At 40.8% G+C, this 115,343-nt stretch carries 102 protein-coding genes, 6 tRNA genes and 3 pseudogenes (2 of these 111 only partly in view); 66 read left to right on the top strand and 45 right to left on the bottom strand.

Annotated features, from left to right (window positions below; translation table 11 throughout):
* The 5 genes from gluQRS to GFH30_RS12110 all read right to left on the bottom strand — a co-directional run.
* A protein-coding gene (gene gluQRS, locus GFH30_RS12130; protein WP_153372947.1) for a tRNA glutamyl-Q(34) synthetase GluQRS crosses the window boundary here: on the bottom strand, nucleotides 1–187 show its beginning. The gene continues 746 nt to the left of window position 1, outside the view; only the first 187 of its 933 coding nucleotides appear in the window; its start codon is at nucleotides 185–187; its stop codon lies beyond the left edge, outside the window.
* Between the two features lie 2 nt (nucleotides 188–189).
* Nucleotides 190–717: an RNA polymerase-binding protein DksA gene (gene dksA / locus GFH30_RS12125; RefSeq protein WP_153372946.1), complete on the bottom strand. Its 528-nt coding sequence runs from the start codon at nucleotides 715–717 to the stop codon at nucleotides 190–192.
* 211 nt (nucleotides 718–928) lie between these two features.
* Nucleotides 929–1,735, bottom strand: a complete 807-nt coding sequence (locus tag GFH30_RS12120; protein ID WP_353934016.1) for a metallophosphoesterase — start codon at nucleotides 1,733–1,735, stop codon at nucleotides 929–931.
* Complete coding sequence (locus GFH30_RS12115) at nucleotides 1,732–2,364, bottom strand: NUDIX domain-containing protein (RefSeq protein ID WP_153373470.1); 633 nt, start codon at nucleotides 2,362–2,364, stop codon at nucleotides 1,732–1,734. Before GFH30_RS12115 ends, GFH30_RS12120 begins: the two co-directional genes overlap by 4 nt.
* Before the next feature lie 175 nt (nucleotides 2,365–2,539).
* On the bottom strand, nucleotides 2,540–3,574 hold the full coding sequence (locus GFH30_RS12110) for a hypothetical protein (RefSeq protein ID WP_227551503.1): 1,035 nt from the start codon (nucleotides 3,572–3,574) through the stop codon (nucleotides 2,540–2,542).
* 320 nt (nucleotides 3,575–3,894) lie between these two features.
* Between GFH30_RS12110 and abuO the strand changes: the two genes are divergently transcribed.
* Together abuO and phoU are read left to right on the top strand one after the other, a co-directional pair.
* Nucleotides 3,895–5,238: a multidrug efflux outer membrane protein AbuO gene (abuO, locus tag GFH30_RS12105; RefSeq protein WP_153372943.1), complete on the top strand. Its 1,344-nt coding sequence runs from the start codon at nucleotides 3,895–3,897 to the stop codon at nucleotides 5,236–5,238.
* Between the two features lie 90 nt (nucleotides 5,239–5,328).
* Nucleotides 5,329–6,048: a phosphate signaling complex protein PhoU gene (phoU, locus tag GFH30_RS12100; RefSeq protein WP_153372941.1), complete on the top strand. Its 720-nt coding sequence runs from the start codon at nucleotides 5,329–5,331 to the stop codon at nucleotides 6,046–6,048.
* A 250-nt stretch (nucleotides 6,049–6,298) separates the two neighbouring features.
* Here phoU and GFH30_RS12095 read toward each other — a convergent pair whose 3' ends face one another.
* Entirely contained in the window at nucleotides 6,299–8,101 is a 1,803-nt protein-coding gene (locus tag GFH30_RS12095; protein WP_153372939.1) for an ABC transporter ATP-binding protein, read from the bottom strand.
* 155 nt (nucleotides 8,102–8,256) lie between these two features.
* Between GFH30_RS12095 and GFH30_RS12090 the strand changes: the two genes are divergently transcribed.
* Complete coding sequence (locus GFH30_RS12090) at nucleotides 8,257–8,883, top strand: alpha-ketoglutarate-dependent dioxygenase AlkB family protein (RefSeq protein ID WP_153372937.1); 627 nt, start codon at nucleotides 8,257–8,259, stop codon at nucleotides 8,881–8,883.
* Between the two features lie 10 nt (nucleotides 8,884–8,893).
* On the opposite strand, the gene GFH30_RS12085 is transcribed toward GFH30_RS12090, so the two are convergent.
* Nucleotides 8,894–9,673 carry an IclR family transcriptional regulator gene (locus GFH30_RS12085; protein WP_153372935.1) on the bottom strand — a complete coding sequence of 260 codons (780 nt, stop codon included), beginning with the start codon at nucleotides 9,671–9,673 and terminating at the stop codon, nucleotides 8,894–8,896.
* A 443-nt stretch (nucleotides 9,674–10,116) separates the two neighbouring features.
* Here GFH30_RS12085 and GFH30_RS12080 point away from each other — a divergent pair, with 443 nt between their 5' ends.
* The 3 genes from GFH30_RS12080 to GFH30_RS12070 are packed head-to-tail and all read left to right on the top strand — an operon-like array spanning nucleotide 10,117 to nucleotide 13,429.
* Nucleotides 10,117–12,204: an FUSC family protein gene (locus GFH30_RS12080; protein WP_153372933.1), complete on the top strand. Its 2,088-nt coding sequence runs from the start codon at nucleotides 10,117–10,119 to the stop codon at nucleotides 12,202–12,204.
* Entirely contained in the window at nucleotides 12,192–12,386 is a 195-nt protein-coding gene (locus tag GFH30_RS12075; RefSeq protein ID WP_153372931.1) for a DUF1656 domain-containing protein, read from the top strand. Before GFH30_RS12080 ends, GFH30_RS12075 begins: the two co-directional genes overlap by 13 nt.
* Nucleotides 12,387–12,424: 38 nt before the next feature.
* Complete coding sequence (locus GFH30_RS12070; protein WP_153372929.1) at nucleotides 12,425–13,429, top strand: HlyD family secretion protein; 1,005 nt, start codon at nucleotides 12,425–12,427, stop codon at nucleotides 13,427–13,429.
* 43 nt (nucleotides 13,430–13,472) lie between these two features.
* Here the strand turns inward: GFH30_RS12070 and ruvX are convergent, their stop codons facing one another.
* The 3 genes from ruvX to recN form a co-directional block, all read right to left on the bottom strand.
* A complete protein-coding gene (gene ruvX / locus GFH30_RS12065; protein WP_153372927.1) occupies nucleotides 13,473–13,916 on the bottom strand; it encodes a Holliday junction resolvase RuvX in 444 nt (147 codons plus the stop codon).
* A complete protein-coding gene (locus GFH30_RS12060; RefSeq protein WP_153372924.1) occupies nucleotides 13,909–14,463 on the bottom strand; it encodes a YqgE/AlgH family protein in 555 nt (184 codons plus the stop codon). The genes ruvX and GFH30_RS12060 overlap by 8 nt, the downstream gene beginning before the upstream one ends.
* Nucleotides 14,464–14,580: 117 nt before the next feature.
* The gene (gene recN, locus GFH30_RS12055) at nucleotides 14,581–16,242 is read right to left on the bottom strand and encodes a DNA repair protein RecN (protein WP_153372922.1); all 1,662 of its coding nucleotides are present in this window, start codon (nucleotides 16,240–16,242) and stop codon (nucleotides 14,581–14,583) included.
* 457 nt (nucleotides 16,243–16,699) lie between these two features.
* On the opposite strand from recN, the gene ppnP reads away from it, so the two are divergent.
* The 3 genes from ppnP to GFH30_RS12040 all read left to right on the top strand — a co-directional run bounded on the left by ppnP (nucleotide 16,700) and on the right by GFH30_RS12040 (nucleotide 18,871).
* Nucleotides 16,700–17,023 (top strand): pyrimidine/purine nucleoside phosphorylase, encoded by a 324-nt coding sequence (ppnP, locus tag GFH30_RS12050; protein ID WP_153372907.1) that lies wholly within the window; start codon nucleotides 16,700–16,702, stop codon nucleotides 17,021–17,023.
* A gap of 139 nt (nucleotides 17,024–17,162) precedes the next feature.
* A complete protein-coding gene (rlmB, locus tag GFH30_RS12045) occupies nucleotides 17,163–17,912 on the top strand; it encodes a 23S rRNA (guanosine(2251)-2'-O)-methyltransferase RlmB (RefSeq protein ID WP_153372905.1) in 750 nt (249 codons plus the stop codon).
* Between the two features lie 38 nt (nucleotides 17,913–17,950).
* Nucleotides 17,951–18,871, top strand: a complete 921-nt coding sequence (locus GFH30_RS12040; protein WP_153372903.1) for a DMT family transporter — start codon at nucleotides 17,951–17,953, stop codon at nucleotides 18,869–18,871.
* A 17-nt stretch (nucleotides 18,872–18,888) separates the two neighbouring features.
* Here the strand turns inward: GFH30_RS12040 and coaE are convergent, their stop codons facing one another.
* Genes coaE through pilB form a run of 4 tightly spaced genes read right to left on the bottom strand, consistent with a single transcriptional unit; the run spans nucleotide 18,889 to nucleotide 23,318 of the window.
* The gene (coaE, locus tag GFH30_RS12035; protein WP_153372901.1) at nucleotides 18,889–19,488 is read right to left on the bottom strand and encodes a dephospho-CoA kinase; all 600 of its coding nucleotides are present in this window, start codon (nucleotides 19,486–19,488) and stop codon (nucleotides 18,889–18,891) included.
* A gap of 1 nt (nucleotide 19,489) precedes the next feature.
* Nucleotides 19,490–20,350, bottom strand: coding sequence for a prepilin peptidase (locus GFH30_RS12030; RefSeq protein ID WP_153372899.1), 861 nt, complete (start codon nucleotides 20,348–20,350; stop codon nucleotides 19,490–19,492).
* Entirely contained in the window at nucleotides 20,350–21,579 is a 1,230-nt protein-coding gene (locus GFH30_RS12025; RefSeq protein ID WP_153372898.1) for a type II secretion system F family protein, read from the bottom strand. The genes GFH30_RS12030 and GFH30_RS12025 overlap by 1 nt, the downstream gene beginning before the upstream one ends.
* 32 nt (nucleotides 21,580–21,611) lie before the next feature.
* Nucleotides 21,612–23,318, bottom strand: a complete 1,707-nt coding sequence (gene pilB, locus GFH30_RS12020) for a type IV-A pilus assembly ATPase PilB (RefSeq protein ID WP_153372896.1) — start codon at nucleotides 23,316–23,318, stop codon at nucleotides 21,612–21,614.
* Between the two features lie 279 nt (nucleotides 23,319–23,597).
* Between pilB and tpiA the strand changes: the two genes are divergently transcribed.
* From tpiA to GFH30_RS11965, 11 genes are all read left to right on the top strand, one after another.
* Nucleotides 23,598–24,389, top strand: coding sequence for a triose-phosphate isomerase (gene tpiA / locus GFH30_RS12015; RefSeq protein WP_153372894.1), 792 nt, complete (start codon nucleotides 23,598–23,600; stop codon nucleotides 24,387–24,389).
* A 13-nt stretch (nucleotides 24,390–24,402) separates the two neighbouring features.
* Nucleotides 24,403–24,732, top strand: coding sequence for a preprotein translocase subunit SecG (gene secG / locus GFH30_RS12010; RefSeq protein ID WP_153372892.1), 330 nt, complete (start codon nucleotides 24,403–24,405; stop codon nucleotides 24,730–24,732).
* Nucleotides 24,733–24,786: 54 nt separating this feature from the next.
* Nucleotides 24,787–24,871, top strand: a tRNA-Leu gene (locus tag GFH30_RS12005).
* 55 nt (nucleotides 24,872–24,926) lie between these two features.
* A tRNA-Met gene (locus tag GFH30_RS12000) sits at nucleotides 24,927–25,003 on the top strand.
* Nucleotides 25,004–25,083: 80 nt separating this feature from the next.
* Nucleotides 25,084–25,160: transfer RNA gene (locus GFH30_RS11995), tRNA-Met, on the top strand.
* 67 nt (nucleotides 25,161–25,227) lie between these two features.
* Nucleotides 25,228–25,304, top strand: a tRNA-Met gene (locus GFH30_RS11990).
* Between the two features lie 194 nt (nucleotides 25,305–25,498).
* Nucleotides 25,499–25,575, top strand: a tRNA-Met gene (locus GFH30_RS11985).
* A gap of 221 nt (nucleotides 25,576–25,796) precedes the next feature.
* Nucleotides 25,797–26,321, top strand: coding sequence for a ribosome maturation factor RimP (gene rimP, locus GFH30_RS11980; RefSeq protein ID WP_153372890.1), 525 nt, complete (start codon nucleotides 25,797–25,799; stop codon nucleotides 26,319–26,321).
* 35 nt (nucleotides 26,322–26,356) lie between these two features.
* Nucleotides 26,357–27,841, top strand: a complete 1,485-nt coding sequence (gene nusA, locus GFH30_RS11975; protein ID WP_153372888.1) for a transcription termination factor NusA — start codon at nucleotides 26,357–26,359, stop codon at nucleotides 27,839–27,841.
* Between the two features lie 10 nt (nucleotides 27,842–27,851).
* Complete coding sequence (gene infB / locus GFH30_RS11970) at nucleotides 27,852–30,545, top strand: translation initiation factor IF-2 (protein ID WP_153372886.1); 2,694 nt, start codon at nucleotides 27,852–27,854, stop codon at nucleotides 30,543–30,545.
* Nucleotides 30,545–30,949: a ribosome-binding factor A gene (locus GFH30_RS11965; protein ID WP_153372884.1), complete on the top strand. Its 405-nt coding sequence runs from the start codon at nucleotides 30,545–30,547 to the stop codon at nucleotides 30,947–30,949. Before infB ends, GFH30_RS11965 begins: the two co-directional genes overlap by 1 nt.
* Nucleotides 30,950–31,009: 60 nt before the next feature.
* On the opposite strand, the gene GFH30_RS11960 is transcribed toward GFH30_RS11965, so the two are convergent.
* The 11 genes and pseudogenes from GFH30_RS11960 to GFH30_RS11910 form a co-directional block, all read right to left on the bottom strand.
* Complete coding sequence (locus GFH30_RS11960; protein WP_153372882.1) at nucleotides 31,010–31,408, bottom strand: Na+/H+ antiporter subunit G; 399 nt, start codon at nucleotides 31,406–31,408, stop codon at nucleotides 31,010–31,012.
* A gap of 11 nt (nucleotides 31,409–31,419) precedes the next feature.
* On the bottom strand, nucleotides 31,420–31,695 hold the full coding sequence (locus GFH30_RS11955; protein ID WP_153372880.1) for a monovalent cation/H+ antiporter subunit F: 276 nt from the start codon (nucleotides 31,693–31,695) through the stop codon (nucleotides 31,420–31,422).
* Nucleotides 31,692–32,211: pseudogene (locus GFH30_RS11950) on the bottom strand (Na+/H+ antiporter subunit E). The gene GFH30_RS11955 and the pseudogene GFH30_RS11950 overlap by 4 nt, the downstream one beginning before the upstream one ends.
* Nucleotides 32,212–32,259: 48 nt before the next feature.
* Nucleotides 32,260–34,020 (bottom strand): annotated as a pseudogene (locus GFH30_RS11945) (monovalent cation/H+ antiporter subunit D); the annotation flags it as partial.
* Nucleotides 34,020–34,382 carry a Na+/H+ antiporter subunit C gene (locus GFH30_RS11940; protein WP_153372878.1) on the bottom strand — a complete coding sequence of 121 codons (363 nt, stop codon included), beginning with the start codon at nucleotides 34,380–34,382 and terminating at the stop codon, nucleotides 34,020–34,022. The gene GFH30_RS11940 and the pseudogene GFH30_RS11945, both read right to left, overlap by 1 nt.
* Nucleotides 34,383–34,386: 4 nt before the next feature.
* Complete coding sequence (locus GFH30_RS11935) at nucleotides 34,387–37,224, bottom strand: monovalent cation/H+ antiporter subunit A (protein ID WP_153372876.1); 2,838 nt, start codon at nucleotides 37,222–37,224, stop codon at nucleotides 34,387–34,389.
* 381 nt (nucleotides 37,225–37,605) lie between these two features.
* Nucleotides 37,606–39,006 (bottom strand): AAA family ATPase, encoded by a 1,401-nt coding sequence (locus GFH30_RS11930; protein WP_153372874.1) that lies wholly within the window; start codon nucleotides 39,004–39,006, stop codon nucleotides 37,606–37,608.
* Nucleotides 39,007–39,042: 36 nt separating this feature from the next.
* Nucleotides 39,043–40,542 carry a UvrD-helicase domain-containing protein gene (locus GFH30_RS11925; RefSeq protein ID WP_406565735.1) on the bottom strand — a complete coding sequence of 500 codons (1,500 nt, stop codon included), beginning with the start codon at nucleotides 40,540–40,542 and terminating at the stop codon, nucleotides 39,043–39,045.
* A gap of 15 nt (nucleotides 40,543–40,557) precedes the next feature.
* Entirely contained in the window at nucleotides 40,558–41,340 is a 783-nt protein-coding gene (gene hisIE / locus GFH30_RS11920) for a bifunctional phosphoribosyl-AMP cyclohydrolase/phosphoribosyl-ATP diphosphatase HisIE (RefSeq protein WP_153372871.1), read from the bottom strand.
* Between the two features lie 191 nt (nucleotides 41,341–41,531).
* Entirely contained in the window at nucleotides 41,532–42,434 is a 903-nt protein-coding gene (locus GFH30_RS11915; protein ID WP_153389374.1) for an SDR family NAD(P)-dependent oxidoreductase, read from the bottom strand.
* 276 nt (nucleotides 42,435–42,710) lie between these two features.
* Nucleotides 42,711–43,989 (bottom strand): annotated as a pseudogene (locus tag GFH30_RS11910) (O-acetylhomoserine aminocarboxypropyltransferase/cysteine synthase family protein).
* A gap of 308 nt (nucleotides 43,990–44,297) precedes the next feature.
* Between GFH30_RS11910 and ettA the strand changes: the two are divergent.
* Nucleotides 44,298–45,959, top strand: coding sequence for an energy-dependent translational throttle protein EttA (gene ettA, locus GFH30_RS11905; RefSeq protein ID WP_153372867.1), 1,662 nt, complete (start codon nucleotides 44,298–44,300; stop codon nucleotides 45,957–45,959).
* 55 nt (nucleotides 45,960–46,014) lie between these two features.
* On the opposite strand, the gene GFH30_RS11900 is transcribed toward ettA, so the two are convergent.
* From GFH30_RS11900 to gltX, 4 genes are all read right to left on the bottom strand, one after another.
* On the bottom strand, nucleotides 46,015–46,386 hold the full coding sequence (locus GFH30_RS11900) for an SEL1-like repeat protein (RefSeq protein ID WP_153372865.1): 372 nt from the start codon (nucleotides 46,384–46,386) through the stop codon (nucleotides 46,015–46,017).
* A 201-nt stretch (nucleotides 46,387–46,587) separates the two neighbouring features.
* Nucleotides 46,588–46,929 carry a hypothetical protein gene (locus GFH30_RS11895; RefSeq protein ID WP_153372862.1) on the bottom strand — a complete coding sequence of 114 codons (342 nt, stop codon included), beginning with the start codon at nucleotides 46,927–46,929 and terminating at the stop codon, nucleotides 46,588–46,590.
* Nucleotides 46,930–47,089: 160 nt separating this feature from the next.
* A tRNA-Glu gene (locus tag GFH30_RS11890) sits at nucleotides 47,090–47,165 on the bottom strand.
* A gap of 91 nt (nucleotides 47,166–47,256) precedes the next feature.
* The gene (gene gltX / locus GFH30_RS11885; RefSeq protein WP_153372860.1) at nucleotides 47,257–48,765 is read right to left on the bottom strand and encodes a glutamate--tRNA ligase; all 1,509 of its coding nucleotides are present in this window, start codon (nucleotides 48,763–48,765) and stop codon (nucleotides 47,257–47,259) included.
* A 216-nt stretch (nucleotides 48,766–48,981) separates the two neighbouring features.
* Here gltX and GFH30_RS11880 point away from each other — a divergent pair, with 216 nt between their 5' ends.
* On the top strand, nucleotides 48,982–49,851 hold the full coding sequence (locus tag GFH30_RS11880) for an IS982 family transposase (RefSeq protein WP_153372858.1): 870 nt from the start codon (nucleotides 48,982–48,984) through the stop codon (nucleotides 49,849–49,851).
* Nucleotides 49,852–49,873: 22 nt separating this feature from the next.
* On the opposite strand, the gene GFH30_RS11875 is transcribed toward GFH30_RS11880, so the two are convergent.
* Nucleotides 49,874–50,164 (bottom strand): hypothetical protein, encoded by a 291-nt coding sequence (locus GFH30_RS11875; protein WP_153372856.1) that lies wholly within the window; start codon nucleotides 50,162–50,164, stop codon nucleotides 49,874–49,876.
* Between the two features lie 394 nt (nucleotides 50,165–50,558).
* Between GFH30_RS11875 and GFH30_RS11870 the strand changes: the two genes are divergently transcribed.
* Nucleotides 50,559–51,551 (top strand): sulfate ABC transporter substrate-binding protein, encoded by a 993-nt coding sequence (locus GFH30_RS11870; RefSeq protein WP_153372854.1) that lies wholly within the window; start codon nucleotides 50,559–50,561, stop codon nucleotides 51,549–51,551.
* Between the two features lie 249 nt (nucleotides 51,552–51,800).
* On the top strand, nucleotides 51,801–52,817 hold the full coding sequence (locus GFH30_RS11865) for a sulfate ABC transporter substrate-binding protein (protein ID WP_153372852.1): 1,017 nt from the start codon (nucleotides 51,801–51,803) through the stop codon (nucleotides 52,815–52,817).
* 67 nt (nucleotides 52,818–52,884) lie between these two features.
* Here the strand turns inward: GFH30_RS11865 and GFH30_RS11860 are convergent, their stop codons facing one another.
* Nucleotides 52,885–53,220: a hypothetical protein gene (locus GFH30_RS11860; RefSeq protein ID WP_153372850.1), complete on the bottom strand. Its 336-nt coding sequence runs from the start codon at nucleotides 53,218–53,220 to the stop codon at nucleotides 52,885–52,887.
* 300 nt (nucleotides 53,221–53,520) lie between these two features.
* On the opposite strand from GFH30_RS11860, the gene rsmH reads away from it, so the two are divergent.
* From rsmH to GFH30_RS11825, 7 genes are all read left to right on the top strand, one after another.
* Nucleotides 53,521–54,435, top strand: a complete 915-nt coding sequence (rsmH, locus tag GFH30_RS11855) for a 16S rRNA (cytosine(1402)-N(4))-methyltransferase RsmH (RefSeq protein ID WP_153372848.1) — start codon at nucleotides 53,521–53,523, stop codon at nucleotides 54,433–54,435.
* A 61-nt stretch (nucleotides 54,436–54,496) separates the two neighbouring features.
* Nucleotides 54,497–54,775 (top strand): cell division protein FtsL, encoded by a 279-nt coding sequence (gene ftsL / locus GFH30_RS11850; RefSeq protein ID WP_406565734.1) that lies wholly within the window; start codon nucleotides 54,497–54,499, stop codon nucleotides 54,773–54,775.
* A gap of 15 nt (nucleotides 54,776–54,790) precedes the next feature.
* Nucleotides 54,791–56,617, top strand: a complete 1,827-nt coding sequence (gene ftsI / locus GFH30_RS11845; RefSeq protein WP_153372844.1) for a penicillin-binding protein PBP3 — start codon at nucleotides 54,791–54,793, stop codon at nucleotides 56,615–56,617.
* A gap of 11 nt (nucleotides 56,618–56,628) precedes the next feature.
* On the top strand, nucleotides 56,629–58,125 hold the full coding sequence (locus tag GFH30_RS11840) for a UDP-N-acetylmuramoyl-L-alanyl-D-glutamate--2,6-diaminopimelate ligase (protein WP_153372843.1): 1,497 nt from the start codon (nucleotides 56,629–56,631) through the stop codon (nucleotides 58,123–58,125).
* A 12-nt stretch (nucleotides 58,126–58,137) separates the two neighbouring features.
* Nucleotides 58,138–59,541 carry a UDP-N-acetylmuramoyl-tripeptide--D-alanyl-D-alanine ligase gene (locus tag GFH30_RS11835; RefSeq protein ID WP_153372841.1) on the top strand — a complete coding sequence of 468 codons (1,404 nt, stop codon included), beginning with the start codon at nucleotides 58,138–58,140 and terminating at the stop codon, nucleotides 59,539–59,541.
* Nucleotides 59,542–60,660, top strand: a complete 1,119-nt coding sequence (gene mraY / locus GFH30_RS11830; RefSeq protein ID WP_153372839.1) for a phospho-N-acetylmuramoyl-pentapeptide-transferase — start codon at nucleotides 59,542–59,544, stop codon at nucleotides 60,658–60,660.
* Nucleotides 60,661–60,718: 58 nt separating this feature from the next.
* Nucleotides 60,719–61,522: a putative RNA methyltransferase gene (locus GFH30_RS11825; RefSeq protein WP_153372837.1), complete on the top strand. Its 804-nt coding sequence runs from the start codon at nucleotides 60,719–60,721 to the stop codon at nucleotides 61,520–61,522.
* Between the two features lie 51 nt (nucleotides 61,523–61,573).
* Here the strand turns inward: GFH30_RS11825 and ponA are convergent, their stop codons facing one another.
* A complete protein-coding gene (gene ponA / locus GFH30_RS11820; protein WP_153372835.1) occupies nucleotides 61,574–64,099 on the bottom strand; it encodes a penicillin-binding protein PBP1a in 2,526 nt (841 codons plus the stop codon).
* A 166-nt stretch (nucleotides 64,100–64,265) separates the two neighbouring features.
* Between ponA and GFH30_RS11815 the strand changes: the two genes are divergently transcribed.
* From GFH30_RS11815 to GFH30_RS11730, 18 genes are all read left to right on the top strand, one after another.
* On the top strand, nucleotides 64,266–65,324 hold the full coding sequence (locus GFH30_RS11815; protein ID WP_153372833.1) for a pilus assembly protein PilM: 1,059 nt from the start codon (nucleotides 64,266–64,268) through the stop codon (nucleotides 65,322–65,324).
* Nucleotides 65,324–65,968, top strand: a complete 645-nt coding sequence (locus GFH30_RS11810) for a PilN domain-containing protein (protein ID WP_153372831.1) — start codon at nucleotides 65,324–65,326, stop codon at nucleotides 65,966–65,968. Before GFH30_RS11815 ends, GFH30_RS11810 begins: the two co-directional genes overlap by 1 nt.
* Entirely contained in the window at nucleotides 65,965–66,672 is a 708-nt protein-coding gene (locus GFH30_RS11805; protein WP_153389405.1) for a type IV pilus inner membrane component PilO, read from the top strand. Before GFH30_RS11810 ends, GFH30_RS11805 begins: the two co-directional genes overlap by 4 nt.
* Nucleotides 66,672–67,199: a pilus assembly protein PilP gene (locus GFH30_RS11800; RefSeq protein ID WP_153372827.1), complete on the top strand. Its 528-nt coding sequence runs from the start codon at nucleotides 66,672–66,674 to the stop codon at nucleotides 67,197–67,199. The genes GFH30_RS11805 and GFH30_RS11800 overlap by 1 nt, the downstream gene beginning before the upstream one ends.
* A 17-nt stretch (nucleotides 67,200–67,216) precedes the next feature.
* Nucleotides 67,217–69,325 carry a type IV pilus secretin PilQ gene (locus tag GFH30_RS11795; protein ID WP_153372825.1) on the top strand — a complete coding sequence of 703 codons (2,109 nt, stop codon included), beginning with the start codon at nucleotides 67,217–67,219 and terminating at the stop codon, nucleotides 69,323–69,325.
* 36 nt (nucleotides 69,326–69,361) lie between these two features.
* Complete coding sequence (gene aroK, locus GFH30_RS11790; RefSeq protein ID WP_153372823.1) at nucleotides 69,362–69,898, top strand: shikimate kinase AroK; 537 nt, start codon at nucleotides 69,362–69,364, stop codon at nucleotides 69,896–69,898.
* 29 nt (nucleotides 69,899–69,927) lie between these two features.
* Nucleotides 69,928–71,007: a 3-dehydroquinate synthase gene (gene aroB / locus GFH30_RS11785; RefSeq protein ID WP_153372821.1), complete on the top strand. Its 1,080-nt coding sequence runs from the start codon at nucleotides 69,928–69,930 to the stop codon at nucleotides 71,005–71,007.
* A gap of 11 nt (nucleotides 71,008–71,018) precedes the next feature.
* The gene (locus tag GFH30_RS11780; protein WP_153372819.1) at nucleotides 71,019–71,870 is read left to right on the top strand and encodes a hypothetical protein; all 852 of its coding nucleotides are present in this window, start codon (nucleotides 71,019–71,021) and stop codon (nucleotides 71,868–71,870) included.
* 441 nt (nucleotides 71,871–72,311) lie between these two features.
* Nucleotides 72,312–76,787, top strand: coding sequence for a glutamate synthase large subunit (gene gltB / locus GFH30_RS11775; protein ID WP_153373466.1), 4,476 nt, complete (start codon nucleotides 72,312–72,314; stop codon nucleotides 76,785–76,787).
* A 68-nt stretch (nucleotides 76,788–76,855) separates the two neighbouring features.
* Nucleotides 76,856–78,277, top strand: a complete 1,422-nt coding sequence (locus GFH30_RS11770; RefSeq protein WP_153372818.1) for an FAD-dependent oxidoreductase — start codon at nucleotides 76,856–76,858, stop codon at nucleotides 78,275–78,277.
* A gap of 250 nt (nucleotides 78,278–78,527) precedes the next feature.
* Nucleotides 78,528–79,412: a metal-dependent hydrolase gene (locus GFH30_RS11765; RefSeq protein WP_153372817.1), complete on the top strand. Its 885-nt coding sequence runs from the start codon at nucleotides 78,528–78,530 to the stop codon at nucleotides 79,410–79,412.
* 126 nt (nucleotides 79,413–79,538) lie between these two features.
* A complete protein-coding gene (locus GFH30_RS11760) occupies nucleotides 79,539–80,129 on the top strand; it encodes a LemA family protein (protein ID WP_153372816.1) in 591 nt (196 codons plus the stop codon).
* A 24-nt stretch (nucleotides 80,130–80,153) separates the two neighbouring features.
* A complete protein-coding gene (locus GFH30_RS11755) occupies nucleotides 80,154–81,200 on the top strand; it encodes a TPM domain-containing protein (RefSeq protein ID WP_153372815.1) in 1,047 nt (348 codons plus the stop codon).
* The gene (locus GFH30_RS11750) at nucleotides 81,194–81,754 is read left to right on the top strand and encodes a TPM domain-containing protein (RefSeq protein WP_153372814.1); all 561 of its coding nucleotides are present in this window, start codon (nucleotides 81,194–81,196) and stop codon (nucleotides 81,752–81,754) included. The genes GFH30_RS11755 and GFH30_RS11750 overlap by 7 nt, the downstream gene beginning before the upstream one ends.
* Nucleotides 81,755–81,954: 200 nt before the next feature.
* Entirely contained in the window at nucleotides 81,955–82,515 is a 561-nt protein-coding gene (locus GFH30_RS11745; RefSeq protein ID WP_153372813.1) for a pilin, read from the top strand.
* A gap of 55 nt (nucleotides 82,516–82,570) precedes the next feature.
* Nucleotides 82,571–84,226 carry an O-antigen ligase family protein gene (locus GFH30_RS11740; protein ID WP_153372812.1) on the top strand — a complete coding sequence of 552 codons (1,656 nt, stop codon included), beginning with the start codon at nucleotides 82,571–82,573 and terminating at the stop codon, nucleotides 84,224–84,226.
* A gap of 6 nt (nucleotides 84,227–84,232) precedes the next feature.
* On the top strand, nucleotides 84,233–84,964 hold the full coding sequence (gene tfpZ, locus GFH30_RS11735) for a TfpX/TfpZ family type IV pilin accessory protein (protein ID WP_153372811.1): 732 nt from the start codon (nucleotides 84,233–84,235) through the stop codon (nucleotides 84,962–84,964).
* Nucleotides 84,965–85,048: 84 nt separating this feature from the next.
* Nucleotides 85,049–86,686, top strand: coding sequence for a PglL family O-oligosaccharyltransferase (locus GFH30_RS11730; RefSeq protein ID WP_153372810.1), 1,638 nt, complete (start codon nucleotides 85,049–85,051; stop codon nucleotides 86,684–86,686).
* 60 nt (nucleotides 86,687–86,746) lie between these two features.
* Here the strand turns inward: GFH30_RS11730 and bfr are convergent, their stop codons facing one another.
* The 6 genes from bfr to gmk form a co-directional block, all read right to left on the bottom strand.
* Nucleotides 86,747–87,211 (bottom strand): heteropolymeric bacterioferritin subunit Bfr, encoded by a 465-nt coding sequence (gene bfr, locus GFH30_RS11725; RefSeq protein WP_153373464.1) that lies wholly within the window; start codon nucleotides 87,209–87,211, stop codon nucleotides 86,747–86,749.
* A gap of 241 nt (nucleotides 87,212–87,452) precedes the next feature.
* Complete coding sequence (locus GFH30_RS11720) at nucleotides 87,453–87,647, bottom strand: bacterioferritin-associated ferredoxin (RefSeq protein WP_153372809.1); 195 nt, start codon at nucleotides 87,645–87,647, stop codon at nucleotides 87,453–87,455.
* Between the two features lie 189 nt (nucleotides 87,648–87,836).
* On the bottom strand, nucleotides 87,837–88,220 hold the full coding sequence (locus GFH30_RS11715; protein ID WP_153372808.1) for a RidA family protein: 384 nt from the start codon (nucleotides 88,218–88,220) through the stop codon (nucleotides 87,837–87,839).
* A gap of 75 nt (nucleotides 88,221–88,295) precedes the next feature.
* Complete coding sequence (locus GFH30_RS11710) at nucleotides 88,296–90,398, bottom strand: RelA/SpoT family protein (RefSeq protein WP_153372807.1); 2,103 nt, start codon at nucleotides 90,396–90,398, stop codon at nucleotides 88,296–88,298.
* Between the two features lie 217 nt (nucleotides 90,399–90,615).
* Nucleotides 90,616–90,897 carry a DNA-directed RNA polymerase subunit omega gene (gene rpoZ / locus GFH30_RS11705; RefSeq protein WP_053579438.1) on the bottom strand — a complete coding sequence of 94 codons (282 nt, stop codon included), beginning with the start codon at nucleotides 90,895–90,897 and terminating at the stop codon, nucleotides 90,616–90,618.
* 77 nt (nucleotides 90,898–90,974) lie between these two features.
* The gene (gene gmk, locus GFH30_RS11700; RefSeq protein WP_153372806.1) at nucleotides 90,975–91,595 is read right to left on the bottom strand and encodes a guanylate kinase; all 621 of its coding nucleotides are present in this window, start codon (nucleotides 91,593–91,595) and stop codon (nucleotides 90,975–90,977) included.
* Between the two features lie 133 nt (nucleotides 91,596–91,728).
* Here gmk and ispH point away from each other — a divergent pair, with 133 nt between their 5' ends.
* The 12 genes from ispH (at nucleotide 91,729) to rplS (ending at nucleotide 102,956) form a co-directional block, all read left to right on the top strand.
* Nucleotides 91,729–92,679, top strand: a complete 951-nt coding sequence (gene ispH / locus GFH30_RS11695) for a 4-hydroxy-3-methylbut-2-enyl diphosphate reductase (protein WP_153372805.1) — start codon at nucleotides 91,729–91,731, stop codon at nucleotides 92,677–92,679.
* Between the two features lie 196 nt (nucleotides 92,680–92,875).
* Entirely contained in the window at nucleotides 92,876–93,259 is a 384-nt protein-coding gene (locus GFH30_RS11690) for a pilus assembly FimT family protein (RefSeq protein ID WP_406565751.1), read from the top strand.
* Between the two features lie 8 nt (nucleotides 93,260–93,267).
* Nucleotides 93,268–93,795, top strand: a complete 528-nt coding sequence (gene pilV, locus GFH30_RS11685) for a type IV pilus modification protein PilV (protein ID WP_153372803.1) — start codon at nucleotides 93,268–93,270, stop codon at nucleotides 93,793–93,795.
* Nucleotides 93,788–94,729 (top strand): PilW family protein, encoded by a 942-nt coding sequence (locus tag GFH30_RS11680; protein ID WP_153372802.1) that lies wholly within the window; start codon nucleotides 93,788–93,790, stop codon nucleotides 94,727–94,729. Before pilV ends, GFH30_RS11680 begins: the two co-directional genes overlap by 8 nt.
* A complete protein-coding gene (locus GFH30_RS11675) occupies nucleotides 94,729–95,421 on the top strand; it encodes a pilus assembly PilX family protein (RefSeq protein WP_153372801.1) in 693 nt (230 codons plus the stop codon). Before GFH30_RS11680 ends, GFH30_RS11675 begins: the two co-directional genes overlap by 1 nt.
* A 17-nt stretch (nucleotides 95,422–95,438) precedes the next feature.
* Nucleotides 95,439–99,680 carry a pilus assembly protein gene (locus tag GFH30_RS11670; protein ID WP_227551501.1) on the top strand — a complete coding sequence of 1,414 codons (4,242 nt, stop codon included), beginning with the start codon at nucleotides 95,439–95,441 and terminating at the stop codon, nucleotides 99,678–99,680.
* 8 nt (nucleotides 99,681–99,688) lie between these two features.
* Nucleotides 99,689–100,198 carry a type IV pilin protein gene (locus tag GFH30_RS11665; RefSeq protein WP_153372799.1) on the top strand — a complete coding sequence of 170 codons (510 nt, stop codon included), beginning with the start codon at nucleotides 99,689–99,691 and terminating at the stop codon, nucleotides 100,196–100,198.
* On the top strand, nucleotides 100,185–100,631 hold the full coding sequence (locus GFH30_RS11660) for a type IV pilin protein (protein WP_153372798.1): 447 nt from the start codon (nucleotides 100,185–100,187) through the stop codon (nucleotides 100,629–100,631). The genes GFH30_RS11665 and GFH30_RS11660 overlap by 14 nt, the downstream gene beginning before the upstream one ends.
* A 145-nt stretch (nucleotides 100,632–100,776) precedes the next feature.
* Nucleotides 100,777–101,034, top strand: a complete 258-nt coding sequence (gene rpsP, locus GFH30_RS11655) for a 30S ribosomal protein S16 (RefSeq protein WP_099338145.1) — start codon at nucleotides 100,777–100,779, stop codon at nucleotides 101,032–101,034.
* A 30-nt stretch (nucleotides 101,035–101,064) separates the two neighbouring features.
* Complete coding sequence (rimM, locus tag GFH30_RS11650; RefSeq protein ID WP_153372797.1) at nucleotides 101,065–101,613, top strand: ribosome maturation factor RimM; 549 nt, start codon at nucleotides 101,065–101,067, stop codon at nucleotides 101,611–101,613.
* A gap of 42 nt (nucleotides 101,614–101,655) precedes the next feature.
* Nucleotides 101,656–102,390 carry a tRNA (guanosine(37)-N1)-methyltransferase TrmD gene (gene trmD / locus GFH30_RS11645; protein ID WP_153372796.1) on the top strand — a complete coding sequence of 245 codons (735 nt, stop codon included), beginning with the start codon at nucleotides 101,656–101,658 and terminating at the stop codon, nucleotides 102,388–102,390.
* A gap of 188 nt (nucleotides 102,391–102,578) precedes the next feature.
* A complete protein-coding gene (rplS, locus tag GFH30_RS11640; RefSeq protein ID WP_153372795.1) occupies nucleotides 102,579–102,956 on the top strand; it encodes a 50S ribosomal protein L19 in 378 nt (125 codons plus the stop codon).
* A gap of 71 nt (nucleotides 102,957–103,027) precedes the next feature.
* On the opposite strand, the gene GFH30_RS11635 is transcribed toward rplS, so the two are convergent.
* The 4 genes from GFH30_RS11635 to GFH30_RS11620 form a co-directional block, all read right to left on the bottom strand.
* Nucleotides 103,028–103,996, bottom strand: a complete 969-nt coding sequence (locus GFH30_RS11635) for an esterase/lipase family protein (protein WP_153372794.1) — start codon at nucleotides 103,994–103,996, stop codon at nucleotides 103,028–103,030.
* A gap of 132 nt (nucleotides 103,997–104,128) precedes the next feature.
* Nucleotides 104,129–105,091, bottom strand: a complete 963-nt coding sequence (locus GFH30_RS11630; protein ID WP_319923561.1) for an esterase/lipase family protein — start codon at nucleotides 105,089–105,091, stop codon at nucleotides 104,129–104,131.
* An 87-nt stretch (nucleotides 105,092–105,178) separates the two neighbouring features.
* The gene (locus GFH30_RS11625) at nucleotides 105,179–106,189 is read right to left on the bottom strand and encodes an esterase/lipase family protein (protein WP_153372792.1); all 1,011 of its coding nucleotides are present in this window, start codon (nucleotides 106,187–106,189) and stop codon (nucleotides 105,179–105,181) included.
* Nucleotides 106,190–106,579: 390 nt separating this feature from the next.
* Complete coding sequence (locus GFH30_RS11620) at nucleotides 106,580–107,608, bottom strand: lipase secretion chaperone (RefSeq protein WP_153372790.1); 1,029 nt, start codon at nucleotides 107,606–107,608, stop codon at nucleotides 106,580–106,582.
* Nucleotides 107,609–107,764: 156 nt separating this feature from the next.
* On the opposite strand from GFH30_RS11620, the gene truB reads away from it, so the two are divergent.
* The 3 genes from truB (at nucleotide 107,765) to GFH30_RS11605 (ending at nucleotide 110,040) form a co-directional block, all read left to right on the top strand.
* Nucleotides 107,765–108,670 carry a tRNA pseudouridine(55) synthase TruB gene (gene truB / locus GFH30_RS11615; protein ID WP_153372788.1) on the top strand — a complete coding sequence of 302 codons (906 nt, stop codon included), beginning with the start codon at nucleotides 107,765–107,767 and terminating at the stop codon, nucleotides 108,668–108,670.
* A gap of 11 nt (nucleotides 108,671–108,681) precedes the next feature.
* Entirely contained in the window at nucleotides 108,682–109,443 is a 762-nt protein-coding gene (locus tag GFH30_RS11610; protein ID WP_153372786.1) for a sulfite exporter TauE/SafE family protein, read from the top strand.
* A gap of 135 nt (nucleotides 109,444–109,578) precedes the next feature.
* A complete protein-coding gene (locus GFH30_RS11605) occupies nucleotides 109,579–110,040 on the top strand; it encodes a hemerythrin domain-containing protein (protein WP_153372784.1) in 462 nt (153 codons plus the stop codon).
* 49 nt (nucleotides 110,041–110,089) lie between these two features.
* Here GFH30_RS11605 and GFH30_RS11600 read toward each other — a convergent pair whose 3' ends face one another.
* The 3 genes from GFH30_RS11600 to serA all read right to left on the bottom strand — a co-directional run bounded on the left by GFH30_RS11600 (nucleotide 110,090) and on the right by serA (nucleotide 113,280).
* Complete coding sequence (locus tag GFH30_RS11600) at nucleotides 110,090–110,956, bottom strand: EamA family transporter (protein WP_153372782.1); 867 nt, start codon at nucleotides 110,954–110,956, stop codon at nucleotides 110,090–110,092.
* 110 nt (nucleotides 110,957–111,066) lie between these two features.
* Entirely contained in the window at nucleotides 111,067–111,954 is an 888-nt protein-coding gene (locus tag GFH30_RS11595) for an EamA family transporter (RefSeq protein WP_153372780.1), read from the bottom strand.
* Nucleotides 111,955–112,047: 93 nt separating this feature from the next.
* The gene (gene serA, locus GFH30_RS11590; RefSeq protein WP_153372778.1) at nucleotides 112,048–113,280 is read right to left on the bottom strand and encodes a phosphoglycerate dehydrogenase; all 1,233 of its coding nucleotides are present in this window, start codon (nucleotides 113,278–113,280) and stop codon (nucleotides 112,048–112,050) included.
* 353 nt (nucleotides 113,281–113,633) lie between these two features.
* Between serA and GFH30_RS11585 the strand changes: the two genes are divergently transcribed.
* Both GFH30_RS11585 and GFH30_RS11580 read left to right on the top strand, forming a co-directional pair.
* Nucleotides 113,634–115,043: an FAD-binding oxidoreductase gene (locus tag GFH30_RS11585; protein WP_153372776.1), complete on the top strand. Its 1,410-nt coding sequence runs from the start codon at nucleotides 113,634–113,636 to the stop codon at nucleotides 115,041–115,043.
* A gap of 140 nt (nucleotides 115,044–115,183) precedes the next feature.
* Nucleotides 115,184–115,343 carry the start of a hypothetical protein gene (locus tag GFH30_RS11580; protein WP_171501052.1) on the top strand. 218 nt of this gene lie beyond the right edge of the window, so 160 of the gene's 378 nt are visible here — the first part of the coding sequence; the start codon lies at nucleotides 115,184–115,186; its stop codon lies off the right edge, out of view.

Below are 115,343 nucleotides of genomic sequence, written 5' to 3'. Positions count from 1 at the left end.
GCACCAGCCATGAGCCCTGATGAGCTTTGGCATCGCAGTAACTTGCGACTGCGGTAATGAGCGAACCAAAATGTAAAGGGCCGGTTGGCGATGGCGCGAACCGACCTGAGTAGCGAGTCAGCGAAACATCGTTTCGCCGCTGCGCAAGAGCCGAGCTGTGCTCGGCTAAGGAATTCTTAACAGTCACGATTAACCGTTATTTTGCTTCTCTTTGATCTCTGCTAAGGTTTTGCAGTCGATACATAACGTTGCTGTTGGACGTGCTTCTAAACGACGCAAGCCAATTTCAATACCACAAGTTTCGCAGAAGCCGTAGTCATCATTTTTAATAGCTTCAATCGATTGTTCGATTTTACGAATGAGTTTACGCTCACGGTCACGGGTACGAAGTTCAATCGCAAATTCTTCTTCTTGCGTTGCACGGTCGTTCACATCAGGAAGTGCTGTATTTTCGTCTTGCATCGTATTTAAAGTACGATCCACTTCTGACATCAGTTCAGCTTTCCATGCCAATAAAATTTGGCGGAAATGGGCAAGCTGTCCTTCAGACATGTAATCTTCATTTTTCTTAGGCTGATAAGGCTCAATACCAAATAAGCTAGCAGTTGAACCACCGTCTGTCGCTTTTGGCTTAGCTTTACGCACACGTTTTGTAGCTTTTTCATCTACAACATCGGTAAGCTCGTCTAAGACTTGATTTTGGTTGTCATTCGCCATTTAGGGCATTCCTCATCATATGCGTATGATATCTACGCAAAAAATATGGTGATATGCAAATTTTTATCCACCCTGAAGAAGGATTATCCTCCTATGGGGGTCGTCATCATATAGACTTTTTATGCTTTTTGATAGTCTTTGATGGCGGGATTGTAGATATCACATTTCCTTTAAGAGCCATAAAGTAATGCAAAAAAAACAAATTGAAAAGTTAATAACCCGAAATTTCAATATTAATTTTTTGTTGGTTTATCGCAACACGTTCAATATGGGTTTCAAATGTGCCATTTTCTTTGAGCTTAAGTACCCGATAACCAGGCGCAGCTTGATCTAGCGCGAAATCATCACTCAGTGGTTTGAATTGAACGCTCGTCGATGGGGTCGATAAAAAATGAATACCTTGCCACTCATTAAATGATGCTTGATGCACATGACCGAACAAAACCAGCTTTACATTGGAATGCTGCTGAATGATATCTTTTAACGATTCGGCATTTTTTAAGCGATGCTGATCAATCCAATGTGACTGCATCGCAAATGGATGATGATGACAAGCAATGATAACGTGCTGATCGGCATGTGCTGTGAGTAGTTGATTTAACTCGTCTAACTGCTGTTGTTCAACCCAGCCATCGACTTTACCCGCCACGGCACTGTTGAGCAGGATCATGCTCCATGTGCCAAAGTGAATAGCATGCACTTGATTTAAGTTTTGATGAAAAGGGAAGACCTGACTGTCATCATGATTCCCCGGAATTTGATAATGCGGGATATTCCAGTGCTGCATAAAGCTTAAATAACGCTGATAAGTCGCATCGACGGGGACTTGGGCCAAATCACCAGTATGGATGACAGCATCTAAATTTGGATAATGCCCACGAATATGACGAACGACTTCATGGAAGCTTTGCTCAGGATTCATCCGCACAAATTCAAGCTCAACACGATCCATTAAATGGGTGTCGGAAATTTGAATAATCGTCCAGTCTTTTGGCTCTGCGGCTGAATTTAAATTCACGTCTGCTCCCTTGCAACATTCACAGTATGGATATGTTGTTGTAGCCATTGCAAGGCCATAATGACAGGTGCATTTTTAAGCCGACCATTGGTAAGTAAAACCGACAAATCTGCATAATTGATCAAATGCAGTTGAATGTTTTCCCCTTCATTCATCATGCCAAAAACGCCGCCTTCTTTTGGAAGTTCAGCTTCTGCGACATATAAATGAAACAGTTCAGAACACGCACCCGCAGATGGGTAAAAACTAAATAAATGCTGTAGAGCTTGTATCTCGCAGCCCGATTCTTCAAGTGCTTCACGGCGAATACATGCTTCAGGCGATTCATCACCATCTAGAACGCCCGCAATAATTTCAAGTTGCCAAGGCGATGTGCTGTCATTGATCGCGCCAATGCGGAACTGTTCAATCAGTGCAAATTTTTGTTGTTGGTCGTTATAAATTAAAACACCCGCAGCCGCTTTTCGTGCAATTAACTCACGTTGAATGGGCTGAATGTAATTTTCTTGCTGAAACAAGCGATGACGCAAACTGACTTTTTCAACCTGCACAAAGCCTTGATACTCATAGTGGCGTTCGAGTACCTCGAAATCATTTTTGTTATAAGAAGCGTCTTTAATAATATTCATAGGTTCAGAATAGGATGAGTCCATTCATTTTCATCCTAGCTGAGATTTTACGAATAACAACTCATTTTTATTGAGATTGTGTTTGTGGCGTAAATTTTAATCAAGTTGCTTAATCTGATCGGAAAATTTTATTTTGTGGTGATCATGAGGTGATATTACTGATCCATTCGTGGACTCAGATACATACAGCATCGCGAAAGCAGTTTTTGTTTTGTGGATGTTTAGGCGCATAGCTATTGGTGTAACTGACAAGCTTCTGTTCTAAGGAGCTTTGCTCATGGTTAGTCTGAATGGCAGCCTTTTGTTCAGGTGTCATCTCTAAAAACTGTAAATACTGCCTTGCTTGGGCACTCAGCGTAGATGTAGGCATTTTTGCCAATTGTTCAATAGCGTCTAAAACATCAACTGGCATCGCCAAACGATCTAAATACGTCTCTGAAACAGGGGATTTGGCTGTACCAAAAAACAGATAATAACGATATTGTTGCATCAAGAACTGTGCATCTGTCTTGAAATAACTGTTGGGATATAAATGCAGATATTCTTGCCAGAATAAAGCGCGAGTCATCATTTCCTGCGGGGAAATCAAGAGTCGACCATTCTGAAGAATGGGTTCGTGATTTTGTTGCGCCAACATTTCTATAAAAACACGTTCTGATTTGGGTAAATAAGGTGCAAAAATCCGTGCCAAATAATCAGGACTACGACGATAATTGAGTTGTTGCTCACCAAAATCAATCAGTTCAACATACGCTTGCCCTTTATGTTTTAACAAATACTGATCGCGTGAGTTAAGGGTTTGAAAATGACTTTGTTGAATGGTCGGATGTTGCGCCATTTCTAAAGCATAATGCTCAAATGCGATTTGCTGCTCATGATCACGTTCAACAGTCAGGAAGCGTTGATACATCTTGGTGGAAAGCTGCATCAACTTATGCTGTTGGGCATGATCTAACAACGGTAAGCAGACTTTTAAATTTTGGTTAATTTCTTCTAATGCAAAGGTTGTGCGCTGATCATTAATATTCGCCATATCTTTTTCAATATTTTGACACATCTCGGTCAGATCCACGGCAGGTTTTTTCACTGCACGTGATTCGACATGTTCGTTCACAATTTTGGGTGATTCAGCCGGCTGACAGCCTGAGATCAATGTTCCCAGTAGAAACACAAAGCCAATTTTAAACATGGAGAGAGAATGCAATGACACGATACCTCGGTGCTTATTAAGCGGGAACCAAAGTCATCTAAAAAGTACGCAGATGCTTGAAGGGCTTATTGTAGCTTCGAAATAAAAAGACTATGTTTAGTATTGTTAAAGGGTTTGTTATGCTGTTGTGAGTGACTTTGAAAAATGAATGAATTCAGGACAAAAAAGCCCAAACAAGGCTGAAAAATTAATAAAAATCATACGTAATGAATCAAATGATCAGATTAGTATCTGTAAAAGTTTAAGAATCAATAATTTGGCTTAATTTTGATAGGCTTTTTAAGAAACGATATCAAGCGGTTAGGGATAAACATCATTTTATGAAGATACAACTCATTTTAAGTGCTTTGGTACTCGCGATCAGTCCATGGAGTTATGCTTTGGACTTATCTACTGCCTATGAACGTGCCAAGCAAAATGATCCGACATGGCTTGCCAATGTATTACAGTTTGAGTCAGATCAACTGAATTTAGGGATTGCGGGGGGGAATTTATTACCTACCGTGACAGTTTCGGGCAATGTCACCAAAAAAAATCAATCGACTGATGCACCGGCTGACCCACAGTACAGTAACTTGTTCAGTTCAAGTACCACTAGCAAACAGCTGACCTTAACCGCACGTCAGCCATTGTTTCGTTGGGATGCTTGGCAAGGTTATAAGCAAGTAAAAACCTCGATTGAACTGAGTGAAATTAATTTACGTCTGCAAAAACAACAACATATTTTACAGGTATCAGAAGCTTATTTTAATGTCTTGCGTCAGCAGGCACTTACCACAGCATATTTACAAGAAGAACAAGCGCTATCTGAACAACTGCGTATGATGAATGCCAAACTTAAAGAAGGTTTAGTGGCACGAAGTGATGTCAGTGAAGCCAATGCACAATATCAAAATGCACAAGCCAATCGTATTTCGACTCAGGTGCAATTGGTGTTGGCACAAGAACAATTGGCACAGTTGATCGGTCCGTATCAAGACAATTTAGCGGTATTAAGAGAAGATTTTCAATTTCAAAAACCAATTCCAAGCGATATGCAGTCGTGGAGCGATTTAGCACAAAGTCAAAATCTTGGTATTTTGCAGGCGCGTAAGCAAAAACATTATGCAGAAGATGCAAAACGGGTCGAACAAGCTGCGTTTTATCCGCAGATTGAAGCGGTAGGGACTTATGGGTATTTAAAACAAAGTCCTGAAACCATCATGTCGACCAATGGCGATTTCGACCAAGTAGGTATCGAGATGAATTGGAATGTATTTAATGGGTTCCGTACGCAGAAAACGATTCGCCAAGCGGGCGTCAATGTACGTAAAAGTGATGCCCAATTAGATGCCGCAATTCGTCAAGCCAATACCGATGTAAAACAGTCATTTATGCAAGTCGAAACTGACCAAGCCAAGTTAAATGCGCGTAAAGCGGCGATGGATTCTTCAGAAATTGTATCGAAAGCATCCAAAGCGCAATATCAAGAAGGCTTAAAAACCATGGTCGATGTGTTATTGGCGCAGCGTAATGCTTTTTCTTCAAAAACCGATTATTTGAATGCGAAATTTGATTATGTGATCCATGTCTTGCAGTTACAAGCGGCAGTAGGGCAGCTCACTGAAAAAGAACTTGCAGACATGAATGCTTGGTTAATTGATTATGGAAACACATCATATTGAGTTAAATACGCTGTCATCAAATATTCATGATCGACATGTTTTAATCATCAAAATTTTGAATAATAAAGCATTGATCTGGAGTAGATAATCGTGTGTCCAAATAACCCTGTTTTGACGCATCATATTTCTTCGCAATTTAACGAAGAATTACAGGATGTGAACACCAAATTTATGAGTATGGGCGGTTTGGTCGAGCAGCAAGTCGCGAATGCAATTCACGCTTTGTTGGAAATGGATGCGACCATGTCAGTCGATGTCCAGTTCAAAGACAATGCAGTTAATCAATTAGAGCGTGAGATTGATGAAGCATTGACGTTGATTTTGGCACGTCGCCATCCTGCCGCGATTGATTTGCGTATGGTCATTGCGATGTCTAAAGCCAATACCGATTTAGAACGCATTGGCGATGAAGCAGCAAAAATTGCGCGTATCGCCCAAAGTTTATCGGAAGAAGGCGGCTCGCCACGCGGTTATATGGAAACGCGTCATATTGGCAATCAAGTCCGTATCATGATTCACGATGCTTTAGATGCATTTGCACGTTTGGATGCAGAGCAAGCTTTACGTGTTTTACATGCCGATGCCGATATTGATCGAGAGTATCAGTCTGCTACGCGAACCTTAATGACGTATATGATGGAAGATCCGAGGCAGATCACACGCGTGATTAATGTGCTTTGGGTGCTACGTTCTTTGGAACGTGTCGGTGATCATGCACGGAATATCTCAGAACAGGTGATTTATATGGTCAAAGGTTTTGACGCACGGCATACCCGAATTGAAGAGATTGAACAGAAAGTTCAGCGTTAATTTGATCAATGGTTTTTGCTCGGCGGAGTCTTGTCATTATTCATAAAAGACTCGGAGCTCATCACTTACTTTGTTTTTGCACAAAGTAAGCAAAGGCATTTGTCATTCACTGAACTCGTCATCTAAAGCTCAGTTATTCATTACATCGCAGATACAATATTAAAAAATGGTGGTCTGCCTCGGACAGCAGTGAATGACCACCCGTGAATCCAATTTCAGGCGTGATTTATCTTTTTAGTTTATACAAAACTTAACTATGCGTTTCTTCCTCCGCATCATCTTCAAAGGTTTTGGCAATCTTTTCAATGTTCAGGCTCTTTGCCATCGCATCAAAAATTTCTTTATAAACACCGTCTTGGTGATATAAGGCATCATGTTCACCATGCTCAACAATCGCACCCTCTTTCATGACATAGGTATAATCTGCATCAATGATTTGTGACAGACTATGCGAAATCATAATGACCGTACGACCTTGTTTAATTTGATCCAAGCTTTGTTTGATTTGCTCACTTGCAATCGCATCTAAACTTGCCGTTGGCTCGTCCAAGAAAATAATCGGTGGATTTTTCAGGAACATTCGCGCCAAAGCAATACGTTGTTGCTGCCCACCTGAAAGTTGCAGCGCATCCGCATCATATTGATCGGGCAGTTGCAAAATTTGCTCATGAATAGAGGCTTTTCTTGCTGCTTCAATCACATCTTCCATCGACGCAGTGGTTTTGCCATAACGAATATTGTCGAAAACAGTCCCTTGGAAAATATGATTTTTTTGCAGAACCAGCCCAATATGATCACGCAAATATTGGGTGTCATAATCTTGCAAATCGATGCCATCAAGTTTGATTTGACCGGCTTGGGGTTCGTAAAATTTATCCAATAGACTGATTAAGGTGGATTTACCTGCACCCGATAAGCCCACCAAAGCGGTAATCTTATTGGGGCGAATCTCCATCTCAATATTTTTCAGCGCATGGTGTCCATTTGGATAGTAGAAATTGACACCACTTAATTGGAATTTACCTTGAACAATAGGCTTTTGCTGTCCGCTTTGTTCAATCTCGTCATCGGCTTCTAAAATTTTAAAGAAGCTTTCTGAGTAAATCATCGCGTCATTGACTTCATCATAAATACGATGCAATGAACGAATTGGGGCAGACACGTTGTTAAATAATAAAACGTGATACATGATCATGCCGATACTCATTTGTCCATCGAGCACGAAATAAGCCGTTAAAATAATGATTAAGACAATACCGATTTGTTCAATAAAGGTTTTTACCCCATCAAATACAAAACTGATCTGACGGGTTTTCATTTGGTTATCAGTCAGTTCACGTTGTAATCCAAGCTGTTTTTCAGCCTCAATCGATTCACGGTTAAAAGATTTAATGACCGTAATAGAATTGATAATACTTAAAATTCCCTGACTCTTTTTTTCACGGCCATCACGTAAACCACGGCGCCATCCGCCCAGTTTATTGGCTTGTTTAAAGGTCAGCCAGAAATAAATCGGCACAATGGCAGTTGCAACCATACCGACATAGACATTGGCATAGTACATGAGACCCAATGCAACAAAAGCACTGGTAAATAACGGTAAAATATCAATAAAAAAGATTTGAACTAAACGTGTGAGTGAGCCAATACCGCGGTCAATACGGGTTTGTAATTTGCCTGCTTGGTTATTGTCTTCGTTAAAAAAAGCCAACCGATATTTCAGAAATTTCTCGATAATGCTTTGGGCTAAATCTTGAGAGACAAAAATGCGCAGCTTTTCGCCATAAAATTTTTGCCCAAACTGAACAAATGCATTAATGATTTCTTTACTTAGTAAAATGATCGAAATCGTAATCAGGATATGCCAACCTTGCTCAAGTCCTTGACCTGATTCAAGTAATTTACTAATGCTGTCGACCGCATATTGCAAAGTAATAGCGTTGACTTGGGCAGTGAAAGAACCAATTAAAGTCAGAATTAAAGTGGCGATCACCAAGACACGATAGGGTCTAACAAAAGGTCGCAGCTTTTGAAAGAGTTGCCATAAGTCCATAAGCAGTTAATTTTTATTGTAAAAGTTAAATTCAGTCTATGCCTCAATCGCACATTGCTCAAGTATAAATCTTGTAGTCATATTGTGAATATCTGATTGTGAGATCGCGGCACTCAATGGCAGTATAGTAAAGCCAAATCGCGAGGGAAGTTGTTATGAGTTTAGATTTATTTGCACCCGAGCTAGAAAGCAATCTTTTGCCAAATGATGGCGTTGTTGAAAATCTAGGTCTCATTCTCAATGAGCAAGACAGCCAAAAATATCTCAATTATTTTTTAACACATTTGGCATGGCAGAATGACGATGTGTATTTATTTGGCAAACATCACGTCATGGATCGCAAAGTGGTTTGGTACGGTGATAAACATTTTCAATACCGCTATTCAGGAAGCATTAAGCATGCACATCCTTGGCAACCTGCCTTATTTCGCTTGAAACAACATATTGAACAGCGAGTCAGAGCACATTTTAATTCGTGTCTAGCCAACTTGTATGAAAATGGCACACAGGGTTTAGGTTGGCATAGTGATGATGAAGCCGCTTTATATCAAGGTAATAGCAAAACCAGTGTGATTGCTTCTTTAAGTTTAGGTGCAACCCGTAAAATGAGTTTTAAGCATAAAACTGAACATCACAAAGTCGATTTGCTTTTACAGAGTGGTCAACTGATTGTGATGCGCGGTGAAACACAACAGCATTGGAAGCATCAAATCAGTAAATCCAGCAAAATTTTAACGCCACGAATTAATCTGACTTTTCGGAATTTTTACGCTTCAGCTTAATCTACGTTGCTTAAATGCTTGAGTTATTCTCTACACTTAATGCAGCAAACTTTTGTTCAATTAAATGTGCATTTTCTTTTAAGATATCAATGAGCTTGGCTAAATTGACAAACTCAAAACGGTTTTTTGAGGCAATGAAGGTCAGTGCCAAAGGCGGCTCTTTACTTGAGAATTTGATCGGGACTGAAACACCGGCAATATTGGGATCAAGCTCACCATTCGAAAAATAATAACCTTGTTTTTTAATTTTTTTCATCTGATCTAAAAAGTCAGTTTCACTTGTCGAAAAACCCACTTCAGTCAATTGTGTTTGATAACGCTGATAATAATCAAGCTGAGCCTGTTTGGGTAAATACGCCAGCATAATTTTGGCAGATGAACCGATATACACTGGACGCGGGCAACCACGACCATAAGATAAAAACAGTGTGTTTTTGAATACTTCGCTATGAATATCAATGCAGGAATCGTAGTTTAAATGGGTGAGTAAACAAGAAAACTCAGTCCGATGCATCATGTCTTGCATGAACGGAATACTGATTTGCACCAAAGGATCTGTGGTTCGTGAAATAAAATCCAAAACGGCAATTTTTGAACCTAAGGTGTAGTCTCCCGATGTACCGCTTAAACGTTGTAATAATTCGCTAGAGACGAGTTCTTTTAAATAGCGATAGCTAGTAGGTTTGGACAGACCAAGTTCATCACTGATGATATCGACATTAATGACCGGACGTGAGACTGAAAACAGATCGAGAACCGTCAAAATTTTGCCAAAACTGGAAAGTGCCATAACTCAAAACCTGCCGGATTTAATCATTGAATCTGAAATCAAGACTAACTTTATAACAAAAAAAGCCAGTCATTGGCATTAGACATTTGATTTAATCAATCTATTTCAAATATTTGCAATTTAAGTATTGCTACATGAATTAAAAAAAGCACAGATAAATAGTGAAAAACGCGATCAAATATTTAGTATATTCTCACGATTGGATATTTTATTTGACAAATATGCTTATTTTTGAAAAAATCCACAATCAAAATATCTAATGATGAATAATTAATCATTCATTTTAATTATTCTGAAACTCAGAACTTTCTGTTCCCAATATCGTAGATTTTCACAGCTTTTATTCGGTTGAGTATTCCTCGTTTGCATCATTTCAATGTTTGAAATGGTGTGTAGCGCTGATCCTGAAATCTGTACTTTTGCATACCAAATAGAGTCGCTATATGTTGCTGATCAAACCTTTACTCGCATTTCGTCCAAATAAAATGGACTGGATTTTTGCGATAAAGACTTTTATTGCCGGCATTTTGGCATTGTATATCGCCTTTATTTTGAATTTGGCCTATCCCATTTGGGCAATCGGTACGGTCTTTGTGATTGCCAATCCTTATGCGGGTATGGTGACCTCAAAAAGTGTCTATCGTGTTTTGGGTACGCTGTTGGGCGCGGTCGTTTCTATTATTGTTACCCCTATATTTATTAATACGCCTTGGATTTTTAGTGCTGTTTTAGCTACGGGTGTCGGATTTTGTTTATATATTTCCTTGCTCGATCGCACTCCGCGTAGTTATGTGTTTATGCTGGCAGGATATACCACCGTTATTATCAGTTTTAATATTGTCTATAACATCGACACAGCATCATTGTTTGATATGGCGGTCGGGCGGGTACTCGAAATCTCAATTGGGGTAATTTGCAGTGCGATTGTCACTGCCACAATTTTCCCGATGCATATTGGTCCCGCTGTGGCGGCACGTGTTGGGAAAACGCTAAAAGATACGCAACAGATTTTTAATCAAATCTTGATCGAACGTGATGAAAAATCTAATTACAGTCAGGTTTTAAGTCATTTAACCCGAGATATTGCCGACATTCATGTTATGGCGATTCATCTGAATTATGAAAAATCAACCTTGCAGGGGATGACCAAACCTTTACAAGAAATGCTGAATCAAATCAGTCTGTTGATTTCAAATTTAGTGGCGATGTCCGAACGGATGAAACAGCTCGATCAAATTGATGTGACTTATCGCAATACCTTGCAACACTTGTATAGCGAAATCTCAGCTTTTCTAGAACAAGAACAACAAATTGATGAACAACGACTCAACGCTTTACCGACACATTTTTATGCCACATTTGAACTAATGTCAAAGCAGGCAATGCCCGCGCAGCAGGTTATTTTGGCAAGCCTAAAAATGGACATTCGTCATTTCATTCAAAATATCCGCGCGATTCGAGTCATTTGGCAACGGATTCAACACGGGGATTCAAGTCTTCCTGAAAGTGTCACGCCCATTACGACGTCTTATCCTAATTTACATCGTGACCATGGTGTGGCATTGCGTGGTGGGATTTCTGCATGTTTGGTGGTATTTATTTCATCGGGTTTATGGATTCTCAGTGGTTGGAAAGCTGGCTTTATGTTTGCCGAAATGGCAGCCATTAGTGCTTGTATTTTAACTGCAATGGATAACCCTGTTCCTGCATTAAAAATGTTTATTCGCGGCAATATATATGCCGCATTTGTGGTGTTTATCTATGCCTTTGGGATCTTTCCACATGTGACTGCCTTTTGGCAGTTGGTGGTTGTACTCGCACCGTTCATTATTTATTGCTTGTTGTTATTCCCTCATCCGCCTTTAACCGGCTTGGCATTGCCATTATTGATGGGTGTGGTGATGGGTTTGAACTTTCAAAACCGTTATGTCTTAGATCAGGTCTTTTTCTTCGATGTGACAATCGCGACGATTATGGGACCGATTTTAGCGGTCTATATCATCCATTTGGTGCGTGCGATGTCACCCGACATCACGGCAAAACGCATTTTAGCTTTGCACTATAAGTCTTTAAGCCAAGCGCTTTCGATTCCATATGGTTTGCAATTACGCATTCATTTACGCGGCATGTTGGATCGAATCGGCATTCTCAACACCAAAGTTGTTCAATCGGAACAGGTTAAAAAACACATTGATTTGGCATTAATTGAAAGCAGTGCAGTGGTCGATTTGGCACGTTTGCAAGAAATTTCAGAAAAAATTGATGATGCCGTGCTTCAAGAGTCGATTGCCGCTTTACAAGGCAAGCTCGCCACTTTATTTGAAGGTAAATCTCAAGCATTGGTCATTGAGCACATGCAAAAAGATGTGGTGCAGCATTTACAAGATATACAAGATCACATAATCGACATGCAAACGTCAGAGCTGATACAGCGACTCAGTATCTCTTTAAATAATATCGGAAGCAGTTTGTGTCATGTGCAAATGGTACAAACCTTGGCAAAGCATGAGGCAACATCTTGGGCGAACTAAATATTTATGGCATTTATGTGCCAATTTTGCTGATTCAGGCGCTGATTGCTTATGGCATTTTGCATCTCTTGATGAAAGTCATTGATCGCTGGGTGGATCAAGATTGGATTGCGATGCCGGGCATCTTCTATTTATCTGTATATATCGTGATTTTGGGCGGCGTGCATTGGGCATTTCTTTAAATGAACCTGCACATCTGTAAATATTGAGGAAAGTAAACATGACAGCTGTCGATTTAAAAAAATATGTCCGTCCAATCTTGTTGGTGTTGGTTGCAGTAATCGCGATTATCGTGATTCGACATCTTTGGAATTACTATAATGCTGAACCGTGGACACGTGATGGTCGTGTACGTGGTGATGTGATTCAAGTTTCTTCAGATGTCTCGGGTCTGGTGACCGATGTGTTGGTACATGACAACCAGACCGTGAAGAAAGGGCAGCCGTTATTTAAAATTGATGTAGCACGTCAAAGCCTTGATGTTGAAGAAGCCAAATCCGATTTAGCCAAAGCCAAAGCAGGCTTAGCTCAAGCTGAAGCGGTGTTGATGCAAAGCAAAGCAGATTTTGAGCGCTCTCAATCCACTTTAAACTTGGCAGAGAAAAATGCCAATCGTTATGCAAGTTTGATGGATGGTGCAATTTCAAAACAAGAACAAGATCAAATGTTGGCACAGCGTGATCAATCTTCTGCAGAACATGATCAAATGGCAGCAGCGATTGAAAAAGCCAAAGCCAATATTGTGCAGCAAAAAGCTTTAATTGAAGTGGCACAAAGTCAGGTGAATTTGGCACGTTTAAATATGAATCGCTCCGAAGTGGTCGCACCTGCCGATGGTACATTGTCTAACTTTGAGTTACGCGCTGGTAATTATGTCAAAGTCGGTCAAGCGGTTGCCGCCTTGCTCGATCGTCAGCAACTTTATGTGGTGGGTTATTTTGAAGAAACCAAGTTGAATAAAATTTATATTGGTGCACCTGCGACTATTCAATTGATGGGAGATTCAAAGACATTCAAGGGTCATGTACAAGGGATTGCCTCAGGGATTGAAGACCGTGAACGGACTACGACCTCTGGTTTACTTGCTAATGTGAACCCGACCTTTAGTTGGGTACGTTTAGCCCAACGTGTGCCTGTAAAAATTGTCTTGGATGAAGTGCCAAAAAATGAATTGGCATTTGTTGCAGGGCGTACGGCAACCATTCATATTGAAGAAAAGAAATAATCAGTTGGCAATAAAAAAGCATCCATTAGGATGCTTTTTTACTTTAAGGTTTTACACCTTGGGGATTACGATACCAACTTTCAATAAATAACGCTGCGGCAATACTATCGGCAGAGATTTTTTTACCGCGTCCTTGCGCTTGATAATGATCCAATTCATGACGCGCTTCACGAGTCGTCAGACGTTCATCGACCATCAAGGTTTCAATATTGGTTTGATGGCGTAAACGACGGGCAAATTTACGTGCGCGTGTCGACAGCTCGGATTCTGTGTCATCCATATTGAGCGGTAAACCGACCAAAAATAGTGTCGGTTGATATTGCTTTACAATCTTTAGCAACTCATCCCAATTTGGAATGCCATCTTTCATCGGAAATAAAGCCAGTGGATTGGCACTTTCAATCAGTGATTGTCCAACTGCCATTCCGGTTTTTTGTGTACCAAAGTCAAACGCCATAATCATCTGTGGCGCATTTATATCAGGCATGTCCAATCTCAGAAGACAACCATGTGCGGTCTACGCCCATTTTTTTATAAGCGGCATCCCAGCGGTCGTCATAAGGTAAATTAAAAATCAAATCCATATCAGATTCGCAAATCAGCCAATCGCCACGTGCAATTTCATCTTCAAGTTGATGTTTGCTCCAACTCGCATAGCCGAGGGCAATTTGGTAACGACCGACGCCTTCATTATGCGCGATGGCATCTAAAATGTCTTTAGATGTCGTAATACAGACATTTTCACCGACAGCGATGGATGAATGCCAAGTCGGTTGTCCGGTGTGGAGTACAAAGCCAGCCTCTGGACGTAAGGGACCGCCTTGCAAAACAGCATGGGGATTGACATGGTCTGCTTCAATGTCCAAATCATGCAGTAACTCTCTGATTTGTAAACCTGAAGGGCGATTAATGATAATTCCTTGTGCGCCGTCTTCATCATGGCGTGCCAAATAAATGACTGTATTTGCAAAAAAATCGTCACTCATTTCTGGTGGAGCAATCAGACAACGGTGTGTCAGATATTGTTTAGGCACCTGAGTAATTCTCCTTAAAATCAAATTCTTTGCGTCAATATTTTTGCATCTGTTTTGCTTAACTTAACTGAGCTTGCTCAATTCACCAACTGTTTTTTGTGACGAAATTGATATTTTTTATGCATGTTGAAATTTGAGTTGGCGTAATTGGCGTGCATGCTGCAAGGTCGTTTCACTAATTTCTACACCACCAGTCATACGGGCAAGTTCCTGAATACGTAGATCTTCATCTAACTCATAGATGGTACTGCTTGCAGGATCAGTCTGACGTTTCTGCACCAATAAATGTTGGTCAGCTTGTGCTGCAACTTGTGCCTGATGGGTAATACACAGAATTTGTACGTGTTGTCCTAAATCACCCAATAGGCGACCGACAATTTCTGCCGTACCGCCACTAATACCGACATCAATTTCGTCAAAGACCAAGACTTCAGCTTCGGTTTTTTCTGCATTCATCACTTGCATGACCAAAGCAATACGTGACAATTCACCACCCGATGCCACTTTGGCAAGCGGTTGTGCCGGCATACCTTTATTGGCAGTAAACAGCAATTGAATATTACTTAAACCTTCGCTTGATGGTTCATCCAACGCTTCGAATTTGAACTCAAAGAACGCTTCAGGCAATGCCAATTGTTTGACTTGGTCGGTTAATTGCTTTGCCAATGGAATGGCAGCTTCACGGCGGATCTGATCCAAATGTTGTGCGGCAGCCAAAAATGCTTCATGGGAAAGATTGACTTGCTCAGCCAATGTTTCCGGATCTTCAAGCTGATGCAATTGCTCAAGTTCGGCTTGCCATGTTTCAAATTCTTGTTTGAGTAATTCAGGCTGAGTACGATATTTACGGGCTAACCGGTGGAAAATTTCGAGTGACGCATTCAGTTCTTCCATACGTTCAGGGTCGAAACTTTGGCGATCCATGAAATGGCGTAGGCTTGAAGTCGCATCTTCAATTTCACTTTGTGCATTCAATAAAGAGGTGTGAATTTGAGCGAGCAATTCACTCCGTCCGGCATGACTTTCAAGACGACGAATAATGGAGCCGATTTCTTGATTGATATTTTGTTCAGCTTCGTCTAAACCATTCAGGCTATAGACACAGTCTTGCATAATGGCTTCATGATGCGATAGTCGATCAAACTCTTGTTCAATTTCTTGATAATCAATTTGTACGACATCGCTGAGTTCTTCAAGTTGTAACTCTAAAGTATCTATACGTTGCTTACGGGTCGCTTGTGCATCTAAGGCCGCTTGATGCTGACGAATGCTTTTTTGCCAAGCGTTGTAAGCTTGACGCACGTCTTGAGCAGGCGCATAAAAATTACTATACAGATCAATCCAACGTCGTGGATAAGGTGGTTCTAATAATTGTTGTTGGCTGTGCTGACTATACAGTTGCACCAACAGTCGTCCAATTTCTTTGAGTTCAGACAAGCTGCTTGGTCGGCCATTGATCCAAGCTTTACTACGACCTGTGGCAAAAATGACTCGACGTAAATGGATCTCTCGCGATTCATCATCTAACTCATGTTCTTTTAGCCAAAGGGCTTCAGGGCTGCTGTCTTGATAGCTAAAACTTGCCGTCACATCGGCTTTATCTGATCCATAACGGACATAATTGGTATCCGTTCGTTCCCCTAAACATGCAGAAAGGGCATCGAGTAATAAGGATTTTCCTGCACCCGTTTCACCGGTCAGAACGTTAAAACCTTTATCGATGTCAATCGCCAAATGTTCAGCTAAAGCAAAGTTGATCAGAGTTAAATGTGTCAGCATAAACGCATCCGAGCTGCGAAAAGTTTGAATTCAATAGCATGACCCAAAATATGGATCACAACACCATTATCATTATAAATCAGGTGAATCAATTTCATTCTATCTTAATTCAATCCGATCTATACATGATTATTTCAGGCAATTCATGGTTGATGAAAGTAAAAATTATGAATTTGTTGTAGCAAAGAAGTAGTTTGAAGATGAAAAAATCGAGCATTTGCTTGGTTGCAAATTTACACTTGATTTGATCAAAATATTCGGCAATATAAAGCAAATTTTGCAGCTGCAATCGAACTTTATAATTTCTGCATCTGTATAAAAACAATGTAAAAAATAGCGACTAAAGGGTGATTGAAAATTTCATTCACACTGCCTAAACTTTGATTGATTAGTTGTTGGTGCACATTTAAACTACAACCATCAAATTATTACAAAATGCTTTATCTGGAGAATTCACATGTCAGCTCAGTTTGATCATGTATCTGTTGTAAAAAAATCGAATGTATATTTTGGCGGTTTGTGTATTAGCCATATTGTTCAGTTTGAAGATGGCACCAAAAAAACCTTAGGGGTTATTTTGCCAACAGAAACAGCACTGACATTTAAAACAAGTGTACCTGAGCGTATGGAAATTATTTCAGGTGAATGCCGTGTGATCATTGGCGATAACACTGAGAGTGAATTGTTCCGTGCCGGTCAATCTTTCTATGTGGCAGGTGATAGCTTCTTCAAAATCGAAACAGATGACGTACTCGATTACGTGTGCCATTTCGAAGGTTAAGCATCTTGCAATGATGAGTTAAAACCGAACAACAAATTTGTGTGTGAATCGGTTAAACTAGATCTTATACAGAAATCCTGTGAAGTGAGCTTTACGGGATTTTTCTTTTTTGAATGAAAATTAAATTTAGAGGTCGTTCATGGCAAAACCTGAATATTTTTATGGCGTACATTCAGTGGAGTCATTGTTAGAGATTGAGCCTGAACGTGTCTTGACATTATTCACTCTCAAAGGACGCGATGATCAGCGCTTAAAACGCGTATTAGAATTGGCTGAACCGTTTGGTATTAGTGTGCAACAAGCCAGCCGCGATAAATTGGAAAAATTGGCAGGTCAGCCGTTTCACCAAGGTGTGGTCGCTGCTGTACGTGCCAATCCAATTTTAAATGAAAAAGATCTTGAAGAATTGCTCACTGCAAATCCTCAAGCTTTATTGTTGGCACTTGATCATATTACCGATCCGCATAATTTAGGCGCATGTATTCGTACTGCGGCTGCAATGGGCGTTGAAGCTGTTATTGCACCGCGTGATCGTTCTGCGACTTTAACCCCAACAGCACGTAAAGTCGCTGCGGGTGGCGCTGAAAAAGTGAAGTTTATTCAAGTCACGAATTTGGCACGTACACTCGGTCAAATGAAAGATGATTTTAATGTGCGTGTGGTGGGTACCATGCTCGATGAAAAAGCATTGCCGATTCATCAGTTTGATTTCACCGGTACAGGCGTTTGTGTCGTGATGGGTGCCGAAGATACAGGTTTGCGTCCAATTACCCAGTCACAATGCGATCAAACCGTTTATATTCCGATGTCAGGTAATTTACAAAGCCTAAACGTGAGTGTGGCGACAGGTATGGCACTTTACGAAGTGTGCCGCCAACGCATTGTTTAACGTTACGCTTTTCGTATAGTCAACACAGAAGATAGAGTATGTCACCCCGAATACAAGGTTATGCCTTTGTTTTAATTACCATGTGTATTTGGGGTGGTTTTACCTTAACTGCACGTCTTAATGCACTATGGAACATCAGTGCATGGGATATCGTCGCATTACGTTTTGCCTTGGCATTTACGATCTTGATGCCAATCTTAATCTATCAAAAGAAAGCTGCTTTTTTACTGAAGAAAGAACCGCTTATTCTCGCTATGATTGGTGGCGTGATTTATTGCCTGTTTGCTTATAGTGCATTTCACTATGCACCCACAGCACATGCTGCCATTTTTTTGAATGGATGTATCCCGATTTGTACCGCAATCATGGCTTATCTTTTGATGGGACAAGCCTTTGATAAACATACTTGGGCAAGCCTTGCGATTATGATTGTCGTGCTGTGTTTGATGAGTGTGTTGATGTATCGGGAAACGGGCGTAGCGTTTGGTATTGGCGACCTACTGTTTTTTATCAGCGCTATTTTGTGGGCAATTTTCACCGTCTTACTGCGTAAATATCAACTGTCGGCATGGCAAGCGATGTGTAGTGTCGCGATTTGGTCTGCTGTGGTTTATATCCCGGTTTATCTGTTGTTTTTACCCAAACACTTGTCAGTGCCAGACCCTGTTCATCTTTTATCACAAACCTTATTTCACGGTATCTTTGTGGTGATCATTGCAACGCTTACCTATGTCGAAGCGATTAAACGTCTTGGTGCATTTAAAGCGGGCAGTGTGACGAACTTAGCGCCTTTTATTGCCGCGATTTTGGCAGTACCACTTTTAGGTGAGTCATTAAGTATTGCAATGATTTGTGGCTTGGTCGGTATGGCGTTTGGGGCATTACAGCCTTGGCGCTGGATTGGTCGGAAAGATAGCTTAGAAGCGCAGCTTGCAGCACAAAAAAAGCAGTCTAAATAAGACTGCTTTTTTTGTATTTAAGCTTGAGCAAGTGTTAAATATTTTTCATGCAAGATCCTTAAGGACGCGTATAAATGCGCTAGCTGACCGTCATTTAAAACAATATCATCAGCACGCTGTTGCTTTTGTTCACGTGGCATTTGCGCTGCTATGATTTTTTCAATCTGTTCGATATTTTGACCATCACGCTGTGTAGCACGCGCAATTTGTAATTCAACCGAGGCATCAATCAGTAAATTGCGTGTGGTTAATTCATGCTGATTGGTTTCAAATAAAAGCGGCGACACCAAAATCACATACGGGCTGTGAGCAGCATTGAGCTGTTGAATAATCGAGGTACGAATGGCAGGGTGGGTAATCGCTTCGAGTTGTTGCCGCGCATCACTCGACTGAAAAATAATCTCGCGTAAGGCTTTTCGATTTAAAGCGCCGTCATTCAGCAAAATGTCCTCACCAAAGGTTTTCGCAATTTCAACCAAAGCAGGCTGCCCGATATCCACGATTTCTCGTGCGACAATATCTGCGTCGACCACCACAATGCCTTGATTTTCAAACCAACGACTTGCCGCAGACTTGCCACTGCCAATTCCACCGGTGAGACCAATAATCAACTTCAACTTATTGTCCTAAATAAACTTTCATAATTTGTTCGCCCCAAAGAAAGGCAATCCAACCTGCAATCGCGATATAAGGACCGAATGCAAAAGGCTGATTTTCTTTACGGACTTTGAGTAAAATAATCCCAATAATTGCCCCAACCAAAGAAGATAACAGCACGATAAGGGGCAGCATGAGCGGTCCCATCCATGCACCTAATGCAGCTAAGAGTTTGAAATCACCATAGCCCATGCCTTCTTTGCCGGTAATAATTTTAAACAGGTAATACACAACCCACAGGCATAAGAAGCCGATGATATATCCCCAAATTGACATAGTGGGTGTGGTGTAAATGGCATAGCTATTAATACCTAAACCAAGTGCAGCAAGAGGAAGGGTATAGCGATCAGGCAGTAGCTGACTATCAAAATCAATAAAGGTGAGTGCAATCAATACATAAGTGAGGATCAAGCCAAACAGCATTTGAAGCGTAGGACCAAATACCGCCACGACAATCAGTGAGCAGACTGCAGTTAAAGCTTCAATGAATGGATAACGTATACTAATCGGATTTTGACAATTTCCACATTTCCCACGTAGAACTAACCAACTGATCACCGGAATATTTTGATACCAACGAATTGGGTTGTGACATTTTGGACAGGTAGAGTTCGGTTTGCTTAAACTCAGTTTGGCTTCATCAATAATGGGGTGTTCAGGATGCAAAAACAGCTGACAATCGATACGCCATTCTTGCTCCATCATCTTCGGTGTGCGGTAAATCACGACATTTAAAAAGCTGCCGATACATAAACTAAAAATCCCAACCACAAGATACAGAGCAGTTGGGGTTTGTGTTAAATATAAGAGTAAATCGTGCATTAAACCACAGAGCCCATTTGGAAGATTGGTAGATACATTGCAATCACTAAGCCACCGACAAGGACACCAAGCACCGCCATAATAAGAGGTTCCATCATCGAGGTGAGACCATCAACCGCATTATCGACTTCATTTTCATAATGGGTTGCAACTTTATCAAGCATAGAGTCAAGTGCACCTGATTCTTCACCAATCGCGACCATTTGAATGGCCATTGAGGGGAATTTATTGGTCACACGCATGGCAAATTGCAACTGTTGACCGGTTGCTACATCTTCACGAATTTTCATCACCGCATCTTCGTAAACACAGTTATTGGTTGCACCAGCAGTCGATTCAAGGGCATCAATTAACGGTACACCGGCAGCAAATGTGGTGGCTAAAGTACGGCTATAACGCGCAATAATCGCTTTATAGACCAAATCACCAAAAATAGGTGCTTTAAGTGCAGCTTTATCTAAGAAGTCACGGAATTTTTTACTACGTTTTTTTGCTTCCAAAAAGGCAGTAATGACAAGCGCAATAAAGATAATCAGTAGGAACCAATATTTTTGTGTCCACTGTGACATGTTGACGACCATTTTGGTAAATGCGGGTAGGTCGGCACCAAATGATGTAAAGAGTTCTTCAAATACGGGAACCACTTTCACCATGAGGATAATCGTCACCACGATAGCTACGACCACAACAGCCGCGGGGTATTTCATGGCTTTTTTAATCTTTTGCTTTAATAGCTCGCTCTTTTCTTTATAAATAGCAACACGATCTAACATGGTTTCGAGTGAGCCTGACTGCTCACCTGATTCCACCAAAGAACAAAAAAGCTTATCAAAGTACTGAGGATATTTACGCAGTGCACCAGCGAAAGTATTACCACCTTCCACTTCACCTTTAATGCCCAAAACTACTTCACGCATAGAGGGGTTTTCTAAGCCTTCAGCTACAATTTCAAAGCCTTGCACTAAGGGTACACCGGCTTTCATCATGGTCGCTAACTGACGAGTAAAGACAGTAATATCTAAGGTAGAGACCTTCTTTTTCATTAAACCTTCAAGAATATTTTTGCGTTTTTCTCGAATGGTTTTAATGCTAATACCCTGTTTACGTAAGGTGACTTTTGCCAATGCCATATTACGTGCAGGCAATTCACCTTTGAGTTTTACCCCTTTACGATCAACCCCTTCATAAACGAAGGTCGGCATCATTTGACCTTTTTTCGCTACTGCCATGTGTTTATCCTTATTTTAGCTTAAGCGCCTGATCATTCGCTGGTCACACGATTGACTTCCTGTAAAGAAGTCACCCCCTGCATAACCTTTAATAAACCTGATCGGCGTAAATTGTTAAAACCTGCACGAGCGGAAGCTTCGGCAATCTCAATTGCATTGCCATCTTCCATAATAATTCTTGAAATTTCTGGTGTAACTTTCATGACTTCATACACACCGACACGACCTTTATAACCTTCTCGGCATTCACTACAGCCAATGGGTTCATAGACCTGAAACTCTGGATTTTGGAGGTCTTCTTCGGTAAAGCCCATTTCCAATAAACTTTGTTTTGGAATATCTGCTGGTTTTTTGCATTGCGAGCATAAACGACGTGCGAGTCGTTGTGCGATCACAAGATTGACCGAGGTCGCGATATTAAAAGAGGGCACACCCATATTACGTAAACGCGTTAAGGTTTCTGGCGCACTATTGGTATGCAGTGTCGACATCACCATATGTCCAGTTTGTGCCGCTTTAACTGCGATTTCGGCTGTTTCTAAGTCTCGAATCTCACCGACCATGACAATATCTGGATCTTGACGTAAGAAAGACTTCAATGCGACAGAGAAAGTTAAACCAACTTTATTATTAACGTTAACCTGATTAATGCCTTGTAAGTTAATTTCCACTGGATCTTCGGCAGTAGAAATATTGGTATCTTCACGATTGAGAATATTTAAGCCCGTATATAAAGAAACCGTTTTACCAGAACCCGTCGGACCCGTAATGAGTAGCATTCCTTGCGGTTTATCCAAAGCCTGCATAAACAGTTCTTTTTGATCAGGTTCATAACCCAAGGCATCAATGCCGAGCATCGCACTGGATGGATCCAAAATACGTAATACTAACTTTTCACCAAAGAGCGTTGGTAATGAGTTCACACGGAAATCAATCGCTTTATTTTTGGAAAGTTTTAATTTAATACGACCGTCTTGAGGCACACGTTTTTCAGAAATATCCATTTGTGACATGACTTTTAAGCGTGATGAAAGACGATTGGCTAATTGTAGTGGCGGAGTAGCAATTTGACGCAATACACCATCGACACGATAACGGACACGATAAATCTTTTCATAAGGCTCAAAGTGTAAATCTGATGCGCCCATGCGGATGGCATCGATCAATAACTTATTGATGTATTTTACAATAGGAGCTTCATCGCCTTTGTCTGTATCTTCTTCTTTGTTTGGATCAGAAGTGTCGACATCAACATCAAGGTCAAAATCGTCATCAAAATCGAAAGTGCTTTCTTCAGCAAAGTTTTGTTCTATTAGTTTTTCAAGTTTGTTGTGTTCAACAATAATGGTTTCAATATTGAGTTTTGTGGCGAAACGAACGGCATCCACAGCTTCAACATTGGTCGGATTACTGGTGGCAATATATAAAATGCTGGAATTTTTAAAGATTGGCAGCATGCGATGCTTGGTAATGAGTTTTTCATCAATTTCATCGCGTAGAATTTGTGCCGGATCATAGGCGCTAATATCAAATAAAGGTTCACCAAATTCAGTCGAAATTTTTTCTGCAATGATTGCTGCTGAAATTTTATGGTGCTCAATCAAGTACGGCACGATATCGACTTTATCGCGTTTGGAGTTAATTAAAGCGGCCTGCATATGTTCGGCAGACAAAAGACCCTCATCGACAATACGACGAATAAAACCTGTAAATCGGATAGATCCCTGAAGTGCTGTCATGCTTAAGTATGCCTATGAATCAAATTGTTTTAATTGCTTTATTAAAATTATACGTCTGTTGGTTAAAATTACCATACTTTAACGTATTTCTATCTTCTTCAAGTTCAAGAAAAGTTTGAACCAGTTAGAAGAAATCCCCATTTATTTTAAGTGATAACAAAAAATCACCAACTTGAATAGTCTATCCTGAATAAATGCGATAAGAAAACTATTCTTATCAAATGAGAATTGCGTGTAGAATGTGCCCAATTTAAGATTTGTCAGTTAAATAGGTTATATATGTCGGTGTCGACGATTACCCCTTGGGTAGTGGGCAACTGGAAAATGAATCCAGTACAAGCAGATGCATTGAAGTTAATCAGTGATTTTAAAAAATTACTTGAGCGCGCGCCCATTGCTGAAGAAAAATGTATTTTGGGTGTCGCACCGATTTCGATTGCTTTGTTGCAAACTCAAGCTGAATTAAAAACTGCAGGTCGTGCTGTTCATACTGTTGCCCAAGATTTGTCTCGTATTTCAGCGACAGGCGCATATACGGGTGAGGTCAGTGCAGAGCTATTAGCGGATTACGGTATTCAGTATGTATTGGTTGGACATTCAGAGCGTCGTGAAATTTTTGCTGAAAACGCGGCTATTTTGAATGCAAAGATTCAAAATGCGTTAAATGCAGGTTTAACCGTAATTTATTGCGTGGGCGAAAGTCTAGAGCAACGTGAAGCAGGGCAAGCAGAAGCTGTGGTATTGCAACAGGTTTGTGATATTGCCGCTGTCGTTGCGGCTGAGCAGTGGCAGAATATTGTCATTGCGTATGAGCCAATCTGGGCAATTGGTACAGGCAAAACTGCGTCACCCGATGATGCACAAACTATGCATGCGCAAATTCGCCAAGGCTTAAAACAAATTACCGGTTATGCAGAAACGATGGCGATTTTATATGGCGGTAGTGTAAAACCTGAAAATGCAGTAGAGTTAGCAGCCTGCCCTGATATCAACGGGGCATTGGTGGGTGGTGCATCACTCAATGCTGAGTCGTTCCATCAAATTGCTCAAGCATTTGCAAATACACAATAATGAGGAGTTCAGCATGCAAACTTTTGTGCTAGTCGTACATATTATCTTGGCAGTTCTAATGATTGGTTTGATCTTAGTTCAGCATGGTAAGGGTGCGGATGCAGGTGCCTCATTCGGTGGTGGTGGTGCTGCAACCGTGTTTGGTGCATCAGGTTCAGGTAATTTCTTGACCCGTGTAACTGCTGTTTTAACGGCATTGTTTTTTGTCACAAGTTTGACGTTAGCGATTTTTGCCAAGAAAGAAACGACGGATGCTTATAGTCTAAAATCTATTTCTTCTACAACGTCAGCACCGGCTCAATCGAATGAAACTTCGCCAACTGCACCAAAGGGTGGTGAATAAGTTCGTTTAAAGGCTTTCTTTTTGCACATGATGCGATTAGAATGCGACACAGCTGCGGTGGTGGTGGAATTGGTAGACACGCTACCTTGAGGTGGTAGTGCTTTCGGGCGTGGGGGTTCAAGTCCCCCCTTCCGCACCAACTTATAATCCAGAAATTTAAGTTGGTGTTAGCAGCTGAAAAAAACTTCTGTTGTTGCGGGATGGAGCAGTCTGGTAGCTCGTCGGGCTCATAACCCGAAGGTCGTTGGTTCAAATCCAGCTCCCGCTACCAATCAATCCTTTTAAAAGACGCAAACTTTAAAGAGGCAGCTTAAACAGTGTTTAAGTTGAGAAGAGTTATTTGCATGTTGTTGCGGGATGGAGCAGTCTGGTAGCTCGTCGGGCTCATAACCCGAAGGTCGTTGGTTCAAATCCAGCTCCCGCTACCAATCTTTTGAAGATGCAAACTTTGAAAGCAGTTTAGAGACTTAAACTGAAATGTTATTTGTACGCTGATGCGGGATGGAGCAGTCTGGTAGCTCGTCGGGCTCATAACCCGAAGGTCGTTGGTTCAAATCCAGCTCCCGCTACCACTTTTGGAAAGTGTAAAATTCGTTATTTAAACAAGTTTTCAGCTCATCGGGCTCAACACTTGATAAAATCTCGAAGCTTGTTGGTTTAAGTCCAGCTCGCGCTACCAATTTTCAGTGACTTATAACAAATATGTGCATGAACGTGGTTTTGATTGAAAAGTTCTCGTTTATTGTATATAATTTTTGCACGTTGATGCGGGATGGAGCAGTCTGGTAGCTCGTCGGGCTCATAACCCGAAGGTCGTTGGTTCAAATCCAGCTCCCGCTACCAAGTTTCTAAAAGAGGCTCACAACTATGGTGGGCCTTTTTGCACAGTGGAATTTGAAAAAGTTCTAGTTGTGCAGTAATTGGGGCGATTTTCGCCCTTTTTTATTGGCTATCGTGTAGTGTCGACATTATTTGGTCAAATCTCCATGTTTCACTACTACTATAGTTTTGATTGGTTTGTAGTGGTCAAATAGATCATAAATCGCACCTGATGACGAGAGTAAATGAAGCTATCTAGTAAAACTCAAGCACTCCAAGACTTAATTGCACCTGCAGTTGAAGCTTGCGACGTAGATTTATGGGGAATTGAATTCATTCCTCAAGGTAAACGTTCTTTATTACGTATTTATATCGACCGTCCTGTTGAAGCGGGTGCTGAACCTGTTGTAAACGAAGAAGGCGAAGTCGAAGAAGGGCGTGGCATTGGCGTACAAGACTGTGTACGTGTAACACAGCAAGTCGGTGCGATGCTTGACGTGCATGATCCAATCTCAGGCGAATATGCTTTAGAAGTATCTTCACCAGGTTGGGATCGTCCATTCTTCCAGCTCAATCAATTGCAAGCTTATATCGGTCAAACGGTTGCATTACGTTTGATTAGTGCGGTTGAAAACCGTCGTAAGTTTCAAGCAAAATTGGTGTCTGTAGACCTTGAAAATGAAATGATTCAAGTGGAAGTGGAACAGCAACAAATTTTGGATATCGACAGTCACAATATCGATAAAGCAAATTTGATCTACCAAGATTAATTCAATTAATAAGAATCTGAACGAATAGGTGACTCATGGCACGTGAAATTCTTACCGTAGTTGAAACGGTTAGTAACGAGAAAGGTGTACCTCGTGAAGCAATTTTCGAAGCGCTAGAACAAGCTTTAGTAGCAGCGACCAAGAAGAAATTCTATGAGGGTACGCATTCGGAAGAAGCACGTTTACGTGTGGAAATCGATCGCAAGACAGGTGACTACCGTACTTTCCGTCAGTGGGAAGTGGTAGCTGATGAAGATCACGAAATGCCAGCGTGCCAAGATGCGATCACAGATGTAGATCCTGCTGAATGGTCAATCGGTGATATTCGTGAATTAGAAGTTGAATCAATTGATTTCGGTCGTATTGCAGCGCAAATTGCCAAGCAAGTGATCGTACAAAAGATCCGTGAAGCTGAACGTGCTTTAGTTGCCGATGCTTATGAATCTAAAGTCGGTGAACTCATTTATGGTGAAGTGAAAAAACAAACCAAAGATGGCTTCATTATTGACTTAGGTGAAAATGCAGAAGCGTATCTTGCACGCGAAGAAATGATTGCAAAAGAAATTCTTCGTCCGAAGCAACGCGTAAGTGCCATTCTTTACAATGTGAACCGTGAAGGTCGTGGCGCGCAATTATTATTGTCGCGTGCTAAGCCTGAAATGCTGATTGCATTGATGAAGAAAGAGATTCCTGAAATCTCAGAAGAAATCATTGAAATTAAAGCCGCTGCTCGTCAACCGGGTGTGCGTGCTAAAATTGCAGTGAAAACAAATGACCATCGTATTGACCCAGTCGGTGCTTGTATTGGTATGCGTGGTACACGTATCCAAGCGGTACAATCTGAGTTAAACGGTGAGCGTATTGATGTGGTGGTATGGTCTGATGATCCTGCACAGTACATCGCAAGCGCTTTAGAACCAGCTGATGTATCAAGTATTGTGATTGATGAAGATGCACATACAGCAGACATCATTTTCGCAACGAGTGATCAATTGGCTCGTGCGATCGGTTCACAAGGTCAAAACGTTCGTTTAGCATCTGAATTGACTGGCTACAAGCTAGACATGATGTTAGAAGAAGAATACTACGCGCGCCAACAAAGCGAAGCTCAAAAATATTTAGACATGTTTGTAACACGTCTTGATATTGCTGAAGATCTAGCAATGGCACTCGTAGAAATGGGCTTCACGTCGCTTGAAGAAATCGCATACGTACCTGCTGAAACGTTCGAAGAAATTGAACTTGAAGCTGAACTAGTTGAACTACTGCAAAGCCGTGCAAAAGAAGTTGCACTTGCTGATGCATTAAAACAGCAAGAAAACGTACAAGCGCCAAGTGAAGAACTTGTTGCAATGGAAGGCATGACAGTAGAGATCGCGCAAGCTCTAGCAGCTCATGGTGTAGTTACAGTTGATGATTTAGCAGATCAAGCAACTGATGATATCTCTGATATCGAAGGTTTGGATGCTGAAAAAGCAGGTCAACTCATTATGAAAGCGCGCGAATCATGGTTTAACTAGGAGGTAGTATATGACGGACAAGTCGATTAAAGAGTTAGCCCTCAGCGTGGGTCGTCCAGTTGAGAAGCTCCTAGAGCAGGTTCGTGAGGCAGGTTTACCACAGCGTAAAGCTGACGATATTATTACCCCCGAACAACAAGATAACCTAATGAGCCATGTGAAAAAATCACAAGGTTCAGAAGGTCATGCAGGACAGATCACGTTGAAACGTAAAACGACCAGTACCGCAAAAGTTGCGAGTACTTCAGGTAAGGCAAAGACTATTAATGTAGAAGTTCGCAAGAAGCATACATTTACTAAGCCAAACCCAGAACAAATCAAAGCAGAAGCTTTAGCAAAACAAGCTGATCAAGCTAAAGGTGCAACTGAGCAAAAAGCAGCTGAACCTAAAGCGACTCCAGCACAATCTTCTGGCGCAAGCAAAGCGTTAGAAGCAATGCGTGCTGCTGCGAAACAAACCAGTGAGAAACAAGAAGTATCGAAAGCTGCTGTTGTTGTAACACGTAAGTCAAACAACAAACCGATTGTAAAACAAACGGTGAAGCAAGCTGAAACTGCTGAACAGAAAAAAGCACGTGAAGCGGAAGCTGCAAAATTAAAAGCAGTGGAAGAAGCAGCACGTCGTAAATCTGCTGAAGAAGCGCAACAGCGTACGCTTGAGCAAATGCGTCAAATGGCGTCGAAATATACGTCTGAAGATACGACTGCAACCATTCGTGTGGTTGATGATTCTCCACTTGCTGCCGGCCTTGTTGGTCAAGCATATGAAGATTCATTTGCAAAAGAAGACCGCGAAATTAAACGTGGTACCAATACCCCAACTGCACGCGCACCGAAAAAAGGTGGTCGTCGCGGTCAGGAAGAGCAAAGCTTTAGCAAACAGCCTAAACGTGGTTTGAAAACAAGTTCTTCAAACAAACACGGCTTCGAAAAACCTGTTAAAAAACAAGTTTACGATGTTGAAATTGGTGAAACCATTGTTGTTGCTGACTTAGCAGCAAAAATGGCGATCAAAGTTCGCGAAGTGATTAAATCACTCATGAAAATGGGTGAATTGGTTACACAAAACCAAGCGATCGATCAAGAAATTGCAGCGCTCATTGTTGAAGAAATGGGTCATAACCCAGTTCTCGTATCTGAAACTGATGCAGAAGACAACTTACTTGAGCAAGCTGAAGAGGCACGTGGTGTTCAATCTACTCGTGCACCTGTTGTTACGATCATGGGTCACGTTGACCATGGTAAAACATCGCTTCTTGACCGTATCCGTCGTGCGAAAGTGGCACAAGGCGAAGCGGGTGGTATCACGCAGCACATCGGTGCATACCATGTGAAAACTGATAAAGGTATCATCACTTTCCTTGATACTCCGGGACACGCGGCATTTACTGCAATGCGTTCACGTGGTGCAAAAGCGACTGATATCGTGGTGCTTGTTGTTGCAGCGGATGATGGTGTAATGCCACAAACTGCTGAAGCAATCGACCATGCACGTGCTGCAGGTACGCCAATCATCGTTGCGATCAACAAAATGGATAAAGAATCAGCTGATCCAGATCGCGTATTGAATGAATTGACCACCAAAGAAATCGTGCCTGAACAATGGGGCGGTGACGTTCCTGTGGCAATGGTTTCTGCGCACACAGGTGCAGGTATCGATGAACTTCTAGACTTGATCTCTATTCAAGCTGAACTTCTTGAGCTTAAAGCGTCTGAAGAAGGTGCTGCACAAGGTGTTGTCATCGAAGCACGTGTTGATAACAGCCGTGGTGCGGTAACATCGATTCTTGTTCAAAACGGTACGCTTAAAGTAGGTGACCTTGTTCTTGCAGGTTCATCTTATGGTCGCGTTCGTGCCATGACAGATGAAAACGGTCAACGTATTAAATCTGCAGGTCCTTCGATTCCAGTTGAAATCTTAGGTCTTCCAGAAGCGCCAATGGCAGGTGACGAAGTTCTTGTTGTCAATGACGAGAAAAAAGCACGTGAAGTGGCTGATGCACGTAATGATCGTGAACGTCAAAAACGTCTGGAACGTCAATCTGCAATGCGTCTTGAAAACATCATGGCGTCTATGGGCAAGAAAGATGTGCCTATCGTGAACGTAGTGCTTAAAACTGATGTACGCGGTACATTAGAAGCATTACACGTTGCACTTGCTGATCTTGCAACGGATGAAGTGAAAGTACGTATCATTGGTTCTGGTGTTGGTGCAATCACTGAATCAGACGTGACCCTTGCGGAATCTTCTGAAGCCGTTCTTCTTGGTTTCAACGTTCGTGCCGATAACGCAGCGCGTCAAAAATCAGATGCAGACAGCATTGATATTCGTTACTACTCAGTGATCTATCAATTGATCGATGATGTGAAAGCAGCAATGAGCGGTAAGCTTGCGCCTGAACATCGCGAAACAATTCTGGGTGTTGCGCAAGTACGTGAAGTATTCCACTCAAGTAAATTCGGTGCAGCTGCAGGTTGTATGGTACTTGAAGGTGTATTACATCGTAACAAACCAATTCGTGTCCTTCGTGATGACGTGGTTGTGTTCCAAGGTGAGCTTGAGTCTCTTCGTCGCTATAAAGAAGTGGTTGAAGAAGTTCGTGCCGGTATGGAATGTGGTCTTGCGGTGAAAGGTTATAAAGACATTAAAGCACTTGATAAAATCGAAGTGTACGATGTTCAACTGATTAAACGGAGTCTTTAATGGCGGGTAGTCAACGTCTTAAGCGTATGGCTGATACAGTTCAGAGAGAACTCTCTGAACTGATTCGTCAGGAGCTAAAAGATCCACGCTTAGGTGGTCTTGTGACCATCTCTGCGGTGAAGGTGAGCCCAGACTTAGGTTATGCTGAAGTTTATGTGACTGTAATGGGTCGTGAACTTGGTGATGAACAAAGCGAAGCGGCAAATAAAGAAACTTTAGATGTGTTAAACAAAGCATCTGGTTTCCTACGCCATGAGTTAAGTCGTCAAATCAAGACACGTATAACACCTCGTTTACGTTTCCATTACGACAAAACCAATGCATACGGTAACTATATGTTTGGTCTGATTGCTGAAGCAGTGAAGGATTTACCGCCTGCTGAAGACAAAAAAGATGAAGAATAAGTTCAATTGAACGCATAAAAAAGCCACCTTCGGGTGGCTTTTTTACATCTGGTATTGAGTTTATTTTAAATCATCATCGCAGTTTTTCTTTTCATAAAATGCCTGACGCGTAGAGCGTTGCCAAGGGAGTGGGCGATCAATCGCTTCTGATGCTTCACCACTCATTGAACGCAGTCGTAAGTGCAATGCTGCTTGTGCCATTAAATTTGCCGATACAGGTGCAGTAATAAAGGCAAATAAAGTAATTAAGATTTCTGCGAAACCAAAGCGACCATACATCGCAGAGAAAATCATCGCTGCAATTAAAAAACTACCAAGACCGAGCGTACTTGATTTGGTCGGTGCATGCAGACGCATAAATAAATCGGGCAGGCGTACCATCCCAATGCCGCCGACCAACATAAAGAAAGCGCCAATGAGCAAAAAGATAGAAACTAGGATTTCAAAAATTAATGACATTTTAAAGACTCCTAGTCAATCACATGACCGGTGGTGAAATAGCGGGCAAGTGCAACAGTTGAAACAAAACCAAGCATGGCAACCAACAGTGCACCTTCAAATAAGAAGCTGCTGCTCCAATAAATGCCTAAAATCACCATCAGACAAATGGCATTTAAAAATAAAGTATCTAAAGCCAAGAGTCGATCCACAATAGATGGACCCATCACTAAACGAATCAGACAAAGCAGCATTGAAATCGTGACGGCGCCTAAACAGATGATCAGTGCATAAGGTAAAATGGTCATTTCACATCTCCAATTTGAACACTGAAAATTTCAATGAGGGGCTGTTCATAGCGTTGTTTAATGGTTTCAATCTCGGCATCCACATCATCCGTGCTTAACGCATGCACAAGAATATCACCACGATCCTGATCGATACCGGCAGATACTGTGCCTGGCGTTGTCGTAATGATCATCGCGAGTAAAGCATTAACCTCTTCATGGCGTGTATCTAAAGGTACGCGAAACCATTTTGGATGTAAGTTTTTCGTGGGTCCAAGCACTAGTTTAGCCACATTGATATTTGAAATTACAATGTCCCAAAGCACCACAAAGAACAGCCGAATAGCAGGCACCCAAATGAATATTGGGCGTGTAATCAATAAAGCGTTTCACCATGAATGGAATAACAATGGCTAAAACCAGTGCCATGAGTAACGTAGCCACATCTAAACTATGTGCCAACAAAACCCAACTTATGCCCACAATAATGGATACCAATGGATGTGGGAAGCATTTCAAAAATAACGAATTCGCCATGATTATTGCTCCATCGGTTTGAGTTTTATTATCACTCGATTGCTGCTGCTCTACATACTGCTCTTTGATCTGACGTTGTTTAAAATCAGAAATATGCTCGCCCTTTAAAGTATTTTCAGAAATCATATACGGAATAAGATGAGCATTTGGATCAACCGATTCACCACCATATTTGGTTTCTGGTAAATATTCAGGGTCAAACGGCTGTACGCTAATCACTTTGCCTTGTGCATCACGTTTAAGTAAAGCCGCTTCATAGATGGCATTGTCTTTAATTTGTTCAGCAGTTTGATAGCTAAAATTATAGATTGGGGATGCAAAAATCACATAAGCCATTAAAGTCGTCAATAAAACATAGACCACTTTATCATTACGTGGTGGTGCTTGTTTCGGCAAGTTGTCATAACGCGTATATTCTTTGCTATTCACATCTTGTTCGGGTGCTGTTGCACGCCAAAAGAGTACGAACCCAACCCGAGTAAATGCCAAAATGCTGAGTAAACTGACCAGTAATACCGTAATGATAATGGTCATTTGATATGGTGAATTTGCTGTCGCTTGTAAGATGAAGACTTTGCCTAAGAAGCCACTAAACGGTGGTAAACCTGCCATCATTAAGGCCACAATAAAGTAGACAATCGACACCAATGTATTTTGTTTAATACGCGGTGCAATTTTAAAGTGGTCTTTAAATTCGCCACGTTGTGAAGTAATCCAACCACTCAGCATATAAAATACAGCGCCGATAATGGTACTGTGCACCATATAATACAAAGCACCTGCCCATGAGGCTGTGGTATTCATTGCAATGGCAATTAAGATCGTACCGATAGAGGATATGATCATAAAACCAATAAAACGTCGTAGACGATCTGTACCAATTGCACCAATCACGCCATATAAGGAAGTAATTAGACCAATCACCATCAAGCAATTCATCAGAATTTGATGGCTATACGCATCATCAAAGACCGTACCATTCACCCGAATAATCGCGTAAATCCCGACCTTGGTCATAATGGTAAAGATTGCGGCTACAGGTGTTGTAGCGACGGCATAGGTTTTAGGTAGCCAAAAACCCACAGGCAACATCGCGGCTTTAATACCAAATACAACGAAAAGAAGTAGACCACCTGCCACGGCAATTTGATGCTGATCATTTTCTAGTAAAGGCAATAGGCGCGCAGCATCTGCCATATTTAGGCTGCCGATACTGCTATAAATTAAACCTAAACCAATTAAAAATAATGCCGATGCAAGTAGATTAATGGTGACGTAATGAATACCCAGTTGAAAGCGTGCTTTGCCTTGCCCATGCAAAAGTAAAACATAGGATGCCATCAACAGAATTTCAAAGAAAACGAATAGGTTAAATAAGTCGCCGGTAAGGAAAGCGCCGCTTAAACCCATGAGCAAGAAATGCATCATGGCATGGAAATAACGTCCACGCGTATCCCATTCTTTACTCGCATACCAAATAACTGGAACAGCAAGGACGTAGGTTAGCACTAACATTAAAGCGGATAGACGGTCTAAGACCAAAACAATCCCAAAAGGTGCTGTCCATTCGCTTAAAGCATAAACACTGATTTGTCCTTGAGTGGTCGTCACCAAATAGCTGACCGCAATGACTAAACCTAAGAAGGTTGAAACATGACTAATGCCGCGACGCCAAGGTTGTCGCCAATCGGTCTCTAAAGAACCTGAACCGGGATTGCCGAGCAATACCAAAATAAAGGCGGTCAGTGCTGGCAATAAGATACTAAAGATCGGCGTATGCTGTTGCCAAAATTGCAGAAGATCAGTCATTAAGGCTCATCCTCACGTAGGTCAAGCGGTATTTCTTCTTTTGAATCAACGTGATCTGTTCCTGATTCATAACGGCTACGAAGTGCCAATTGAACAATAAAAGCAGTGGTCGCAAAGCCGATGACAATTGCGGTGAGAACCAAGGCTTGCGGCAATGGATCGGTGATTTTGGTGGCTTCAGTCAAGACACTTGGGGCATTAATTTGAATGCGACCCATGGCGAATAAAAACAGATTGACGGCATAGCCAATCATGGCTAAACCTAAAACGACAGGGAAAGTACGCGCCCGTAGAATCAAGTAAATACCAGTTGCGCTGAGTAACCCAATCGCGGAAGCTAATAAAAATTCGATACTGATCATTCTATTATCCTCTTGGTACTGGGCCAGACATACTGGAGTGACGGGAGTCGCCTAATACTGAAATCATCAGCATAGTTGCGCCTACCACCGTAATATAAACACCGACATCGAATAGTGCCGCTGAAGCTAAATGCATCTCACCAAGCAGTGGTGGAGAGACATGAATATGTGCACTGGTCAGGAATGGACGTGACCAGAACCAAGCCCCCATACCAGTAAGTCCAGCAATCAGTAACCCAATTCCAATCCAAATTTCATAAAGTCGTCCGGATTTTGCGCCTAACAGTTGCTCTGCTTTGTCTTGACCAATCGCAATGTATTGAATCACTAAGGCAAGTGAAGTAATTAAGCCCGCAATAAAGCCACCGCCCGGCAAGTTATGACCACGCATAAAGATGTATAAGCTAATGACTAATGCAATCGGTAAAATCCACGAAGCAGTAATACGTAACATAAGTGGCGATGGATTAAAGCGGTAGGTTAAACCTTGGGTGATGGTCGTACCATGCGCACGCATGCCGTCCATCATACAGAGCGCACCAATTGCAGCGATGCCCAATACGGTAATTTCCCCGAAGGTATCGAAACCACGGAAGTCGACCAAAATGACATTGACCACGTTGGTACCACCACCGAGTGGAATCACTTGTTGGGCAAAGAACCAAGAAATCGAATTATGATCACGGGTCATGACTAACCATGCGACCCATGCAATACCGCCACCACCAAGCACCGCAATAATTGCATCACGCCAACGACGTGATAGGCTCGATTCATAAGGCGTGAGTTGAGGTAATAACGACAAGCTCATCAGTAGTAAAACAGTCGTAACAACATCAACAGTAATTTGGGTCAATGCCAAATCAGGTGCAGAGAAGCAAATGAATACCATGGTTACCACAAGCCCGACAGCACCGCTAATCAGTACGGCTTTAATTCGTTCGTGATGGAACCACAGCATCATCCAACATGCAGAGAACATCAATAGCCACAGCACAATCGCAAGGGGAGGGGCGTAAGTCAGTTCGCGAGTACCTGTGCTGAGTCCACTTGAGATAAATGGCACAGCAGTGAGTCCCACGCTGAATATCACAATCCACAATAAATAGCTTTGCAATTTGCCATTTTCAGTTGCACGGCGGAAGCGTCGCGTATTGATCATGAGTGATTTTAAGAACAAGTCGAACAATACCCGACCTTGTAATTTACCTAATGCGGGGTCAAGGTCAATTTCACGTAAGCGACCACCTTTGGCTAAGGCGAAATAGAAAATCACACCGCCAACAAGGGCAATAGCACTCATTAATAATGGCAGGTTAAAACCATGCCAAATAGCAAGATGCGTACCTTCAAAAGCAAAATTTTGTGTACTGGCACGTGCCGTACTATTGACAATATCTTGGACTAATAATGCCGGTAGAAGACCGACTAAAATACATAAGATAGCCAATAAGGTTGCAGGCGCGCGCATGCCAAAAGCCGGTTCATGGGCGTTTTTATTCGGTACATTCTTACCGAGTGGACCATCAAAGAATACGCCATGTACCAAACGAACCGAATAAGCGACTGCAAAAATACCTGCAAACGTTGCCACAATTGCAGCCCCGACCATCACAGGACCATTGAGGTTGGCAAGCAATTCAGTAAAGAACATTTCTTTGGACAAGAAACCATTGGTCAGTGGCACACCCGCCATTGAAGCTGCGGTGATCATGGTCAATGTCGCCGTGAAAGGCAGTAGTTGCCATAAGCCCGACAGCTTACGTAAATCACGTGTACCAGATTCATGATCGATAATGCCGGCGATCATAAACAATGCCGCTTTAAAGGTGGCGTGGTTAATAATATGGAAAATAGCAGCAGCCACAGCAAGTGGTGAACCAATACCCAGCAAGCACATGATCAGACCTAAATGACTAATGGTCGAATATGCCAAAAGTCCTTTTAAATCTTCTTTAAAGATGGCGAAGAACGCTGCCATACATAAGGTAAAGAGACCCACAAAGGTCACAATATTATGGAATAACGCAGCCCCAGCAAAAATCGGTAGTAAACGAGCAACCAAAAATAGTCCGGCTTTCACCATTGTGGCTGAGTGTAAATACGCAGAGACGGGTGTTGGTGCCGCCATGGCATTTGGCAACCAAAAATGAAACGGGAATTGCGCACTTTTGGTAAAAGCACCGAGTAAAATCAGCAGCAATGTCGGCACAAATAAAGCATGAGATTGAATCTGATCTTTCATGGTCAGAATGACATCAATCTGATAAGTGCCCGTGATTTGCCCTAAGAGAATAAAACCACCCAGCATGGCAAGTCCACCCATACCGGTAATGGTCAATGCCATACGTGAGCCACGTTGCGCGGCTTCGTAATTACTCCAATAACCGACCAATAAGAAGGATGAAATACTGGTAAGTTCCCAGAATGTCAGCAGTAAAATTAAATTATTGGAGAGTGAAATACCGAGCATTGCTGCCATAAACAGCATGAGTAAAAAATAAAGTTTACTCAAAGAATTTTTAGGACTTAAATAATAATAAGCATAAATATAAATGAGTGTGCCGATACCACTGATCAATAAGCTAAACAGTAGCGCAAGTGAATCGAGGCGGAAACTAAAGTCTAGCCCAAGTTGTGGCAACCAAGTCCATGTTTGAATCAGGACTTGACCATTAAAAATGGCAGGCGCTTGTAGCACCAATAAAATAAAGCTGCTTAGACTGATTGCAATCGCACCGAGAGCCGTTGCTCCACGAGACCATTGTTTCAGCAACAAGACCAGAGTTGTGCCTAATAATAAGGGTAACAATACAATAATTGGCAGCACACTCATATCCATTGTCGTGATTTAGGTGGTTTAAACCTAGGGTGAATCAAAATCTTTCAAGGCAGGACGGACAACAAAGAGCGATCCAAATGTCCCAATCTTGAAAGCCAAATTAGGGATCAAAACTTATACATAGTTGTATTGCACAACGAATAATCGATTGCAAAATCCGATTTTACAATGAAAATTGCAAGTAAAACCGATCATATTACAGGATAACCACAACATCAATCTTTTTATGTTGCTCATGTAGATTATACGCTTACATGCTTTTTTATGGGGTGCATGTCTATACAGTCCGACTCAATCTCACAGAAAATTAAGATAAAGTTGAGGCGTTTTATTGAGAAAAATGCATACGTGCCTTTATAGACTTCAACTTGATTTTTGATGTTATGGATTAAATCTTGATTTTGAAGTATTGGGTGAAGATGAATCCTGAGCGTGTTCCAATAAGTTTTTAAGTTCCTGTTGTTGCTCAGCTGAAAGCAATTGCTGAATAGATTCAAACATGGATGTCACGCTGACCGTTTCGGTAATGGGTTCTATCAATGCATCAACTGCACTATTTGTATCATCCTTCACTATATTCGTAGTTAATTCTGCATAAATTTGCTCAAGTTGGAATTGATTAGCTTCAAGTTGAATCGGTAGTAATTTTTTATTTTCCAGTCTCAAGCATTGAAAGTCATGTGCGTGTTCAAGTAATTCTTCACGATGTGCAGTTGCAATAATCTGCACATTTGGAAATGCTTGATGGAGACGATTTAGAATCGTACTCGCATGATCTTGATCCAATTGATGATCAATCGCGTCAATCATTAAAATGCCATTGCCTTCCTGACACGGAAATAGGCTATTGGGATTTAAAATACACAGCCGACGTACCACATCACCGACCAATGCCACCCAATTGCGAATACTGTTCGGCAGTTGTTGGAAGTTCATGACGGTATTTTGATAACCGACCATCAATTGTAATTTTGGATGATATTTTAGATAAAGATCACTGACTTCAGGAACAATAATTGCTAGCGCATCTTTGAAGGATTGCAGACTTGGCGCATGCACGTTGGCAGTCATCTTTGCTAAATGCTCTGTGATGGCATCTGTTGAACTCTGGTCATTTTGCGCATGTTTTAAAATGCTTTGAATCGTGGCAGTACTTTGTGCATTTTCAATGTCGCTAATTTCACGAAACCACTCAAAAAAACGCGCAAAAGTGGTGAACGGAATTGCAGTTAGCTCATAAGCATGTGTGGGTTGAAAAATGAGCGGATTATTCTTACTGATCAAATTGACTTCATTCACGAAGCGTTCCGCTGGATAGTAAGCAATTAAAGGTAAACCGAGTAATGGATCTTTCTTTAAAGCTGTTTGATACAAATTCAGCATGCTTTCGAGCTGCTGAGTTTCCACTTTGCTTAAGCCAACGCCTTGTGAATTTAAGGTTTTATACATTTGCCATGTGCAATCCTGCTTTGACACATCGCTTAAATCACTTGATTCAGGGAATGAACCGATTTCTTCAGGGAAATGAACTTTAATTTCAACTTTGGATTGCAAACGGTTGTGCATGATGTCTTGATCCAGCATCACCAAGCCGGCTGTACGGATATCGCGTTGCCGTGCTGCAAACCAAGTTAAACTTTGATAGCAAAAACGGAGCAGCGTGGTTTTACCTGAGCCTTGGTTGCCTAAAATGAGCGTGATGGGCGCATTTGTATAGTCGAAATTCAGCGTAATATTCGAAAAATGAAGGACATGTTTGAGTTGTAATGATTTGACTTGCATAGACCACGAATCCTGTGTGCCGACATCTATGCCAAATTAGCCTGCCACCTTTCTTAGGGATTGTGGCATGGTGATTTTCAACTGTTGAATCAGGTCATAAATGTGGTGAATATTTAAACTCACTTTAGCACGTGTACACGCCACGTAAAGTAATCGTAACTCTTCGTCACTAATTTTATGGTCTTTTTCATTGAGTTTGAATTGGTAATCGTCCTCGATGTGTACGCGTTCCCATTCCAAACCTTTGGCTTTATGCGCCGTAGAAATAATATAGTCAGCTTGACCAATCGGGGTAATCTTCGCTAAAGCACGTTTTAAAGGCTCAGTCCCGTGCTCATCGACAAGTTTAACCAAGGGTTTAATGTCACTGCCATCGTTGGTTTCACAGTATTCGTGTACGTCATGCCATGAATTAAACCAAGCCAATTCAGGCACATCGATGACACGTTTGCCTTGTTTCAGCATCGCTGCAGCATCGACAAAACGATTCAGCTTCACATGATCTGCTTGCAGACTCACTTTATCGCCACTGACCAATCCTGAAAGTAATAATTCCATCGCACGCGCATTGGTACGACATAAAATCGCATCACGCATTTTGGTATGTGGTTTATTGACGACTTTAGAATTTAAAAGCGGATTACCCAAAAGTGGAACAGTTTCTTTTAACGCACCTAAAATCGCATTGGCATTCAATGCTATTTCTTCACCAAAACGGAATGATGTGGTTAAGCGCGATTCAGGTAAGGGCAGTTGTTGCATAGCATTGACTGCACCACGCCAAGCATAAATCTGTTGATGAGCATCACCGACATAAATCACTTGGGTATTGCGCTGTTTCAGCAAAATTCCAAGCATGAGTGGATCAGCATCTTGTGCTTCATCAAACAATACATAGTCGGCAGGAATATTGGGCTCAGACAATGCCCATAGTTTTAAATAAATATCATGTCCAATACCCGCTTGATGATTCGGATCAATCGATTCTAACCAACGACGTTCAACCGCGGGATACAGCCTTTTTTGTAAGGCTTCAATATCATCGGGATGTAACCAACTGGGTGCTTGAATATGTCGTGGGGCAGGGTACTGCGAGCTGGTTGAACAGAAGTAACTGACCGCATTCGCCACTAAACTTGCAAGGCGCGAGGGCATGAGGACATATTTTTCAAAGCGTCCGCCCATCATACGACGTAGCGTCATCGGTTCTAAACGATATTCTTTGGCAATAAAGCTTGGGCTTAAGCGTGGTAAGCGTAATTTGTCGGTGACTCCACGTGGAACACTGCGAAATGCAAGGGAGTGAAAAGTACGACAATCGACCCCACGGTGAAACTTGGATTGTGCTTCACTGGCAATGGCTTTATTAAATGCCAAATACATGCCACGCCGCTCGGGCATGGCATCGCTAATCATTTGTAAGGTTGTGGTTTTACCTGTGCCTGCATAAGCAATGACTTTAAAGGATTTGCCCAGACGTGCGTTATCAATAGCAGTGGCTTGCTCATAAGTCGCAGTGGGTTTTTGAATAGACACAGGTAAGTTCAAGGCTTAGTGCTGACGATTGGCTTTTTCAACCAAACCAGATAAACCTTGACGACGTGCGAGTTCATTTAAGACCAACTGTACATCAAGATCGAAGTAACCGAGCATCACAATAGTATGGAACCATAGATCTGCGACTTCATAGATCAAATCATTTTTATTGTCTACAGAAGCTTTCGCTTGGAATTCTTTTGCGGCAAGAACTGTTTCAAAACTCTCTTCACCGACTTTTTCTAAAATTTTGTTTAAGCCTTTATGGTAAAGCTTTGCCACATACGATGAATCGGGATCTGCCTGTTTACGCTCTGCCATCATTTGACCAAGGTAAGACAATACTTCCACTTGTTCAGATTGGGCATTGGATGCATTCATCGCAAGCGTATGTGGATTTATTGATTTTTCACCGTAGATTGCAGCAGGGTCTTTAATTTGTGCGTCGACAATTTCCCAACCATTTGCAGTTAATTTACGGTAGAAACAAGACTCGCGACCGGTATGACAAGCAATGCCACCATGCTGTTCAATTTGCAACACAATCACGTCAGCATCGCAGTCCAAACGGATTTCATGTACGGTTTGGAAATGACCTGATTCTTCACCCTTATGCCACAATTTATTGCGTGAACGTGAGAAATACACCGCTTGGTTTTTTTCAGCGGTTAATGTTAATGCCTCACGGTTCATCCACGCCACCATCAACACACGACCGCTTTGATGATGCTGAGCAATAGCAGGCACTAAGCCTTGTTCGTTAAATTTTACTTCATCGAGCCATTGCACATTGTTCATAAGAGTTTCCATTTGTTGAATCAAAATCTAAAAATACGGATCAAAAATATCCGTCCATAGTGTACGTGATCTAAAACATTTTGCGCGAAAAAATCTTGGTTAAATGACAGGACTTGTCGTTCGATTTATTTAAATCTTTTATGTTAAAAAGATAAAAACCGCCCGAAGGCGGCTTGTCTATTGATGATGGATTACCAATGTTCACCTGGGAACAAGCGTGCATATGCTTTTTGTACCCAATTCAGTTTCTGCTGCCCACCGACTGAAGCCGATGAACTTGGGAAGAGGTTATAGCCAATCGACATGAGTTTATTATTGATATCAGGTGCAATTGAATAGGTAATTGAAGCCAGTCGTCCCAGTCCTGTTGCGACTTTTTTCGGTCGTTTAATGATGGCATATGCGATCAGATCCGTTGCTTGTTCAGGGGATAGCGTTGGCACATATTTATAAATTTTGGTCGGTGCAATCATAGGTGTACGCACCAATGGCATATAAATCGACGTAATCGCAATGCGATGTGAGTGCACTTCAGCAGATAGACAGCGACTGAATGCGTCGAGTGCTGCTTTTGATGCTACATAAGCTGAGAAACGGGTCGCATTTGCTAAAACACCAATCGAGCTGATGTTGATAATATGCCCATCACGACGAATCATCATTTGCGGTAAAATATTTAAAATTAAACGTACTGAACCAAAATAATTGAGTTGCATCGTGCGTTCAAAGTCGTGAAAACGATCGGTCGATTCATGTACCGCACGGCGGATTGAACGCCCTGCGTTATTAATTAAAATATCAATTTGATCGACAGTGGCAATAATTTGTTTGGAAACCGCATCAATGGAGTCCATGTCATTTAAATCACACGGGAAAACAGACGCTTTACCACCTTTGGCTTCAATCTCTTGTTTGACTTGATTTAAGGTGTCTTTGGTTCGCGCAACTAGTAAAATATGTGCGCCTGCATCGGCTAATCGATAGGCTGTTGTGAGTCCGATACCGCTTGAAGCACCTGTAATTAAGATGGTTTTACCATTTACTTTTTCTTGCAATTTTTTCTGTAGTTTAGCTTTCACGTCAGGCTTCCTCATGAAAGTGAGTTGAAATCATTTTTATAAAATGTTCTGGCAAATATAATTTGAAAGAGAAGCATTTTGAATACAATGATGATAGCCAATTCTAAGAAAAAATCAAAACATTAAGCTATTGAAAAATAAATAAATTTTAGAGTAAATGCTCTATTTTTACTCGCTTTTTCATTTAACTTTTATCACAAATGAAAGAAATTGCAAATGACTTTTGCTTGAAAATAAAAAATGCCATTCTTTCGAGTGGCGTCTAATTTTGGACTTGATGCTTACTTGAATTTAAACCGTTGCGAGCGCTTGTTCTAAATCTGCAATTAAATCATCAATATGCTCGATACCAATCGATAAACGAACCATATCTTCACTGACACCTGCTGATTTCAGTTCTTCCGCATTCAACTGACGATGAGTCGTGGTTGCAGGGTGACAGGCTAAGCTTTTTGCATCACCAATATTCACCAAACGGGTAAATAATTGTAGTGCATCAATAAAGCGTGTGCCGCCCTCGCGTCCATCTTGTACCCCGAAGGTCAAAATTGCAGAAGGTTTACCCTTCACGTATTTTTGAGCCAAAGCATGCTGTGGGTGATCTTTAAGTCCTGCGTAATTGACCCATTTCACTTTTGGATGCGCTTGTAAATATTCAGCGACCTTAAGCGCATTTTCAGTATGACGTTCCATACGTAAACTTAAAGTTTCTAAACCTTGCAGAATCAAAAAGACATTTTGCGGGCTGATCGCAGCGCCTGTATTACGTAGTGGCACCACGCGGGCACGCGCAATATAAGCGGCTTCGCCTAATGCTTCCACGTAATTTACACCGTGATAACTTGGATCAGGAGTATTTAAAGCGGGGAAGCGTTCTGCGTGTTTGCCCCATGGAAATTTACCACTGTCGACAATGATCCCACCAATCGAATTACCGTGACCGCCAATATATTTTAGTCAGTGAATGCACCACAATGTCCGCACCGAAATCGAATGATTTTTGTAGGACAGGCGTTGCCACCGTATTATCGACAATGACAGGTACGCCATATTCATGGGCAATTTTTGCAATTTCTTCTAAGTCGATAATATTGCCAAGCGGATTACCAATCGATTCAACAAAAACCAATTTGGTTTTTGCATCAATTAAATCACGTAAGCTTTCTGGTTTTTGATAATCGAAGAAACGAACTTCAATACCTTGTTTGGGTAAGGTGTGTGCAAATAAATTATAAGTCCCGCCATACAGCGTCGAAACGGATGCAATATTATCGCCTGCTTCGGCAATGGTTTGAATGGCATAGGTAATGGCTGCCATGCCCGATGCTAAAGCTAACGCGCCAATACCACCTTCAAGTGCAGCAACACGCTGTTCAAGCACTGCCGTGGTCGGATTCATAATGCGCGTATAAATATTTCCTGCAACTTTAAGATCAAAAAGATCAGCACCATGTTGCGTATTGTCAAAGGCATAAGAAGTGGTTTGATAAATGGGTACGGCAACGGCTTTGGTGGTTGCTTCAGGGCTATAACCTGCATGAATGGCAAGGGTTTCGGCTTTATAGGTCATTTTAAATGCTCTTGTTGTGTTTCATTTATACGTTGAGTGTAGCATTATCATATATATCAAAAAGTGAACTTTTAGCGAAATATTTATCTTTATTCATGCTAAACAAGTCGTATTTGGGTTTAAAAAGCGTATTTTTAATACTGATTAAAAAACAATCTAAAATAAACTTGTTACAAGAGATTGAAGTTCGCATCTATGGCTTATGTTTTCAGCATATTCTGCGTATAATAGCCGATTATTTTTTCGCTCTTTTTTGAGCAGGGGCGGCAGTTGCGTCCCATTCTAGTTTTACTATTGAGGAGTCCTACGTGGCCCAATATATTTACACGATGAACCGTGTGTCGAAAATGGTTCCGCCGAAACGCGAAATCTTAAAAGACATCTCTTTATCATTTTTCCCAGGTGCAAAAATTGGTGTGCTTGGTTTAAACGGTGCAGGTAAATCTACCTTGCTTCGTATTATGGCGGGCGTAGATAAAGATTTCTCTGGTGAAGCGCGTGCACAACCGGGTATTAAAATCGGTTATCTAGAGCAAGAGCCACCTTTAGATGAAACTAAAGATGTTCGTGGTAACGTTGAAGATGGTTTACGTGAACCACTTGACGCTTTGGCACGTCTTGACGAAGTGTTTGCAGAATATGCAGCTGAAGACGCTGATTTTGATGCACTTGCAAAAGAGCAAGAAAAGCTAGAAGCGATTATCCATGCTTGGGATGCACATAATATTGTCAACCAAATGGATCAAGCTGCTGCGGCATTAAACCTTCCAGCTTGGGATGCAGATGTGAAGTTGCTTTCAGGTGGTGAACGCCGTCGTGTTGCACTTTGTCGCTTACTGTTGTCTAAACCAGATATGTTGCTTCTCGATGAACCGACGAACCATTTGGATGCATCATCTGTATCTTGGTTAGAACGTTTCTTGAAAGACTTCTCAGGTACCATCGTTGCGATTACGCATGACCGTTATTTCTTGGATAACGTGGCTGAATGGATTCTTGAGCTTGACCGCGGTATGGGTATTCCATATCAAGGTAACTATTCTTCTTGGTTAGAGCAGAAAAATGCGCGTCTAGAGCAAGAGAACAAGCAAGAAGAATCTTTTGCTAAAGCATTGAAAAAAGAACTTGAATGGGTTCGTTCAAATGCCAAAGGTCAGCAAAAGAAAAACAAAGCGCGTATGGAGCGTTTTGAAGAGCTTAACTCACGCGAATTCCAACAGCGTAACGAAACCTCTGAAATCTACATTCCACCTGGTCCACGCCTAGGGAATAAGGTTGTAGAAGTTGAAGGCATCAGTAAATCATTTGGTGATCGTACGCTTTATAAAGATTTATCATTCGTTGTCCCACCTGCTGCCATTGTTGGTATTGTCGGTGAGAACGGTGCAGGTAAGACTACACTATTCCGTATGATGACAGGCGAACAACAACCAGATACAGGTACTGTGGTACTTGGTGATTCGGTGAAAGTTGCTTATGTCGGTCAGATTCGTGACACCTTAGATGACAACAAAACCGTTTGGGAAGAAGTGTCTGGTGGTTTAGATATCTTGAAGATTGGTGAATACGAAATCGCATCTCGTGCGTATATCGGTCGCTTTAACTTCAAAGGTCAAGATCAGCAAAAACGCGTAGGTCAATTGTCAGGTGGTGAGCGTAACCGTTTACAACTTGCGAAAATCCTGCAAATGGGCGCAAACGTCATCCTACTCGATGAACCATCGAACGACTTGGATATCGAAACTTTACGTGCGCTTGAAGATGCGATTCTGGTCTTCCCGGGTACAGTAATGGTGATCTCGCATGACCGTTGGTTCCTTGACCGTATTGCAACGCACATCTTGTCATTTGAAGGTCAAACACCTGAATTCTTTACAGGTAACTATGCTGAGTTTGAAGCATACCGTCAAAAACGTGATGGTGATGACCTTGTTGCGAAGCGTCAGAAATACCGCAAAATTGGTGGTTAATCCCATCTAAATAAAAAACCAGCTTTCGAGCTGGTTTTTTTGTGCGTCATTGAAACTAAAGTGCCAATTGGCTATAGGCTTTGGCTAAGGCATTTGCAGCGGGCTGATAACCTTGTTGTTTGGCTTTCATAAGCCATTGTTCTGCATAGCGATAATTACGATCCGCGCCTAAATCGCCTTCTAAATAGGACAAGCCTAATTTGTATTGTGCTTGAGCATGACCTTTTAAGGCAGCGTTCAGATAATGCCACATGGCATTTCTTTGGTCTGAATTGGTTTGATTGAGTTTAATGATATGCGAAGGTGTATAAATAGAAAGTTGAGGTGCTTTTGCGCATAGAAATTCAAAATTTTGCGCATTGTGGAAGGATTGATCCGCTTCGCCTTCTATGCTTTTAAGCGCAAAATCCTGCTCTTTTGAAAACAAGACAAGAAATGTAAGATATTTTGAATCATATCGCTGTCTCCTCAAATGCAATCTTGGTTGCAACGAAAAATAAGCATTCTTCATCATTTAAGATAACGTTTAATACTTCTGTTTATTTTGTATTTTTGTTGAATCATTCACATTTTATTGTAGCTACTGTAAAAAAGGCTGCATTTAGCAGCCTTTTCAAATCTATAGAATTTAGATTTCCCACTCATGATTACATTCGCGGCATTTCCATTTTTTTTGAGTTTGCATAAAGGCTTGCATTGAAATTTTGAAATCAGGCAAGTCTTTGTAGAACATGAAGCCTGCAATTAACGTAATAATAAAAACAATCACGGTCGCAGTTTGTAATGTTGAGCCAGCGCCATCACCAAAAATCCACATGGCAATGCTAATAATCACAAGGAGCAGCAAAATAAACAGAGCAGGGACTAAAAGGACTAAACTTTTAGGCACAACTGGGCGTGGCGTTGCTTGCCCTGCTTGTGCAACCGGCATAATTTTAGGACTTTGACATTGGGGGCAACGGTATTGCATTACAGTTCCATATATTTTGGTAATGGCTTATTGTAATCACAAATTTAGCGAAAGCCAAAAGTAGACGTCGGGATATTGCTGAGAAATTGCAGGCAATAAAAAACCCAAGTCATTATGCTTGGGTTTTTTACTAAGACCATCACAAGAATGATCTTGAATATGGCGTCCCTACGGGGATTCGAACCCCGGTTACCGCCGTGAAAGGGCGATGTCCTAGGCCTCTAGACGATAGGGACAATTGAGGCATCAGATTCAGTGTTAAACACTGTGTCTCTGTATGGGCGCTATATTAGGGATATAACGCCCATGCGTCAATATAAAAATCAATTAAGCTTGATCAACTGCGTCATTTTTCGGCAATTTTAACCTTTCATTGAGTTTTTCCCATACTTTTACTTCTTTTTTGCTCGGGTTTCCGACAATTTCAAGCGCATGACGTAAGCGAGCGAAGGTCAAATCAGGACCAATCGTCACCATCGATTGCATAACAGGGGTAGACGAGGTCGAACCTGCAATGGCAATAAAGAAGGTTGGCATGAAATCACGAAGTTTAATGCCCATTTGGTTCGCAAGATCCATCAAGGTTTGGCTCACAGTATCGTTGTTCCAAGTGAACATGCTCTCGAGACGCCAAATTGCAAATTGTAAGCTTTGACGCACTTGTTCTTCAGTCAATTTTTTGCTTTCAAATTGTTCTTTAGACAGTGGTGGGAACTGGTTGAAATAGAAACCTGCCCAATTCACCGCTTCAGAAAGTAAATTGATACGTGGTTGAATGGCAGCAGCAATGTCTTCCAACATTTTACGATCTGCTTTCCATGCCAATAGGGTATCAAGAAGATCAGAAGGGCTTAAACCTTTAATCCACTGACCATTGAGCCAATTGAGTTTTTCTACATCAAAGATTGGACCACCCAAAGACACACGTTTAATGTCAAAGTGCTCAATCATTTCAGCTAAAGTGAATTTTTCACTTTCGTCTGGCATTGACCAACCCATACGACCCAAGTAGTTCAACAATGCTTCGGGTAAAACACCGATGTCTTTATAGTAATTAATTGACGTTGGGTTTTTACGTTTAGACAATTTTGACTTGTCTGGATTGCGTAAAAGTGGCATGTGGCAAAGCTCAGGCATGTCCCAACCAAAGTATTTATACAATAATTGGTGCTTCGGTGCAGATGGAATCCATTCTTCGCCACGAATCACGTGGGTAATTTCCATCAAGTGGTCATCGACTACGTTTGCCAAATGGTAAGTTGGTAGACCATCGGTTTTAAGTAGAATTTGCATATCTACTTGCGCCCATGGAATTTCTACTTCACCACGCAACATATCGTTAAATTTACACATGCCTTCAGTCGGTACTTTCATACGAATGACATGCGCATCACCCGCAGCTAAGCGGCGTTGCACTTCTTCTTCTGACAACAATAGACCGCGACCATCGTAACGTGGGCTTTCACCGCGTGCTTGTTGTTCAGCACGCATTTGATCTAACTCTTCTGCTGTTGCGAAGCAATAGAATGCATGACCTTTTTCAACCAGTTCTAGCGCATATTTTTTATAAATATCCATACGCTCAGACTGACGATAAGGTGCGTGAGGACCACCAACATCAGGACCTTCAGACCAATTAAGACCTAGCCAACGCAATGAATCTAAAATCATTTTTTCAGATTCAGGGGTAGAGCGAAGTTGGTCAGTATCTTCAATACGAAGAATGAATTCACCACCATGCTGCTTGGCAAAACATAAGTTAAATAAAGCGATATACGCAGTTCCTACATGAGGGAAACCGGTAGGAGAGGGTGCAATACGAGTACGAACAGTCATAGTCAGATAGAATCTTGAATATAAATTTAAATGTATTATAACGAAAAAGCCCCATCACTTAATGCTTAATTCGACATTCAGTGATGAGGCATTTGAAAGGTTTAATGAAAGTTAAATATTAAGTAACCTGAATCGCGGATAAGAAATTAACTTGAAAAATAGAAGAACTAGAGCCATCAGTTGAGTTACCACACAAAACTCACAACTCTAGTCCCGATGTTTAATAGTACCGAATTATTCTGCTTAATTGATGATTTCTTTCTTAAATTTGAAGCAACCTATTGGAATTTTCTTAAGCAAAGTAATCGTTCCTTAAGAATCAGAACTGCTCATTTAACCATTTCAGAAATCTGTTTTATCGCTATTTGGTACAAATGTTCTCATTTCAATAATTTCAAAGCATTTTTCATTTGGTTAAAAGAAGATAAAAACCATTTATTTAAGTATTTGCCTTGCTATCAAAGGATGATTCATCTGATCAATATGCACCAATTGGCTCTACACGCTTTACATGTGGTGCTGATGAAAGACCAAGGTACACAATATTTATGGATTGATTCAACGACTTTGCCAGTTTGTAAAAATCAACGTATTCAACGCCATAAATCTTTAGCTAAAATTGCATCTCGTGGTAAAAGTTCAATGGGCTGGTTTTATGGCTGTAAATTGCACATTGCAATGAACCAATTTGGCGAAATTGCTTGTTCTGCTTTATCGAATGGACATGTTGCTGACATAAAAATGGTTGAGAGACTCGTTAAAGAGATGGAAGCAAAGTTATATGAAGATCGTGGCTATATTAGTCAAGAACTGAAGATTAGATTAAAAGAGCAAGGCATTGATTTAATTACCTATCATCGAAAAAATATGCAGACTATACAACTTTCTGAGGCAGATAAATATCACTTAAAACAGCGCAATAAGATAGAGACTTTATTCAGTTTATTGAAAGGTCAGTACAATTTAGTGACAAGCAAAGCACGTAGTGTTCATGGATTTCTAGGAGGGATTTACGCGTCGTTGTGTGCATATCAACTGATCCATAAAAATAAGCCAACAATTCAAATTATGAAGTCATCGGCTTAAGCAGGATTCGGGTTAAGTAAGATTAAGAAAAAATCGTTTGCAAAAAACGGCTAAAGCGTTGGTTCTGCTGTGCAAAGAAATTTTGAGATGGCGCAACTTTAAGCGACGTTAATACTTTTAAGTTGTCATCCATACGCATGTTCTTTTCTGTTTTTTGTTGCTTAATTGCTTTTTCAATTGGTGATGTTCTTTCAGAGATCAAGCTCATAGGGGCTTTAGCCGCATCTGATTTCACCACAACGGCATGACCCAATTGTGTGGTCAACATCATAAAAATACTTAGGATGCAGGTCTTGAATGCTGTAAATTTCATTTCCAAACTTCCCCTTGTTTTGGTGTTGGATTAATTTTTGTGAATCGTTTGTTTTATTACCATGACTACAATTTAACCACATTAAGTTGATAAAAAGTAGAACTACGTCACATAAATTACAAAAAAATAAATATTCAGTCGTTGAAAATTACTCAATATTGCAAGTTTTTCCTTAATGCTGATATTTGTAACAAATAAATATGAAGATAGCGTGAAGATCGCCTCAATCCTAGCGAGGAACTTAGAATATTATCTGCTTTAGAACACAGTATTTTGAATATCTATAAAAGCGCAATAGATTGGATGTATTGATATAAGGATATGATTGTTAAATATTTTATTTGTTTATATATTGAGCGAAATATCAATGTTGAGTTTTAAATAATGAAAAAAAATAATCGTTTCAGCAGCATGGGTTTTACTGGGTGGTTTTTCGGCAACGCAGGTATTTGCGAAAGATTTTTTAAACGTTTCTTACGATCCAACACGTGAATTTTACCAAGAATACAACATTGAATTTGGCAAATACTGGAAACAAAAAACCGGACAAGCGGTTAATTTTAAGCAATCCCATGGCGGTTCTGGCAAGCAGGCACGTTCAGTTGTTGATGGTTTGCAAGCAGATGTCGTGACTTTAGCCCTTGCCAATGACATTGAAGAAATTGTTGCAGCGGGTTTGATTCAACCGGGTTGGCAAAAAGAATTTAAAAATAATTCTGCACCCTATACCTCGACCATCGTCTTTTTAGTGCGTAAAGGCAATCCGAAGAAAATTAAAGACTGGAATGACTTAACCAAACCGGGTGTTGAAATTATTACGCCTAATCCAAAAACAGGCGGTGCACCGCGTTGGATTTATCTTTCTGCTTGGGGATATGCACTGAAACAACCGGGCGGGAATGATGCCAAAGCCAAAGAGTTGGTGAAAAAACTCTATGCGAATGTCAAAGTTTTAGATTCAGGTGCGCGTGGTTCACTGACCACTTTTGCTGAGCGCGGTATTGGTGATGTTTTACTGTCTTGGGAAAATGAAGCATTACTTGCAACACAAGGACTTGGTAAAGATAAATACGATATTGTGTATCCGTCCATTTCGATTTTGGCAGAGCCATCTGTCGCAATCGTGGACAAAACCGTCGATAAAAATGGCAACCGTCAATTAGCCAAAGGGTATTTAAATTATTTGTACTCGCCAAAAGGGCAAGCCTTAGCGGCGAAGTATTACTTCCGTCCACGTGATGCAAATGTTGCAGCAAAATATGCAGCTCAATTCCCTACAATCCAAACCTTTACCATTGATAAAGTCTTTGGCGGTTGGGCGAAAGCGCAAAAAACACATTTCGTAAATGGTGCAATCTACGATCAAATTGTTTCAGAAAATCGTTAATAACGTCATCATCTGACAGCGACAGGAAATATAAAACGGATAAGGTTCTTATCCGTTTTTTTTCATATCTAAAGAATAAAATGCTATAAAACAGAATAAAGCGTCTATTTGAATTTTTTATGAGATAAAACATGAAATTAAAACAAAAAATGCTTTTATCATACAGAACTATATGAGCATATGATGAATTGCGATTAGTGACTTTATTTCATATAGTTATATGTATTATATATAATCTCCAGTGTTTCTATGAAAACTCAATTAAAATCAATATTTAGCTCTATATTGTTGCTGGCAGGTGTTGCAGTTACAACCACTGCTACACAAGCAGCCGATCGTGAATTTTTGAATGTCTCTTATGATGCGACACGCGAATTTTACGATGAATTCAATACTTCATTTGGTGCATATTGGAAGAGCCGTACCGGTATTAATGTGAACTTTAAACAGTCACATGGTGGTTCTGGTAAACAAGCGCGTTCGGTTGTTGATGGTCTAAAAGGTGATGTCGTCACGCTTGCGCTTGCCAATGATATTGAAGAGATTGTGCGTTCTGGACAAATCAAGGCAGGTTGGCAAAAAGAGTTCCCACATAACTCAGCACCGTATACCTCGACTGTTGTAATGATGGTGCGTAAAGGCAATCCTAAACATATTAAAGACTGGAATGACTTAGTTAAACCAGGTGTTGAGATTATTACGCCAAACCCGAAAACAGGTGGCTTGCCACGTTGGGTATATTTATCAGCATGGGGTTATGCTGAAAAGCAACCGGGTGGTAGCAAAGCCAAAGCCCAAGAATTTGTTGGCAAGATGTACAAAAACGTCAAAGTGATGGACTCTGCAGCGCGTGCTTCAATGACAACTTTTGCTGAACGTGGTATTGGCGATGTCTTGTTAACTTGGGAAAATGAAGCTTTAGTAACGCAGAAAACTTTGGGTAAAAATAAATTTGATATTATTTATCCATCTATGTCGATTTTGACTGAGCCTTCTGTCGCAATTGTTGATCGTACTGTTGAGAAAAATGGCAATAAATGGTTAGCAAAAGGCTATATCAATTACTTGTATTCACCACTCGGTCAAGAAATGGCGGCAAAACATTATTACCGTCCACGTAATGCCCAAGCGCTTGCTAAATATTCTGCGCAATTCCCGAAAATCAAAACATTCACCATTGATGAGGTCTTTGGTGGTTGGTCAAATGCACAGAAAACGCATTTTGCGAATGGAGCAATCTTCGATCAAATCTATAACAAACGTTAATTTGATGCTTTGATCAATATCTAAAAAAAGCCAGTCTTAGAGACTGGCTTTTTTATTATGGCATCACTTATTGAATGACGGCTCTACAGGCTTCAAAATCATCTCGAAGCTGTTGTTTTTGTTTTTCATCCAGCACCACAAATTGATCAATTAAATGTTTACTATAATATTCATAAAATTTCGGATGATGATAGGCATAGGTGGGTGTGCTGTTATCATAAATAAAATGCATGCGTTGTAGCAATTCGGCTTGCGTGTTCAGCTCAGGACTCAAACGCACCACATTACAGAGCGTTGCTTGATGTTTACCGCGTAATTCAGCATTGGGATACATCAACCAAAAGCAGAGTAGAACGGCTGCAATCACAACGCCTAGACTGATCCAAAGAATCGATTTTTTCATAATTATGCTCAGCTTTATCAGCTTGGGAGAATCTCAAAATAAAGTCTGAGATGTAAATTGAATCCCATCATATCAAGAAATGAAGAAAAAGCTGAGTTCGCATAAATGGCTTGAGAAGCTGAAACATAAAACAGAATTGAAACAAGAAGTGTAAAGGCATGCGTAGACAGGCTTTTTTTGTATCGATAAAACGGTTTTCTCTATAGAAAATAATATATATCTACAAAAAGTCGTTTGGAGCTTTGGCTAAACAGAGTGATAATGTGCAGTTAAATTTTTAGCCCCATTGATTGAGTCTGTATGTCACATATTTCTGTATTACTTCATGAAACGGTTGATGCCTTATTGGCAGGTCGCAGTACGGGAGTTTATGTGGATGGAACCTTTGGTCGTGGTGGTCACACACGCGAACTGCTGTCAAAATTAGACGAAAATGCACGTGTTTACGGCTTTGATAAAGACCCGCAAGCTTTAGAGACAGCCGCGATTTTAGAACAAGAAGATTCACGCTTTAAAATTATTCATGCCAGCTTTGCGGATTTGAAACAAGAATTACATGCGCGTGGCATTGAGTTTGTTGATGGTGTGATGGCGGATTTAGGCGTGTCATCACCGCAGCTTGATCAAGCAGAACGTGGTTTCAGCTTTATGAAGGATGGACCTTTAGACATGCGTATGGATAACTCAAAAGGTCCAACAGCTGCTGAATGGTTGGTCAATATTGAAGAAGAAGACTTAGCCAATGTGATTTATAAATATGGTGAGGAGCGTTATAGCCGCCGTATTGCCAAAGCGATTAAGAACGCAGGCTACATTGATACGACAGCGCAACTGGCTGAAATTGTGAAAGTTGCCCATCCGAAATGGGAAAAGAACAAACATGCAGCCACACGTACTTTCCAAGCCATTCGTATTGCTATTAATAAAGAATTAGAAGATATTGACGTATTCCTACCGCAAGCGGTTGAAGTACTGAAACCTGAGGCACGTTTGGCAGTGATTAGCTTCCATTCTTTAGAAGATCGTTTGATTAAACAGTTTATTCAAAAAGAATCGACCTTAGATGAAGACTTTGGTTGGGGTATGCCGGGGCAGCAAAAAGATACACGACGTTTAAAGAAAGTGTCACGTGTCAAAGCCAGTGATGAAGAAGTGAAAGCCAATCCACGTTCACGTAGTGCATGGTTGCGTGTTGCTGAACGTTTGGCTCCATAGACGAATAATGAGAACTGAAGTGGTCGACAAAAAAACGGATAGATTGCGGCTTAAAAAAAGCATGACCTATGCCATTTTACTTTTAATGGTGTTTGTGAGTGCAATTTTTGTGGTGTTCCAAGTTTTTGAATATCGTCAAGATTATCGAAAACTCAGTACATACATGCGTGAACGTGATGATTTAAACGCGGAATGGGGACGTTTACTGATCGAGCAGCAGACCTTTGGTGCGACAGCGCAAATTGGTACGCGTGCAGTGACTCAATTGCGTATGTATTCACCGCCGATTAATCAAACCGTTGTAATCTCATTACCGCAAACTTCAGATGCTAAAAAATAAGGCTAGCGCGTTCACATGGTAGACAAGAAAACAAAGCAAACAGTACGCAAAAAACAGCAATCTGTGACCAATAAAAATACCTTAAATGTCGATATGAATCGTTTCTATATCATGTGGGCAGTGGTGTTGGCATGCTTTATTGCATTAATTGGTCGTGCTTTTTACGTGCAAGTTATTAACAAAGACTTTTTGCAAAATAAAGCCAATGCCAACATTTTAAGAACCGATAAGATTAAAGCCATGCGCGGGGTAATCTACGACCGCAATGGTGTGCCTTTGGCAATCAGTACCCCAATTATGAAATTGGTGATTGATCCGCGTGATTATTTTGAAAATAAAAAGCTCTATGACGAGACCATGCTCGCGTTACAAAAAGAGCCGAATAATCGCAAGCTGAAACGTCAACTGCCCGATAAAAACCTGAACTTAGATGAACTTGCCGATGCAGTTGGCATGGATCGCGCGCTACTACGTAAAAAAATGCAAGAACGTCCACGTTCACGTTATCTCATTTTGAAAAAAGAAGTACCGCCACAACAAGCAGAACTGATTATTGCACGTAAATTCCAAGGGGTTTACGCAGAGAAAACCTATAAACGTTATTACCCGCAACCACAACCAAACTCACAAATTATTGGTCTAACCAATAGTGAAGGGATGGGGATTGAAGGTTTAGAAATGCAGCTGAATTCGCGTCTTTCTGGTGAAGATGGCGAACAGCAAATTGTCCGAGATAAAAAGGGTAATCGTGTTAAAGACCCTGAAGTCATTAAAGAAGTGGAAGCCGGTGAAAACATCACTTTGAGTATTGATTCACGTCTGCAATATATTTTGTATCGTGAACTCACTGCTGCCGGTGTGGCGAATAATGCACGTTCTGCATCAGCAATTGCGGTTGATGTCAAAACGGGTGAAATTTTGGCGATGACTTCATGGCCGTCGTATAACCCAAATGATAAAAATGGCTTTGTGAATAAAGATGCCATGCGTAACCGTGGTGCGATTGACTCGTTTGAGCCGGGTTCGACCATGAAGCCATTGACCGTTGCGATGGCATTGGAAAGTGGTAAATACAATGCCAATACGGTGGTGAATACCTCACCGGGTTCTATGCGCATTGGTAACCATACCATCCGTGATACGCATAACTACGGTCCTTTAACCTTAGGCGGAATTATTCAAAAATCTTCTAACGTGGGTGTGGCTAAAATCAGCTTATCTCTACCGTATCAAACGCTACCAACATTCTATAAACGTCTCGGGTTTGGTCAACGTTCAGCAGTCAAATTCCCGGGTGAAAGTGCTGGTTTGATTTTGCCACCAAGTAAATGGAATATCTCTGAAGTAGCAACCATGTCCTATGGTTATGGCTTAAATGCAACAGTGCTACAAGTTGCCGATGCATATGCGATGCTTGCCAATAAAGGGCTTAAAATGCCGTTAAGTTTATACAAACTTGAGCAGCAACCTAAAGGCGAGCAACTGGTTGATCCAAAAATTGCCGATCAAGTATTGCATATGATGGAAGCAGTGACGCTACCCGGTGGTACAGCACGTCAAGCCAATATTCCGGGCTATCGTGTGGCAGGTAAAACAGGTACAGCGCATAAACTGCGTGCAGACCGTAAAGGCTATTCACAAAGTGAATATCGTGCCTTGTTTGCAGGGATGGCACCGGTCAGTAACCCGCGTTTAGCCATGGTGATTGTGGTCGAAAACCCAACGGGTCAATATTATGGTGGTTTGGTTGCCGCACCTGTATTTGCGCGTGTGATGCAAGAATCATTGCGCTTATTGAATGTCCCATTGGACAAACCTTTAGAATCTCCCAACGTTCAGTAAATAGGTGATCAATGTCTATTACATTTAAAGATATCTACGCCGTTCAAGATACTGCTGAATGGATCAATCAAGCCTTTCATGGTTTTGAATTAGACAGTCGTAAAGTCCAGTTAGGGCAAATTTTTATTGCTTTAACTAGTTTTTCACAACCAGAAAAAACAGCTGAATTTGCACAAAAAGCCTTAGATCAAGGTGCTTTGGCCGTCATTTCAGAAGTTGAACTTGGGGTTTATCCAAGTATTGTCGTGCCTGATGTACGTCATTTAATGGGTGCATGGCAAAAGCAATATCTACAAGCGACGAAGCCAGTTCAAGCCGCGCGCATATTGGCAGTCACGGGTACCAATGGCAAAACGACCATTTCTCGCTTGGTGGCTGAACTGATTATGCTGCAAGGCAAAGCCTGTGCTGTGATGGGCACGACAGGCAATGGGATTTTACCGAATTTAGAATCATCATCGCATACCACTTTAGATGCGCTTCAACTGCAAAATGCATTACATAGCTATGCGCAAGCAGGAGCTGAATTTTCCTCTATTGAAGCCAGTTCACATGGTTTAGAGCAAGGTCGCCTAAATGGCTGTGCCATTGAAATTGCAGCGTATAGCAATCTCAGTCGTGATCATTTGGATTATCACGGTACTCTAGAGGCATATGCGGAAGCGAAATCACGTCTATTTAAATTTGAAAGTTTAAAAGTTGCCGTGATGAATCTCGATGATGCACATGCCGATGTCATGATTGAGGCGGCAAGAGCGAATCCAAGCCAACCTAAAATTCTCACCTATTCATTGTCTCAAGCAGCGGACTATCAAGTTACTGATATTCAATACCAAATTTCAGGTGCTGAATTTAAACTGATTACTCAACATCAAGAAATGACCGTAAAAAGTCCGCTGATTGGTCATTTTAATATTGAAAATTTGGTGGCGAGTTTAATCGTAGCAGAACAAGCTGGTTTCGATTTATCAAGTTTGATTGCTATTGTCCCTCAGTTGAAAGGTGCACCGGGGCGTATGCAAGTGATACGTGATGCAGATCGCTTATTCATTGTGGATTATGCCCATACACCGGACGCTTTAACTCAAGTACTCGCTACGCTTAAACGTCATGTTGCTCATGATTTATGGGCAGTGTTTGGCTGTGGCGGCGATCGTGATCGCGGTAAACGACCACTCATGACGCAAGCTGCATTAGACGGTGCGGATATCGCAGTTTTAACCTCAGATAATCCACGCACTGAAAATCCTGAACAAATCTTTGCTGATATGAAACAAGGTATTGATTTTTCAGCGAAGACTTATCATGAGATTCATGACCGTCGTGAGGCAATCAAGTTTGCTATAGCGCATGCCAAAGCAGGGGACATTGTCGTCATTGCTGGTAAGGGACATGAGAACTATCAAGAAATTGATGGAGTACGTCATTGGTTTGATGATGTGGTCGAAGTTCAAGCTGCGATTGATGCCCAACTTCACAATACCGATTCAGCATATCCTGCACAGTAAAAGGATCAGAACATGCATACTTCAACGACCAGTACCGCGACTCTTGAACCTTGGACAGCAGCACAACTTGCACAAGCGACCCAAGGTTATTGGTTGAATGACCGTGCGCCTGTCGGTGAGATTAAGCGAATTTTAACTGACTCCCGCCATGCAGAAGCAGGAGATGCTTTTTTAGCCCTCAAAGGTGAACGCTTTGATGCGCATGATTTTGTCGCGCAAGTGGCAGAACAAGGTTGTCAAATTGCAATCGTGAGCCAAGCCGTTGACGCAGATATCTGTCAGCTTGTGGTTGAAGATACACGTTTGGCATTGGGTGCTTTAGGCGCGTATCGTCGTGCTCAAAATTCACAGCTCAAGGTGATTGCATTAACGGGTAGTAGTGGCAAAACCACCACTAAAGAAATGCTCGGTAGTATTTTATCTCGTCTCGCACCGACGCTCGTGACACGTGGTAACCTCAATAATGACTTGGGTGTGCCAATGATGCTGCTCGAACTTCGTGCTGAGCATCAGTATGCAGTCATGGAACTTGGTGCAAGTCATCAAGGTGAGATTGATTATACTTCAAATTTAGTTCAACCCCATGTGGCGGGCATTCTGAATATCGGAACTGCACATATGGGTGAGTTTGGTGGGCGTGATGGCATCTGCCGTGCTAAATCTGAAATTTATGCGCATATTTCTGAGACATCGATTGTGCCTGCGCATGATGATTTTGCTCAAGACATTCGTAATGCGGTAAAAACCGATCATGTCATGAGCTTTGGGCAAGATGGTGATGTTTTTGCTACAAATATTGAACTGCAATCTCAATCTGCAACATTTACTTTAAATACACCGCAAGGTGCAAAAGTTGTGAATCTGCCATTTGCAGGTGAACACAATGTACAAAATGCGACAGCTGCTGCTGCATTTGCATTGTCGATTGGTATTGGACTTGATGATATTGTGGTGGGGCTTGAGCATGCAGTCGGTGCAAAAGGTCGTTTAAACTTTATCAAGCATAAAGAATTTTTATTTATTGATGATACCTATAACGCCAATCCAACCTCAATGCGTGCTGCTGCAGATGTTTTGGCACAGCAAGATGGCATTCGTGTCATGGTCATGGGTGATATTGGCGAACTTGGGGCATCAGCTGCGATTGAGCATTATAAGCTGGGTCGTGATTTGGTTTCGGTGAAAGGGCTTAACTTTGTCGTGACAGTGGGTGAGTTTGCGCCTGCTGCACAAGAAGGTGCTCGGAGTACCCAATATGGTAAGAAAATGCAGGCCTTCTTAAATCAAGAGCAGGCATTGCCATTTTTAATTAATTTGATTGAAACACATCAACCTCAGTCCATGTCTTTCCTGTTTAAGGGGTCGCGTTTTACCCATATGGAAACATTGATGGCTGCATTGATGGAGAAACTCTAAATGCTGTTATGGCTATTTGAACATTTGGCGGGCTATGACAGCACGTTTCAGGTGGTTCGTTATTTAACGCTGCGCGCGTTACTCAGTGTATTGACTGCATTGACGATTGGTTTAGTGCTGGGTCCGATCATGATTCGTAAGCTGCAAGCTTTGAAATATGGTCAGGCAGTGAGTTCATTTGCCCCTGAAAACCATGCTAAAAAGATGGGTACACCGACCATGGGTGGTGTGCTGATTTTACTATCTATTGGTATTTCGACCTTACTTTGGGCAGATTTATCTAATCCTTATGTCTGGATTGTACTTGCTGTGATGGTGATCTTTGGTGCCGTCGGTTGGGCGGATGACTGGATTAAAATCCGTTATAAAGACAATGCTGGTCTGCCTGCACGTAAGAAATTCTTTTGGACTTCTGTGGGTGCTTTAGGTGTCGGTATTGCACTCTATGTGATTGCACAGCAACAAACCAATCCCGTCCATACAGCGAATATGCTCGATCTTTTAATTCCATTCTTTAAAGATCATAGCATTCCATTCTCAGCAATTCCGCTTGGCATTGGTTTCATCATCTTCACTTACTTCGTGATTAATGGTGCCTCAAACGCGGTCAACCTTACCGATGGTCTCGATGGCTTAGCCATTATGCCGATTGTGTTGGTTGCAACAGGTTTAGGTGTATTTGCTTACTTAGCAGGTGATGTACGTTTCGCGACGTATTTGCATATTCCGTATGTGAAATACTCGTCTGAACTTGTGGTCATTTGTGCCGCTATGATTGGTGCGGGCTTAGCATTCCTTTGGTTTAATGCGCATCCTGCACAAGTCTTTATGGGTGATGTTGGTGCATTATCATTAGGTGCAATGCTTGGTACGATTGCTGTCATGGTTCGTCAAGAAATCGTGTTTGCGATTATGGCGGGTGTGTTCTTGGTTGAAGCAATTTCAGTATTCCTGCAAATTGGTTCATTGCGTATGCGGAATAAACGTGTATTCCTGATGGCGCCGTTGCATCATCATTATGAGAAAAAAGGCTGGCGCGAGACACAAGTTGTGATCCGTTTCTGGATTATTACTATTATGTTGGTGGTTTTGGGTCTAATGACTTTAAAATTACGTTAAGACATACCTTTGAAAAAGTCGGCGTATGCCGGCTTTTTTATTTTGGAGAAAGAACCCAATGAACTTACTCATGTGCCCCGTTTGTCGTGAGCAGTTGAAGCTCAGTGAAAGAACATGGCGATGCGTCAATAATCATAGTTATGATGTGGCTAAACAAGGTTATGTGAACTTACATGTGGTTCAGCATAAGCACAGTAAAAATCCGGGTGATACGCCTGAGTCTGTGCAAGCACGTCGTGCCTTTTTAAGTGCAGGACACTATGCACCGCTTCAACATGCTGTAGTCGAAAAAATCCGTAAATTACATATTGAAAATTTATTGGATGTTGGTTGCGGTGAAGGCTATTACACCAATGCCATGCAGCAAGAAGTCATGCAATGTGTGGGGGTGGATATTGCAAAAAATGCAGTGCAAGTGGCGGCTAAACTGAATCAAGACGTGACTTGGGTTGTGGGAACCGGTGCAACTTTGCCTGTACTCGATGCTTCAATTCATTTATGTACCAGTTTATTTAGTCCCATTCCAAAGCAAGAAATTTTACGTGTGCTCAAACCTGAAGGCTATTTAATGGTAGTGACACCTGCACCAGAGCATTTGTATGCCATGCGGGAAGCCTTGTTTGAAGAGGTGAAGCCACACGAGCCGCATAAATTCGTTGAACAGCTGCAAGATGCATTTGATTTGGTGGATGAGCTTGTTGTCGATGCGCCAATGCGATTAGCACAGCAGGATTTAAAAAATCTGATTGCGATGACGCCTTATGCTTATAAGGTAAAAGCCGAACGTCGTGAAGCCTTAGAAGCTAAAGATCAATTTGAGCTCAATGCTCAATATCAGATTTATATCTTCCAAAAGAAATAAATTCGCTTCATAAAAAAGCCCGCAATCATGCGGGCTTTTTTATTGGTCTTGTTATCGAACTTGTTCAATTAAAGAATCCAAGTTATCTACTTTTTTGGGTTGTAAGGGCTGCTCTGATCTAACCGGTGCAGGTACTTGCTCAGGCGTTTTAATTTCTTGACCTGGTAAGTCTTCAAAATCATTATCTACCCGTTTCGGCACAACCACTGGGGCAGGGCGGTAGGCAGGCGTTGCCATTGGTGGTGAAGATGGATCAACAGGTTCAGCCTGAACCACTTTGGTTCGATTTAATGGTGCTTTGGCATGACGATCTAAATGTACCCAAGCTTCTGGTGTACCTTTTAATGCGTTCGCCATAAAGTCAGTCCAAATTGGTAAAGCGGCAACACCACCATATTCTCGACGACCGAGGGTGGTTGGTTTATCAAATCCAACCCATGCTACAGTGACCAGTTTGCCATTAAAACCTGCAAACCACGCATCTTTAGCATCATTGGTTGTACCTGTTTTACCCCCAATATCATTACGTCCAATTTTGAGCGCAGCACGACCCGTACCATGTTGAATTACGTCACGCAAAATATTCGCCATATCAAAAGCAGAACTTGATTTTAAAATACGTTGTGCTTGACGATAGTTGCTATTTTCTGGGTTATTTGCAGCGACTGGTTTTTTATCAACATTTGAATTGGTGATTTCAATCACTTCATCATCTGGGGTAATGGCTTCACTTGCGGCAGTTTCAGTATCTGCTTCAGGCTCATTTATACAGGTAATACATGCATATTCAGGTTTAGCTTCAAAGATGGTATTGCCATAAGCATCTTCAATACGACTAATGAAATGCGGTTGAACACGATAGCCACCATTGGCAAAGGTCGCATAACCGGTTGCCATTTGAATTGGGAGTACTTGGGGTGTACCGAGTGCAATGGTGTAGTTACGTGGAATTTGTTTATCTTCTAAACCAAAGTCCATAAATAATTGACGTGTACGCTCAATGCCGACGGTTTGTAAAAGACGAACAGAAACGGTATTACGCGATAAATACAGTGCACGGCGTAACGGAATTGTTCCCAAATAACGTCCATCTGAGTTACGCGGGCTCCATTTTCCAATGGTAATTGGGCTATCGCTGACCATACTGTGTGGGGTCATACCACGCTCTAAAGCCAAAGCATAAACAAAGGGTTTAATGGTTGAACCCGGTTGACGCCAGCCTTGGACTGCACGGTTAAATGTGGATTGATAAAAATTATAACCACCGACCACAGCTTCAATTGCACCATTGTTTGGATTAATCGCAATTAGCTGGCCTTGCACTTTAGGCACTTGAACTAAAGCCCAAGAAGTTTTATCGGCATTCGGTCTTAAGCGAATAATATCTTTAACTTTAACAATCTGACTGGCTTTACTGGGTGCATTACCCACTGCATTGGCATTGCGATAGGGGCGTGCCCATGACATACCTGACCAAGGTACGGTCACCGTTGAACCATCTTGCATTAACGCTTCAAAGCTACTGCTATTCACTTTAGTGACTTGTGCAGGATAGGTATTGGCAAAAGCTTGGAAATTAGATAAAGCTTCATCGTGTGCTTCTGCACCGCGCCAACCATGGCGACGATCATAGGCTTCTAAACCCTTTTGAACGGCTTCTTCGGCATAAGCCTGACGTTCACTATTGATGGTGGTATAGACTTTATAACCCGAATCAATCGCCTGCTCACCGAAGTTTTCAATCAGTTCAGAACGTACCATTTCTCCGACGTATGGAAATACATTGCGAGTACTACGGTTTGGCATATCTAAGTTAATGGGTTCTGCAATAGCAGCTTGATATTGATTTTGCTGGATATAACCGAGTTGTAGCATACGACCCAAAATCCAGTTACGACGTTCAAGTGCCCGTTTTGGATTGGCTACAGGGTTGTATTTTGAAGGTGCTTTGGGTAGGCCTGAAATCATCGCCATTTGTGCTAACGATAATTCATCTAAGCTCTTGTTATAATAAATTTTGCCTGCTGCTGCGATGCCATACGCATTCTTACCTAAGAAAATTTTATTCACATACAGCGTTAAAATTTCTTCTTTCGTCAGATTTTGTTCAATTTTACGCGCAAGGAAAATTTCAGTGAGTTTGCGTTTTAAAGTCCGTTCAGGGCTTAAATAATAATTCTTTGCGACTTGCATGGTGATGGTTGAACCACCCGTTTGCACATCGGAGCCAGTAATGGTTTCACTGACTGCACGACCTAAGCCTTTGAAACTAATGCCACTATGCTCGAAAAAGCTAGAATCCTCAGCGGCTAAAAAGGCATGAATGAACTCACTAGGAATTTGATCATATTCCACGGGTACAGACAGTTTGCCACCATACTCAGCAATGAGTTTTTGGTCCGAACTAAAGACTTGTAAAGGCTTTAACAGTGGTGCTTTTTTAAGCATAGACATTTCGGGTAAAGATGGGGCAATATAGAGATACATGCCGTAAAAACCCATTGGGATTGAGAGCATGATAATCATCATGATCAAAAAAAATGGATGAACTAGGCCTGAACAAGATAGCTTTTTCATAACAAGTAAGTTTTAATAAGAGCTAATGGCAAACTAATGAGCGGTCAGTATATCCTTTAGATATACATAATGTTAGATGAGTTATTGTATCTACATAAAATTATAGACCAGAACACATTAGTGGGTTACTTTAAATTGGGGATAAAAAAATAATAGGAATTATACTGTGCGCAGGTTATATCGTAAGCCAAATAAGGGGTTAATAGGCGTCGACATTAGTTCGACCTCTGTTAAAGTTTTAGAACTTTCTATGAAAAGCGGGCGGTATTGGGTAGAGAGCTATGCTCTCATCCCGCTACCAGAAGGAAGTGTCGTTGAAAAAAACATCTTAAACCCAGAAGCGGTTGGAGATGCTTTAGGTCGTGCCATTAATTTGGCAAACACACAGTCGAATCAGGCAGCGTTTGCAATTCCGACCTCAATGGTGATTACCAAAACCATTGAAATGGATGCAGATATGTCGAGCGATGAGCGTGAAGTTCAAATTCGCGATGACGCTGAACAATATATTCCATTCCCACTCGATGAAGCGAGCCTAGATTTTGAGGTTCTGCCTGATCGATTGTCCAATCCCAATCGCGTCAATGTATTATTGGTCGCAACCCGAATTGAAAACGTAGAAGCACGTTCAGAAGTATTGCAAATTGCTGGTACACATCCAAAAATTGCCGATGTAGAAAGCTTTGCGCTTGAAAATGCTTTTAAAGTGTTTTCCGATACGTTGCCAATGGGTGTCAATACGGTCGGTATTTTAGATATCGGGCACAGTATGACCACCTTGTCGGTCATGCAAAACAATAAAATTATTTATACCCGAGAGCAAGTCTTTGGGGGTAAACAACTGACCCAAGAAATTCAAAACCGTTATGGATTGTCATTTGAAGAAGCAGGACGTGCCAAGAAAACACGTGCCTTGCCAGATGATTATGACATTGAAGTACTTGAGCCATTTTTGGATGCTGTGGTGCAGCAAGCCGCACGTTCATTACAGTTCTTCTTTTCATCATCTCAGTTTAACGAGATTGATCATATTTTATTGGCTGGGGGCAATGCCAATATTCCAGGCCTCGCAAAATTATTACAGCAAAAACTCGGTTACCGTGTCACCGTCGCGAATCCATTTTTACAAATGGGCTTTTCTCCTCAAATCGATATTAAAAAAATTGAAAATGACGCGTCATCACTCATGGTTGCATGCGGTTTAGCATTGAGGAGTTTTGATTAATGGCAAGAATTAACTTACTTCCTTGGCGTGATGAGCTGAGAGTTAAAAGAAATAATGAATTTATTGCATATTCAGTTGCAGCATTGCTAATGGGGTTAGCTGCTGCAGGTGGAACATGGTTCTACTTTGATCAAAAATTACAAGATCAAGAACAAGCCAATCAGCTGATTGTCAGTACCAATCAAAATTTAGATGTTCAATTGAAAGCTTTAGATGGCTTACAAGAGCAACGTAATGCGATTGTTGAACGAATGAAATTGATTCAAGGCTTACAAACCCAGCGCCCAATTGCTGTGCATCTCATTGATGAAGTTGTACGTGTTACACCAAGCAATATGTACATCACCAAATTTGTCCGTACTGGCGATAAATTTACCATTGAAGGCAAAGCAGAAAGTCCAAATACTGTGGCGGAATTGCTTCGGAATTTAGAAGCATCCAGTTGGTATCGTAATGCCTTTATGAATTCATTCTTAGTGGCTGAAGAGAAAAAAGAAAAAGCAGCAAGCTCAGTGATTCCACGTGTAGAAGAGACTTACGGAAGCTTTACAGTAACGGTTGACTTAGATCAAGTTGCTCCAGTCGTCGCGGCAGATCAGCCAACATCACAACCTGCTGCAAGCACAGGAGGGGCTACATCATGAGTCAACAATTCGATGAATTAAATCAAGATGTTGTTGCTGCACCAAAAAATAAAATGACGGTGGAAAAGTTCTTTCAGCAATTTAACACCTTAGATACAAGTAACTATGGTGGATGGCCTTTAGCGGTTAAAATTACCTGTTGGTTATTTATCATTGCTTTGGTGTTTGCTTTGGTTTATTTCGGCTTTATTAGAAGTAAAATTGAGTCTATTCAACAAGCCAATGCGCAAGAACAGAATCTGTTAAACGAATTTCGTGAAAAAGATTCGAAGTTACGTAACTTGCAACAATACCAAGTGCAGTTGCAAGAAATGGAAGCGCGTTTTAATCAGCAATTAGAACAGTTGCCGAAAGAAACTGAGATTCCCGGTTTGGTTGAAGACATCAACTTGAGTGGGGTCAATTCTGGACTGAAATTCAAAAATATCCGTCTAGAATCTGAAATTAAGCAAGAATTCTTTATTGAACAACCGATCGCGATTGAAGCAACAGGTGATTACCATGCGTTTGGTACGTTTGTTAGCAGCATTGCAGGCTTATCACGTATTGTCACTTTGCATGATTTCAGTATTACCGGGACTGAAAATAAAGAAAAGCGTTCTGAAATTCCAACAATTGATTATGTTTTAAAAGCCAAAACGTATCGTTATGTGGGAAGCGCCGCTGCAACTCAAGAACCTTCTACGACTGAGGGGGCTCAATAATGAAAATACTAAAAATAACGTCAATTGCGCTGCTTGGCTATGCATTGGTGGGTTGTGATTCGCGTATTGATTATGTCAATCAGGAAATGGCGAATATTCGTAATCAACCTGCTTTGCCGATTGAGCCAGCACCTGATTTTTCAGCAACTGAAACGTTCAACTACGCAGCACATCAGCTGAAAAGTCCATTTTTGCCAAGCTCATTAGCAGCTGAGTTAAAAGTGATGGCGGGCAAACGTGTCTATCCAAACTTTTCTCGCCAATTACAGCCATTAGAAAGCTATGCATTGGAATCGCTGAATATGAAAGGCAGTATGAAAAATCAAGCAGGTCAGATTGTTGCTTTGATTCAAACGCCTGATAGCGAAATTGAAAGAATTCAACGTGGAAGTTATATGGGATTAAATCATGGTCGCGTGACGAATATTACGCCGACCCAAATTGATTTAATTGAGATTATACCGGACGGTCGTGAGGGTTATGTGGAACGCCCTAGAAGTCTTGTCTTAATCGGGCCAGCGCCATAAGCTTTGAAGGAATAACAATGAATAAAAGTATCAGAAAATTTAATTTTGGGGATGGTCAGACAATGAATCATGTGTTTCGTCAGTTTTCAATGGCTGCAATTACAATAGCAATTACCCAGGTGGCGAGTGCGCAGGTTTCAATAACCAATGTCGTACCTTTACAAATTCCAGGTCAAGGCACAGAAATTCGTGTCATGTTCAATGGTTTACCACCACAGCCTCAAGCCTACCAATTAGAATCACCGTCACGTTTAATTCTTGATTTTGATCAAGTGCAACAAAATGTGAAACAAACTACGGTCAATGTTGCTACAGCAGAAGCCTCAGCGGTTGATCTAAGCTCAGATGCACAACGCGCGCGCCTTACCGTAAACTTAGCAGATGCCGGTGCATTTACGACACGTGTTGAAGGCAACACCTTTATCCTGAAAATTAACTCTGCTAAAGCAAATGTAGTAGCACCGTCTGTTACGCAACAAGCCGTATCAGGTGTATCGAACATTGGTTTCCAACGTGGTTCAAAAGGTGAAGGGCAAGTTGTAATTGACTTGGCTGGATCAAATACCCCTGTGGATGTTCAGCAACAAGGAACAAAAGTGATTGTAAGAACATTAGGTTCTAAAATTCCAACACATCTTATCCGTCGCTTGAGCGTAAATGATTTCGCCACTCCAGCATCGACCATTGATTCAATTAATGATAATGGGTCTGGTTTAATTACGATTCAAACTTCTGGTAGCTATGAATACATGGCATACCAGACGGACAATAAGCTGACAATTAGCTTAAAACGCCCAGAAGATAAGAATCCATTGAGACCGAAAGTAAATAATCATTATAGTGGCAAAAAGATTTCTCTTGATTTTCAGGATATTGAAGTACGACGTGTTTTACAGCTTTTAGCTGATTTTACGGATATCAATATGGTTGCTGCAGACTCCGTGCAAGGAAATATTACCCTGCGATTAAAAGAAGTACCGTGGGATCAAGCACTTGATATTGTACTGAAGACAAAAAAATTAGATAAACGTCGTAATGGTAATGTCATTTGGATCGCACCAATAGAAGAATTGACTAAAGCGGAAGCGGATGAAGCTAAGGCGATAGCTCAGTCGATTAAACTTTCACCTTTACAAACTGAATATATTCAACTTAGTTATGCTAAAGCAGCGGACATTGAAAAATTGCTGACATCATCTAAAAAAGCAACTAATTCATCTTCTTCATCAGGTGGTGATAATGGCGATGATCCTTTAGGTGAAGCAAATCTACTCAGCCCACGTGGTACAGTTTCAGTAGATACGCGAACCAATACTTTAATTATTAATGATACATCACAACGCATTGATCAAATACGTAAGATGATCGATCTTTTAGATGTTGCAGTCAAACAAGTGATGGTTGAAGCACGTATTGTAACTGCAGAAAGAACCTTCTCTCGTGATTTAGGGATTAAATGGGGCTTACAACGTAATAATCCAACGTTTACAGGTGGGCCAAATGGTTCTAATGTGTGGGGTGGTGATTTCTCACCACGTGTTGATCTAGGTGTAGATCTGAGTACAGCCTCTGCAGGTACGTTTAACTTTGGCTTATTGAAGATTTCTGATTATATGCTCGATCTTCAATTGACAGCCTTACAGTCGGATGGTCTGGGTGAAGTGTTATCAGCGCCTAAAATTTTAACAGGGGATAAGCAAAAAGCTTATATTTTACGTGGAACAGAAATTCCTTATCAAACTTATAGTGCCAATGAGGGCTCCACTACCTCATTTAAAGAAGCTAATTTGAAGTTAGAAGTGACACCAAGCATTACACCTGAAGGAAAAGTTCAACTTGAACTTAAAGTTGAGAAAGATACCATCGGTGAGATGACATCTGAAGGACCATCAATTAATACCAATGAATTACAGACCAATGTACTTATTAATGATGGGGAGACAGTGGTGCTCGGAGGTATTTTCGATGACTTTAAAACGACAACTTCGGATAAAGTTCCATTCTTAGGTGATTTACCGGTTGTGGGTAATTTATTCAAGAATAATTCGAAAATTTCTAACCAAGCAGAGTTGCTGATTTTTGTTACACCACGAATTGTTAATGACACTGTTTCAAGAAATCATTAATATATTTTGAAATTAACAAGATGAATAGGTGACTCCTTGCCAAGCAAAGAGTTTGACACCCTACCAAATATCTATTTGGTAGGTCCGATGGGGGCGGGGAAAACAACAGTTGGACGACATTTAGCAGAACTGTTAGGGCGTGAATTTCTAGATAGTGATCATGAAATTGAACGTAAAACAGGAGCTACGATTCCATGGATCTTTGAAAAAGAAGGTGAGCATGGATTTAGAGGTCGTGAAACTGCAGTGATTGATGAGTTAACCTTACGACCACAGCTGGTATTAGCCACAGGTGGTGGTGCGGTGACTCAAGCTCCCAATCGTGAGTTTCTACATCAACGTGGCATCGTTGTTTATTTATTTACGCCTGTTGAAATTCAGTTACAGCGTACCTATCGAGATAAAAATCGTCCATTGTTACAGGTCGAGAATCCTGAACAAAAATTACGTGATTTACTCGCGATCCGTGATCCACTCTATCGTGAAATCGCCCATCATATTATTGAGACCAATCAAGGTGCTGCTCGTGATTTAGCACAGCGTATTCTCAATTTAATTTTATCTAAACAATAAGCTCTGTTGAATAAAGTGGTTAATTAAGCATGCAAACCTTATACGTAGAACTGGGTGATCGTCGTTATCCTATTTTTATTGGTAGTCAACTCGATCCTAAGCAATTACTTGAGCCTTATATTTTGGGTAAACAAGTCATGATTGTCAGTAATGAGACGGTTGCACCACTTTATTTAACCCATTATCAAGATGCCTTGCTCACATTGGGTAAAAATGTGGCGACGTGCATTTTGCCCGATGGTGAAAAATATAAAAATATTGAGCACCTCAATCTTATTTTTGATGCATTGCTGCAAGCTGGGTTTAACCGTGATTGTACGGTGCTAGCTTTGGGTGGTGGAGTCATTGGTGATATGGCTGGTTTTGCATCAGCCTGTTTCCAACGTGGTGTGTACTTTATTCAAGTGCCAACGACCTTACTCTCTCAGGTTGATTCAAGTGTAGGGGGGAAAACAGGCATTAATCACCCATTGGGTAAAAATATGATTGGTGCTTTTCAGCAGCCCCAAGTGGTTTTGGCAGATATGTCACAACTGGCGACGTTACCTGACCGAGAACTCTCTGCAGGTCTTGCAGAAGTCATTAAGTATGCATTGCTGTGTGATGAAGAATTCTTGGTTTGGCTTGAAGCCCATATGGACGGTTTGATTGCGCGCGATGAAAGCTTACTTGCGGAAGCGGTCTATCGTTCATGTGCGCATAAAGCTCGTATTGTCGCTAATGATGAAAAAGAGCAAGGTGAACGCGCGTTACTGAATTTAGGACATACCTTCGGTCATGCCATTGAGTCATATTTAGGTTATGGCGAATGGTTGCATGGCGAAGCGGTGGCAACAGGCATGGTCATGGCAGCTGATTTGTCACAGCGTATGGGCTGGATTTCAGAAGCTGAGCTTGAACGTACAAAAAAAATCATTTCCCGTGCCCAATTACCCATTATTTGTCCTAAAATCCCATTAGATGAATTCTTGGCATTTATGTCGCATGATAAAAAAGTTTTGAATGGTCAATTACGCCTGATTTTATTGAAAAAAATAGGTCAAGCGATCATTACCAAAGACTTTGATGTCGAAGCCATGCAACACGCCATTTTAGCAAATCAGCAATAGGTTAATACTCAATGACAGCTCTACGTACCCCATGGCAAAAGATTCAGCATTATTTCTGGCTGGTCTGTGGGGTGGGCTGTCTTTTTGTTGCCTTGGTGTTTTGGGCAATTACGGATAAAGACGAACTTGTTGAAGTCAGCAAAAATGCTGAAACTGAAGTTGAATTGCAAATTCAACCTGAGAAAGTTGCTTCAATGAACCACCTTGGTGCACTCAATGATGAAGTTCATCCGCTTAATTTGAACAAACGTACGGTTGTGAACGTCAATCATGAGGCTGAATTTCGTGGCACCAAATATGTGAATGACCATCAAAGATCATTTGCGATTGAAGTCTTTCGTGTCAAAGATGAAGCCATTTTAAAAGGCTTTTTGAAGAAACAACTCGATCGTAAGGATTTTGTCTATTTGCGTGTGGCGGGTGAAAATGTGCCAGAACAATATGTACTGTTATACGGTTTATATTCCTCAGAAGTTGAAGCAAAACAAAATCTAAGCACATTGAATATGGGGTTGCCCGCATCGATTAAACCGAGTGTGGTGTCTTTAAAAAGTTTTGAAAAACTCGTCGATAATTTAGGTTCTGATGAACTGACGACCAATCAGAAAAAATATGAAGTGGTACTGAAAAATGTACCCTTACCTCAAGTGGATGAAGCACTCGCAGCGAAACGTGCTCAACAAGCAGCTCAAGCCAATATCGTACGCACCCCTTCAACCAAGACCACGATTACTCGCCGTGATGAAGGCGGAAATGTCGTCGATGTGCAGCAATCTGAAACAACAGTAGAAACGCCAGTGGCTAAGCCGCAACCTCATCATAATCGTGTACAACCGACTGAGATTCATGATCCATTTAATTAATAAGATCTAAAATAGCGCACACATTACTTTGCTTAAAAAATAAGTGTGCCTATTTGGTGCAATTTTCTATCAAAGATGAAGAATAATAATATTGAGCATCACAAATGCATGGGCTAGCAAGCCCTATAAATAATAGTGCTTAAGTTGGCACAAAATTTGCTTTATTGGTGCATGAAATGAATGAATCTCCCTATTTTGGCGCAAAAATCATTCAATATTGGGGGTGAATTGTCTGTTTTGTTGAGTATACTGCGTATAAACCAATCAAAATAAGGTTGAATAATTATGCGATTTAAACTGCAACAGCTCGGTCAAATACCATCATGATGATTTTTGCTCGTTGAGAATTCCTGCGAGTCACTGTACACACCATTTCAAAGAAAAATTTCTATTGTTTTATTGCCCTTTAGGGCTTTGTAAAAAGAAGGGTACGCTATGCACATGCCATCGCCGAACAATGTAGCTCCCACTCAAGGTTTATATCAACCCGATGAGTTTAAAGATAACTGTGGTTTTGGCTTAATTGCCCACATGCAAGGTGATGCAAGCCATCACTTGGTCAAGACCGCGATTCATAGTTTAAGTTGTATGACCCACCGTGGTGGTATTGCCGCAGATGGCAAAACCGGAGATGGTTGTGGTCTTTTATTGGCGATGCCAAAAGCATTTTTCCGTGAAGAAGCGAAACGACTGAGTGATATTACCCTCAGTGAAGTATTTGCTGTCGGTACGGTATTTTTAAGTTTAGATCCTGCTGTTGCAGCACATGCAAAGCAAGTACTTGCGAAAGAAATTGAAGCGGAAGGCTGTAAAGTTATTGCTTGGCGTGTCGTGCCAACCAATAACGATGCATTGGGTTCAATCGCGATGCAATCTTTACCTGCATTTGAACAAATTATTGTGAATTGCCCAATTGGGGTGACTGAAGTTGAATTTAACCGTAAGTTGTTCATGGCACGCCGTCGTGCAGAACAATTATTGGTGAATGATGCTTCTTTTTATGTCACCACTTTATGTTCAACAGTGATTAGCTATAAAGGTTTGATGATGCCAGCAGCCATTGCTGACTTCTATACAGATCTGGCGGATGAGCGTTTAGAATCGCATATTGTCGTGTTCCATCAACGTTTCTCGACCAATACTTTGCCGCGTTGGCCTTTAGCGCAACCATTCCGCTATGTCGCGCACAATGGTGAAATCAATACCATTACAGCAAACCGTAATTGGGCAGTCGCACGTACACCAAAATTTGAAAACCCATTATTGCCAGGTTTAACTGAGCTGAATCCAATCGTCAACCGTACCGGTTCGGATTCATCGAGCTTAGACAATATGCTTGAGATTTTGGTCGGTGGTGGCATGGATTTATTCCGTGCACTGCGTATGCTCGTGCCACCTGCATGGCAAAATGTCGAAACTTTAGATGCAGATTTACGTGCATTCTACGAATTTAACTCTAAGCATATGGAAGCGTGGGATGGTCCTGCTGGACTTGTGATTCAAGATGGTCGACATGCCATTTGTATGCTCGATCGTAATGGTTTACGTCCTGCGCGCTGGGTGATTACCAAAAATGGTTACATCACCCTCGCATCTGAAATTGGTGTTTGGGGCTATGAACCTGAAGATGTCGTTTCTAAAGGTCGTGTCGGTCCGGGTCAGATCCTTGTTGTCGATACGCAAACTGGAAAAGTACTCGATACCAGTGATGTGAGCAATCATCTCAAACGCATGCGTCCATATCGTCAATGGTTACGTGAGAACTCTGTGCGCGTTCAAGGTAGCCCAGAACTTGAAGAATATTTATGTGATCAAGGCTTAAAAAATGACGCCTTGAAAGCGGCACAAAAAATGTTCATGGTTACCTTTGAAGAGCGTGATCAATTGTTACGCCCCATTGCTGAAAGTGGTCAAGAAGCGGTTGGTTCAATGGGGGATGATACGCCAATGGCGGTGTTATCTCGTCAAGTACGTCATGTATCCGATTACTTCCGTCAGCAGTTTGCACAGGTAACCAATCCACCGATCGATCCATTACGTGAATCGATTGTGATGTCGTTGGAAACCTGTTTTGGTCGTGAACAGAATGTGTTTGAACAAGGTCCTGAACACGCAGATCGCTTAATTGTTTCTAGCCCAGTCTTGTCTAATTCAAAAATGCATCAGATTCGTACTTTGGGTCGGGCGGGTTATGAAATTGCCGATATTGATCTGAACTATGCGGAAACTGAAGGTCTGCAAGCCGCAATTACACGTATTTGTGAAGAATCCGCGCAAGCGATTCGTGATGGCAAAACTCTATTAGTACTGTCTGATAAAAAAATTCGTGAAGGTTACTTGCCTGCCAATGCCTTTATGGTGACAGGTGCAGTTCATCATCATTTGATGAATGCAGGTTTACGTACCGACGCAAACTTAGTGATTGAAACAGGCTTTGCCCGCGATGCGCATCAATTTGCGGTCTTACTTGGCTTTGGTGCAACAGCAATCTATCCATATCTTGCCTATGATGTGATTAATGATTTAATCGCAAAAGGCGAGTTATTGGGTGACCCAATTTATGCCCAAAATAATTTCCGTAAAGGCATTGAAAAAGGCTTACTCAAAGTCTTATCAAAAATGGGTATTTCAACGGTTGCTTCGTATCGTGGCGGTCAGCTTTTCGAAGCTGTTGGTTTATCCAATGAAGTGGTTGATACATGTTTTGCAGGTGTACCAAGTCGTATTCAAGGCGCAACTTTTGTAGATCTTGAAAATGATCAAAAACAATTGGCAGATATTGCGTGGAAAAATCGTAAGCCGATTGATCAAGGTGGTTTGCTGAAATTTGTGTTCGGTAAGGAATATCACGCATTTAACCCAGATGTGATTAATTCGCTACACAAAGCCGTGCGTTCAGGTAACTACGCTGACTTTAAAGAATATGCAGAGTTGGTGAATACCCGTCCAATCGCGACGATTCGTGATCTATTTAAACTTAAAACTGAGAATTCAATTCCAGTTGAGCAAGTCGAATCTGTAGAAGATATTCTGCCACGTTTTGACTCTGCGGGTATGTCTCTCGGTGCATTGTCACCAGAAGCGCATGAAGCGATTGCAATTGCCATGAACACCATTGGTGGTCGTTCAAATTCAGGTGAGGGCGGCGAAGATCCTGCGCGTTACGGCACGATTCGTAACTCGAAAATTAAACAAATTGCATCGGGTCGTTTCGGTGTAACACCAGCGTACTTAACTTCTGCTGAAGTATTGCAGATTAAAGTCGCGCAAGGTGCAAAACCGGGTGAAGGTGGTCAGTTGCCAGGTGGTAAAGTGAATGGCTTAATTGCACGTTTACGTTACTCAGTACCGGGCGTAACTTTAATTTCACCACCACCGCATCATGATATTTATTCGATTGAAGATTTATCACAATTGATCTTTGACTTAAAACAAGTCAATCCTCAAGCGATGGTGTCGGTAAAACTCGTATCTGAACCGGGTGTGGGGACGATTGCTGCCGGTGTGGCAAAAGCCTATGCTGACTTTATTACCATTTCAGGTTATGACGGTGGTACAGCAGCATCTCCGTTATCCTCAATTCACCATGCGGGTTCACCGTGGGAATTGGGTTTAAGCGAAGCACATCAAGCACTTCGTGTGAATGACTTGCGTGGCAAAGTCCGTGTACAAACCGATGGCGGTTTGAAAACGGGTCTAGATGTGGTGAAAGCTGCGATTTTGGGTGCTGAAAGCTTTGGCTTTGGCTCAACGCCAATGATTGCACTCGGTTGTAAATATCTACGCATCTGTCACTTAAATAACTGTGCAACTGGTGTCGCAACGCAGCAAGATCATCTTCGTCAAGAGCATTACATTGGCGAGCCACAAATGCTGATTAACTTCTTCACCTTTATTGCGGAAGAAACCCGTGAATGGTTGGCAGCACTTGGTGTATCAAGCTTAAAAGATTTGATTGGTCGTACCGATTTACTTGAAGTTTTACCGGGTGAAACTGAAAAGCATGGGCATTTAGATTTAAGTAAACTCCTTGAGTCGCATCCTGCTGCGGAAGGTAAAGCACAGTATTGCCAAGTAGAAGGCAATGCACCGTTTGATAAAGGCGTGTTGGCTGAAAAAATGGTGGCTGAAATTTTACCTGCCATTGAAGAAGGCACCGGTGGTGAATACTACTTCAGCATTGGTAACTGTGACCGTTCAATTGGTGCGCGCCTTTCAGGTGAAATTGCACGTCGTTATGGCAACTTGAGCATGGAAGCCCATCCAGTCAAAGTGAATTTGAATGGTACAGCAGGTCAGTCGCTCGGGGTTTGGAATGCAGGTGGTTTGCATATCAAACTTGAAGGCGATGCCAATGACTATGTGGGTAAAGGTATGGCAGGCGGAAGAATTTCAATCTTCCCACCAAAAGGTTCACCGTTCCAAACTCAAAATACGGCAATTATTGGGAACACATGCTTGTATGGTGCAACAGGCGGTAAGCTCTTTGCTGCTGGAACTGCAGGCGAACGTTTTGCAGTACGTAACTCAGGTGCTTTCGCGGTGATTGAAGGTGCAGGCGACCATTGCTGTGAATATATGACCGGTGGTATTGTGACTGTGCTCGGTAAAGTTGGACATAACTTCGGTGCAGGTATGACAGGCGGTTTTGCTTATGTACTTGATTTAGATAATGACTTTGTCGATCATTACAACCATGAATTGATTGAGCTGAATCGTATTTCGACAGAAGCGATGGAAGAACATAAATCGTTCTTGGGTCGTATCTTAGATGAACATATTCAAGAAACAGGTAGTGCTTGGGCGTACAAAATCCGCAACGAGTTTGATTTCTACAGTCGTAAGTTCTGGTTGGTGAAACCAAAAGCCGCGAACTTACAAACGCTGTTAAAAACCACTCAAGCTGATCCACAATAATTCCACTACTGCAGAAATGAAGGCAGATGTAAGGCAGCGAGACCTTACATCTACCCACGGAGAGAGACATGGCTGAACGCCTGAATAATGACTTTCAATTCCTGGATGTAGCACGCCAAGATCCAGAGAAAAAAGAGATTGATGTCCGCAAAGCAGAGTTTGTGGAAATTTATAAACCGTTTACAGCGGAAATTGCAGCAAATCAAACCCATCGTTGTTTGGGTTGTGGTAATCCCTATTGCGAATGGAAATGCCCAGTTCATAACTACATTCCAAACTGGTTAAAACTGGTATCTGAGGGTCGTTTATTCCAAGCGGCTGAATTGTGCCATCAAACCAATACCTTGCCTGAAGTCTGTGGTCGTGTGTGTCCACAAGATCGTTTATGTGAAGGTGCATGTACCTTGAACGATGGCTTTGGTGCTGTGACGATTGGTAATGCTGAAAAATATATTAATGATACTGCTTTCGCATTGGGCTGGCGTCCAGATATGTCAGGCGTGAAATGGACTGATAAAAAAGTCGCAATTATCGGTGCAGGGCCTGCAGGTCTTGGCTGTGCGGATATTTTGGTCCGTGCAGGAGTAAAACCCGTCGTATTTGATAAACGTCCTGAAATTGGCGGCTTACTGACGTTTGGTATTCCAGAATTCAAAATGGAAAAAGACGTAATGAAACGCCGTCGTGAGATTTTCTCAGGCATGGGGGTTGAATTCCGTCTGAATACTGAAATTGGCACAGATATCACCATCGAGCAATTGCTTGCAGATTATGATGCCGTGTTTATGGGTATGGGTACATATACCTATATGAAAGGTGGCTTTGCAGGTGAAGACTTAGACGGTGTTTATGATGCACTTGATTTCTTGATTGCCAATGTCAACCGTACGCAAGGTTGGGAAAAAGATCCATCAGAATACATTTCTGTTGAAGGTAAAAAAGTGATTGTGCTAGGTGGTGGTGATACCGCGATGGACTGTAACCGTACTTCCATTCGTCAAGGTGCAACGTCTGTCACTTGTGCTTACCGCCGTGACGAAGAAAACATGCCAGGTTCGCGTCGTGAAGTCAAAAATGCCAAGGAAGAAGGGGTTGAATTCCAATTCAACCGTCAACCGATCGAAATTGTCGGTGAAAATGGCAAAGTCACAGGCGTGAAAGTCATTACCACACAGTTGGGTGAGCCTGACAGTCGTGGTCGTCGTAGCCCTGAACCTATTCCGGGTTCTGAAGAAATTCTACCTGCGGATGCTGTGTTACTGGCATTTGGTTTCCGTACCAGTCCAGCCGAGTGGTTTGGCGGTGCGAACATTAATCTTGATGGCTCTGGACGTGTGGTTGCAGCAGAGCAGCAACAATATAAATTCCAAACCTCAAATCCGAAGATTTTCGCCGGTGGTGATATGGTGCGCGGTTCAGATCTTGTGGTGACTGCGATTTGGGAAGGTCGCCAAGCAGCTGAAGGTATCTTGGATTATTTAGATATCTAATACATCTGATTCAACTTTTTAAAACCCGCCTCGGCGGGTTTTTCACTAATTGCTTCTTTGTAGAGGAGCGTTATGGATAATCATAAAAATAAGAATTCATCATCGATTCGACGCGTATTTCAGCAGCTAAAAATCATGAAACAGAATTAAATTGAATCTTTTTGCCTATCAACGCAGCATTTTTGCCATAGGGAAAAGGTGACTCTATTCACATAATGTTCAATATCTCTATTTTTATGGAAGTTGCAGCATGAGCCATGTGAGCACAGCCAAGTCTTATTTAAATCGTCCTAAAGCCATTGGCATTACTGTACGTAAACTTAAATTTAATCCGAAAGCCATCAAACGGCATTATTTTGCCAATTCACCTGTGATGTCGCATTTACTAACAGGGCTATCTTCAACATTTCCGATTGGTGAGCAATTTTTTGTACATAGCGTGCGTAATGTGCGTGACCGTGTAACCGATCCAAAACTTCAAGCTGAAATCGCGGCTTTTATTGGTCAAGAAGCCATGCATTCAAAAGCACATAGCGAATTTAACGCTGCTTGGAGACGTGATGATTATCAGTTGGAGCGGTTTCAAGCGTGGCTTGCACGTAAAGAGCATCATGTAAAAAGTCTAGATCCCAAATATCAACTTGCCATTACCTGTGCTTTTGAGCATTTTACCGCATTGCTCGGGGGCTATATTTTGAAGCATCCTGAAATTTTAAGTACGCTCGATGAAGATGCGATGAAACTTTGGGTCTGGCATGCGATTGAAGAAATCGAACATCGCTCGGTCGCATTTGATGTGTATCAGCATGTCTATGGTGATGATGCTGTACGCCGTCTGATCATGCGTAGCGTGACGACGGGGTTTGCCAGTCTCACTTTCTACTCAGCCAGTCGTTTATTTTTACAAGATATAAAGAAAAGTCTGCCAAAAATAGGTGGCAATCTGTTTGGTTTTTATTTATTGGCCAAAATGATGCTTCAATCTGCACCTGAATATTTGGCATATTACAAAACAGGCTTTCATCCTTCACACATCGATTATTCAGAGGTTTTACAAATGTGGAAAACACGGATGGCAACCGAATATCACCTTGAAGCGTTTGATGACACATCTCAGCCAATGTTACTGAGTTAAGTCGATATTTTTTAGTACGGACACACAATAAAAAATAGATTTGATTATTAAAAAATAACAAACAGTTGCATAAAAATGATTAGAATCAATCTAAACAGATATAAATAGAATCATGAGGTACTCAAAATGAATAATTTAAAAAAATCGCTATTGGCTTTGGCGTTAACCAGTACGTTGACTTTAAGTGGTTGTGGCTACAATACCTTGCAAGTCAAAGATGAAGCGGTGACAGCATCTTGGTCTGAAGTACAAAATCAATATCAACGTCGTGCAGACTTGGTGCCTAATTTGGTCAATGTGGTGAAAGGGTATGCAGCGCATGAAGAGCAAGTGTTGACTGAAGTCACCGAAGCGCGTGCCAATGTTGCCGGCTTAAAAGTAGATAAGGCCGTTTTAGAGGATCCTGCGTTATTCCAAAAATACCAAGAAGCACAATCACAAATGACGGGCGCATTGTCACGCTTGTTGGCAGTGACTGAAAATTATCCTGATTTAAAAGCCAATGAACAGTTCCGTGATTTGCAAGTTCAACTTGAAGGTACAGAGAACCGCATTGCAGTGGCACGTAATCGTTATATTACAACGGTTCAAGACTTTAACTCTTATGCGCGTCAGTTCCCACAAGTGATGACCGCAAAAGTGATTGGTATGGACACCAAACAAAACTTTAGTGCGGAGCAAAGTGCACAGAAAGCACCAACAGTGTCATTTAACTAATTGAATAACATTGGGGCTTCTGCAATGAAAAATCGAGCGCTAAAAATAGCAGCCGTCGTGCTGTTATTCTGGAGCAGTCTGTTTAGCAGCTATTTATGGGCAGAGACTGCCACAGCGACAGATCAAGACATTGAAGAAGTCATTGTTGCGCGTGAAATTTTAAATAAACAAAAGGAAGCGACACCGTCTCAGACCGCGGCAGCCGAAGCGCAAGTTCAACAACCGAACATTGCTAATGATATGGCAGAAGGGCAGACTCAGCGTGATTTGCCGAGTTTAAATGCACCTGTCATTGACCAAGCGAATTTACTCACTGCCACTGAAAAACAACAGATCAGCCAACGTATTTTAAATTTGCATAATGCGGGAAAAGGTCAAGTTGGTGTTGTGATTGTTCCCACCACAGGTCAAGAGGATATCTTTGGTTATTCGATGCGTGTTGCCGAAGCATGGGGATTGGGTTCAGCCAAACGCGATAATGGGTTGCTTATGACCATTGCCATTAATGACCGTCGTATTCAAATTCTGACCGGTTATGGTTTAGAAGGCGTGATTCCTGATATTGTGGCAAGTCGGATTATTAATGACAAAATTACGCCTTACTTTAAGCAAGCGCAGTATGCACAAGGGATTGATGCAGGCTTAGCTGAAATTGAACGGATTTTAACTTTAGATCCCGAGATTGCTGCCCAAGCTGCAGATGAACTGAAAGAACGCCAAGAACAAGCCTATCAATCACACAAAGCCACCCAATCGACTTTAAGCTCGGTGTTATTTATTGTGGTTGCAGGTGTCATTGCATCTTTCATTTTTGGTAAAAAACTCAGTGCATCTACGGCTGCTGTTGCGGGTACTGCCGCAGGACTGGTCAATGGAATGGGCTTAGTGGCAAGCTTGCTCATTGGCGCAGGTGTATTTTTCTTATTGGTCACGTCTATTGCCCAACTCATCTTCCAAGCCTTTTTATCAGGTGGTGGGCGCGGTGGCGGTAGTGGACGTGGTGGTTTTGGCGGCGGCTTCGGTGGAGGCGGTGGCGGTTTTGGCGGGGGAGGTGCTTCAGGCTCATGGTAACAACAACAGATTCAACAGATATTGTCACGCAAGCAAAAATTATTGAGCAACATCAACCCAGTTTTAAACGCTGGCTCAAGCATGTTTGTCATATCCCTTCGGCAAAACGTTTTTACTCTAAGCAAGATCAACATGCCATTGCGCAAGCGGTGGCAGAAGCCGAGCATGGTCATGTCGGAGAAATTCAAGTCGTGATTGAAGCCTGTTTACCTGCGGCCATTGCTTATCAGCACGATACCTTAAGTCGCGCTCGTCAACTCTTTGCTGAACTAGGTACATGGGACACCGAATATAACAGTGGTGTATTGCTTTACTTAAACCTATGCGAGCGAAAAGTCGAAATTGTGATTGATCGTGGTATTCGAAATGCCACAACACAAGAAATTTGGGATGGAATTTGCCAAAATATTCTTCAACAACTTTCAGATAAAAAATATAAAGAAGCTTTGGTTGATGGTATTTTTGAAATTGGAAAGGTATTAGATGCCTACTATGATCGGAAAATTCAAGATTTAGACAATGAGATTAGTAATCAACCGATTATACTCGGGTGAATAAGGTCTTAAAACTGACAATTTTTGTCACTTAGTTACACAAAATGAAACTTAAAAATTACAAATTAAAAAATATTTTTTTAAAGTGCTGTTTTTTCTCTCAAAATTACTATAATAAAAGTTGGCACGTTAGATGCTAAATATAAATAGCTTTAACAATTAAGCTTATAAATAAACATAAAACATTTGTGGAGAATGTTATGAAATCAGTTCAAAAGGGTTTTACCCTTATCGAATTAATGATCGTGGTAGCGATCATCGGTATTCTTGCTGCAGTTGCACTTCCAGCTTACCAAGACTATACAGTTCGTGCAAAAGTATCTGAAGGTATTTTAGCTGCGTCTTCATGTCGTACAGCGGTAACCGAAGCTGTAGACGCTGGTACTATTCCATCAGGTACAAATACATGGGGATGTGAGCAAGGTTCAGCATCTGGTACTCCAGCAACGAAATACGTACAAGAAATTGTAGTTTCTAAAACAGGTAATATTGTTGGTCAAATTCGTGTGACCTTAACTAAAGATGCTTCTTTAAAAGGTGCAAGTGGTTTACAAATTCATATGACACCAACATCAGATGCTGCTGGTCAGGTTCCTTTAAGTATTACAGCCGTTTCTGGCACTGGTAATAATCAAACAGGTGGTGATGCAGCAACAAATGCTCTTATCAAATCATGGTCATGTGGTTTAGTTGGTAATGCTGATAAACAAAAATATTTACCAGCAACATGCCGTGTTCCTCAAACAGCAGGTACTTTCTAATCTGAAGGTATTAAAAAGCTGACTTCGGTCAGCTTTTTTTATGAATGAAATGACAATGAATATTATAATTTTTACGATTTTACTTTGTTTTGGATTATCTTACTTTATATGTTTGTCAGTCTTTCCATGGACTTCATCCTCGCAAGATTTTTTGTGGTTTTTAGGCTTAGTTTTATCTCTTGGCTTATTTTATAAAAAAGAAGTTAAACTGCCTAAAATTACTATTCCTATTCTTTGTATATGTCTCATTCCTTTAGTTCAATTTAGCTTTGGACAGGTGTATTATTTTTCTACGGCATTTTTTAGTTTCATTTTCATTTTTGCTTTTGTAGCCACTGTTTTATATGGCTATAATAGCCATCACTTGGCTGATAAAAATAAAATTATTCAATATATTGCGTATTTTTTTACGCTTATTGGATTGATCAGTAGTCTATTCGCCATTGCGCAATGGTTGCAAATTTCTCATCCTTATATCTTAAATTTAAGTCATAATCGACCTTATGCAAATTTAGGTCAGCCGAATCATTTGGCAACATTGCTTATGCTCAGTATTTGTAGTCTTCTGTTTTTATATGAGCATATGAAGTCTAAAAATATATTTTTAATTCTGCTCCTCCCTTTTGAGGTTTGGGCACTTGCATTAACTCAATCGAGAACGACATGGATTATTTTATGTGTATTTTTTATTATTTGCATAGTTAATAAAAATAATTTTAAAAAAAAATCAACGCCTTACATTGCTTTAACTGCTCTATTTATCTATTTATTTATTTTGATATTCAATGCTGAAATTTCTGAATATCTAAATCTAGTCAAGCCAATTCCAGTGCAAGAACGACTAAATGGTGGGTTAGGTCGTATTGAAATGTGGAAGCATATGTACTATGCCGCGATGCAACAACCATGGTTAGGGTATGGTTGGTTTCAAACAACAATCGCACAGCTAGAAGGGGTGCTTCTATTTAAAAATGAAGGGAATTTATCAAGCGCACATAATATTATGATTGATTTAGTTTTGTGGGTGGGCATTCCATTGGCCCTCTTAATTGTTGGATATAGCTTGTATCTTATAAAACGAATTTTTTTAAGTATTCATAGTTTGCCACAACTATATGTGTTTATGATGATGTTATGTATATTGGTGCATGCTCAGCTTGAGTTTCCTTTGTATTATAGCTATTTTTTATTTCCATTAGGTTTCTTTATTGGTTTATTACTGATCGATTGTAATTGTAAAAATTTTTTAGTTAATGAGAAATTAAAGCAATGTATTTTTCTTATTTGCATTTGTTTCTATGCTTTAATATTTAAACAGTATGATCAGTGGCTGAGTGATTTTGGTTATGCATCTGGCATGGAAAATACTGGAAAATTACAGCATAAATATTCTCTGTTATTTTCCCAGTTTTCAGATCGAGCAGATTTTATTGTTGCAAAAATAGATCATAATTACCCTGATTCAAATTTGGAATTGTTTGAGCATTATGTGAAAAGCCAGCCAACTGAATATAATTTGTATAAAATGGCTCAAATTTTTTATTTTAATGGAAGTATGGTTAGAGCTAATTATTATCTTGATGTATACAATGCTCTTTATAATAAAAATGCATTATTTAAAGATTTGTCTAAAATTAGTACTCGTCAAGAAAATGGTCTTTCATCACTATTTGAAAAAAATAGTAGTACACCACAATTAAATACGAAGTAATTAATTATGTCTAAACGTTTGAAATTCTTTATTAAACATTTAGTTATATCACTGGTCGTGGCAATATTATTACTTGGCTTAGTGTTTCTGTTTTGGTATCCAGCACCACTTGCAAAATCTGTGGGTGTAACAACTATTATTTTAATGTTGTTTATTGTTGATATCACTATCGGTCCATTATTAGGATTGTTGGTCTATAAAGAGCATAAAAAATCGTTAAAATTTGATCTAGCAATCATCATTTTGGTTCAAATCTCAGCTTTATTGTATGGCGTATTTACACTTGAGCAAGGTAGACCTGCATGGATTGTTTATAATGTTGATCGTTTTGAGTTGGTCCGAAAAAATGAGATTCTCGAAGAGCATATCGACAAGGCAAAATCTAAATTCAATCATGTCCCATTATTAAAACCTCAATATGCAATGATTGAAAATCAGAAAGATCCTCAAAAACGCCAAGCTGATTTATTTACTGAAGTCCTTGGTGGAGTATCTTTGTCACAAATGCCGGACCGTTATATTGAATTTGATCAAAACATATTACTTAAAGGTAATTATATAAAAAATCTTGATTCTTTATATAATTATAATGAAAAGTCTACGGTAGAGAAAATTTTCAATAGCACGCCTACGGCATCGGGCTATGTGCCCCTAAAAGCGAATCAAACAGACATGACTGTATTACTTGATAAACATGGTCAGCCACTCAAGATAGTCGATTTACGTCCTTGGAATTAATTTGCTAAAAAATGGAAAAAGCAGATTACCTTTTAATCTGCTTTTTGCTTATCATGTGCAATATTGAAAAGCATTGATACATTCATGAAAGCCACACTTGCCCTCATCGCAGCCATACTCATCTCCCTTGCATGGCTCATCCCTGTCCATTACCGCCCTTGGGTGACCTATACAGGTGAGCTATATGCATTTTTTGCCTTATTTGCTTTAGCGGCTATTTGCTTCAAAGAAAAAATCAAATTGCCAACAGTAATTTTGCCATTGCTGCTGCTTGCATGTGTACCACTGCTGCAATTGCTTATGGGACAGGTGTTTTTCTTTAATACCGCAATGATGGGTTTTATTTTCATCTTTAGTTTCTGGCTTGCGAGTGTCTTGGGTTATCAACTCTCAAAAGGGCAATATCAAAGGGAACAAACCTTTACTTACTTAAGTTATGTTTTTGTTATTTCTGGCGTGGTGACTGGACTCATTGCGCTGTGCCAATGGTCAAATTTAGATGCTATCTTGCCGGGTATGGTCAATATTAGCGGCACAACACGACCGTTTGCCAACTTTGCCCAACCGAATAATATGGCGACATTCCTCATTATGTCTCTGATGGCAACACTGTATCTGTATGAACAACGCAAGTTAAAAACAATGTGGTCGGTGCTCGGCGGTTTGATTATTGTGATGGGCATTGCTTTAAGTCAGTCACGTACTGCTTGGGTCGCAGCGCTATTGATTTTAGTATATTTGAGCTATTACCAATATAGAGCAGTGCTTCGCTTAAAATGGTTTTATAGCGCGCTATGGCTTGCAGTGTTTATTGGCTTTATTTGGCTGTTCCCGATCCTAAGTCAATTGATGACACAGTTTACAGATGCAGACGTTATTCGTAGTCGTAGCGTGGTCTCACGTGCGACAGGGGATATGTCACGTGTCGCGATTTGGCAGCAAATGCTTGCCGCGGTAGAAGCAAAACCTTGGCTAGGCTATGGATGGTATCAAACCAGTAGTGCATTTGTGTCGATTTCAGATACCGTCGAAGGACCTGTTTGGATTCGCAGCGCGCATAACTTTATTCTCGATTTTTTACTGTGGAATGGCATCATTGTCGGTGTGCCATTTTTGGCATATTTCGGCTATTTGGGCTATCGCTTACAGAAGTTTGTCAACACGCCTGAATCTGTGATTGGGATGCTCATGATTGGCGCTTTTGTCACCCATGCCATGTTTGAATTTCCGCAAAATTATGCTTATTTCTTATTGCCGGTTGGTTTTATTATTGGGACGGTGCTGGCGCAGCGGAAAGATTTAAAAACAATCACACTGCCGCCAATTGCGATGAAGATTGTGTTTGGAATAGGGCTTTTGCTGCTGATTGTGATTTATCGTGATTATGATGTGGCAGTGAGCAAAATGGCAGAGACGGTGCGTTATGAGCATCAACCTGAACGTATTCAAGATCAGGGTCCGATTTATCTGCTGACTGAATTTAATCATCGTATTGATTGGATTCGTCTTAATGCTTATAGCGATGTATCAAAAGCAGAATTGGATGAGATTGAAAAATTGATTTTGAGTTATCCGACTAAATATAATCTGATTAAATATGCCAAATTGTTGGCTTATAACGGCTATGAAGATCAAGCGAAGCATCAGTTATTACGCTTAGATCGTGTGCAAAAAATGCAATTGAGCTACGAAGATTTGATTGCGGAAATGCCGAAAAGATAAATTAGATATCAGTACGAAAAAGCCAGCAATACTGCTGGCTTTTTCGTTGGGGTGGAAATATTAGATCTGACTTTGAATGTAGTTTTCAATGCCAACACTTGCGACTAAATCAAGTTGAGTACTTGCCCAATCTAAATACTCTTCTTCTTTCTCTAAAATTTCTTGCAATAAATCACGAGTCACGTAGTCCATTGCTGTTTCAGCAAGGGCAACTCCCTTTTGTAAGGCTTCGATATTTTCATTCACTTTGCGAATATCACATTGCAGCACTTCTTGAGTATGCTGACCAATATAGAGCTTGCCTAAGTGTTGTAAATTCGGCAGACCTTCTAAAAATAACACCCGTTCAATAATTTTATCGGCATGTTTCATCTGACGAATCGACTCTTTATATTCAGCCGAACCGAGTTGCTCGATGCCCCAATCATTGAACATGCGCGAATGTAGGAAATATTGATTAATGGCAGTGAGGTGGTGATATAACACCTGATTCAGCTGATTAATCACATCACGATTGCCTTTCATCATTGAGCTCCATTTTAATCTTGCGACCTTTCTTTTAAAGAAAGATACCTTGAACTTATCTTAAAGCAAGTGCATAGCCGATGGCGAGTAATTTATTGAACAGCAAATGAAAATCGCAATCACATGCATCGCGGCTTTTGAAAACCTTAAAGTTTAAGCAATAAAAACCCGCCAGAGTCAAAGGCGGGGGAGGAGGAATGATTCGAGAATCATTGGTTTTTTGCTTATGTTTATTCTTAGATTATGCCGCCACAGCCAGTCGTGCTGCGAGCTGCGAAATTTCGTCACTGATGATCATTTTTGCTTCTGGAGCACAACGCCCACAGCATGTACCTAAGTCGAGTAAATCGCGAACTTCGCGATAAGATTCAGCACCATTTGCAATCGCATCTTTAATGTCTTGATCTGTAATGCCACGGCACAAACAAACGTACATGTGAGAGAACCACAGTGAATAAATAAGATGGGTAATATTAGTGATAACTATTATCGTTTGTCAATAAAAATCATTTAAAAAAGGTTTTAAGCTCATCGATGTTTTAGATGGCAAAATAAAACCTGAGCGGAAAAGTGAGTATGTCTTTTCATCTGGCTCAGGTTTTATTGAAATATATAGTTGATTAACTTATTGATGAATAATAACCACACCATCCATTTCCACTAATGCACCTTTGGGTAGACTCGCCACACCAAGCGCAGCACGTGCAGGATAGGGCTGTGCAAAATACTCGCCCATAATTTGATTGACTAGTTGGAAATGAGATAGATCTGTTAAGAAGATATTGAGTTTTGCAATATCAGCCAATGTGCCACCTGCTGCTTCACAAACGGCTTTTAGATTATCAAATACACGGCGAATTTGAGCTTCAATGCCTTCAACCAATTCCATGCTATATGGGTCTAAACCAATTTGACCTGAAAGATACAAAGTATCTCCAACTAAAATTGCTTGAGAATAAGTACCAATTGCCGCAGGGGCATTTTCAGTATGGATCACTTGGCGGGACATCAATTTCTCCTTTTATCATTCACTTACATCATATGAGATCAGATCAATATCGCAAAGTATTATCGGTTTAACTGATTAACTTGCTTTAGACGCTTCTGGCATCACAATGGGCTGTGCTAAACGGACAATACGTGGGAAGCCAAAATTCATGCGTAGGTCACGAATAATTTGCGCAATTTGCTTACGGTTATGCGCCACAATATTGACATAAGTTTTGCCATCATAATTGCGCACTGACTCAACGCCTGATTTGGCTTTACGACATTGATAGATCAAATCGGAAATTTGCTCATCATTCATGGCAAGGTCAATACAGAGATAAGCGGTAAAGCTAATATCTTCGCTGTCATCCGTGGTCCAATGCAGCGGCATAATATTTTCAGGATGCTGTTTTTGCTCATGCAATAAATTATGACAGCGTGAACGATGCACAATTAAACCACGACGGGTTAAATGCCCTTGAATTGGATCACCTAGAACTGGATTACAGCAATGTGCATATTTGACATCTGCGCCTTCTGTACCTTGAATTAAGCGGCTTGAAGCGGAGCTGCTGTGTTCGTCATTGGCAAATAAATGATTTGCGACCAGCTGTGGAAGTAAGTCACCGACTGCAATCTGTTCAAAGAGTTGTTCTTGGGTTTGAATATGGCGCCAATTGAGTAAATTTTCCCAATCACTCAAGCTTAAATCTTTAATTGAACGATTAAACAATTTAAGCGCACGATTTAACGCTTGTTGACCGACGAGAAGCTGTTCATCACGATCTTGGTCGCGCAGAATATTCTGAATGGCGCGACGCGCTTTTTGGGTATTAATAAAACTGAGCCAATCGGGGTTCGGTGTTGCAAGAACATCGGTAATAATCTCAATGACTTGACCACTCGCAAGCGGTGTCGAAAGCGGTTTAATTTCGCCATCTACCTTGCTACCTACTGCATGGTTGCCTAAAAATAGACTTGCTGAATAAGCAAAATCGACTGCGGTTGCCCCTTGAGGCAATTCATGCAAATGCCCTTGTGGGGTATAGACCCAAATCTTTTCTTGATGCAAATAATCGAGTAGTTCGCTAAATGTCGTTTTGGCACATTCGCCATCGACCAACACGTTTAAATTTTGCATTGAGGCTTGAATGGCAGAGCGACAGGCTTGAGGTGCACTTTCACCGAGTACTAAACCAAATCTTGCCGCTTTACGCATCAGTTCAGTTTGAATGGTCAGTGATAATGTGGTTTTTTCGCCTTTAATTCGCATGGTGAGCGATTGGTTGCCACCAGGTAAAGGCTGACGAATATTATCTTGGAAATTGAGGACTTTAAAGCTGTCTTTTAAGAGTTCTGCAAAACGGTCGCAGTCGGCAATGCTTTGTAAAATAATTTCAAATGCATGGCTGTGGGTGAGTTCTTGTAGATTAATGTCATTTTTCACAAAATGGCGCAGCAGCTCAATATTGTTATCTTTCTTTTTAATCCGACCTTGTAGGCGATGCTGTTCCAATAAGTCGCTGAGTTTCTTTTCCCAAATGGCTTGGTATTCACAACGTTTTGATTTGGTTTGCAGTAAAGCCGCCTGAACATCGTTATACATATCTAAATCAAGATTTTGATAACACAGATGTTCTAAATTATCTGCCATCTCATTCATACCGACGAGACGTGCCATCGGTACAAAAATTTCAAAGGTTTCTTTAGCAATACGCGCGCGTTTATCGGGGCGTAAAGCTTCAAGGGTGGTCATGTTGTGATAACGGTCTGCGAGTTTCACAATAATGACACGTGGGTCTTGTAAAGTGGCTTGTAAGATTTTACGGAACGACGCAGCTTTATTAAATTCTTTGTCGCTTGAATGACTGAGTTTAGTGACGCCATCGACTAGTTCGGCAACGGTACGACTAAAGGTTTCAGTAATATCGTCTTTGTTAAATTCGGTGTCCTCAATGACATCATGAAGCAGGGCAGCCATGAGCGTTTCAGTATCAAGCCGCATATGTGCCAAAATAGAGGCGACAGCAATGGGATGCAGGACATAGGGTTCACCGCTTTTACGTGTGATCCCATCATGTGCCATATCGGCATAATCGCAGGCCGCAAGTACACGCTCGACGTCTTTCTCATTGAGATAAGCGTCAATAATGATTTTAAGCTGTTGCTTGGCTTGGCTGACCTGTGGGCCTGGCATAAAACACCTTTAAAACTAGATTTTTTTACAAAGAATATGTGAATGCTTTAATGAAATGCATATTGCATCGCTTGTCAATTTTTTAAGCTAAAAACGGAGTAAAAATTACACAAACGATATTATTCAAGCTAATGTTATAACCGTTATCGCACTAAGTTAAAAGCCTGACAATAAAAAAAGCCTAGTTAAAAACTAGGCTTTTTTGAGCGGTTATTTCTTATTGGAAAGAAAAACCATCTAAATTTAGATTATTTGCAGAAAGCGCAAGATCTAAACTAGACGTTTGATAGTCTTGATCGCGTTGTTTCAAAATATCTTTAGATACATGACCCATTGCGATTTCACGTAAAGCAACAACTGTCGGTTTGTCATTGTCCCATTCTACAGTTGGTTCAATGCCTTGACGTGCCAATTGACGCGCGCGTTTGCTTGCCACTAGTACAAGCTCAAAGCGGTTGTCTACATGGTCTAAACAATCTTCAACGGTTACGCGTGCCATAGGAATTCTCGTTTGAGTAATATTTTAACAGACTGCGAAGTATAAAAGGCTTTGCCAATAGACTCAAGTTTTAATCACTATTCTGTCGGAGTAATTAAGGCCTGAATCAATTTTTCATGACGAGTGGCTTGCTGAGACAGCACCAAACGATTGGCAATAATCACCGATTCTAAATCGTGTAGGGCTTTATTAAAGTCATCATTAATAATGACATAGTCAAAGTTACTGTATTGCTGCATATCTTCAACTGCACAGCTTAAACGATGTTCAATCACTTCAACTGAATCTGTGCCACGATTTGATAAACGCTGACGTAAATCAAATTGGCTTGGCGGTAAAATAAAGATTTGTTTAGATTCAGGAAAAAGCTTACGTACTTGCTCCGCACCTTGCCAGTCAATTTCAAGTAAAACGTCATGACCTTTTGCAAGTTGCTGCTTCACAGTTGCTTGAGCTGTACCATAATAATTACCAAATACTTCCGCGTATTCGATAAAACCACCATCATTTACAAGGCTTAAGAAATCGTCTTTGGTTGCAAAATGATAATGCACGCCATCGAGTTCGCCAGGTCGTTGACCGCGTGTCGTATGAGACACAGAAACGTGTAAGTTATTGACACGTTCAAGTAATGCCTTAACCAGGGATGTTTTGCCTGTTCCAGACGCAGCAGAAACGACAAACAAGAGACCCGACATGATATTTTTCCTGATATGATAAAATATCTTCTCTATTTTAGAGTAGACAGGCTTTAAACTAAATAGTTGTACGTCGATTGTTTACATTTATTTCAATTGAATTGCTACAAATTGGCTAGGTATTGAGGATTTTATGGAAATTGTTTTAGCTAACCCGCGTGGTTTTTGTGCAGGGGTGGATCGTGCCATCGCGATCGTGAACCGTGCCCTAGAATGTTTTAATCCTCCTATTTATGTTCGTCATGAAGTGGTTCATAACAAATTTGTAGTTGATGATCTACGTCAGCGTGGCGCAATTTTTGTCGATGAACTCGATGAAGTGCCGGATGATAATATTGTCATTTTTAGTGCACATGGTGTCTCTAAAGCGGTTCAACAAGAAGCGACTCGTCGTGGCTTAAAAGTTTTTGATGCGACTTGCCCCTTGGTGACAAAAGTACATATTGAAGTGACCAAATATGCCCGTGAAGGCATTGAAGCGATTTTGATTGGTCATGAAGGGCACCCTGAAGTTGAAGGCACCATGGGGCAATATGATAAGAAAAATGGCGGTGACATTTATTTGGTTGAAGATGAAGATGATGTCGCTGCTCTGAATATCAAAAATCCAAATAAAGTCGCATTTGTCACGCAAACAACGCTATCGATAGATGACACTGCTAAAGTCATTGATGCATTACGTCAAAAATTCCCTGACATTCAAGGTCCGCGTAAAGATGATATTTGCTATGCAACACAAAACCGTCAAGATGCAGTACGTGATTTAGCTGAACGTTGTGATGTGGTGCTTGTTGTTGGTTCACCAAACTCATCGAATTCCAATCGTTTGCGTGAACTTGCAGAGCGTATGGGTAAATCCGCATATTTGGTTGATAATGCTGATGAATTAAAACAAGAATGGTTTAGTGAAAAATCACAGGTTGGGGTGACGGCTGGTGCATCTGCGCCTGAAATTTTAATTAAGCAAGTCCTTCAAAGATTGCAAGATTGGGGCGCTTCACATGCCAAAGAATTGGATGGTCGCGAAGAAAATATTACCTTTAGTTTACCGAAAGAATTACGTATTCCTGTGACGCAAGCATAAGTTAGACTTCATAATCTAATTTTATTGAATAAAAACAGACAATTGTTTTGTGACGATTGTCTGTTTTTTTATACCTTTTATCCTATAAAAAGATGTGTTTGATCTTAAATTGGTTATTATTTGTAATAGGGTAATCATTTGTGTTTATGGAGAGAATATGCGAGTCAGGGGAAATGGATTCACCTTAATTGAATTAATGGTGACTATTGCAGTACTTGCTATTATTGCCATGATGGCGGCGCCTTCATTTGTAAACCAAATAAGACAAAATCAATTAAATAGTGCTGCTAATGAAATTGTCTTATTGGCCTCGCAGACACGCTCCGAAGCTATATTAAGAAAAAAAGAAAAGACGCTAAGTTTAGCAACGGGTATAGGGGGCGATGAGTCGTGGACTCCTTTAGAACATGTAGTATGGGCAACAGCACCATCATTACTAAAATATAATTATTTTGGATACTTAGTCGGGGCAAATCAATGTTTCGTCCTTAAGCATGTAAAGAACGATGCCTTAAAAGCAGTTATTCGATTTAATACTAATGGCTCTGTTGTGTACAACAAAAATCAAACAACATGTTAGAGGGTGTTATGAAATCAAAATCACAGATCGGCGTTGGTTTGGTGGAAGTGTTGGTTGCATTGTTACTGCTTAGTATAGCTGTTTTAGGGTTTGTAGCTTTGCAGGTAAGAGCAATAATGGCAAGTGAAGAAGCAGCGCATAACATTCAAGCAATGAATTTAGCCAGAGATCTTTCTGAAAGAATGCGAATGAATCGTGATGGATTAGCATTCTATAAATTGGCAACGTCTGGTACACCTGAAGAATGCGATAAAAAATATTGTTCACCAGCTGACTTAGCTGTTTACGATTATGCTCAAGTGTCTAAACGTGCAGATCACGAAGGTATGCGTCTCGCAATTTTAGATTGTCAGGGGACTGATAAAGACTTTAAAAGAAAATGTGTATATGTAGCTTGGGGGGATACGATCCCTGCTGATAAGACAACGCAAACAGCTGCCTCAGAAATCGCAGCTGGAGCTACACCGTGCACGGACAGTACTTCGTATTCTCCAGGTGCACAATGCGTTATTGTGGAGGTCTATAACTATGATTAACTACAAAAAAATACAACGTGGTTTTACCCTTCTTGAATTAATGATTGCTTTGGTATTGGGGTTATTGATTATTGCCGCAGCATTAGCATTATTTATGAATGCTCAGAAATCAATGAATTTTCAGTCAGGGATGTCTAGTTTACAACAGAACGCTAATTTTGGCCTTGCTCAAATGGCGCATGAGATTAGACATGCTAATTTAAATACCCCTTCTGAACAAAAAATTAATAATAAAGATATTGGTTCTGGTGTCATTTTTGCTGCAAGTAATTTACCTACGGCGGTGGGTTCAGGAGCTGACTCGAAGTATTTCACAAGATTTGGATTAGATAATGATGACACAAATTTAGCCCTTGGTTCATCAAGTGATCAGCTGACTATTCAATTTGTACCCGATATTAGGGGGGATGAACAATATGATTGTGAAGGTATTAAAATCATCACTGGTCGAACTTATGTGTATCGTTATTATCTAGATAAGTTACCAAATGAGCAGCAAATTCCAGGCGCTCTTGATCGTTATGGTCTTTATTGTGATGCTGGTTATTATTATACGACCACCTCAACTGAAGTTGTTGGTTTGGGAGCACAAGGGCAGCTGGTTTTACAAAATGTAGATGCTTTTAAGATTCGCTTTTTAGTTAAAAATCCAGCAAAGCAACTCAGATATGTAACCATTCAAGAATACTTAGATAATTTGATGCCAGATGATGTAACAGATAAACAGGATTATCATTCTATTGGCGCGGTTGAAATCGGACTATTAATTGCATCATCAGAATCTATAGGTAGTGATTCTAGATTTAATACCCAAGCTACATATAAGATCGCGGGTCAAGATATTACATTAAAACCTAATACTAAAAATAGCCAATACTTACGTCAGCCTATTACACAAGTTGTAAGTTTTAGAAATACATTGGGAGCATTCTAATGAGACGTCAACTTGGTTCAGCACTGATTATTGTTCTTGTGATGTTGGTTCTTATTGTTTCAATAGGAACTTGGGCAATCAAATCTGGTGTGTTGGGTTTGAGGCTAGCTACTAATAGTCAAGTACAAGCATTGTTACTAGAAAATTCGAATGCAGCTTTATTTAATTTAGAGGATCCCAAACAAGTGGCTCGACAACTCGCGGCTGACGGTATGTATAGTTATTTTAATGATGCAAATAATGCAGATGATGAATTGGTATTTTGTTATCGCGCGTCTCAATCTACATTTTTTTCTATGCAAAATGCGAGCGTGATTGATCCACAAGGTGGTACGACAAAAAATGGTGTAAATGGTTTTTGTAAAGCAACCCAATATGCCACAGGTCGATCTGCTGTACTTTCACAGGTTTATTTAAGAAAAAATATTAATAATGCTGATCCACTGTCTTTGGTGCCAAAAGGCACTAGCTTAGGGGCTTCTTTGACGAGTATTCCTATGGTTTTAAATAATATTAGTGCAACTGTAATTTCAGTTTTACCTAGTTTTTCTAGCGCAACTTCTACTCAGATTGAAAATTGTTTTCGAAAAAGAGCTGCTGAAGTATCAGCTTGCTTCATGCAATGGAATATCCCATTTAACACCCAAAAAGCTGACTATACCGTGGGTGCTAATCCGCAGTTGATCAAATAAGGTCGGAGATGAATAAAATGAAGACATTTCAAAAAAAATTATTTTCTGCTTCAGTGTCGACTGCATTGACTCTCACGGTTTGTAGTGCCATTCCAATGAGTCAAGCGAGTGATATTAGTATTTACTCTGATTCTGAAAAAGGTAAAACAGGTATTTTATTAATGCTTGATACCTCAGGTAGTATGGGGATAAGTTCCCTTGTTTTGCCAAAAAATAATAAGTTTGGTAGTCCGGGTGATGTTAATCAATCGTTATGCAAACCAGATACGGTTAAAGAAAGGGAGGGAGATAACTCTAACCCTTCAATAGATTATACACAATGGGTTTATAATGCTATAGACACTAGAGCTGGTAGTGATACTAAAGGAAAAACAGCTTTTAAAAAAACAGTTACTGTAGGTGGTCAAGCTATTTCTTATTATTTAAGAGGGTGCGGTGACGCAACCATAGATGAAAAGGGTAAGTTAATTGAATCTGAGACAGGCAAGTTTGACAGATTATCTCGGTTAAAAGATGCAATGATACAATTGTTATCTGATACTAGTCTTGATAATAATGTGAAAATTGGTTTAGGGCATTTTTCAGCTAAGACGGATATTAAAATTGGTACAAGTGGTTCAAATAGACGAGAATTAGTTGACGGTCATTCCGGAAAAATCTTAGTACCGGTGGCAGAGCTAACCCATGATCAAAGAAAGCGCTTAATTGAGGAACTAGCAGCGATTGAATCAGTAGATACAAAGACAATGGGGAATGGAAACCCAGCACCAAAAGTTGGAACTGTTCAATATGATTTAACATTAACAAGTAATACGTATCCAAATAATTTTAAAGCTTCTAGTGGTACACCTACTGCGCATGCATATGCAGAAGCAGGTGCTTATATGATGGGCACAACGACAGGGAAATTGACAAAGCCATCAAATCTAGGTGTTCTTTATGATGGATCTTCTATAATTAGAAATACAAATACGCAAGAGCAATTGTATTACGTTTGTGTGGGATTAGATGGAAATACGGGTACGGCTTTAGGTGCAACCTCTATGTTTTGTGATAACCAGTGGAATAGGGGGATGGATAGCAAATACCCAGGGAAATTCTTTGACAATAATGGTCCAGGGGCATTGGTGGTCATTAAAAAACCAGATGGGAATGGTGGTTGGATAACTGTAACACCTTCACAGTATAAAAATGAGCAAGAGGTTATTAACCATCTGTGGAATAAATACAGGGCGACAACGAGTAGTATTACGGATGCTTGGTTCTTACATCGTTCATTACCTGTAGGATGGCGATGGGGAGGGTGGATGAAAGTAGACCATGAACCAATGGATATTGAACCAATTGGTGCGAAAGTTTGGAGTCACCATCTTAATCATGTAAAAAATATGGTCTCTTATCGCACTAGCCCATTTTCATTAACTAGTGATAATAAGGATAATTTGGTCGGTGGTTTTACACACTCTGTTGCTACTTCGAAGGATGGTGATAAATATCGTGCAGGTGCTAGTACAAGCCAATGTGATGGTAATGGAATTTACTTTTTGACAGATGGTGCCCCAAACTCTACAAAAGATTCCATGGCACGTACTATTATGAATCTAACTTTAGGTTCCCATGGTTTTAGTAATAAGCCAACAGCAAATATATTAGCATCTCCAACTATTCAAGCGAGTGTCTTTGATGGTGAAACAGGTGGGTGGGAATATATAGGTGCATATGCTAAAAAGCTCAAGGATAAAACCCAAAATCCAAGTAATATGACAATAAAAACTGCAGTTGTTGGATTTGGTTCATCTTTTGAAGACTTAAAAGATACGCAGGATTGTGAAGCCTTAGTTCGGGCGAATCCAACTGGTTACAATAAGGATGCGTATAATGCGTGTAAATGGGGAAGTGATGAATATGGTGGTGGTGGATTCTACTATGCTGAAAATTCTGATGATATTCGAAACAGTATTCTAGACTTTGTTCGAAAAGTTGAAGTAGATATTAAACCTGTTGCTACAGGAACACCAACAATTCCAGTTGATGCTTTAAACCCAACTACACTGCAGAACGAGGCTTATTACGCATCATTCCAACCTACAGTTTCTAGTGTAAGCCAAATATGGATGGGTAATTTAAATAAATATAGAATTAAAAATGGTGAATTATTTTCTGCAGATGGTTTACAGCGTTTAATCTCTACTAATGGTGCATTAAATGACGCTGCACAAGGCTTTTGGGCTGGTGGTGTCTTAGGGCAATTAAAAGTTGGCGCAGATTTTCTCACAGATGGAAAAGTAACCACGCATCGTAAAATTTTTACCAATCGATCGCTTACCGGTTCGACAGCATCAGCTGGTAATGATTTGCAAGTTGTAGATGTTGATGCATTATTTGATGGTGCTTTCGCTGGGGATTCTGACAAACTGTATTGGCTAAATGCCTTAGGTTATAAGTTAAATGAATTGCCGAGTGGTTTTACTAAAGCCAATTTAAGTACCTATGCCACAGATAAGCGTCTAGGTGCTGTAATGCACTCGACACCAGTGTTGTTAACACAAGAAGGGCAGGTTTCTGTTCAAAATAATGCTTTAGTTACCACTAATCGTAAAGATTACTTAATGTATGGCAGCACACAGGGTATTTTGCATGTAGTTAATGTTTCTACAGGTAATGAAGTTTTTGGATTCTTGCCACATGAAATGATGGTGAATCAAAAACAGGCTTTATTGTTAAATGATAAAACCACAGGTGGTATGTCAAATTTATTTTATGGCATAGATGCACCTTGGGTTGCACATACGCAATACACTACAACAAAAAATGGTCTACTCACTGTAAAAGACTCCGATCGAACAGAAACTGATGAAGATGAAAGCGCAGCTTTAAAAGGTCATCAGTGGATTTATGGTGGTCTGCGTATGGGTGGCAAGAGCTATTATGCTTTAAATTTGACGGATCTTCAGAATCCGGAAATGATGTTCCACATTAATCCAGAAGATTCTAATAGCGCTCAGCCATTGAAACGTATGGGACAAAGTTGGTCTAAACCAACTTTGGCTTATGTAAACTGGGGTGGTGCGAAAAAACTCGTGATGTTTGTAGGTGGTGGTTATGATGCTGAAGGTACGGTAAGTTGTACTGAGGACGCTAATGCAACGAACAAAGGTTATGAGTGTCCAACGTACCAACAAACCAATAAGATCGGTGCTGGCGTCTATATGTTTGATGCTCAAAATGGAGAATTACTATGGTGGACGAGTGTAGATAATAATGACACGCCGACAGATAGTCAGATTCGTTTTACGGCAAATAGTGATTTGCAATACAGCGTTGTAAGTCAAATTAATGCCATTGACCGTAATGCTGATGGTCTAGCTGATCATCTCTATTTTGCAGATTTAGCAGGCCAAGCGTTCCGAGTAGACTTAAACAATAATCCTGTTATTGGACAACCTACTGAAACAGATCCTAACAAAGATAAAGAAGAGATTAATGAAGCCAAGAAAAATGTATTCGGGGCACGTACAGTTACATTGTTTACCGAGCATAAATTAAATGGTTTAAGTCCACGTTTCTATGAGATGCCAAGTGTTTCGGTGCATACGGATACTGACACAGGAGGGCTTTTTGCAGCAGTTGCATTTAGTTCAGGAAATAGAAGTGCTCCGTTAGCAGATAGTACACAAAGTGCTAATGATGGTGTTTTTGTTGTTTATGATAATGATGTTATTGCTAAAGACCTTTATGCAGCCGACTATAGTTTAAATACAACTAAAGCAAACACACTCAAAAGCTTAACTATTGGTGGTGCTGTACCAAGAAAAACCGGCAATATGTTTAATGCTGGTTGGAAACATTCATTTTCAAGTACATCAGGCTCATATAAAGGTATGAATGATATATATGCATTAGATGGTATGTTATATGTCAATGTATTCCACAAGGATGGGACAGGTATCTCTGGAAGCTGTGGCGGAGGTGTAAAAGGGGATTCTTATCTGTATCAATATTGCTTACCTTATGGTAAATGTGATTTCTATACAACAGGTACAACATCACCTAACCGTGTAAAACTAGGCGCAGGTATTTTGGGTACAGGTATTGGCCAGGGGTATGGCAATAAAATTAGTACGTTGGGCTTAATTGTGAATCGTGATAATCCAACGCCTGTTGATTGTGCATTGCCAGTCAATAAGAATCTACCTCAATGTCAATTATTTGATAATGCTGTAAAACTAAAACAGCTGCGTTGGTATGAAGCTCAATAGGGTCGATCATGAAAAAAAATAATGGATTTACCCTTATAGAGTTGATGATAGCGGTAATAGTCATTGCAATAATTTCTGCAATTGCCTATCCCAATTATCGAACTTATATAGAACGTAAAGATTTAAAAAAAGCTCAGCAGGAAGTCTTACGACTTTCTGCTGAGCTGGAACGCTTTAAAAATAAAAACTTTAGCTATAAAGGGTTTAATGCGACTTATTTATATTCAGGTTACGATGCTTCTACAGGTGAGTTATATTTGCCTATTGGAAGCAATGCAACTTCTGCATTGTATAAAATTACACTAGTTGATCAAGAGTCTAAAAAACCTTTAACAGATACAACTGTCTTGGGGCAAAATTGGGTGATCAAGGCGGAGCGTAGTAGTCATAGTGGGGCGCTAAAACAACCGCGGAATTATGATCTTTTACTATCAAGTACAGGTATTCGCTGTATGACAAGAACTATAGATGCTGTAAAGGGATATAATGATTGTGGGGGGGATTATGAATCTTGGTAATACCAAAGGATTTACATTGATTGAACTCATGATTGTAGTTGCTATTATCGCTATTTTAGCAGCAATTGCTTATCCATCTTATACACAGTATAAGCAAAAAGTCAGTCGCGCAGAAGTAAAAGCCGAAATGATGATAATTGCCGGAGATCTACAAAAATATAAAGCAGTAAAAGGTGGGTATTTAATTAATAATACTCCAATGACATTAGCTGATCTAGGACGATCAATGACTGTGAAATACCCAAGTCAGGGTACAGTGTTTTATGAGATGACGTTAGAAAATGTTACCCGCAATGGATGGACATTAGTCGCGACCCCACAGAATTCTCAAAGTAGTACTGGTATGGTGGCATTAAATCATCGTGGTGAAAAATGTTGGGTTAAAGGTGCAGCAGTATGTTCTCTTTCTTCAACCTCTAGCTGGGATGAATAATTGTCAAAATCAAAATTGTAGCCAAACAAGGATTGATCTTTCATTCAGGGCAAAGTTCGCGTAAAATGTTGCCCTCTATGAAAGGGGTTTGAAGTGTATCGGTGGTCGATACAGGGATAATCCGTAAAAACTATAAGGTTCTATCATGGTTGTTATTCGTCTTGCACGCGGTGGTGCTAAAAAACGTCCATTCTATCAAATCATTGTGACTGATAGCCGTAATGCACGTGATGGTCGTTTCATCGAACGTATTGGTTTCTTCAACCCAACAGCTCAAGGTAAAGCAGAAAAACTTCGTTTAGATGCTGACCGTTTTGCTCATTGGGTTTCTCAAGGTGCTCAACCTTCTGAACGTGTTGCTTCTTTAGCTGCTCAAGCTAAAAAAGCTGCAGTTGCTGCATAATTTTTATATAAATTAGGTAGTAGCTTGCCCATGACACCAACACAGAATGTTCCCGAAGATCGTATTCAGATTGGACAGTTACGTTCAGCATATGGATTAAATGGGTGGCTCTGGGTCTATTCCAATACAGAACCCATGAGCAATATATTTGATTATCTTCCTTGGTACATTGAGACCAAGGCAGGTTGGCAAATTATAGATGTAAAACGTTGGAAACCACATGGCAAAGGCTTGGTTGTTTCACTCAAAGGTGTGGTTGATCGCACGGGTGCAGATAGCTTGGTTGGCGCAAATGTTTGGATTTCAAAATCGCAACTGCCTCAAGCAGGGGTAGATGAATTTTATTGGTCAGATTTAAAAGGCTTAACCGTGTTAGGTCTAGATGATGAAGAGCAAGAAATTAATCTCGGTCAAATTTTTGAACTGTTTGAAACAGGAGCCAATGATGTGATGGTTGTTCGCGCAACACCAGATAGCATTGATGGCGAAGAGCGAATGATTCCATGGCATAAAGATGTGGTGCAACGTGTTGATCTCGAAGCTGGTCGTATTTACGTGAATTGGGGCGTAGATTACTAATCCTTAAAGGATGAACGCATTCGGAAAATAGAGGAGTCTGCGATGTTTTTTGCAGTCATTACGCTTTTTCCTGAAATGTTTGAAGCGATTACAAGTTTTGGTATTAGCGGACGCGCAGCAAAACGTGAATTGATGCAAGTCACTTGCATCAATCCTCGCGATTTTGCACAAGGGAATTACAAACGTGTGGATGAACGTCCAGTCGGTGGTGGTCCCGGTATGGTGATGATGGCGGAGCCTTTGGCACAAGCAATTCATCATGCCAAAGAGCTTGCTCGTGAAGCAGGTGCGGTTCGTGTTCCTGTGGTGTATATGTCACCACAAGGAAAAACCCTAAATGAACCTGCGGTACAAGAATTTGTCAAATATGATGGACTCATTGTGCTGTGCGGACGTTATGAAGGGGTCGATGAACGTTTGATCCAAAAATATGTTGATCAGGAATGGTCCATAGGTGATTACGTACTTTCTGGCGGTGAACTGCCTGCGATGGTTTTATTGGACAGTATCATTCGGAGACTTCCGGGTGCGATGTCGGATGAACAATCCCATGTGCAAGACTCATTTGTGGATGGTCTATTAGATTGCCCGCAATATACTAAGCCAGATCATTTTGAAGGTTTGGATGTGCCTGAGATTTTAAAATCAGGGCATCATGCAAATATTGAAAAATGGCGGTTTTTGCAGCGCTATCAACGCACACTTGAACGTCGACCTGAATTGGTTGAACAAGTTGAGTTGACTAAGCAGCAGAAAAAATGGCTGAAAGATTTGTAAGGCATTGCTGCGTAATCAGTTCTGTCTTCGAACACTGTACTTAAATTAAATTTAAGTATTTATTAATAGGCTCTTTATGCATTGAAGCGGTCAACCATAAAGGGAAAGCTAATTGGGTATAAGCGTGTTAGCCTCTGTACCCAGCGATGATTAGACCTCTTCTAACTCGCATATTTTGGAGATACCCCATGAGCGGTAAGCATCCTTTAGTTCAAGTAATTGAAAACGCACAGTTAAAAACTGATCTACCAGCTTTTGCACCTGGTGATACAGTTGTTGTTCAAGTTAAAGTTAAAGAGGGCGACCGTGAGCGTCTTCAGGCTTTTGAAGGCGTTGTAATCGCAATCAAAAACCGTGGCTTGAACTCTGCGTTCACAGTACGTAAAATTTCTAACGGTATTGGTGTTGAGCGTGTATTCCAAACTCACTCTCCAATCGTTGCTAAAATCGAAGTGAAACGTCGTGGTGATGTTCGTCGTGCTAAACTTTACTACCTACGCGAATTGTCTGGTAAAGCTGCACGTATTCGTGAAAAATTACCAGCTCGTAAAGTTAAAGCTTCTTAAGTTTAGGCTAAAGTTAAGTTTTATCTTGAGTTAAAAAATGCGCCCTTGGGCGCATTTTTTATATGTAAAGTTTATAAACCTTGTAGTTTTAAACGATTGGCATGTTGACGGTAAACATCGACTGGGTCAGGTGCAAAGACATTTTTTAAGCCCAACACCATATTCACTTCGTCCAAGTGATTCCAATTGTAGTTATCACGAATCGTTTTACCAAAACGTGCGCTACATTGAGATACAAGACCATCGTTATTTTTACCTTTATCGATGAGCAGACTGGTCACTTTCAGTGCTGAATCTGGGTCTAGAATATTGGTCACAGTTCCTGTACCCGTGAAAGTATAATTATAAATACCGCCATCAACCGCTTTACCTTCATCACATGCAGTGGTTGGCATACCTAATGGGAATTTTTGGTTAAAAGCAGCAGATCCAGCAAGCGTTAAACTTTTACCACCTGCCAAGGCATCATGTGGGAAGCTTTTTGGATCGAGTCCTTGTGCCCAAGTAATGGCTTTAGAGACAAAGTTCACCGTACCGACCAATGGGTTTTCAATAATAGTACCTTCTGCCGCCAAAATTAAATCGGCAACAGGTGAGCCTTTATGCGGTGCTCCGATACCTGTAAGTGATGCGACATATTGCGGTGCAACACCCGCAACATAACGAATGGTTGGACCACCGTGTGAATGGCCAATCAGGTTGACTTTTTTAGCGCCAGTAATTGCAGTAATTTCTTGAACTTGTTGCAGCAGTTGTTCACCACGAACTTCAGATGAGTTAAATGGGGATACACGGGTTGCCCACACGTTAGCACCATTACGTGCCAAATCTGGCAAAATTTGATACCAATAATCCATACCAAATTGATCTGTGCCAATGCGAATAAAACCCGCCATACCATGTGAAAATACAATGGGATACTTGGTTTTTGCATATTGAGAACTGGCTTTGGCGGTCACTTGACTGGCTTGTGTAGATGCCTGTGAGCTCATACATGCGGTGGCAAGTATAAGACCGAGACTTAACATTCCGTATTTCATTGGTAATTCCTCTTGTTGTTTTAAAATGGCTTTCCGAGCCATTCATTGAGTTTAAATGGTGTTTCTTTTTTAATTGAGTAAATGTTTTTGTCGTTGTGTAATCATCAGTAAAGGCGTAAGTAATCTAATGATTTAAAGTCCTTGTAGCTTTAAACGATTGGCATGTTGTCGGTACAGTCCAATCGGGTCTTGTGCAAAGGGCGATAAAATGCCAAAAAATTGATTCACTTCATCAAAGTGATTGTGGTGATAGTCTTGACGAATAATCTGTCCATAACGACCACTGCACAAGGGAAGAGCACCATCATTGGCTTCACCTTTCAGGAAAGTTCCTCCTAAGCTGACGACAGTACTTTCAATCACATCGAGTGGATTGGTCGCTTGTCGATTCCCCATCCATGAATAATGATAAATACCATTGCTTGTACGCTTTTGACCTTGCGATTGGCAATCTTTAGGAATGGCATTCGAGCCATATTTGGCATTAAAAGCAAGCATGTGTTCCGGATTCATTGCATCTAAGGCATCTTGAATTTCGACGGAGTAACGATTCGCTGTCACGAGATTCATGGCATAGCCGAGTACTGTGCCAAAAGCGTGAATAAAGGGTTCAATCAAAGGCGTTTTAGCGGCATTGACAAAGACAGGTGTGCCTTTCATTGCACCTGCAATTGCAGTTAAGGATGCTGCTTTTTGTGGTGCAATAGCTTCAATATATTGAATGGTAGGACCACCTTGACTGTGTCCAATTAAATTGACTTTGCTCTTGCCTGTGAGTGCTAAAACTTCATCAATTTGTTGTAAGAGCTGTTCACCGCGAATCTCATTTGAACCGACAGCAGAAAGCTCGGCAGAGAAGACGCGTGCGCCATTTCGACTTAAATCCTGTGGAATTTGATACCAATAATCTAAGCCGACACGGTCTGTACCGATTCGGTTAAACCCCAAACCAAAACCGTGAACAAATACAATCGGGTATTGGGTTTTAGCATAATTTGAAACAACAAAATTGCTTTTATAGCTCTGTAAGGCTGAGGCATGTGTGAGCGAGCTAAAGACTAAAGTAAATAGACTGAGTCCAATTGTTTTTTTCATTTTCATGAAGGATCCATTCTTTGTAGATGTTGTGGATTGTTTTTATAAAAAGCCTTAATCCTATATAGAATGAAGGCTGTATGTGACTTATAAACCTTGTAGTTTTAAGCGGTTAGCGTGTTGACGATACATTGCAACAGGATCAGGCGAGAACAGCCCCGTTAGACCGAACATCATATTGGCAAGATCAGTGTGATTTAGCTTGTAATTGTCATTAATGACTTTACCCATATAGGCACTGCAACGAGAGACCATGCCATCATTATCTTTATTGTTATAAGATAATGGACCAAGCTGCATCAAAATTGTATCGATATCGAGTACATTGGTCGCTTGAGCCACACCAGTCCATGAATAGTAGTAAATGCCTTTACTGTCTTTAGGCTTTAAGTTTTTATTACAGTTTTCTGTTGCTGCCAACACGCCATCTTTTACTGCTGCTTGAGCCACTGTTGCGTTAAATGATTTCGAGCCTGTTTGGGTTAAAGATTTCATTGAGGCATCAAAATTAATTTCGAGTTCAGGCTTCAACTGTCCTAATGCGATCAGTGGACCAATAATGTAATCCCCTAAAATATTAAAAGCTGTGCGGGTCAAACGATTGTTTTGAATATCATCTGCGACTTTAGAACCATGATAGGTGCCTGCCACACCTGTAATTGAAGCAATGAGATGAGGTTTCGTTTGTGCAACGTACAACACCGTTGGCCCACCATGTGAGTGTCCAATTAAATTGAGTTTTGGCTTGCCAGTAATGGCCAAGACATCTTCCACTTGTTGAATCAGTTGTTCACCACGATGGGCAGTAGTATTTGCAGGAGATAACTGAGCAGCAAAAACTGTTGAACCATTACGTGCCATATCGGGCAAAATTTGATACCAGTAATCGAGACCAATCGTGTTTGTACCAATGCGTTGCCAACCAAGCCAACCGTGTACCATCAAAATCGGATACTTGGTTTTAGCATAGTCAGATTTCGCTTTTTCAACGACTTGAGTTGCACTTGCGGCAGCCTGAGTTTGGGTGCTTAAGCCCATGACAGCACTTGCTGCAACACTGAGTGTTAGCATTTTTGCAGCTTTTGTAAAATAAATCATAATTGGTCCTTTGTATTATTTTAAATGTGATGATCTATCACTGTTTTAATTTTGGGTCACAAGCAGTAGCTGCATTGCTTAGGTTTGGATCTAAACCATTATTATTTTCAACGCACTATTTTTTCATGTCTCTTAATAAAAACTATGTCATTTTAGGACATGGGCTGTCAGTGGTCGGTTAATTCAGATTTAGCATTTTTGAAAATTTTATTTTGTATTTATATCTTTGAATTTATTTGCTATTTTATTTTTTTTGGTAATAACTAGTAACGTTTTTTCTTGTAAAAGGGTATTAAAGTCCATAATTCAATGCATTGCTCATCATAAAGATAACAACATAAAAAACCGCAGTCTAATTAGGCTGCGGTTGGAAAGTGAAATCAAAATCACTTAGTCTGCGAAAGGTAATTTTCCGCCTTTATCATGAACTTGTTCAAAGGTTTCAATTCTTAATTGATCTTCCGCTTTGTTAAAGTGTTTATTGCGCAAGTCTTGAATGGCTTGCTGTTTAGATGAATCACTCATGCCACTTTTCATAATATTTTCACGTTCAGACAGGTAATGATTCACATTGTTTTTCCATTGCGAACGTTCGCCGTCTAAGTTTTCTAAGCGTTGGGTGGCTTCTGGTCCGACTAAATTCATACGCATCTGGCGAATTTCGTCGCTTGAACCACCGCGCGCTTTAATATCTGCAGTCAGTTTACGCAAATCATCCAATTTATTAATTTGCTCTAAGTTTTCTTGCCAGTCCTTCGGTAGACCTTCAAACAATGCTTTAAGCTTGTCCGCCTTTTGGGCTTCAGTCAGATTATTATCATTCAATACTGCCATCCGATCGAGGGTGTATTCGTGATAGGTATCTTCCGTGCCGAATAGACCTTCAATTTCATAATGAGAAAAGAATTTTTTTCTTAAGTTTTGGGTGCTGTTATAGATGCTGCGGTAATAAGCAGGATCTTCTTGATCTAAACCTGTCGGTGGAGTGATTTCTCCCATCGACTGACGATATTGCAGGTAACGATCCCATAAATCTAAAATTTGCGAAAGTGCAGGTTCTTTATGATTTTGGGTAATATACGTTTTAAAGTCTTGTTTAATTTGCTCTAAACTTTTTTCACCAAATTGAGTGATGAAATATTCAAAACAATTACGGGTTTGTTCATTGACCACGAGACGATTAGACGAGTCCAATACCATCTGACAGTTAATTTCGGTATCTTGCTGGCTTGGGCTTGGAAATAAACCATTCGCAGGACCATTTACATTTAATGCTTGTTGCTGTGCGAGACTTTGTTCGCTCGACTGAGAATCAGTGCTTGACTCAGTTGCATCTTTTTGTGGAGCCAACCACATCAGTAAGCCAATAATGCACAGTATCGCAAGTGCTACGATGATCCATATTTTGTACTTTTGCATATCCTATGCACCTAATTTTAATTCTAAATAATAATTTGTTTAATTTATAATCGGCTCAATATGCCATAAATTAAAAGCAATGACATAGAAAAGTTGTAAATAATTGGTCAGGGTTTTACCATTGCGCCAATTAAAGAACTTGTCTGATTTTTTGCCATGAAAGCATCATCTCCTAAAATTCAGCGTCGTCATATTAGCGGTGTGTTTCTATTGAATAAACCTTTGGGCATCAGTTCCAACGGTGCACTACAAAAAGTACGCTGGCTGTATCGTGCGCAAAAAGCAGGGCATACCGGCGCGCTTGATCCTTTAGCATCAGGTTTGCTGCCGATTTGTTTGGGTGAAGCCACTAAGTTTTCACATTACTTGCTAGATTCAGTCAAACGTTATCAAACCACGGTTTTTTTAGGGCATAGTACGACTACAGGTGATGTGGAAGGGGATATTTTGCTTGAACAAGCAGTGCCTGAATTGTCCGAACAGCTGATTCAAGAGACATTAACCACGTTTGTGGGTGAAATTCAGCAAGTTCCTCCGATGTATTCAGCGCTTAAAAAAGAAGGTCGTCCTTTATATGAGCTTGCACGTCAGGGAATTGAAATTGAACGTGAAGCGCGTCCAATCACCATTTTGGCGATTGAGCTTTTATCCTTTACTGAAAATAGCATTACGCTTGATATTACCTGTTCAAAAGGGACATATATTCGCGTTTTAGGCGAAGATATTGCCAAAGCACTCGGTACTTACGGGCATTTAACGTATTTACACCGTACGAAAACAGGTCTGTTTGATCTCATTCCAACCTATACCATCGAATATCTTGAAAGTCTGACTGAACAAGAGCGTGAAGCTTTGTTATTGCCTGCACACGCACCCGTACAACATTTGCCACAAATCCAAGTTCCCGAAGGGCGTGGCGAATATTTTAGCCGCGGGATGGAAAGTAATATTGAACATGCAGCAGAGCCACAGGTGTTAGTTTTTGATGGTGAAAAATGTTTAGGTTTGGCTGAGATTACCGATAAAAAACGCCTTGTGCCAAAACGTGTTCTAAACCTCTAGGTTGTAAATCCATGGACATTGAGATCATCATCAGTTTAATTGTCTTCGCCTTTATGGCAGGGGCAATTGACGCTGCTGTGGGCGGTGGTGGTCTGATTCAAATTCCTGCCATTATCGGCAGTTTGCCGCATTTGGCGCCAGCGACCGTATTTGGTACCAATAAATTGGCATCTATTTTTGGTACAGCGTCAGCAGCATTTTCCTATTTAAAACAAGTGAAATTGCCGTGGCTTCTGCTCGGTATTATTGCGCTATGCAGCTTTGTCAGTTCTTTTATTGGCGCGGCAAGTGTAACCCTCATTCCAGTCGAGGTTTTTAAGCCATTTATTTTAATCATGCTGATTGTGATCGCGATCTATACCTTCACCAAAAAACAATTTGGTCGGGTACATGTAGAACAAAAGCTAAATCGAAAAATGCTGGTCATGGCGGCTATTGGTAGTCTTGCGATTGGTTTTTATGACGGGATCTTTGGACCGGGTACGGGCAGTTTCTTTATCTTCTTTTTTATTCGCTATTTAAGCGTCGACTTTTTACATGCCTCGGCACTCTCTAAAATTGGTAACTTTACCACCAACCTTGCAGCACTCAGTTTCTTTGTCCCGACTGGGCATGTCTTATTTCAAATTGGCGGCATGATGGCGCTTGCCAATATTTGTGGTGCGCTGTTAGGGGTACGTCTTGCTTTAAAATACGGCAGCGGCTTTATCCGAATATTATTCTTGATTTTAGTCAGTTTGCTCATTTGCCGTATGGCTTATCAACTCTTCTAAAACTGCATTGTTGATGTAAAGCATTCTCATTATTAAACTTTTTCATACAAATTAGTGTAGTAACTCTGCCTGAATTTTACTTGTATCTGTTTTAAGCTAAAGGCTAATTTAAAATAACAAAGGATAAACGAATACATGACCACAATATTTGAAGCTTTACGAGAAAGTCATGACATACAGCGGGAACTCGCAGAAAAATTAGTCCAAACCTCAGGAGATACTCCTGAACGTCGTGAATTGTTTGATTTACTCAAAAATGAGTTATTTGCCCATGCGGTGGCAGAAGATCGCTATTTCTATATTCCTCTTATGATGACCGATTCGGGTCTGAATATTAGTCGTCATGCTTTGGCCGAACATCACGAAATGGATGAACTTTTAGAGCAATTGACTGAAACAGAATTTAGTAATCCGGGCTGGCTTGCGATTGCAAAAAAACTGTCAGAAACGGTGCATCATCATTTAGAAGAAGAGGAACATGGCTTTTTCCAACAGGCGGGTAAAATTTTGGAAGATAAGCAAAAAGAAACCTTGGCAAAAAAATATAATACCGAATACAAAAAATATAAAAAGATCGATAAAGACAGTTTAGTCTAAACATTTGATTCAAAAAAAGATGGCAAATGCCATCTTTTTTTATTGGTGTTTATGCGATTTTTTGACGTGCGGCACGAATGGTCACTCCGACCGATGCCAACATAATACAGCCGAGTGCAATCCACTGAATAGATGTAATTTTTTCACCCAATAAGAAGAAGGCAGTGAATGCCGCCAATGCTGGTGATAAACTCGATAGAGTGCCGTAACTTGCTTTAGTCAATTGTTTTAATGCTTTTAAATCCAATGCATAGGGAATTGCAGTGGCTAAAATCGCAATCACAAGTGCTTTACCCCAATATTGGGTATCAATGACTTGGGCTGCATTTTGATATAAACCAATCGGCAATAAACATAATGCCGAAATACTAATGGCAATGGTCAGCGCATGCATGCCGATATTTTGCTGAACCACGCGTTGTCCAAAATAAATATAAAAAGCCCAACACAATCCAGCACCTAAGGCACATGCTGCACCGATTAAATCAAATTGATGATGCAGTGCTTGTCCCCATGGCACCATCAGGATAATCCCAGAGATTGCCAAAAATACCCACATATAATCGCTACGATGCTTAATTGACAGGAGTGCCAAACCCAAAGGACCAACAAACTCTAAACCGACTGCAATACCTTGCGGTAATTTACCTAAAGACATATAGAAGAGAATATTCATTAGTCCGAGCGCGGCGCTATAACACAATAAATCTTTCCATTTTAAATACGGCAGTCGCGAAATGATTTTCCAAGAACGAAACATAACGCAGACAATAATCGCTGCAAAACACAGCCTTAAAATAGTCACTGTGACAGGGTCAAGCACTGTAAACAATTGCTTCGCAAAGGATGCACTAATTTGATATGAGGTCATGGACAAGACCATGTACAACACAGCGAGAAGTTGAGCATTTGGCATGGGAGAGCAACACCTGAGAATCAGGTGTATAAGAGCAATGGGAATGCTTAAATTATAGCAAATTGGTTAAATTTCGATGAGTGTTTTTATCCAGTTTCATCATCTAAGCATTAACAGATGGCGCTCTTTTTCTGAGTTTTTCTTTTTTGCATCGTCACCGTACAGCCAATAGACGCGCTAATGATGGTGGCAAGTGCAAGCCACTGTGTCCACAATAAATGTTCACCCAAAAACACAAAGCCAGACAAGGCAGCAATGGCAGGTTCTAAGCTCATGAGTGTGCCAAAACTTAAAGCACTTAAATTACGGAGTGCAATCATCTCTAAAGTAAAGGGTAAGGCACTCGCAAGAATGGCTAAACCAAGGAAATACATCAGGCTGATGGGTTCAAATGTTGTTGCAGGCATTCCACTGAAGAGTGCAATGGGCATCAAAATGCACATACCAACAAACATACCTAAGCACACCGTGTGATTGCCTGACACACCTGATGGTTTTTGACCAGCAATAATATAGAGTGCCCAACAGCTTCCGGCACCTAAAGCCAATAAAATCCCAATCGGGTCAAGCGCTTGAGCAGTTTGATCGAATGGAAACAGTAAAACTAAACCAAGAATGGCAAGTCCAACCCAAATAAAATCAAACTTTTGTCGTGCATGAAAGAGTGCAACAGAAAGCGGTCCAATAAATTCAAAAGAGACAGCGATGCCTAAAGGAATGCGATCAATAGCGAAATAAAACAGCAGATTCATCCCCGCGAGTGCCACGCCGTAGCTCATAATCGCTTTCCACTTCACTTGCTTGAAATGGACGTGCCAAATTTTAAAAATCAGCGCCAAAACCAAAGCACCCAACAGTAAACGCATTGCGGAGACGGTCACAATTGGAAACTGATCAAACAGCATTTTGGCAAAGGAACCGCTGCTTTGCATACTGATCATGGCGATGAGTAAAATCAGTGGTGCTTGTACAGCAGGCGCAATTTTAAAATAAGACATAAATCATCAAAGACAGGGAAGGGAAATGTGCAAAAGGACATCTTCAAAATAAAAAACCACAGCCGAAGCTGTGGTCTTTGATTCACATTTGAATTAGAACAATACGCGTGAACGGATTGTGCCTTCAAGGTTGTGAAGTGTATCTAATGCTTCTTGAGAACCCGCAGCATCGACATCCATCACAAGGTAACCGACATCACCTTTGGTCATTAAAGACTGACCAGAAATGTTGATGCCTTGTTCAGAGAACAAGTTAATGATTTTTGCAAGAACACCGGGTACGTTTTTGTGAATGTGCAGTAAACGGTGTTTACCTTCAGTCAACGGAAGTGCGATTTCTGGGAAGTTCACTGCAGATAAAGTCATACCTTTATCAGAGTAAGCGACAAATTTCTCGCCCACTTCTAAACCGATGTTGGCTTGCGCTTCGATGGTTGAACCACCGACATGCGGTGTCAAAATCACGTTTGGAATGTTACGAAGTGGAGATACGAATTCTTCACCGTTCGCTTTAGGCTCTTTCGGGAATACGTCAACCGCAGCACCTGCAATGTGACCTGATTTCAACGCATCTGCCAAATCTTCAATCACAACACATGTACCACGTGCAGCGTTAATGAAGATTGCACCTTCTTTCATTTGTGCAAATTTTTCTTTGGTCATGAAGTTACGTGTAGACGGAACATCAGGCACGTGTAGAGAAACCACATCTGCATTAGCAAGAAGTTCATCTAGGCTACCGACTTGGCGCGCATTACCTAAAGGTAGTTTTGTCACTGTGTCAAAGTAGATCACTTTCATACCTAAGCTTTCAGCAAGTACAGAAAGTTGTGAACCGATTGAGCCGTAACCCACGATACCTAAAGTTTTACCACGTGTTTCATACGAACCTACCGCAGATTTGTTCCAACCGCCTGCATGTGTATCTGTTGATTTTTCAGGGACACGGCGAAGAAGAAGAATCGCTTCAGCAAGTACAAGTTCAGCAACTGAACGAGTATTTGAGTAAGGTGCGTTAAAGACTGGAATACCGCGACGCATTGCTGCATCTAAGTTCACTTGGTTTGTTCCGATACAGAAGCAACCGACTGCAATCAATTTGTTTGCAGCTTCGAAGACTTCTTCAGTTAACTGAGTACGTGAACGAATACCAATGAAATGCGCATCTTTAATCGCTTCTTTCAGCGCTTCACCCTCAAGCGCAGTTTTACGATAGTCGATGTTGGTATATCCAGCAGCATTTAATGTATCGATGGCATTTTGATGAACGCCTTCTAACAATAAGAAACGGATTTTATCTTTAGGTAGAGATAGATGTTGGCTCATTACGGCTCCGCTACAAAGGCCAAATTTAGTGGCGGTATAATAGCACAGGAAAAGGGCGGTTTTACATTTCCTTAATCGCGGCAATATCAGCTATTTTTGCAAGTGATATTGGTGAAAATGATATTTTTGGTTGAATTAAACTATCATTTTCAAAGGTATATTATGAAAAATGGCATTTTTTCAAGGAAACCCCAAAAAATAGCTTATAATATGCCGCCATGCTTTGAAGCCGTGTGTTTTGCTGCTTTAATCGGCATGTTTCGTCTAATATATACACAGATTTTAATGCCTAAAAACTGTGCAATCGAACAGATGAAGTCTCTCTTGTTTAAATCATGCTAGGTCTGCAAACGATGAATGCTCCAGTCGCTTTAACCCCTGAGTTATTGACCCAATTGACTGCAATTGTGGGTGAAAACCGTATTAAAACTGATACGGATAGTCTCCAAAATTGGGGTCGCGATCATACTAAACACTTTGATCCAAACCCATCGGTCATCGTTTTTCCATCCACGACTAAGCAAGTTCAAGCCATTGTAAAGCTTGCCAATCAGTTTAATGTGGCAGTGACACCATCGGGTGGTCGTACCGGTTTGTCAGCAGGTGCTGTGGCTGCCAATGGTGAAATCGTGGTGAGCATGGACAAGATGAACCAAATCTTGGACTTCTACCCAGCAGACCGTATGGTGCGTGTGCAAGCAGGCGTAGTGACTGAACAATTGCAAAATTATGCTGAAGAACAAGGCATGTATTATCCAGTTGACTTCGCATCTGCGGGTTCAAGTCAGATTGGCGGTAACATCGGTACCAATGCCGGCGGGATTAAAGTCATTAAATATGGCATGACCCGTAACTGGATTTTGGGTTTAACCGTTGTGACTGGTAAAGGTGATATCCTGCGTTTGAATAAAGGCATGATTAAAAACGCAACAGGTTATGCATTACAACATTTGTTCATTGGCGGTGAAGGCACACTCGGACTCGTCACTGAAGCAGAAATTAAGCTTGAGCGTCAACCGCAAGATCTTCAAGTGATGGTACTCGGTGTACCTGATTTTGATGCGATTATGCCATTACTACATGCATTCCAAGCCAAAATTGATTTAACTGCATTTGAGTTCTTTGGTGAACTTGCGATGCAAAAAGTATTGGCAAATGGTCACGTTCAACGTCCATTTGAAACCGAATGTCCATTTTATGTATTGCTTGAGTTTGAAGCGCCGTTTGAACCAATTATGGACAAGGCGATGGAAATCTTTGAGCATTGTATGGAACAAGGCTGGGTGCTTGATGGCGTCATGAGCCAAAGCCTAGATCAATTGCATAACTTATGGCGTTTACGTGAAGATATTTCTGAGTCAATTGCGCCATTTACACCCTACAAAAATGACATTTCAGTGTTGATCACACACGTACCTGCATTTATTAAAGAAATTGATGCAATCGTAAATGACAACTACCCTGACTTTGAAATTTGCTGGTTCGGTCATATTGGTGACGGTAACTTGCACTTAAATATTTTAAAACCTGAAAACTTAAGCAAAGATGAATTCTTTGATAAGTGTCAGCACGTGAACAAATACGTCTTTGAAACTGTGAAAAAATACGATGGTTCAATTTCGGCAGAACACGGTGTGGGTATGACCAAAAAGCCATATTTGGATTACACACGTTCAGCGGAAGAAATTGAATATATGAAGGCATTGAAACACGTATTTGACCCGCAAGGCATTATGAACCCAGGTAAATTATTCGATCTATAAGCGAATAAAGTTCTGAAAAAAAGCGCATCGAAAGGTGCGCTTTTTTACATCTCTATAACTGTATTTACATAGTCTAAATAGAGTTGCGTGGTGAACGTGGGCATCATACCTACTAATAATAAAGAGACATTGGAAGCATCATGAAAATTAAATTATTTGCTCTGTTCGGGATCATGACGGGCTTGGGTTTAACTGGGTGTCAAACCACTCAAGATGTGATTTCTAAAGTTCATACACCTGCAACGCCGATTGAACAGGTTTTAAAACAGCGTTCTGACCTTTTAAATGAACTCGCAACCG

Origin of the sequence: Acinetobacter wanghuae, assembly GCF_009557235.1 — a bacterium.
Lineage (GTDB): Bacteria > Pseudomonadota > Gammaproteobacteria > Pseudomonadales > Moraxellaceae > Acinetobacter > Acinetobacter wanghuae.
The sequence above is the reverse complement of the archived record's forward strand: the minus strand, read 5'-3'. Positions and strand labels throughout refer to the sequence as shown.

Coding starts and splice junctions, on each gene's coding strand:
- serA (WP_153372778.1), bottom strand. CDS start 113,280: ATGAGCCAACATCTATCTCTACCTAAAGATAAAATCCGTTTCTTATTG.
- GFH30_RS11795 (WP_153372825.1), top strand. CDS start 67,217: ATGAATAAAAGTATCAGAAAATTTAATTTTGGGGATGGTCAGACAATG.
- GFH30_RS11730 (WP_153372810.1), top strand. CDS start 85,049: ATGAAAGCCACACTTGCCCTCATCGCAGCCATACTCATCTCCCTTGCA.
- ppnP (WP_153372907.1), top strand. CDS start 16,700: ATGTCAGCTCAGTTTGATCATGTATCTGTTGTAAAAAAATCGAATGTA.
- pilV (WP_153372803.1), top strand. CDS start 93,268: ATGAAATCAAAATCACAGATCGGCGTTGGTTTGGTGGAAGTGTTGGTT.
- GFH30_RS12030 (WP_153372899.1), bottom strand. CDS start 20,350: ATGCACGATTTACTCTTATATTTAACACAAACCCCAACTGCTCTGTAT.
- GFH30_RS11860 (WP_153372850.1), bottom strand. CDS start 53,220: ATGAAAAAATCGATTCTTTGGATCAGTCTAGGCGTTGTGATTGCAGCC.
- rpoZ (WP_053579438.1), bottom strand. CDS start 90,897: ATGGCACGCGTAACCGTTGAAGATTGTTTAGACCATGTAGACAACCGC.
- GFH30_RS11895 (WP_153372862.1), bottom strand. CDS start 46,929: ATGCAATACCGTTGCCCCCAATGTCAAAGTCCTAAAATTATGCCGGTT.
- rsmH (WP_153372848.1), top strand. CDS start 53,521: ATGTCACATATTTCTGTATTACTTCATGAAACGGTTGATGCCTTATTG.
- GFH30_RS12095 (WP_153372939.1), bottom strand. CDS start 8,101: ATGGACTTATGGCAACTCTTTCAAAAGCTGCGACCTTTTGTTAGACCC.
- GFH30_RS11740 (WP_153372812.1), top strand. CDS start 82,571: ATGAATATTATAATTTTTACGATTTTACTTTGTTTTGGATTATCTTAC.
- GFH30_RS11760 (WP_153372816.1), top strand. CDS start 79,539: ATGAATAATTTAAAAAAATCGCTATTGGCTTTGGCGTTAACCAGTACG.
- rplS (WP_153372795.1), top strand. CDS start 102,579: ATGAGCGGTAAGCATCCTTTAGTTCAAGTAATTGAAAACGCACAGTTA.
- GFH30_RS11955 (WP_153372880.1), bottom strand. CDS start 31,695: ATGACCATTTTACCTTATGCACTGATCATCTGTTTAGGCGCCGTCACG.
- aroB (WP_153372821.1), top strand. CDS start 69,928: ATGCAAACCTTATACGTAGAACTGGGTGATCGTCGTTATCCTATTTTT.
- GFH30_RS11770 (WP_153372818.1), top strand. CDS start 76,856: ATGGCTGAACGCCTGAATAATGACTTTCAATTCCTGGATGTAGCACGC.
- GFH30_RS11880 (WP_153372858.1), top strand. CDS start 48,982: ATGTTTAATAGTACCGAATTATTCTGCTTAATTGATGATTTCTTTCTT.
- GFH30_RS11710 (WP_153372807.1), bottom strand. CDS start 90,398: ATGCCAGGCCCACAGGTCAGCCAAGCCAAGCAACAGCTTAAAATCATT.
- ftsI (WP_153372844.1), top strand. CDS start 54,791: ATGGTAGACAAGAAAACAAAGCAAACAGTACGCAAAAAACAGCAATCT.
- GFH30_RS11630 (WP_319923561.1), bottom strand. CDS start 105,091: ATGAAAAAAACAATTGGACTCAGTCTATTTACTTTAGTCTTTAGCTCG.
- pilB (WP_153372896.1), bottom strand. CDS start 23,318: ATGACAGCACTTCAGGGATCTATCCGATTTACAGGTTTTATTCGTCGT.
- tfpZ (WP_153372811.1), top strand. CDS start 84,233: ATGTCTAAACGTTTGAAATTCTTTATTAAACATTTAGTTATATCACTG.
- GFH30_RS11635 (WP_153372794.1), bottom strand. CDS start 103,996: ATGAAATACGGAATGTTAAGTCTCGGTCTTATACTTGCCACCGCATGT.
- GFH30_RS11865 (WP_153372852.1), top strand. CDS start 51,801: ATGAAAACTCAATTAAAATCAATATTTAGCTCTATATTGTTGCTGGCA.
- ispH (WP_153372805.1), top strand. CDS start 91,729: ATGGAAATTGTTTTAGCTAACCCGCGTGGTTTTTGTGCAGGGGTGGAT.
- rimP (WP_153372890.1), top strand. CDS start 25,797: ATGAAGCTATCTAGTAAAACTCAAGCACTCCAAGACTTAATTGCACCT.
- GFH30_RS11600 (WP_153372782.1), bottom strand. CDS start 110,956: ATGCCAAATGCTCAACTTCTCGCTGTGTTGTACATGGTCTTGTCCATG.
- recN (WP_153372922.1), bottom strand. CDS start 16,242: ATGCTGACACATTTAACTCTGATCAACTTTGCTTTAGCTGAACATTTG.
- GFH30_RS11720 (WP_153372809.1), bottom strand. CDS start 87,647: ATGTACGTTTGTTTGTGCCGTGGCATTACAGATCAAGACATTAAAGAT.
- GFH30_RS11690 (WP_406565751.1), top strand. CDS start 92,876: ATGGTGACTATTGCAGTACTTGCTATTATTGCCATGATGGCGGCGCCT.
- abuO (WP_153372943.1), top strand. CDS start 3,895: ATGAAGATACAACTCATTTTAAGTGCTTTGGTACTCGCGATCAGTCCA.
- GFH30_RS11825 (WP_153372837.1), top strand. CDS start 60,719: ATGAACTTACTCATGTGCCCCGTTTGTCGTGAGCAGTTGAAGCTCAGT.
- secG (WP_153372892.1), top strand. CDS start 24,403: ATGCAAACTTTTGTGCTAGTCGTACATATTATCTTGGCAGTTCTAATG.
- GFH30_RS11930 (WP_153372874.1), bottom strand. CDS start 39,006: ATGCAAGTCAAATCATTACAACTCAAACATGTCCTTCATTTTTCGAAT.
- GFH30_RS11935 (WP_153372876.1), bottom strand. CDS start 37,224: ATGGATATGAGTGTGCTGCCAATTATTGTATTGTTACCCTTATTATTA.
- GFH30_RS11675 (WP_153372801.1), top strand. CDS start 94,729: ATGAGACGTCAACTTGGTTCAGCACTGATTATTGTTCTTGTGATGTTG.
- GFH30_RS11780 (WP_153372819.1), top strand. CDS start 71,019: ATGACAGCTCTACGTACCCCATGGCAAAAGATTCAGCATTATTTCTGG.
- GFH30_RS12090 (WP_153372937.1), top strand. CDS start 8,257: ATGAGTTTAGATTTATTTGCACCCGAGCTAGAAAGCAATCTTTTGCCA.
- GFH30_RS11765 (WP_153372817.1), top strand. CDS start 78,528: ATGAGCCATGTGAGCACAGCCAAGTCTTATTTAAATCGTCCTAAAGCC.
- GFH30_RS11715 (WP_153372808.1), bottom strand. CDS start 88,220: ATGTCCCGCCAAGTGATCCATACTGAAAATGCCCCTGCGGCAATTGGT.
- rpsP (WP_099338145.1), top strand. CDS start 100,777: ATGGTTGTTATTCGTCTTGCACGCGGTGGTGCTAAAAAACGTCCATTC.
- GFH30_RS11750 (WP_153372814.1), top strand. CDS start 81,194: ATGGTAACAACAACAGATTCAACAGATATTGTCACGCAAGCAAAAATT.
- GFH30_RS11940 (WP_153372878.1), bottom strand. CDS start 34,382: ATGATCAGTATCGAATTTTTATTAGCTTCCGCGATTGGGTTACTCAGC.
- GFH30_RS11660 (WP_153372798.1), top strand. CDS start 100,185: ATGAATCTTGGTAATACCAAAGGATTTACATTGATTGAACTCATGATT.
- GFH30_RS11810 (WP_153372831.1), top strand. CDS start 65,324: ATGGCAAGAATTAACTTACTTCCTTGGCGTGATGAGCTGAGAGTTAAA.
- GFH30_RS11610 (WP_153372786.1), top strand. CDS start 108,682: ATGGACATTGAGATCATCATCAGTTTAATTGTCTTCGCCTTTATGGCA.
- GFH30_RS11665 (WP_153372799.1), top strand. CDS start 99,689: ATGAAAAAAAATAATGGATTTACCCTTATAGAGTTGATGATAGCGGTA.
- GFH30_RS11840 (WP_153372843.1), top strand. CDS start 56,629: ATGTCTATTACATTTAAAGATATCTACGCCGTTCAAGATACTGCTGAA.
- rimM (WP_153372797.1), top strand. CDS start 101,065: ATGACACCAACACAGAATGTTCCCGAAGATCGTATTCAGATTGGACAG.
- gmk (WP_153372806.1), bottom strand. CDS start 91,595: ATGTCGGGTCTCTTGTTTGTCGTTTCTGCTGCGTCTGGAACAGGCAAA.
- GFH30_RS11960 (WP_153372882.1), bottom strand. CDS start 31,408: ATGTCATTAATTTTTGAAATCCTAGTTTCTATCTTTTTGCTCATTGGC.
- ruvX (WP_153372927.1), bottom strand. CDS start 13,916: ATGCCTGATATAAATGCGCCACAGATGATTATGGCGTTTGACTTTGGT.
- GFH30_RS11680 (WP_153372802.1), top strand. CDS start 93,788: ATGATTAACTACAAAAAAATACAACGTGGTTTTACCCTTCTTGAATTA.
- GFH30_RS11875 (WP_153372856.1), bottom strand. CDS start 50,164: ATGAAATTTACAGCATTCAAGACCTGCATCCTAAGTATTTTTATGATG.
- infB (WP_153372886.1), top strand. CDS start 27,852: ATGACGGACAAGTCGATTAAAGAGTTAGCCCTCAGCGTGGGTCGTCCA.
- GFH30_RS12080 (WP_153372933.1), top strand. CDS start 10,117: ATGTTGCTGATCAAACCTTTACTCGCATTTCGTCCAAATAAAATGGAC.
- GFH30_RS11915 (WP_153389374.1), bottom strand. CDS start 42,434: ATGAGGAAGCCTGACGTGAAAGCTAAACTACAGAAAAAATTGCAAGAA.
- GFH30_RS11805 (WP_153389405.1), top strand. CDS start 65,965: ATGAGTCAACAATTCGATGAATTAAATCAAGATGTTGTTGCTGCACCA.
- GFH30_RS12070 (WP_153372929.1), top strand. CDS start 12,425: ATGACAGCTGTCGATTTAAAAAAATATGTCCGTCCAATCTTGTTGGTG.
- nusA (WP_153372888.1), top strand. CDS start 26,357: ATGGCACGTGAAATTCTTACCGTAGTTGAAACGGTTAGTAACGAGAAA.
- GFH30_RS11670 (WP_227551501.1), top strand. CDS start 95,439: ATGAAGACATTTCAAAAAAAATTATTTTCTGCTTCAGTGTCGACTGCA.
- GFH30_RS11625 (WP_153372792.1), bottom strand. CDS start 106,189: ATGATTTATTTTACAAAAGCTGCAAAAATGCTAACACTCAGTGTTGCA.
- mraY (WP_153372839.1), top strand. CDS start 59,542: ATGCTGTTATGGCTATTTGAACATTTGGCGGGCTATGACAGCACGTTT.
- GFH30_RS11965 (WP_153372884.1), top strand. CDS start 30,545: ATGGCGGGTAGTCAACGTCTTAAGCGTATGGCTGATACAGTTCAGAGA.
- GFH30_RS11595 (WP_153372780.1), bottom strand. CDS start 111,954: ATGTCTTATTTTAAAATTGCGCCTGCTGTACAAGCACCACTGATTTTA.
- ftsL (WP_406565734.1), top strand. CDS start 54,497: ATGACCTATGCCATTTTACTTTTAATGGTGTTTGTGAGTGCAATTTTT.
- GFH30_RS11800 (WP_153372827.1), top strand. CDS start 66,672: ATGAAAATACTAAAAATAACGTCAATTGCGCTGCTTGGCTATGCATTG.
- GFH30_RS12040 (WP_153372903.1), top strand. CDS start 17,951: ATGTCACCCCGAATACAAGGTTATGCCTTTGTTTTAATTACCATGTGT.
- ponA (WP_153372835.1), bottom strand. CDS start 64,099: ATGAAAAAGCTATCTTGTTCAGGCCTAGTTCATCCATTTTTTTTGATC.
- gltX (WP_153372860.1), bottom strand. CDS start 48,765: ATGACTGTTCGTACTCGTATTGCACCCTCTCCTACCGGTTTCCCTCAT.
- GFH30_RS11835 (WP_153372841.1), top strand. CDS start 58,138: ATGCATACTTCAACGACCAGTACCGCGACTCTTGAACCTTGGACAGCA.
- gltB (WP_153373466.1), top strand. CDS start 72,312: ATGCCATCGCCGAACAATGTAGCTCCCACTCAAGGTTTATATCAACCC.
- dksA (WP_153372946.1), bottom strand. CDS start 717: ATGGCGAATGACAACCAAAATCAAGTCTTAGACGAGCTTACCGATGTT.
- GFH30_RS12085 (WP_153372935.1), bottom strand. CDS start 9,673: ATGGCACTTTCCAGTTTTGGCAAAATTTTGACGGTTCTCGATCTGTTT.
- GFH30_RS12115 (WP_153373470.1), bottom strand. CDS start 2,364: ATGAATATTATTAAAGACGCTTCTTATAACAAAAATGATTTCGAGGTA.
- tpiA (WP_153372894.1), top strand. CDS start 23,598: ATGTCGGTGTCGACGATTACCCCTTGGGTAGTGGGCAACTGGAAAATG.
- GFH30_RS11620 (WP_153372790.1), bottom strand. CDS start 107,608: ATGCAAAAGTACAAAATATGGATCATCGTAGCACTTGCGATACTGTGC.
- truB (WP_153372788.1), top strand. CDS start 107,765: ATGAAAGCATCATCTCCTAAAATTCAGCGTCGTCATATTAGCGGTGTG.
- GFH30_RS11605 (WP_153372784.1), top strand. CDS start 109,579: ATGACCACAATATTTGAAGCTTTACGAGAAAGTCATGACATACAGCGG.
- rlmB (WP_153372905.1), top strand. CDS start 17,163: ATGGCAAAACCTGAATATTTTTATGGCGTACATTCAGTGGAGTCATTG.
- GFH30_RS11755 (WP_153372815.1), top strand. CDS start 80,154: ATGAAAAATCGAGCGCTAAAAATAGCAGCCGTCGTGCTGTTATTCTGG.
- bfr (WP_153373464.1), bottom strand. CDS start 87,211: ATGAAAGGCAATCGTGATGTGATTAATCAGCTGAATCAGGTGTTATAT.
- GFH30_RS12025 (WP_153372898.1), bottom strand. CDS start 21,579: ATGGCAGTAGCGAAAAAAGGTCAAATGATGCCGACCTTCGTTTATGAA.
- GFH30_RS11745 (WP_153372813.1), top strand. CDS start 81,955: ATGAAATCAGTTCAAAAGGGTTTTACCCTTATCGAATTAATGATCGTG.
- GFH30_RS11585 (WP_153372776.1), top strand. CDS start 113,634: ATGAATGCTCCAGTCGCTTTAACCCCTGAGTTATTGACCCAATTGACT.
- hisIE (WP_153372871.1), bottom strand. CDS start 41,340: ATGAACAATGTGCAATGGCTCGATGAAGTAAAATTTAACGAACAAGGC.
- trmD (WP_153372796.1), top strand. CDS start 101,656: ATGTTTTTTGCAGTCATTACGCTTTTTCCTGAAATGTTTGAAGCGATT.